Consider the following 82088-nt stretch of genomic DNA (forward strand, 5'->3'; position numbering starts at 1 on the left):
TTATTTATCTTTATTTATAAGTTTACTACCCCCTCTTCTGCGGCCTTCTTATCTACTATTATACATATAATAAAAGCCGTGCATTTCGCACGGCTTTTGTCTATTGTATATTGAGTATCAATTTAGCCTTTGATGCGTTTCACTTTAGAGACTTTGCAGCCTTTATAAGCTGTATTGGCTGATAGGTCTTGAATCACTACATCAGACTTATGATAATTACCCAACGTTCGTGCATCTGAACTGATCTACTAGCTTTCTTCATCTTCAAAGGACATACCTGCGACATCAGATCGGTCTATGTTGATCGGCAGGAAGCAAGTCTTACCCTAGGTTAGCCTCGGCATATGTTGAAGTTTTTGCGTATTAAAGCCATAAGTCAACTTGGTTGTTCCGCCTGTGGTGCATTTAGAAGTTACTTGACTAACTTTAACTGCGGTTTTGTCGGCGGTGGTAGCCTGTATATGCGCAGCGACAGACAGTCCGATGCCTAGAGCGAATAGTGGTGCTATTAATTTTAATGTTTTCATTATTATTCTCTTATTGCTTGGTTAATGAAATATGAATCACATTAATCCATGAGTAAATTATAGCCAAGCATCAAAATGATCATATGTTGCTATTTTTGAGAATAAGTTGTGTTTATCAAATTATCGACATATTTTATTGCATTTAGTTTAAGTCGTTACAAATTTCTCAAACTCTGCTATTCTATATTGTATTTTTTGACTAAGAACATTATGAATTTTGATGATTTTGAATTGCAAAATGAAGAAGCGCCGTATTTTATTGGCATGATGAGCGGCACAAGTCTCGATGCGCTTGATGCTGTATTATGCCGATTTGACGATGAAAAGCCTGTTGTTATTGCCAGCCACGGCGTTGATTTTCCCCATGATCTAAAAGCTGCGCTACTTGCCTTAACTGCGCCGAATGGCACGGATGACTATATTAAGGATAATGAGCTAAGCTTTGAAAGTGAGCTTGATGTCTTTGGCTGGGCGAGTGTGTTTTATGGTGAGTTATGCGCTCAAGCTGTGTTAGAGCTGCTGGATAAATCAGGCATTAGTAGCGAAGAAGTATGCGCCATCGGCTGTCATGGGCAAACTGTGCGCCATCGCCCACATTGGCGATTTAGCTTACAGCTGCTCGACCCCAATGTACTGACTGAGCGTACTGGCATCACGGTTGTTAGTGATTTTCGCCGCCGCGACATGGCTGTGGGCGGACAGGGCGCCCCGCTTGCGCCAGCATTTCACGAAGCCATCTTTAATGATTTTGATGACAAACGCACCAAAGCCGTTCTGAATCTGGGTGGTATCGCCAACATCACATTGCTATCTGATGGTCAACGCGAGGTCATTGGCTTTGACACAGGCTGTGCCAATCTTCTGCTAGATGGCTGGACTAAACGCCATACCGGTGCTGATTTTGACAAAGATGGTGCGTGGGCTAAGTCTGGGAAAATCATCACATCTTTATTAGAGCAGCTATTAAGCCACCCTTTCTTCAAAAAACCTTACCCAAAAAGCACGGGCCGTGAAGAGTTTAACTTAGAATGGCTGGATACAGAATTAACCAAGTTCAGTACGCAGCATAACAGTGAGTACACACCACAAGATGTACAAGCGACTCTCATCGATCTGACTGCTGTAAGCGTCGCTGATGCATTAACTCAAGTCTCAGCCGATGACGGTGAATTATTCGTCTGCGGTGGCGGCGCGTTAAATGACTACCTCATGACGCGTCTATCACATCATCTGCCTGCTTGGCAAGTTCAATCAACTGACACACTTGGTGTTCCGCCGACATTAGTAGAGAGCTTGGCTTTTGCTTGGCTTGCTCGTCAGACCATGCTATCACAAGTAGGTAACTTACCAAGCGTTACAGGGGCGGATAGATCGGTCGTACTAGGGCAAGTGTGCTTTCCTTAAATAAATCCGCCCACAAAAACCGCAAATCAATGCGGTTTTGTTATTGAAATAAATTATTCAGCTTCAAAAGATACTTCGGCAGGAACACCGTGAATATTCTTATAAGCGAATGTCGCTACATCGCCTTTTTGATGCCATTCACCGCCATGGCCTAAGATGCCATTTTGTGAAACATGGCGCTCGCCTGATCCAGCAGTATCTAGCATCAGCGTCGTGGTTGTGCCTCTAACATCAACTGGGCTTGGTTTTCATTAATATAAGTCAGCTTTGGCGTCATGCCATTTGCACAGATGAAGTTCGAAGAATGTACTTGATAAGTGCTTGAAGTTGGTACTTTAACATCGCTGACATTATTAGTGGCACAACCTGCCAATGCCAAGGCAACAACTAAAATTACTGGCATCATGATTTTGATGGGAAATCCCCAAAAATAAAACAAAGTTAAAATTTATGGTATGTTATGAATTAATCATAAGCAAAAATCATAATAAGCACACGTGGTAAATTATATATTTTGTGTTTATAAGATATACATAATCGCCATAGCTTGCAGGCAAAGCAACACAAATCAAGAAAAATACAGTTGTAAACTTTTCATCCTGAAAAAATCATGTTAAGATAGCTTAATTTGTAACAAAAAATAAATGTGCGCTCGCACGAATTGACGGATGATACCATGACTCAAAAACCCATTCACCATCAAAGACCAGACCATGAACGCGTTGTCATTACAGGCATGGGCGCAATTACACCTGTAGGTAACGACCTTGCAACCATTTGGGAGAATTTAACCAATGGCAAAAGCGGCATTACCAAGATTGAGAGTTTTGGTAATGACATTGATGTAGCTGAATTTCGCTCACAAATCGCAGGTCTTGTTAAAGATTTCGATGCCAAAAACTACCTAAACCCAAAAGAAGTTCGTCGCTATGATGAATTCGTGCATTATGCGCAAGTGGCAGCCGCACAAGCTCTACATCACGCAGGTCTGATTGATGACATCAAAGGCGACAGTTTGCCGATTAATGTCGATGGTGAACGATTTGGCGTGGTGATGGGTTCAGGCATTGGCGGCATCGGAACCATTGAGAGCAGTCGAGACACCTTAAAGGCCCATGGCGCAAAGAAAGTCTCGCCGTTCATCATCCCAGGCGCCATCGTGAACATGCCTGCAGGTCTAATCGCCATCCGTCATGGTTTAAAAGGCGCAAACCTATCCACAGCCACAGCCTGCACCACATCGACTCACGCCATCGGACTTGGTGCTCGACTCATCGCTTATGGCGACCTGGATGCGGTACTAGTCGGAGGTAGCGAGAAAGCGTCTACACCGCTGGGCATGTCAGGCTTTGGCGCGATGCATGCCCTATCGACACGCAATGATGAACCCACACGTGCAAGCCGCCCCTTCGATACAGATCGTGACGGCTTCGTTCTGGGTGATGGTGCTGGCGCTCTGGTGCTTGAAAGCTTAGCTCACGCCAAAGCTCGTGGCGCAACCATCTTGGCTGAATTGGTAGGATTTGGCATGAGTGATGACGCAAGTCACATCACTGCCCCGCCAGAAGATGGTGAAGGTGCGCGCCGCGCGATACAAAATGCGCTACGTGATGCAGGTCTAGATGCCGACCAAGTCGGCTACGTCAACGCACATGGCACAAGCACACCAGCAGGCGATGTCGCTGAGAGCTGTGCGATTCAGAGTTTATTCGGTGATGACATTCTGGTGAGCTCAACCAAGTCAATGACAGGCCACCTACTGGGCGCAGCGGGAGCGATCGAAGCGATCTTCACTGTGCTCGCTCTACAGAACCAAACGCTACCCCCAACCATCAACCTAGACAACCCTGATGAGCGTTGCACGCTAGACTACATCGCTCATACCGCCCGTAAGGTGGATAATGTTAATTATGCCATCTCGAACAGCTTTGGTTTTGGTGGTACGAATGGCAGCTTGGTATTTGGTCGTTGGCAAGACTAAACTAATCCCATTAAAAAGTACGCTTTGATAAGCGTGCTTTTTTGTTTCACGTGGAACATAATACATCAAAGATGGATTAGATTTGCCAATTGATAAAATTAGATAGCAATTGTAATCCTGCTTCATGGCTTTTTTCAGGATGGAACTGAGTGATGAACAGATTATCCTTAATGACGCTCGCACAGAACTCCACACCATAATCACACGTCGCCACGATGATGCCGTCATTGCGCGCATCTGTCATGTCGGGCTTACAGTAATAGCTGTGGGTAAAATAAAAATGCTTATTCGCGCAGCCCAGCCATAGCATATGATCGGTGTCAGTCTTCACCACGTTCCAACCAACATGCGGGATCTTGATGGGCTGATTATTATCTACCCAAGATTCATCGAAACGCTCTACAACACCTGCAATCTCGCTCAGACATTCTACTCGACCACCTTCGGTAGAATAGTCGAACATCGCCTGCATGCCAACACAGATTGCCATCACAGGCTTGTCCTTTAAGGCTTGCTTGACAGCGACATCCACGCCTGCCGCTCTCATGTGGTGCATCGCATCACCGATCGCGCCAACACCTGGCAGCAGCACCTTGTCAGCAGCAGCGACTTTATCAGGCTCATTGGTGATGATGACGTCAGCACCGACGGTTTTTAGGGCATTGGCGACAGAATATAAATTGCCGACGCCATAATCCAATAATGCAATTTTCATAATACAATCAAAACCTTATAGTACATTCTTCGTCGATGGTAGCACACCGCCTGCGCGCTCATCGATCTCACACGCCATACGCAGTGCTCGCGCCAACGCCTTAAATACACTCTCAATCTGATGGTGGCTGTTTTTGCCTTTTAGGTTGTCGATGTGCAGCGTGATGGCAGCATTATTCACCAGTCCATAAAAGAATTCGCTGAACAAATCCACATCAAGCTTACCCACATATGCGCGCGTAAATGGCACGTCCATGTGAAGGCTTGGGCGACCTGAGATGTCCACCACCACACGGCTTAGGCTCTCATCAAGCGGCGCATAAAAATGCCCATAACGGCGGATGCCTTTTTTGTCGCCAAGTGCAATCTTTAGCGCCTGACCAAGCGCAATACCAACATCTTCAACACTGTGATGATCATCAATGTGCGTATCGCCCGTACATTTGATCTCAAGGTCGAACAGTCCATGACGTGTAATCTGCTCAAGCATATGATCCAAAAATGGCACACCTGTGTCAAGCTTGCTGATGCCAGTGCCATCAATATTAATAGAAACAAAAATCTGTGTCTCGGCAGTATTTCGGCTAATCTGTGCGATACGTGGGGCGGTCATGGCTTCTCCTTGGGTTTAGCGCAGCGATTCAAAGACAAAAACACCATTTTACACAAAATTTGGTTGCTTTTGGGGAAATTTTGGCAAAAAAGCCGCCCTATTTTGCATAAATTTTGCCATTAAAAGGGCTTTGAATTATAATGGTGATAAATTTAACAAAAGTATGAGAAATTTATGGCAATTTTACCAATTTTGCATTATCCAGATCCACGCCTGCGCACCGTCGCCAAAGAAGTGGAAGTGATTGACAACACCATCAAAACGCTCATCGAAGACATGTTCGAGACCATGTACGACGCTCGTGGCATCGGGCTGGCTGCCACCCAGGTGGACAGACATGTTCAGGTGGTGGTCATGGATCTAGCCAAAGAAGGTGAGGAGCCACAGCCTAAAGTATATATCAATCCTAAGGTAACACCACTAACCGAAGAGCTGGCACCTTACCAAGAAGGCTGTCTGTCCATTCCTGAGGTCTATGACACCGTGGAGCGTCCTGCTCGCGTGCGCATCGAGGCTAAAGATGAGAATGGGGAAGATTTTAGTGTGGAGGCGGATGGTCTTTTGGCGGTGTGCATTCAGCACGAATTAGACCACCTAAAAGGCATCGTATTCGTTGATTATCTATCACGTCTCAAACAAGACCGCGCCCGCGATAAAGTGCGCAAAGTCATCGCCAAAAAAGGCTAAAACACGCCAAATAAAAACCCCCAAGCTCATCACTTGGGGTTTTTGTTACTCGTCCATCTCACCTAAGAAGCCGCCAGACTGTCTCGCCCACAGGTGCGCGTACACACCACCTTTGATGATGAGCTCATCATGGCTGCCGATCTCACTGATCTGACCTTTGTCCATGACCACAAGCTTGTCAAGACTTGCGATGGTAGATAGACGGTGTGCGATGGCGATGACCGTCTTACCAGACATCATGTCATCTAGGCTTTGGGTGATGGCGAATTCCACTTCACTGTCTAGTGCAGAAGTTGCCTCATCAAGCAGTAGAATTGGCGCATTTTTTAGCATGACGCGCGCGATGGCGATACGCTGACGCTGACCACCTGAGAGCTTCACACCACGTTCACCCACCTGCGTATCAAGTCCCACATTACCATACTTATCCTGCAATGTCTGAATAAAATCCCACGCATGTGCGGCTTTGGCAGCGGCGATGATCTCTTCATCTGTGGCGTTCGGCTTGCCATAAGCGATGTTCTCACGCACGGTACGATGTAGCAGCGCAGTATCTTGAGTGACCATGCCGATGTTTTGGCGAAGAGAGTTCTGAGTTACGCGCTTAATGTCCTGACCATCGATACAGATTTTACCGCCATCAACATCATAAAACCTAAGCAGTAGATTCACAAGCGTAGATTTACCCGCACCACTTCGACCAACCAGACCAACTTTCTCGCCTGCTTTGATGGATAAATTAAACTGCTCTAACAGCTTGATTGGCGAATCTGATTTACCATAATTAAAAGACACATCATCAAAGACAATACTGCCTTCGGTCACGACAAGCTCAGTTGCATCCGCATCATCAACGATGGCGTGCTGTGTGGTCAGCGTGCTCATGCCATCTTGGACTGTGCCGATGTGCTCAAATAAACTTGCCATCTCCCACATGATCCATTGAATCATGCCTTTTAATCTAAGCGCGATGCCCGAGGCAATGGCGATCGCACCCACAGTAACCTCGCCTGCCATCCACAGATACACGCCAATCGCGGTACTACCAACGATCATGATGAGCGAGATGGTCTCGGTCGTCGTGCCCAACAGCGACACCCAGCGCATCTGTGCATGCACGGTCGTCATGAATTCACTCATGGCAGATTTGGCATAGCCAAGTTCACGGTTTGAGTGACTAAACAGCTTCACCGCACTGATGTTAGCATAAGCATCTGTCACACGACCTGTCATCAGTGCACGAGCATCGGCTTGATCACTGGCGGTTTTTCTAAGTCTTGGTAAGAAAAATTTCATCACCACCACAACCGTAATCAGCCACAGCCCAAACGGCACAAATAACCAAAAATCAAGCCCAAGCAAAATCACGCCACTGGTAATAAGATATGCCGACACAAAAGACACCATCTCCGCCATCGTCATGATCGTATCACGCACACCCAGCGCCGTTTGCATGACCTTAGCAGAGACACGTCCAGAAAACTCATCATGATAAAACTGCATCGACTGTCCCAGCATGTGCTTATGGAACCACCAACGAAGTCGCATTGGCAGAACGCCTTGAAGCACTTGAAAGCGAATCAAATTACCAAAAAATTCTGCAAAAATCGACAAGACACACAGACCCAAAATCATCATGATGGTCTGTCCTTTTTCTTGCCAAAGCGTGCTTGGTGTGTAGATGGTTAGCCAATCAACCACATCCCCCGCCCAAGCAAAGAGCAACGAACCAAACACCCCAAGCAGTACTGACAGCACAATACGAACAAAAATCCAACCACGCGCACCCTTGGTACATGCCCACAGGAACGACAACAATTTACCACGAGTCATCACAGGCATGGTACTGCTTGGATAAGGGTCAATCTTGCGTTCAAAATAAGAAAATAAAGACATGCTACTCACAATTATTATAAAAATTTGCTTATTATAGCAGATTTTGAGGGTGCTTTTTGATGGGTAAGGTTTTTGATACAGAATAAAAAACCACACCATGGGTGCGGTTTTTGATTGAATTTACAATGGATGATAGAGCTTGGCGCCTGTCTCGTGGTATTTTTGGCGCATCTCATCAAAGCCCGCCTGCTGTTCATATTCCAGACCTTTGGCGTACTCCCTAACGTTTTGCGTGATTTTCATGGAACAAAACTTCGGGCCACACATAGAACAAAAATGAGCCGATTTATGGGCTTTTTTTGGCATGGTCTCATCGTGCATTGCCCTTGCCGTGTCAGGGTCTAGGGCAAGGTTAAATTGGTCTTCCCAACGAAACTCAAACCGTGCCTTAGACAAGGCGTTATCACGCACTTGGGCGAGTGGGTGTCCTTTGGCAAGGTCGGCGGCGTGAGCGGCGATTTTGTAAGTGATGATACCGTCCTTTACGTCCTTTTTGTTGGGCAAACCCAAATGCTCCTTTGGCGTAACATAGCACAGCATTGCCGTACCATACCACCCAATCATCGCTGCCCCTATTGCACTTGTGATATGGTCATAGCCAGGGGCAATGTCAGTCGTCAAAGGCCCTAGCGTATAAAACGGAGCTTCGTGGCAATGCGTGAGTTGCATATCCATATTTTCTTTAATCATGTGCATCGGAACGTGCCCGGGTCCTTCTATCATCACTTGCACGTCATGCTCCCACGCACGTTTGGTCAGCTCGCCAAGCGTTTTTAATTCGCTAAATTGAGCTTCATCATTGGCATCTTGGATACAGCCCGGTCTTAGTCCATCGCCCAAACTAAACGCCACATCATAGGCTTTGGCAATTTCACAAATCTCATCAAAATGCTCATAAATAAAATTCTCCTTGTGATGAGTCAAGCACCACTGTGCCATGATTGACCCACCCCGAGAGACAATGCCCGTCAAGCGATTGGCGGTGAGTGGCACATAACGAAGTAGCACCCCTGCATGAATGGTAAAATAATCCACGCCCTGCTCTGCCTGCTCAATGAGCGTATCCTTAAAAATCTCCCACGTCAAATCCTCCGCCACACCATTTACCTTTTCCAAAGCCTGATAAATCGGCACCGTCCCAATCGGCACAGGGCTGTTGCGGATAATCCATTCTCGTGTTTCGTGGATATTTTTGCCTGTGGACAAATCCATAATCGTATCCGCCCCCCAACGTGTCGCCCACGTCATCTTCGCCACTTCTTCATCAATGGACGAGCCTAGGGCGGAGTTGCCGATATTGGCGTTAATTTTCACCAAAAAATTTCGCCCAATAATCATCGGCTCGCTCTCTGGGTGATTGATATTGCAAGGAATAATCGCTCGCCCTTCTGCCACTTCCTTACGCACAAATTCAGGGGTAATCTTACGCACTGTTTTCCCAAAATTTTGCCCCTGATGTTGGCGTAAATCCACGCCATCACGCTGCTTGCCATTTTCACGAATGGCGATGTACTCCATCTCAGGCGTGATAATGCCTTGTCTGGCGTAGTGCATTTGGGTAACGTTTTTGCCACGCTTGGCTCGTCTAGGTCTGGCAATGTGAGCAAAACGAATGTCCGCCGTGCGAATGTCGTTAAGCCGTGCCTTACCAAAATCCGATGTCAAACCGTCCAAAACATCCGTGTCATCACGCTCGGCAATCCACGCCTCACGCAGTTTAGGCAAGCCTTGATTTAGGTCAATGTGAACGCTCGGGTCGGTATAAACGCCTGATGTGTCATACACCAAAATCGGCTCGTTCTTCTCAAAACCATCCTGTTTGCCATGGCTAAGACCTATGGGCGTGTCGGTGAGCGTAATCTCACGAAACGGCACACGAATGTTGGCTTGTGAGCCTTGCACATAGACCTTTTTGGACGCAGGTAGAATGCGAGTTAAATCTTTGGCGTCTTGTTCACAACCTGCGAACTTGGCTTGCTCTACTTCGTCAAACTCACTCGTAGTACTATTTGTACAACTTGGCTCGTTTTTATCGTATATCCAGCCAACTTCTGTGGTTGTGGCATCTTGTGGGGAATGGGTGTGGGGTTGATTTGCGATTTGGCTCATCATAATATCCTTTTTAAATGGCTAATAAACAAATCAAGCCATCAAAAATCTTATGATGAAAAAGAATTATTGATATAAATCAATAATATACAGAATTCTTAAGATTTTGAAAACTTGATTTCCTACGGCGGTACGAACCGCATCAGGTTCAACGGATTTTGTGGCATAACCACAATCTCGGCAACTTTGGGTTGCACTCCGTCAAGTTGGTAACATTATAACACAGCTTTTATCCAAACAAAGCAAAACATTTTTTGGGCATTATCATAAAATATTTTCATACCTCATGAATGTCGCTTGTTATTCATTCAAGCGATTGTTATCATAAGCGATTGTTTATATCATTACTTTCAAGGACAGTCAGTTATGAAAGCAATCGTACTTGGCGGCGGCGTCATTGGTGTAACGTCAGCGTATTATCTTGCTAAATTGGGCGTAGATGTCACCGTCATCGAACGCCAAAACGATGTCGCCGAAGAGACCAGCTTTGGCAACGCGGGTCAAATCTCCCCTGGTTATTCAACCCCTTGGGCAGCCCCAGGCATCCCACTAAAAGCCGCCAAATGGCTACTTCAAAAACACGCACCCTTTGCCATCAGTCCCGATGGATCCCTTTGGCAGGCGCAGTGGGCAGCCAAGATGTTCGCCAACTGTAATGCCGATCGCTACGCCCTTAACAAAGAACGCATGATGCGAGTCGCGGAATATAGCCGTGATTGCCTACAAAATCTGCGCCAAGAGACGGGCATTCAATACGAACACCGCACCAAAGGCACATTACAATTATTCAGAAAACAAGCTCAGCTGGATGTGGTGGGTCGTGACATCGAAGTTCTAAAAGAATGCGGCGTGGCTTACGAGCTGCTTGGCCGAGATGAGCTAGCCCGAGTCGAACCTGCCCTAGCTCACGCCAAGGACAAACTTGTAGGCGGACTTCGACTGCCCAATGACGAAACGGGCGATTGTAATTTATTCACCAAAAGACTCGCCGCGCTCGCCAAAGATCTGGGCGTGAAGTTCTTATTTAATAAAACCGTGCAAAAAATTCAGCATGATGGTAATGCCATCACAGGCGTTCTGGCTGATGGCGAGCTACTTACCGCTGATCATTATGTGCTGGCCTTTAGCAGCTACTCGCGTGACATTGCTAAGCCTTTGGGGCTTAATTTACCTGTTTATCCCGTCAAAGGCTATTCTCTGACTGTGCCCGTTATCGATCCTGATAATGCGCCCGTCTCGACCGTGTTAGATGAGACCTTCAAGATTGCCATCACACGCTTTGATGATCGTATTCGTGTGGGCGGCATGGCAGAATTAAGCGGTTTTAATCTAAAGTTAAATCCCGCTCGCCGAGCCACGCTTGAGATGGTTACACGTGATTTATTCACAGGTGGCGACTTACCGAATGCGACTTTCTGGACGGGTCTTCGCCCCATGACACCAGACGGCACACCAATCATCGGAGAGACCAAATTCAATAACCTATTCATCAATACAGGGCATGGCACACTCGGCTGGACCATGGCGTGCGGTTCTGGGAAATTAATTGCGGACATCATCACCAAGCGCGCGCCAGACATCAGCCTTGACGGGTTGTCGTTGGCACGGTATCATTAATCATCCAATCACCACTAAGGAATCATCATGGCTAACATCATCAAACTAGACAGTAACGACACCTTGAGCGAAATCGCCATCCATAATGGCGTGGTATATTTGGCAGGTCAAGTTCCAGACAATGATGACTTGGATATTATTGGACAAACACGCGAAGTATTGAACAATATTGATAAGGCACTCGCCAAAGCTGGCACAGACAAGTCAAAACTACTCACCGCCCAAGTATTCATTAAAGACTTGAAAGATTTTGAGCAATTCAACAGTGAATATACGGCATGGATGGCAGGGATCACACCGCCAACTCGTGCAACAGTACAAGCAAACTTAGTCAATCCAAACTGGCTTGTGGAAATTGTTGTTACTGCCGCCATTTGATAAATAATGAAATTCTGATTGTTTCCGTGGGGGGTGTAGTGAATAACATCATAACCCCCTTCTTATTTACCATGTGTGGTCTAGCAATTTCTTTTTCACCCCAATCATCAATCATAACATAATCTGAATTTATCACATAGCCAAAACTCATTAGTAAATTCATGACATGCAATTTAAATGACAGTGTGTTTTATATGAAATACCGATTAACACATCATCTCGCCTGCTTTCTTAAAGCAACTTGACAGTCAAAATCCTTAATGATAACATATAATAATTATCATTCAAATTAGGGATAACTCATGAAAATCAAAAAAAGCATTCTGACTGGCTGCTTGACTACTGCTCTTTTATTTGGATCAAATATCTCACTAGCAAAAGTTCCAAATGATGCCTCTTTACTCAAGTTAGTAAAAATAGTTAATGCAGAACAAAATATTCAAGAAGGAATGAAATTTGGTTTTATCAATTCATTTACGCAGAACAATCTAAACAACCCCATGTTTCGAAGCTTGTCAGAAGACAAGCAGGCACAGCTTGAAGCCCTGACACAAGAATTTGCCGAAAAAGTTTGGGCGGAAGTTGATACCAGTGCTCTACCACAACAAGTGGTAGACAATTATTTACTGATTGCCAAGAAGTATTACAATCAAGAAGAAGTGGATGCCTTAATCAAATTTTATGACACGCCACTTGGCCAAAGCATCATTGCGAAAGAGGTTCACATTGCATCACAATTACTTAATAATGTGATGGCAGATTTTTTGAATGATAAAGAATTGATTCAACTGATAGAGCAAGGGGTGATAAAAAATTCAGCCGAATTTGAAAGTCGTTTACAAGAAATTTTGCAGCAATAACACCCCAAACAATAAATCCCCTAGATGTCTTGATAGGGGATTTATTTTAGCCGTTTATCACTCCCACTCAATGGTCGCAGGTGGCTTACTCGATACGTCGTAGACCACACGAGATACGTCACGAATCTCATTCATTATACGAGTTGAGATTTTGTCCACCAGATCATATGGTAGATGAGCAAAGCGAGCAGTCATAAAGTCCACTGTCTCAACCGCACGCAAGGCAATCACCCACGCATAACGGCGACCATCGCCCACCACACCAACTGATTTTACAGGTTGGAACACTGCAAAGGCTTGGGCGGTCTTATCATACCAACCAGATGCGCGCAGCTCCTGCATGAAGATATCATCTGCCACACGCAAGATATCGGCATATTCTTTCTTGACTTCGCCCAAGATACGCACGCCTAGACCTGGACCTGGGAATGGATGACGATAGATCATGTGATACGGGATACCAAGCGCGACGCCAAGTTTGCGCACCTCATCCTTAAACAAATCACGCAGCGGCTCAACCAATTCAAATGCCAAATCTTCAGGCAAGCCACCCACATTGTGGTGTGACTTAATGACGTGCGCTTTGCCTTGCTTGCTTGCTGCTGACTCAATCACGTCAGGATAGATGGTGCCTTGGGCTAAGAATTTTACACCGTCTAATTTACGAGCTTCTTCAGAGAACACTTCGATGAATTCGCGTCCAATGATCTTGCGCTTAGCCTCTGGATCGGTAACACCTGCTAGTGCGCCCAAAAAACGATCCTCGCTGTCGGCGCGAATCACACGAATGCCCATATTCTCAACGAACATTTGCATGACTTGATCGCCTTCGTTCAGACGAAGCAGACCATTGTCCACGAATACACAGGTCAGCTGATCGCCAATCGCCTTGTGCAGTAGTGCTGCCACCACTGAGCTGTCAACACCGCCAGACAGACCTAGTAGTACTTTTTCATCGCCGATCTGCTCTTTTAGTTGGGCGATACGCATCTCAATGATATTCTCAGAGTTCCATGCGTTGCCACAGCCACAGATGTTATGTACGAAGTTAGAAATAAACTCAACGCCTTTTTCTGTATGGGTGACCTCTGGGTGGAATTGCACACCATAAAAACCACGCGCTTCATCACTGGCAGAGGCATATGGACAGCTTGGCGTGCTCGATGTGGTCACAAAGCCCTCAGGCAGACGTGATACTTTGTCGCCATGGCTCATCCATACTTGTGATTGGTTATTGGCATCTGAGATGTCATTTAGCAGTTTGTCATTCTGAACGATGTCAATTTTGGCATAACCAAACTCATGCACATCACCAGCTTCGACCTTACCGCCCAGCTGTTCTGCCATCGTCTGAAAACCATAACACACACCAAGCACAGGTACACCCAATTCAAATACCGCTTTTGGTGCGCGTGGACTGCCTTCTTGATGAACGCTCTCAGGGCCGCCAGATAGGATGATACCTTTAGGGTTAAAGGCGCGAATGTCTTCATCAGACATATCAAAAGCATACATCTCAGAATATACGCCTGCTTCACGTACACGGCGCGCGATAAGCTGACTGTACTGCGAACCAAAATCAAGGATTAAAATACGGTCTTGGGTAATGTTGGTCATGGCTATTCCAGTTAAAAAACCAATAAAATAAACGCAATTAAGCGCAAAAACAAAAAGAGTTAAAGCAGGGCTGAGCCTGCTTTTATTTAAGTATCGATGTCTGCGTTGAGCGCATTTTCTTCAATAAAGATACGACGCGGCTCAACTTCATCACCCATCAGACAGTTGAACAGGTGGTCGGCAGCGATGGCATCCTCGATAGTAATTTTAAGCATGCGACGATTCTCTGGATCCATTGTCGTCTCCCACAGCTGATCAGCGTTCATCTCGCCTAATCCCTTATAGCGCTGAACCGTCATGCCACGGCGTGCATCATTCATCATATAAGTCCACAGATGATGAAAATCCTTAATCGCCATGTCTTTGTCGCCACGGCGCAAGAATGCATCCGCGCCTAAGATAGTATTCCACTCGCCAGAGAGTTTAAGCAGACGAGCGTATTCTGATGATCTTAGGAACATGGCATCTAATGTATAATACTGAGGCAAGCGATGCACAAAAATCGTCACGCGTGGTAACCATTGCTGCTTACCCGCTTCATCGCCGCCAGTTATTTCAACAAGCTCAACCTTGGGCGATAGATGCTCTGCCAGCTCGTTCAGCTTAGCTTGCAATGAATCTGCCCAAGCCTGCAAAGCCGCCTTATCATGAAATTCTGCATCAAACTTTGGAATGAAAGTCAGCGCATCCAACAGCTCAGAAGGGTATTTATTCTGAAGGCGAGACTTGATGACCTGTGATTGGTTGTAATCATTAAGTAGTTTTTCAAGCGCAACCCCAGTTACTGCGGGTGCATCTTTGTGTAAGAACAGCTGATTTTCATCAATGGTCGATGACAGCAGATAGGATTTGAGCGCTTCATCGTCTTTTAGGTATAGTTCGTGCTTGCCTTTTTTGACTTTATAAAGCGGTGGCTGTGCGATATAGATGTGACCACGCTCGATAAGTTCTGGCATTTGACGGAAAAAGAAAGTCAAAAGCAGTGTACGAATGTGAGAGCCATCAACATCGGCATCAGTCATGATGATGATCTTGTGGTAACGAAGTTTATCCGCATTGTATTCATCTGCGCCAATGCCCGTGCCAAGCGCTGTGATCAGTGTGCCGACCTCAGCGCTCGATAACATCTTATCAAAGCGAGCACGCTCAACATTTAGAATTTTACCTTTTAGCGGCAAGATTGCTTGCATCTTACGATTACGTCCCTGCTTAGCAGAACCGCCCGCAGAGTCACCCTCGACAATATAAAGTTCTGACAGAGCAGGGTCTTTTTCCTGGCAGTCTGCCAATTTACCCGGTAGACCTGCGATGTCTAGTGAAGTCTTGCGGCGTGTCATTTCACGTGCTTTACGAGCAGCTTCACGAGCACGCGCAGCATCGATGATCTTGCCTGCGATCGACTTGGCAGCACCTGGATTCTCTAGCAAATATTCGTTCAGACGCTCATGCATGGTGGTCTCTACCGCACTTTTTACTTCGCTAGATACCAGCTTATCCTTAGTCTGTGAGCTAAATTTCGGATCAGGAACTTTCACTGAGACAATGGCAACCAAGCCCTCGCGAGCATCATCACCCGTGACTTGTACTTTTTCTTTTTTGCCAATATTTTCAGATTCCATGTAGTGGTTTAAGCAGCGAGTCAAGGCTGAACGGAATCCTGATAAATGCGTACCGCCGTCTTTTTGGGGGATGTTATTGGTGAAACACAGCACTTTTTCGTTATAGCTGTCTGACCACTGTAGGGCAACTTCCACACCGATACCATCTGAACCTTGGGCGGTAAAATGAAAAATGTCGTTTAAGGTTTGCTTACCTTCATTGATGAAAGTAACGAACTCGGACAGACCGCCTTTGTGCTCAAAGACTTGTACGCGATCATCACGCTCGTCGGTTAGGACGATGCGCACACCAGAGTTTAGGAAAGATAATTCACGCAAACGCTTGGCAAGGATGTCATAATCAAAAATCGTCCCGCTAAAAATCTCAGAACTTGGATAGAATCTGACCTGCGTTCCTGTCTTGTCAGTCTCGCCCAAGCGTTTTAGTTCAAAGTCAGGCACGCCATCGGTATAATCTTGGGTGTGTTCATAGCCATCACGCCAGATGTTCAAGGTTAGTTTCTCAGACAGCGCATTAACGACCGACACACCCACGCCATGCAGTCCGCCCGATACTTTATAAGAATTGTCGTCGAATTTACCGCCAGCATGCAGCACCGTCATGATGACCTGCGCGGCTGATACGCCTTCTTCTGGGTGGATATCTACAGGGATGCCACGTCCGTTATCCATGACCGAGACCGATTCGTCTTCGTGGATGATGATGTTAATCTCATCACAATGACCTGCCAGCGCTTCGTCAATGGCATTATCCACGACCTCAAACACCATGTGGTGCAAGCCCGTGCCATCATCGGTATCACCGATATACATACCAGGACGTACGCGAACCGCTTCAAGTCCACGCAAAACTCGGATATTTTTTGAGCTGTATTCGCTATTTTGGTTATCAACGGATTCGTCGTGTTGCGCCTGCTCAGTCATGAAACTTCCTTAGAACTTGCGCACAACTATGAATTTAATGCGCAATTAATTGATAAAATTACACATTATTATAGCATTTTTTTTATAAAAAGTCATAAATTTAAACATGAAAACGCCCATCAAATCAATATTTTAGTGAGCTGATGACAGCGGTTCAGCAACTTTTCCTTGTTCCACGTGAAACACTTTTAAGGCATCATCATTATTATTCAAAACAGTCATTTTTTGTTGTATTTTGCCAATGGTATCTGTCTGCAAACTTGAGATGAATAATTGGCATGGCAACACCAAAAGTGCATCAAGCAAAATATCAATCGCTCTATCATCAAGCTCAGCGTCCAAGTCATCAATCAACACCACAGGTTCGATGTCAGGCAGCCTAGCGCACATCATCTGTAACTGCGAGAGTCTAAGTGCGGTAATCAGTAGTTTTTTCTCACCGCGTGATAGAACGTTCACCGCCTGTTCTCTTAACTTATCGCCGTTTTCATTGATATTCTTCAAGGATACCACAACATCCGCACGATGCGCGCCAACACGGGTATAGCCCAGCTCTTTGTCCTGCGATAAGCGATTTTGTAGTACTTCAAATAAGCCTGTTTGGGTATCAAAGCCAGCACTATAGCTCAAAGTTATCTGACTTTCATAAGCAGGTAATAGACGCCCAAGCATCTCATCAAACAACACCTGCCACTCATTAAACACCACCAGGCGATAATGATGCAACGCCTTTGCATGAATGGCCAGCTGATGATCCCATGCGCTGACTTCATGTAGGGTAAGAGATGATGATTTTAAAAGCGCATTACGTTGTTTTAGCAGCCTTTGATAAGCCAACCACTGCGGATAAAAATCAGGTTCCACGTGAAACGATAGCCAATCCAACAGCTGACGGCGCACTCCGCTGCCTTCTTCTAGCAGTGCCATACTGGTCGGATCTATCAATAAAGTAGGTAATGCAAAAGACAGAGCGCTTTGGCTAGGGACAGTGCTGTTATTGAGCTTTAAAGTTGTGGTGGCAAGATTTGCTGCATCGAGCTGTTTTTGAATAGCCAGCGTCTGATTGTGAGTCCTTGCCCAGACAGTACAGGTCTTGGCGTAATGTGTGATATAACGCTTAGGTTCATGATGGCGAAAGCTTTTACCCCGAGAAAGCAAAAACACCGCCTCAAGAAGCGATGTTTTGCCACTGCCGTTTTTACCAATAAACAGATTGCACTGCTGCAATTCTAACGATGCTTGCTGTATATTGCGTAGGGCGTGAATGCGTAATTCTTGAATCATTTACACACGCATCGGCATCACGACGTATTGATGATTCATCTCATCGCCCACTTGGTAGATGAGTGCAGGTTTCACCGCCTCAGTCATCTCGATACGCACATCACCATTTAGTACCCGCAATACCGCACGCAGATAGGCTTCATTGAACGATACTTCAAGCGGCTCACCTTCATAACTTACCGCCAAGTTCTCTTCTGCCTCATCTTGTTCACGCTGATTGCGAACATTGACCTGAACCCTGTCCGATTCTTTAAAATCAAACAACACACCAGGCGCTTCTTTGCTGTTTAACACAGACAGGCGGCGCAGCACTTCTACCGCTTCATCTTTATTAAAGATTGCAGCTTTATCGTAGCTTGGTGGCAGTACACGGCGATAATCAGGGAACTTACCTTCAATTAGGCGCGCGACCATACTAACTTGCATGCCTTTATAGTCACTCTCGTCGCCAAAGCCTAATGACAACTGTAAAAATTCATCATCAAAACCAAGCGCGACCACATCATCTTCTGAAGATCTAACAAGCTCGCCTAACAGACGCTCAAGCTCGGCCACGGCCTTACCTGGGATAATCACACGACGATCATCATAACTGGCGTCTAGAGCACGATGAGCCACTGCCAAGCGATGCCCATCGGTCGCCACGGCGGTAAGCTTGTCACCATTGATCTCAAGCAACATGCCTGTTAGATAATGACGAACGTCTTGGGTTGCCATAGCAAAGCGCGTATGATTGATCAAATCATACAAAGTGCCACGATTGATGTTCAATGCTGCAGCAACACTTGGCGCACCGATACTTGGAAAATCCTTAGCAGGTAGGGTCTTTAGAGTATAACGCCCTTTGCCGCTCACAATAAAACAGCGCGTCTCATCAGCATCCAAAGACACCATCTCATCTGAGAGCGCTTTACAAATAACGAATAATTTCTCAGCTGGCAGGGTTGTCTCGCCGGTCTGTTGGCATGCGCCTGCTGGCAGTGCAATCGTCGCAGTCAGCTCCACCTCTAAGTCAGATGCCACCAAGGTTAGCACATCTTGATCCAATACAAACTTAATATTAGCTAAGATAGGTCCAATGCGGTGATGTTTATCAGCAGCTTTGGCAACCAGGCTGATGGCGTTTATTAATACATCGCGTTTTATGGTTAATTTCATTGTTATAGTCCTGTCATTTCATGTGCTTATGGTACTTGCTTTTTTTGGCAAACACAAGTTATTCAATCAAAAATTATCACTCGAATTCCAATGTTGCTTTTAAGGCTTGATAAGCCTTATCCACCTTAACATCTGTCGCTCTTAGCTCTTCAATTGCCTTACATGCGTGCATGACTGTGGTGTGGTCACGACCCCCGAAAAACTGCCCGATCTCAGGGAAGCTGTCTTGAGTTAATTCGCGAATCAACGCCATGGCCATCTGGCGCGGTCTTGCGATGTTACGCGCGCGTTTTTTACTCATCAAATCTTTGGCAGAGATACCATAATACTGAGCCACCAAGTCACGAATGTTATCAGCGTTGACCGCACGGGCGCGAGCTTCAATGTGGTCTTTGATGGCATGGCGAACAAGTGACAGAGTCACAGGCTCTCCAGACATGACAAAATTAGCATGCACCTGATTGAGCGCGCCTTCTAGACGGCGTACATCTGGCGCAACGTTCTGCGCGATGAACAGCGCACATTCTTTTGGCAAATCCATGCCAAGAACGCTCGCCTTTTTCTCCAAAATCTGTACGCGCATGTCAATGTCAGGCGGCTCAATCAATACATTCAGACCGCTTGAAAAACGCGATTTAAATCGCTCATCAAAATTATTAAGCTGGGCCGGCTGTCTGTCAGAAGCCAAGATGATGCGATTTTTTTTGTTTTTGCTAAAATCACTAAAAATCGTTAAGAGTAAATCGGAGATGTGCGGCGCACTTTTACCGTTAATCAAATGAATATCGTCAATAATTAACAGATCCGCTTTGCAGATTTTTTTAACCAACTGATCAACTTTTCTGTCGCGAAACGCGTCTTTGGTGATGCGAAAGAAATGATCTTTGGTCATATAGCAGAACCTTGATCCTGCTTTTTGATAGCGATGCGCCACGGCATGCATAAGGTGCGTTTTACCCAAGCCTGATGACCCATACAAAAACACCAAAGGATAAGCGCTGTCACCGCCTTTTTTACCCAGATCGTAACAAGCATTATAAGCAAAGGCATTGGATTTACCCTTCACAAAGGCATCAAAAGTGTAGTTATCTTCAAGTTGCTCGCTTTCTTCAATTTGAGTATTGGTTTTGGCTTTTTTCGTGACTGTTTTTTCACTTTTTGGCTTAACATCGATCACCTTGGGCGTCTCAAGACGCACGCCTTCAATCCCTGCTGGTGCATGTTTTTTTACCAACAGCTCAATCTTATCGATGTAGTTGTCCTTAATGTGCGTGATAAAGTATTGGTTAATCGCAGAGAGCACCAGCACATCGCCATCAACACTCGCTTGTATAGGTGACAACCAACGCAAAAAGTCTGCCTCTGAAACTTCAAAAGACAGCTCTTTTAAACATTCTTGCCAAAAATCAGCAGAAGGGCTTGGCGCGCTCATGGGCACCAACTCATCTTCATCAAACAGTGACATGCTGGGTCAACCTCTAATGGCTTACTTAAATAATATTAAACTATCATTTAAGTAAAATTTTATGTAGTTAAATTAATTATTTTTTTAATTTTAATTGAACAAATGGAAAATCCTTCCATCTTTTCAAATGTGTGGGAATATTAGCACAAAAATTTAAAATTTCAAAGCAAATTTTTCTGTGGATAACTTTATGGAAAATCCTGTGGATAACTTAAAAATTAAACTTATTCACAGGCTTTAAACATTTAATTAACATATTTTTCCACAATTTAATTTTATGATTTTTATATTTTTTTATGAGTTTTCCACATAAATTTTATCGCATTATATCTACTATTTTTATATTTATAATATAATAATTGACTCCGATTAAATCTGTGGATAACTTTTAAAGCCCTACTAAAATCAAGCCTTTTACGGTTAACTATTCTATCAAAAGATTAGATTCAAATAAACTTCTATTATCTGCTATAAAACAAGTCTTTATGAAAATCATGGCAAATATCTTGACAATGAGTTTTGCTTTTGCTAGAATTGGTTCGTTTTTTCACCTCATATTAGTGAATTTTCATTTATTAAACCCACCACAGCAGTCAGCTGCGGTACAAAAGTCGTCACTGTCAGGCTTCTGCAGAGCTTAGTGATGCCAACCAACCTTAAGGTATATTATGAAACGTACTTTTCAACCTAGCGTTCTAAAACGCAAGCGTACTCACGGTTTCCGTGCTCGTATGGCTACCAAAAAAGGCCGTCAAGTTTTGGCGCGCCGTCGTGCTAAAGGTCGTCATCGTTTGACCGTATAAACGACACATATCAAAAAGCACCACATTGTTGGTGCTTTTTTATTTGCCCTTTTTGATATATACTGCTTATTTTAAGCAATATAATCCTTCATGAACAGCCAAAATTTTCATTTTACTAAAGACCAGCGTTTACTCACCCCTGCTGACTTCAAGCATGTCTTTGATTCCCCAATAAAAAAAATACATGGCGATCACTGTATTATGTTTGTCAAACACAATGACAAGAATATGCCACGATTGGGACTTGCCATTACCAAGAAAAAACTTAAACAGGCAGTCATGCGTAACAAAGTCAAACGAGTCACCAGAGAGGTTTTTCGCCTAAACCAACATGAGATAGCAGATGTGGATTTGGTGTTGATTGTTAAGATTGGCTTTACAAAAGATTTTGACATCATGAGTGATATTGTTAAGATTTTTGAAAAAATAAAATATCACTACCCTAAATCGTCCTAATCTTGGATTTATGATTAAGCATTTGTTGTTATTTTTGATAAAGATTTATCAAAAAGCCATCAGTCCAATGTTGCCAGCGCGTTGCCGGTATTATCCAACCTGTTCACACTATGGGCGACAGGCGTTAATGTGGTATGGTGTTCGCCGAGGATTGCCTTTGGCTGTGCGTCGTGTGTGCAGCTGCCACCCTTGGGGAGGTTCTGGCATAGATTTTGTGCCTGTGCCGATGCATCGATATCGTTATGATTTGGCGGATGATGCTTTGCTGATAGGGCAGACTGTGTTTTTGGATAAATTTAGCTATGCTGCCAGATTGAATCATCTAATGAAAAGTGGCTAAGTTTGCGCTTTTGTGAATATTTTCTATGATTTTATGCAAAAGTTTAGTAAAATAAAGGGTTTATTCACAAATTTATTGATGAATTTTGATTAATGGTGCGTCATTTTGCGCGCCTAAACGCATTGTTAGGATGTTTCCATGCAAAAAATTCTTCGGATTTTAATCATTATTGCCATCTTGATCACGAGTTATTTGCTCGTGCTTGCATGGCGTGATGACACAATGAATGCGCCAAAACCTGCGCCTATAGCGACACAAACCAGCAGCGTTGATGTCCCGAATACGACATCAGGCGGTGGTGATGTCCCTGCAGGCAGCACAGGCGCGTTGACAGCAAATGCAACAGCCACGACTCAAGCCGCTGCGGGCAATCTAATTACGGTATCGACTGATCGCTATGACATTCGTATCAATCCTGTCGGCGGTGATATTGTATATGCGGCGCTAAAACAGTACAATGCGACACTTGATAGTGCTGAGCGCTTTGTGCTACTTGAGAGCGATGCTGGGCGTACATATGTGGCGCAGTCAGGCCTGATCGGTCAAAATGGCATCGATACCGCTGAAGGTCGTGCTACGTATACCAGTCCGCGTAATAGCTATGAGTTAAATGGCGCAGGTACGCTACAAGTGCCTTTGGTACACCAAAAAGATGGTGTAACCATCACCAAGACCTATACCTTCAAGGCAGGCGAATACCCAATTAATCTAAGCTACAACATTAACAACACCTCTACTTCTGCTTGGCAAGGTCAAATGTATGCGCAGTTAAAGCGCGACAACAGTACTGATCCTGGTGTTGAAGATAAGGGAATGATGAGCATGGCAACCTACCTAGGTGGTGCTTGGGGTACGCCTGATGATCCTTATAACAAACTAAAATTTGGCGACTTTAATGACGGCGAGCTTAACGTTACAAGTCGTGATGGTTGGGTGGCGATCATCCAGCATTATTTCGTGTCAGCGTGGACGCCAGGCGAGTTTGATGGTCACTTCTACAGCCGCACCAGTGGCAATGATCATTTCATTGGCTTTAATAGCCCTGTAGTTAATGTGGCTGCCGGTAAACAAATCACGCTAGATGCTACGCTATACGCCGGTCCTAAAGTCCAAAAAGAGCTAGAACCTGTAGCAACCGGACTTGAAAAAACAGTTGATTACGGCGTGTTTTGGCCGATTTCTAAGCCGCTATTTATGGTGCTAGAAGCGCTATATAAGATCCTTGGAAACTGGGGTTGGGCGATTGTTGGCTTGACAATTTTGGTTAAAATTGCACTGTTCTGGTTGTCTAACAAGAGCTACGTGTCTATGGCAAAAATGCGTGCCATTGCGCCAAAGCTACAAGCGCTGAAAGACAAGCACGGCGACGACCGCATGGCAATGAGCCAAGAGATGATGCAGCTTTATCGTGATGAGAAAGTGAACCCGATGGCAGGCTGTCTGCCAATTCTAATTCAGATGCCGATTTTCCTTGGGTTATACTGGTGTTTGGTTGAGAGTGTTGAGCTTCGTCATGCGCCTTGGATTCTATGGATTAAAGACTTGTCTGCGATGGATCCTTGGTTTATTTTGCCAATCATCATGGCGGGCACGATGTTCGTTCAGCAGCTACTAAACCCGCAGCCGACAGATCCGATGCAGGCTAAGATGATGAAGATCATGCCGCTTGTGTTTGCAGTGTTTATGCTGTTCTTCCCAGCAGGCTTGGTGCTTTATTGGACAGTGAATAACTTGTTCAGCATGGCACATCAGCACTGGGTAAATAAGCGTGTTGAAAAACAAATGCAGGCACGTGCATAACCATCCCATTAAACTCAAAAAAATCCCGTCAAATTGGCGGGATTTTTTTGTTGGTTGGAGTTTATGAATGTTTTAAGGTGATTTATTGAGCAACAGATAGTTATATAACTTTTCTGCCAAAAGTGCTACAATAAAAGGTTATCAAAAAATAATTTCAGTAAATTTATGACTATCACCAAAATCATTCAAAGCCCTACGATTGCAGCCATCGCCACGCCCATTGGGCAAGGTGGTGTTGGCGTCATTCGTTTATCAGGTAAAGATGCTTATGAGATCGGCTGTAAGATCAGCAAAACGTCATCTTTGACGCCACGCCATGCGCATTTCACTAAGTTCATGTGCGATGCAGGTGTGATTGATGAAGGGGTGGTGATTTATTTTAAGGCGCCGCATTCTTTTACTGGTGAGGATGTGGTAGAGATTCAGGGGCATGGCGGTGTTGTGCTTCAGAATCTGCTTCTTGCGCGTTGTTTTGAGCTGGGTGCACGTCAAGCAACTGCCGGTGAATTTTCCATGCGTGCCTTTGAAAATGATAAGATTGACCTTGTGCAAGCCGAGGCAATCAGTGATGCCATTAGCGCAACCAGCATCGCCCAAGCCACCAGTGCCATTCGTTCTTTATCAGGTGAATTTTCTAACAAAATCAATGATCTGCTGGATAAATTAACCAACCTGCGATTATACGTCGAGGCGAGCATTGATTTTCCAGACGAAGAAGATGTGGATTTTTTATCAGATGGCGTGATTGAAGCTAAGATCGATGAGATTTTGTCGAAATTAGATGAGATTTTGGCCACAGCTCATCAAGGGCAGCTGCTTCGCGATGGTGTACATGTGGTGCTGGCAGGTAAGCCCAACGCTGGCAAATCAAGCCTTTTGAATCGATTGGCGGGCACTGAGCGTGCAATCGTAACCGATATCGCAGGGACAACTCGTGATACCCTAGAAGAGCAGCTGAATTTAGATGGGCTTAGTGTGCATTTAACGGATACTGCAGGACTTAGACAAACTGATGACAAAGTAGAGCAGATAGGCATCCACCGTGCCAAAGAAGCCATCCATCGCGCTGATATTCTCTTGATGGTGTATGATGTGACTGCTGAGAATGATCCTGTGTCGCTCGCAAAATCACTGTTCGAGACCGAAGATTTTAAGAGATTGAATAAGAAACTTATCATGGTGGCAAATAAATCTGATTTATTGAATAATGTTTCACGTGAAACAGATGATGCTAATGCCTTGTATGAGAACTTAATCAATGTTTCATGTGAAACTGGTGAAGGTATTGATCGTTTGATTGAGTATTTGAAGCAAAAAGTAGGTTTTCATCCGCCAGAGAACAGCTTAATTGCCCGTACGCGCCATATTGATGCATTAAAACGCGCTAAGGCGCATGTTGTCGACGCCAAAGAACAGCTGACAGTATTCCTTGCCGGTGAATTGGTGGCAGAGAGTTTAAAATCATCACAGCAGGCACTGGGCGAGATTACAGGTCAGATGAGTGCCGATGAGCTGCTTGGTAAGATTTTTTCTAGTTTTTGCATTGGTAAGTAATGATTGGATAATAAAGGAGTGACGGATGTATTGCCCTTATTGTAATGCGCTAGACACCAAGGTGATCGATTCTAGGCTGGCAGCTGAAGGCGCTCAAGTGCGCAGACGTCGTCAATGCACAGAATGTGGTGAAAGGTTTACTACATTTGAAGTGGTGGAAGTTGTCATGCCGCGCATCATTAAGACAAATGGGCGCATTGAGCCTTATGATCAGAACAAATTAAGACGTTCTATTTCACTGCCATTGCAAAAACGCCCTGTTACCAGTGATGAAATTGATGCCACCATTGGGCGTGTCGAACATAAGCTACGTAATATGGGTGAGCGTGAGATTTCTAGTAAGATGGTGGGCGAGGTGGTCATGTCTGAATTAAAAGGATTGGATGACGTGGCTTACGTAAGATTTGCCAGTATTTATCGGGATTTTCAAGACATCGCGGCATTCCAAGCTGAGCTTGCCAGCATTCATGCTGATGTAGAAATTGTGGAGAAGTAGCTTCATGACCCAGTTATCTTATGATAAAAATTACACATCAGAGGATGTGTACTATATGAATCTTGCCATTGCGGAGGCAAAAAAAGGTAGTTTTACTACAAAACCAAATCCTGCAGTAGGCTGTGTTATTGTTAAGAATAATTTAATAATTGGAATTGGATTTCACCCTAAGGCTGGCATGCCACATGCTGAAGTTTATGCGCTAAGAGATGCAGAATCTAAAGGTATTGATGTCTCAGGAGCGACAGCCTATGTGACGTTAGAGCCCTGCAGTCATACTGGCAGGACGCCGCCATGTGCCGAGGCGCTAGTAAAAGCCAATCTAGCGCGCGTTGTTGTCGCTACGCTAGACGCTAACCCTCTCGTGTCTGGTAACGGTGTTAAGAGACTCATACAGGCGGGTATCTTAGTCACGGTTGGCGTGTGTGAAGATGAAGCTAAAGCATTAAATAAAGGCTTCTTAACCGCCATGGCAACCAAAAAGCCCTATGTACGCTTAAAAATGGCAATGAGCTTAGATGGTAAAATTGCCATGAGTAACGGCGAATCTAAATGGATAACTGGTGTAGAAGCGCGAGAAGACGTCCAAAAACTTCGTGCAAAAAGTGGTGCTATCATCACTGGTTCTGGTACTGTTATCGCAGATGATCCGGCCTTAAATGTACGCTCCAAGATGTTGGGGGTTGCTGCAGATGAGATTATTCAGCCTAAGATAGTGGTGGTTGATAGAAGCTGTAAGCTTGATTATTGTGATGATTATCAAGTATTTAAAGATAAAAACACCCTGCTATGGCGAGATGATTTAGAGGCGCTACTTGACGTACTGGCGACCCAGTATCAATGTCACGATGTGCTGGTTGAGTCAGGAAGTGTGTTGGCGGGCGCTTTTATTGAAAAGGGGCTGGTAGATGAGCTTATTATATATCAAGCGCCTTGTATTTTGGGCAGCACTGCAAAAACAGCATTTGAATTTACGCTGGAAACACTGGCATCACAAAAAAAATTTAATTTAATAGAGTATAAAAAGATCGGCAACGATCTAAAATTGACATTCCAAAAGATCTGATGAATCAGTAAGAAATAAAGTTATCCACAGATAAAAATAGATGATTTGAATCATTATTCATATTAGTTTTTAGGTTAAGAACCATTGTGGATAAATTTATTGAATTAGTGACGTATTTATCTGATATTTTTCAATAAATACATGATTTTATTAATGTTCCATGTGAAACATTGACCTAATGTTGATTACTATTTATTTATCAGTTGTTTGTGGATAACTTTTATTGTCTTTACAGTATAATTGCCTAAATATCCAAGAGATTTAGAGTTATCCACAGGATTTTTATCATTAGTATATTGCGCTAATCTGATAACTTTATGAGTAAATAATTTGATGAGTTATATCAATTAAATTTTGATTTAAATAATATTAATAATCTAGAAATTAGGATGTTGAGACTAAGTATGTTTACAGGTATCATAGAGACGACAGGCACGCTGACCGCCATTACGCCCACAGGTGGCGATGTGCGATTAACCATTTCTGCCCCCGAGCTTGATTTTGGCGATGTCAAATTGGGCGATTCCATTGCGTCCAACGGTATTTGCTTGACGGTGGTGGCAATAGACGGCAACAGCTATACGGTCGATGTTTCACGTGAAACATTAGCCATTTCCGCCCTAAACGTCTGGAAGGTGGGCGATACGCTGAACCTAGAAAAAGCCATGCTCCCAATCACGCGTTTTGGTGGGCACATCGTGGCAGGTCATGTGGACGGCGTGGGCAAAATCGCCAAAATCGCCAAAGACGCTCGCTCGGTCTATATCGAAGTCGCCCTACCGTCAGAGCTGATGAAATACACTGCCGACAAAGGCTCAATCACGGTGGACGGCATCAGTCTCACGACCAACCGCATAAAGCCGTCTGAACATATCGTCTGCCTGAATATCATTCCGCACACTGCTGAGATGACCAACATCGCACGACATTGGGCGGTGGGGCGAGCGGTGAATATAGAAGTGGATTTGGTGGCACGGTATTTGGAGCGACTTATCGGAGCAAAAACCGACACACCCCAAAGCAACATTACCGAAGAGCTATTAATAAAAAGTGGGTTTTTTAAACAGGCTTAATGAATTCAATATGTGGTATAGGATTTGTGGTGGCGTGCTGTACACGTCTATGAAATGATAATACCAAAGGACGTGTTCAGTACGTCCCCACATTCATATTATTAAATTGGATTGCGGTAATTTAAAAATATATGATAATTACCCAATATTATAAAGGTAAAAAATGAACCATAAATTACGCCTAATTTTCGCAGGCACACCAGAATTTGCCAAAGTCGCCTTACAAGCCCTGATTGACCGCCAAGATGAGCTAAATCTTGATATTGTGGCGGTCTATACTCAGCCCGACCGCAAGGCAGGACGGGGACAAAAATTGACCGCCAGTCCCGTCAAAGAGCTTGCCCTTAGTCATAATATTCCTGTGGAACAGCCGATAAGTTTTAGCTTAAAGCATGAAAACGGACAGGTTTCACGTGAAACGCTTGCCAATTATCGCCCTGATGTGATGATTGTTTGTGCTTATGGCTTGATTTTACCGCTTGGCATCTTAAATACTCCAACCTATGGTTGCCTAAATATTCACGGCTCGCTACTGCCTAGGTGGCGTGGGGCGGCTCCCATTCATCGCTCGATTTTGGCGGGCGATACGACCACAGGCATTACCATCATGCAGATGAATCAAGGACTTGACACGGGCGATATGCTCTACAAGCTCCCTTGCGAAATTATAGATACTGACACAACCCAAACGCTTCATGACAAACTTGCCGAGCTTGGCGGGCAGGCGATGGTAATAGTGTTAAAAGACTTGGCAACTTATCAAGCCAATGCTAAGCCACAAGACGACAGTCTTGCCAATTATGCTGAAAAAGTAAGCACCGATGAAGGGCGAATCAACTGGCAAAATTCTGCTCATCACATTAACCGCCAAATCCGTGCGTTAAATGCGTTTGCTTTTTTAAATGGCGAGCGTATCAAGGTGCTAGAATGCACGCCCATAAAGCCTGACCAAACCACGACCGAGACGGCAGGTAAGATTGTAAGCATTGGGCGAAAGGCGGTGCTGGTGGCGTGTGGTGCTGATGACAATGGCAATAAGCATTTGATAAATATCACAAAAATGCAATGGGCAGGGGGTAAGCCTTTGACTGCCGAACAAATTGCGGTGGGTGATAAATTAAAAGACGGACAGGTTTTTGATAATAATGCTGACAATGGGCAATAATATGCAAATCAATCCACAATTACCCGTCCGAGCCAATATTATTTTAACCCTCGAAAAAATCAATCAAGGGCAATCTTTATCATTATTATTAGACGATTTATTGACCGCCGTCAAAGATAATGAAAAAGGCTTTACTCACGAATTATTATTAGGCACGCTTCGTCATTGGCACGCCATTAGTCGCATTGGCGAGAGTTTGATAAAGCAGCCCCCAACCGATATTGGCATTACTTGTGCGTTAAACATGGGCTTGTATGAACTTTTATATATGAACACGCCTGATTATGCCATTATTAACGAAACATTAAATGCGGTCAAATCTTTAAATAAAAATTATGGCGTAGGGCTAATTAACGCCATATTGAGAAAAGTGGCGGATAAAAAAGAAAAATTCGCCAAAAAGATAAATAAAAATCACAGCCTGCCAAATTGGCTTGCCAAAGAATTAAAACAAGATTGGGGCGATTATTATGAAAATTTGGGGCAAAATCTGCGAAAACCCGCTCCGATATTTTTGCGTGTGAATGGCAAATTTAGCACACTTACATATTATGCTAATCTGTTAAATTCTGCCGATATCGCCCACGAAATTCTACCGCTTGGCGTGGCACACGAGCGTGTGATTAAGCTGACTGCTTCGCAAAAAGTGCAATCTTTACCACATTTTCAAGACGGTTTTGTGAGTGTGCAAGACCGTCATGCACAGCTTTGTGGGCATATTTTAAAGGCGTTAAACCTACCCAAAAACCTAAGACTGTTGGACGCTTGCACCGCCCCAGGGGGTAAGTTGGCTCAAATGTTGGAGTTGTCAAACGATGTGTTTCACGTGGAACATGTTACGGCATTAGACAATGACGAAAAACGTCTAAACCGTGTGCATGACAATTTGGCTCGCTTGCAGTTGGCGGACAAGGCGGACGTGATTTGTGCGGATGGCACGAGTTATCGCACGGACACGCCCTTTGATGTCATCGTGCTTGACGCTCCGTGCAGTGCCACGGGGGTCATCAGGCGACACCCTGACATTGCCCTGCTTCGCACCGAGCAAGATGTCGCCCAAACGGTTGCCTTACAAGCTAAAATTTTACAAAATCTGTGGCAGAATCTGGTGGTGGGCGGACATTTGTTCTATATTACCTGCTCCTTGTTAAAGGCGGAAAACGAACACCAAATCACAAATTTCCTTGCCAAAATATCAAACGCCAAAGCGGTGGATTTTGAATTGACCCTACCCAATCAAATCAAGCAAGCGGTGGGTTATCAATGCTTGCCTTTAAATGACGATGACGGCGACGGGTTTTATTATGCGTTGCTACAAAAAGTGTAACGGCATTTGCCAAACTGTGCTAAAATTTGGCTAATTTGTTTTATTATAAACTTTTTATTTGGAAAATTTATGCAATACATCAGTACTCGTGGTAATACCGCTCCCATGCAGTTTAGTGACGTTCTATTGATGGGTCTTGCTCCTGATGGCGGTTTGATGCTGCCAGAGGTGTATCCGCAAATTGACCGTACTACTTTGGATAAATGGCGTTCGCTGTCTTATACCGAGCTTGCTTTTGAGATTATGTCGCTGTTTGCAACAGACATCCCAAGCGATGATTTAAAAGCTCTAATCGATAAAACCTACACCAAGGCGGTGTTTAACTCAGATGACATCACGCCAGTAACACGCTTGTATGATGATGTGTATTTGCTTGAGCTGTCCAATGGCCCAACGCTTGCCTTTAAAGACATGGCGATGCAATTTTTGGGCAATGCCTTTGAATACGTCTTAAAGCAAAAAGGCGAAAGACTGACCATCATTGGCGCAACCTCTGGCGATACAGGCAGCGCAGCAGAATATGCGCTGCGTGGCAAAGATAATATCCACGTCTTTATGATGTCGCCACATGGCAAGATGAGTGCCTTTCAGCGCGCGCAGATGTATAGTCTAGATGATGACAATATTCATAATATTGCCATCAATGGCATGTTCGACGACTGTCAAGACATCGTAAAGGCTCTGCAAGAAGATGCTGATTTTAAGGCGAAATATAGCCTTGGCACGGTCAATTCAATCAACTGGGGTCGTATTTTAGCTCAGATTGTTTATTACTTTAAGGGTTATTTTGGTGCGACGAATAGTAATGATGAGAAAGTGAGCTTCTGCGTGCCATCGGGCAACTTTGGTAACATCTGCGCAGGTCACATTGCTCGTGAGATGGGCTTGCCGATCGATCGCCTTATTGTCGCGACCAACGAAAATGACGTGCTAAATGAATTTTTTGCCACTGGTAATTATGCGCCAAGAAAGGCAAGCGAGACTTTCGTAACGTCTAGTCCGTCGATGGACATTTCAAAAGCGTCTAATTTTGAGCGTTTTATTTATCTTCTGCTTGATAAAGATACCAGCAAGGTTAACGCCTTATTCAACGATGTGAGAACTGGCAAGGGCTTTGATCTAGAAGATAAATTAAGCGACATCAATGGCAAATTTGGCTTCGTATCTGGTAAATCCACCCATGCTGACCGTCTAGACACCATTAAAAAAGTACACACTGAGACGGGCAGACTTATCGACCCGCACACAGCCGATGGCGTCAAGGTGGCACTAGATGTCAAGCAAGCCAATGAAAAAATCGTCGTGGCTGAGACTGCCTTGCCGATTAAATTTGAAGAAACCATGACAGAAGCCTTAGGTCAAATTGACCTACCAAGACCTGAGCACACTGTGGGACTAGAAGACAAAGAGCAGTTCGTAACCATTCTGGAAAATGATGCTCGTCTGGTAGCAGAACAGATCAAAAATGTAGTTGCTGCCAAATAAATCCATCATAAAAAACAGCCAAAATCATGATGATTTGGCTGTTTTTATCTGCTTATGATAAATATGTCTTATCAAACTTTAAATGCGCATACAGCCACTTTAGCGCTTTGGTACATCGTTAATACATCGCTATCGTCTTATTATAAGCTGATGGGCGCTTTTGATGATCCTAAGTCTGCACTGAGCCAGCCTGTCGATGCGTGGCGTTCATTGTCGATTCATACCGCCCACATCAAAAGGTGGGAAGATGAGGATAATGTGATGGCATTCGTCAATAAAGTTTCGGATGACGTCAATCGTGGTGTGTATGGCGTGTTATTCTGTGGTGATGAGGATTATCCTGTTCAATTAACCAATATTTATGATCCGCCGCCGGTGCTGTTTTATCGGGGTAATGTCGCTCGGTTGATGGATAAACAAATCGCCATCGTTGGTAGCCGTAATCCGACAGAGCATGCACAGAAAATCACCTTTGATATGGCGCAATATTTGGTGCAGTCGGGTTTTAGTATCACCAGCGGTCTGGCGCAAGGTGTAGATCGTGCTGCACACCTTGGTGCCTTGTCTCAAGATGATGTATTGGGGTGCACCATCGGCGTGATGGGTACGGGCATCGATGTCTGTTATCCTAAGAATCATAACGCATTATTCGCACAAATCATCCAAGATGGCGGTGTGCTGATTACTGAGCTTCTGCCAAGCACCCCTGCCAGTAAGCATACTTTTCCACGTCGCAATCGATTGGTGGCAGGGCTGTCATTAGTGACCGTGGTTACAGAAGCCGCACTTCAAAGCGGTTCGCTCATCACGGCTCGTCTGGCCGCTGAGCAAGGCAAACAGGTCTTCGCTGTGCCAAGCTTGATTGATAATAAGAATGCTGAAGGTTGCCATCATCTCATTCGAGAGGGTGCAACGCTCATCTATCATCCAGATCAGATCTTAGAAGATATTCAAGATGAGAGCGCTTATACTGCGCTGCCTAAGACGTTCTCGCGTGGCGTTTCGGCATTTAGTGATGAACAAGTTTCATCAGAAGAAATTAAGCCCGCTGCTAAGGCTGAGCCCTTTGTGCCTGTGGTGCCGAATCATTTGGCGCTTTTGATATCGAGGCTTGGCAGCGAGCCGAAGGATTTGGATGCTTTGGTTGCAAGTACTGGCATGGATACGGGCAGCCTACTGGCTCAGCTGATGGAGCTTGAATTATTGGGGTTAGTGGCTCAAATCGGGGGTCGTTATGTGCGAACCTAAGATTTTTAATATTGATCAAATCCCTGATGTGGTGAATTTCTTACGTTTGGGCGGTGTGCTTGCCTATCCTAGTGAAAGCGTATGGGGGCTGGGCTGCGATGCTTTTAATACATCAGCCATTGAGCGGATTTTTGAGCTAAAATCACGTCCTGAGCACAAGGGATTGATTGTATTGACTGATAGCACTGCCAAAGTTGCGCCGCTATTACAGGATCTACCCCAAGAGCTACAGAGCGATGTTTTACAAAAGCTTCAAAAAGCAAATGACGAATTTGATGTCCATACTGCTGATCAAGCCCAAACTTATCTCATGCCAGTCTCTAAGTTGGTAAAATTACCCAAAATACTTACGGGCGGCTTTGACACATTGGCGGTACGCGTGACGCATCATCCGATATTGGCGCAGATTTGCAATCAATTAACCAACGCCGAAAACCCTTTTGGATTTTTGGTATCTACCAGCTGTAACATCAGCGGTGCACCATCTGCCACCGTAATTAATGAAGCGATGGCGTATTTTGGCAGTCAAGTAGCGTATCTTAACACAGATGGTTTAGGTTTTACCAAGCCGAGTCAAATTATCGATCTGATGACGGGCGATGTGTTAAGATAATTAAATGTTCCACGTGGAACTAATCAAACCATAATTAATGCAACAAGCAAGTAAAAAAGACAGGCATAAAACCTGTTTTTTTATTGTAAATGCCATGAATTAGGTGCGCTTAGCAATAAACTCATAGATGAACAGTACAATGATCGCACCAATCACAGAAAGCACTAAGCCACCAAAGCCACCACCAGCGTGAATGCCTAAGCCGCTAGCGATTAGATCGCCTACGAATGCACCTACAATACCTAGAATGATGGTTAGAATCCATCCCATGCTGTCAGCGCCTGGCTTGATTGCACGTGCTAATAAACCTACGATAAATCCAATAATAATTGTCGAAAGCCATGCCATTTTTAATCTCCTCAAGTTTTGTTAATGATTGGGATCTAGCAATTAACCTTGATTTCATTATACATAACTCAGATGGTTTTGATAGTCAAATCGGCCAGATAATTGTATAAGCTGTGTCGCAAAATTCCGTTATCTGACCAAAAATTAATCAAAATGTTAACTTATGTGACTAGCGTTGGTTTTGGGTGTTAGTTTGGGTTATTTTGGTGCACTAACAGACTCTACGATATTTAGATCAAAGCCCGATACGTTAAATTTGGCAGGGCTAGACAATAGGCGCATGTCGCGAACATCTAGCAGTTTTAGGATCTGTGCGCCCACACCAATGCTGCGGTATGGCTCTTTTGCTTCGTGGATACTGTTATTTGCTTTGCATTTATCCAATGCGTCGCTTAGATCCACAGGTGCGCCATTATCGATCCATACGAATACACCGCGATCGCTTTGACCGATTTCTTTTAGGGCGGCTCGGATGTCCCAGCCTGATTTGCCCGTGGTGCTGTCGCTTGCGCCTAATAAGTCGCGCAGTGGGTTTAGGCTGTGGACACGAACGGTGGCTACGCCTTCGGATGGTTCGCCTTTGGTTAGGGCGATATGAATCTCACTTGCGCCATATTCTTGGAAGCGGTGCAGGGTAAATTGACCAAATTCGCTGTCAAACTCACGGCTATCGATGAGTTCTACGGTTTGTTCGTTGGTCATGCGATAGTGAATTAGGTCGGCGATGGTGCCGATTTTTAGGCCGTGTTCTGCTGCGAACACCTCAAGATCATCACGACGTGCCATCTCACCATCTTCTTTGATGATTTCACAAATCACTGCTGCAGGCTCAAGTCCTGCAAGGCGCGCTAGATCACAACCTGCTTCTGTATGACCAGCGCGATGCAGCACACCGCCTTTTTTTGCCATGATGGGGAAGATATGCCCAGGCTGGACGATGTCTGATGGTTTGGCAAATGGCGCAACCGCAGCTTGAATGGTGCGGGCGCGATCAGCCGCTGAGATGCCTGTGGTAACACCTTCGGCAGCTTCGATTGATAGGGTGAAGTTGGTGCTGAATTTGGCGCCGTTCTTGTCGCTCATGAGCGGCAGCTCAAGCTGTTTGCAACGCTCTTCTGATAAGGTTAGGCACACAAGACCGCGTGCGTATTTAATCATAAAGTTAATGTCTTCGGCGCGCACGTGCGTTGCTGCCATGACAATGTCGCCTTCATTCTCGCGGTCTTCGTCATCCATTAAGATGACCATTTTGCCGGCTTTGATGTCTTCGATGATTTCTTGTGCGGTGTTTAGTGCCATGGGAGGTCTGCCTAAGTTGATAATTTTATAAGAATATGGGGGTGGTTTGGATTTTATAAAGGGCGATGATCAAAATCTTAATCGGTCAATTTGCCGTGACAATGTCGGTATAAATCAGACAGCGTCGCGGTGGTTTGCACTGCCCAACTCACCAATGAATCAGCATCAAAATCATCCAAATCCTCCGCCAAGATATAAGTGCCAACTCGGAACCAATTGGTGTCGGTGTCCAGATGTTGATCATTAAAGTCATGGTAAAATCCGCTCATCGGCATAAAATTACCATATTCATCAGTATCATTCGTCCAATAATAAAACGGCAAATCACCATCCGTGATTTTGGATAAGTCAGCATCTATCCATGTGTTAAAGTTAGCCAACGTAGATGCTGATTGTGCCGCCTTGTAAGCGTGCCAGTCAAGCTGAATCATTAGGCGTTTTTTGTTCAAAATAACACTAATGATCGGTGCGTTGCCAAGATAGGCATCGTATTTAAAATAAGCAAAAAAGTGATTGCGAATCTGCCAGCCGTTGCACCATTTTTTGATGTGTGGCGTGGCGAATTGTGTGGGCAGATTGGCATAGACAGACAGGATGAAAGCCTTAAAATCCTGCCATGCACCTTGATGATTTGCCTTAATGATGGGCAGATTATCTGCATGATCGTGCTTTAGTAGTTTGATTTGCGAGTGTGGTTTGTCCAGAATATGAGCGTGCCTTTGGGTGATCATGATTTGCTTTCAAACATGTAAGGGCGCGTGGCGAACCAAGCAAAGTAGATATTGGCAACCATGAGCGCCAAAAATGTCATAAGTGGCATGTGCCAATCTTGATAAATCTCAAACAGCTTGCCAAGCAGCACAGGCCCAAAAAACGCAATCGTATAACCCACCGCCTGCACCATTCCCGACACATCACGAGCGGTCTCGGCATCATGTGTGCGCAGCGAGAACATCATAAGTGATAGGGTAAAAATAGACGCCGCACCCAGCCCCATTAATAAAGACCACAGATGCAGATACTCTGGCATATAAATCAGACCAGCCACACCAACAGCATCCAAAATGGCAGCGACCACAGCCGTGACACGCACAGGCGCGCCGCGCTTGATGAGATAGGTTAGCGCGATGATGGTGAACGGTGCGGCAATCTGAAAGGTGAGCGCAAGCTCAGTCGCACGATGTAGTGGCAGCCCCTTGGCAGCCCCGATCATCGGCAAGAATGCCGCCATCCCATAGAACAGCAGCGACTGAATGCCCATAAATGCTGCCAGTGCCCACGCATTAATGTCCGCCCATGGATTGAAGTTTGATTTGCCTTGGCTTGTTAAAGTACTGTTAGGCTTGCTGCGCTTGGCGATTATCAGCCAGATGATGAGTGTCATCACACCGACTACCGCCCATGAGCCCATGCCAATTTGCCAACCAAAAGCTTGCGTCATCGGCAGCACCGCCCACGCCACTCCGCCTGCAAAAAGCGACATACATAGACTAAGCAGGCCTGTCATCAGTGCGATGTGGTTGGGCGCGTGTTTTTTGATGAGTGGTGCGCCAAGTGTGTTCATAAAACCAATCGCAAGCGCCATCACGCCCGTGCCGACGAAGAATAGCCCAGCATCACCCAAGACGCGCACACCAAGTGCAAGGCTTAGCAGTCCCACCATCAAGATTAAACTCTGCTCAAGCCCTAGACGCCTTGCAAGATAAGGCGATAACAGTGAGCCTATCGCAAAGGCAGGCATTGGTAGCGCGCCAAGCCAGCCGATCATGCCATCTGTCAGACCCAGTGTGTCTTTTAGAATTGGCGCAAGCGAGCCTAACATGACAATCGGCGCGCGCATGTTAACAGCAAGTAGAATGAGTGCGATGGCAACTAGGGCGAGTGGGACGGCTGTGGCTTTTGATTGTTTCACGTGGAACACCTAAGGCTGATTGGCTGGTTAAGTAATTTATTTTAAATATAAAATCTTCAATTGATTCACTACATCATGGAACACTTGCCTTTAGCCAATTCATAAAATTAAAACTTGCTTGTTCTTTTTGATTGTCGGCAAAATGATAAAAGCGTTTGCCAATCAAATTATCAGGCAAATAGGTTTGGGGATAATAATGATTGGCATAATCGTGCGGATAGACATAATCCACACCATAGCCTGATTGTTTCATGAGTTCGGTTACGCCATTCCTTAGATGCAGCGGTACGGGCGAGTTGTCGTTTTTGACAAAGGCAAGGGCTTCGTTAATGGCGGTGTAGGTGCTGTTGGATTTGGGCGATGTGGTAAGATAGACAGTCGCTTGGGCAAGGATAATGCGGGCTTCGGGCATACCGATAGACTGCACCGAACGCAAGGCGGTGTCGGCAAGTAGTAGGGCGTTGGGGTTGGCAAGTCCGATGTCCTCACTTGCCAAAATCACCAGTCGCCTTGCGATAAAGGTGGGGTCTTCGCCAGCAGTCAACATACGAGCGAGCCAATAAATGCTAGCGTCAGCGTCCGAGCCACGCACTGATTTGATGAATGCCGAGATGACATCATAGTGCATATCGCCTGCCCTGTCGTAGCGTGGGAGTACGGTTTGGGCGATGTTTTGGAGCAGGGTGTCGTCTATGATTAGGGTGTGATTGTCTGAGTTTTGGCAGGCGATTTCTAATAAATTGAGTGCCTTACGAGCATCCCCACTGGCAAGGCGTACGATATTGGCAAGGTCGCCTTGTACCGTGAAATTTTTCAAAAATGTATCAGTCGCCAACGCCCTTTTTAATACTTGTACCAATTCATCAACGGTCAATGGCTCCAAGCGATACACTTGACAGCGAGAGAGCAGGGCGTTGTTTACGCTAAAAGACGGATTTTCGGTGGTCGCCCCAATCAGGGTAATCTTGCCAGACTCAACCGCCCCAAGCAGAGCGTCTTGTTGGGCTTTGTTAAATCGATGAATTTCATCAATAAAAAGCACAGGCGAGCCAAAATCAAAACCGCCTGTCATGCCTTTTCCGCCGTCTATCAGTTCACGCAACTCCTTGACGGTCAAATCAAGGGCGGATAGCAGATGAAATTCACGCCCAACAGCATGGGCAAGTAGACGTGCCAAAGTCGTCTTGCCAATGCCTGCTTCGCCATACAAAATCAGGCTTGGCAAGTGGTTATGAGCAATCATACGGCTAATGGGGGCATTGTCGCCCAATAGGTGCGTCTGTCCGATGATGTCGGATAAGCTCTTTGGGCGGACTCGTTCGGCAAGCGGGGTGTTTAAAGTAGCCATTTTGGAGTTTTGTACCAATGGTATTTTGTCAATAAATCGATTAAAAATAATGCAGGGGTAAATAAAATAAAGAAATAAAAATCAGCCCCCAGATATCTTATCATGAGAAATCCAGTAAGATAATTTAATATAAACTCTACTAGATTGATATTCTTTAATTTTGGATTTAATCGTAATGTTGTATGGCAATTTTGACACACAAAATCATCATCAATCGTTTTATGTAGTCTTTGCGATTGGCAATGTAGGCAATAAGTGGTAAATCTATTAAACGTGGCTTTTAATTCATCATGAGCAAGCGATACATTAAAATCATTTTTGATAGTATCATAAATATCAACGCCCTTTATAATGAGTTTGTTTTTTAATTTATAAGCATGGTAATATTTAAGATTATTTTCAATGGCAAAAATACCCATAACAATTAAAATGCCAATAATAATGGCAAATGTTATCCAAAATTCTGTACCAAGATTTAATTTATCAAAATTATCAACGGTAAATATGATGGCATAAAAAATTGCAAACATAACCGCAACAACAGTATATATTTTATATTGATGTTTGGTAAAATATTTGGTAAATTGCCAAAAGGTCATTTGCTCCAAATCAGGCGTAAAAGGATTAACCAAAATGCTTCTTTGGCAATGCGGACAAAAAATAATGCCATTTTCATAAATCACATTATCAAAGACCTGACCGCAATCGCTGTGCGGACAAGTGCATGGGGCGGGTGGTGAAAAAATGGGTTTCACGGAGTATTATACTATTTTTTAGGCTTGTAGGGGCAAATCACATTTGCCCTTTGAAATATCAAATTTTTGGGCGAATGTCATTCGCCCCTACACGTCCAAATTTTAAAATACATCTTTGTTGAACAATACCGCCAATTTTAACATTTTTAATTGTCGTTTGACGTAAAAAATTACCAAAATAAAAAAGGGCTTTCGCCCCATTATGCCATTATCCACCCCTTTTCACAAGATTGGTAAACAGCTCTCAACCTTCTCTAGGCTTGACTGAATTATGAACCACTCCATGGTCTGTATGCCAAAATAAGGCTCAAACAACGCGCGATACTCCGCCATACTACCCCCAAACGGCGGACTGCTCTGAAACTCACAATCAAACAGTACACCCGCCGGTCGCCCCTTATCACGTAGCAAGCGATGCACTTGGCGAGCATATTCATCACGGCGGCTTGGGTCTATCGCACCCAAAAAGTCTGCTCTATGATGATGTCAAACTGCCCAACCCAAGCATATGCACATCAAAAAAGTCATGACAAATCAAATGCTTGGGGTTAAAGGTAGGATTGGCGTTGGCAAAATTATCCAGTACAGATGGCACGATGTCAAGCACATGGACGTTGGTAAATCCTAGCTCGTGCAAATAACGGGCTTCGTGAGTATTACCTGCTCTGACAATGAGCAGTAGCGCGGATTTATCGGTGAGTGTGTCAAAATACGCCTAGTGGGGGTGATACTTGTCCTAAGTCCCAACCTGTCTGGTTGGCTTTGTACCGATCTTGCCAAAACTGGGCTTGATTAACGTCCATGCCATGCTCCTTTTAGGGTTTGCCAATGTGGCGAACGGTTAGAATCTGTTCGGCACGCCCAAATGAGCCATGTTCGTCATACAGAACACTGCTCGTCAGACCCACACCACTCTCGCCAATCTGCTGCACGGTATCTAACCCCAGCCATCGCCCTCTAGGAATACGATACAGATGAATCTGTAGGTCGATACTTGGGGAAATCCACGCTCTGTCCTTAGTGCGCATGGCGATGCCGTTGGCGGTGTCCACCATGCCGATCAGGTGTACGAAGTCTGATGTTGGTTCGTCTGCTACCATCTCAATGTCAGTGTCGAACCACACTAGGCTTTTTCCGGTACGGTGATGGGCGACCTTCGCCTTTAGTGTATTAATATAGCCGCTGTCCCATACGCTTATGCCATCCCAGTCCGGCAGGTCAATGGGGCTACAAGAAGCGTCCTCAGTCCCTGCAATCGCGCTCGTGTCACTGACAGCAAGTCGCCAAGCACGCATGATGATGCTAACTCGCTCGGTGCCATTCTTATCAAAGGTGGATAGAGTGCTCTCGATCAGCTCGATCGTGCGCCCTGTGCGGATGAAGCGTGTACGAACGACCGTCTCGCCCTGATAAATCACGCCCAGAACGTCTAGACTTAGGCGTGCGATCGCCAAATCATTTCGGGGAAAAAACTGCTCAAGCTCGCGCGCCATTAGCCCTGTGGCAACAGCCATGTGCTGCTCGAATGGATTCCAAACACCTTGGGCGTAATCGGTTGATTGATACTGCGCGGTGGTGGTGTCATCATTGACGCTGCGACTGATTGGCTCATAATAGGCACGCATACAAACTCCTTTTTGTGTGGGTGTGGATCGATGAATAAAAAGTCTCGCTGTGCGGATTAATTTAACTGGCAAAATACTTGTCAAAGATTTGTAAGATTCTGACAGCAAAAGCACTAAAAATTATCGACACATGTTCCTAAAATTTAAAATAATTTCACCAAGAAGTCAATAAACAAAACGCCATGCATAGATGGCGTTTTGTGCTTTTGGAGGGTGTTAGTCTTTTGTTTTGGCGGCTTTTCGCACTTCGGTAATGGAGCGACCGCCCAAGCCATAATTATCCATGTCAATCTCATCAATGACTACCACCGTCGTGGCAGGGTTTTTGTTGAGAACTCGCCCAAGCAGTTCGGTAACGCCTTGGATGAGTTCTGCTTTTTGTCCGGTGGTGGGGGCTTCAGTGCCGCCCGTTACTTTGATATTTACATAAGGCATGACATGCTCCTATTGTGTTGTGGTTAAGGTAAAAAGATAAATTTATTCGTTATTTGGTTACAAGTTTACGCTCGTTGGTGGCAGATGACCGCGCCCAATATTAACGCTAGTGTGGCAAGCCCAAGCGCAGGGGCGAAACTTTGGGTAGCTCCATACAGGCCACCTGCAACCAAAGGCCCGACAATCTGCCCGATGCTGTATGACAGCGTGGCTAGAGCGATGAGATTTTTGCTGGTGGTTTTGGCGATCATCTGCGCCACTGACATGACAATCGTTACCGTCCCCATAAACGCACCGCCTACGAGCAAGGCACTCATCAGATACCCTGCCATGTTTGGCATGATAATGGGGAACATGACCCCGATGATTTGGGCGGTGAAATTGGCAATCAGTGCCACACGAGCTCCCAAGCGAACATGAACCATGTGCCACACAAAACAAGACGGCACCGCCGACAAACCAAACACTGCCCAGATATGTCCCACGTTCACATCGGGCAACATCATGTTCACCAGCAGGGGCAGATACGTGGCGGTGATGATATAACCAAACCCTGCCAGCCCATAGAGTGCGATGAGTGCATTGGCGGTAAGTTTTGGTGTGGTGATGAGTGCATTGCTTGATTGGTGACTGTCGGCTGGCTTTTGTAAAAATAATCCATGTAGCACAAATAAAGACAACACGACCGCAAGCACCCCAAGCCATAGCCACAGCCCAGATGAATCCATGCCCGCACCTACGCCCCACACGACAAGCTCGGATGATAAGGCAATACCAAGCCCCACACCTGCGTACATGAGCGGGGTTGTGCCGGTGTGTTTTTGTTTGGCAAGTAGCCACATTGAGGCCGACACGATGCCTAGGGCACTAAACACCCCTGCCAAAAACCGCACACCACCAAGCCACAAAGCCCCCGAGATCATTGACATCAAGCCAAGGCATACGCTCGTGCCAATCAGAGCAATTAAGGTAAAGACGCTTGATTTGTCCGCCTTGATGCGCACAGCGAAGAGCGCCCCGACTAAGTAGCCGACATAGTTCGCTGAGACGGCAACGCTCCCTTGTGCCACACTTAGCACGTCGTCTGTTACCATATATGGGTACAACGCCGTATAAGCAAAACGACCAAATCCCATGACAAGGGCAAGTATGAGAGCGGCTTCAAGTCCGTTCTTGATGGCGGATGATTTCATAGCATTAAAAAATGGTGGTATAAATGATTGAAATATTCTAGCAACCATTCATAATAAGGTAAATATCACAAATCCGAAAACAGTGCTCGATCTGCCGAACAATTACTCTAAAGTTATCAATATATCTCATGCAGCATCTCAACGACATGGCAATTTTTTTTGTGGAAATTGTACGCAGTAAAAGCTTTTCAAAGGCAGGCGTTCATCTTTCCATGCCAAAATCCACATTCTCCGAGCGTATCAAGCGACTGGAAAAATCGCTTGGCGTGCAACTGCTAAACCGCACCACACGCAAGATTGAGCTGACCGAAGTAGGCGAGCTGTATTTTGACAAAGCCCAAAAAATCATCGATTTTGCATTGGCAACCCATGAGCTGATTAGCGACTTTGGGCAAGGGGTGTATGGCGAAGTTAGGATTTCGTTGCCGGTGGATTTTGCTTATGAACTCACCGCTCCGATTGTACCTAAGTTCTGTGAACGCTATCTTGATATCAGGCTGTCTTTTGACCTAAATTCTTGTAAGGTGGATCTGGTGAGTGAGCCTTATGATGTGGTCATTCGACTGTGGACGGCGGACAGTGATAGCCTGGTGAATCATCTTAGTTTTGATTTGGACGGTGGGCTATATGCTTTGCCAGATTATCTAAATGTACATGGCAATCCGCAAAACCCTGATGAGATGTATCAACACAAGCTCATTCGCATCAAGGCGGGCTATAATCGGCAGTGGCGGCTGTTTGACAAACAAGGGGCAGAGACAATCATTCATGCGGACGGTTAGCTGTTTTCAAACAGTTTGGGGTTTACGCTACGGCTTGGCTTACAAGGGCTTGACGTGGTCGCCTTGCCACGCAGGTTGGCGGACAGTGTCGTCAAGGCAGGTGCTCTGGTCAAGGTGTTGCCTGATTGGGAGCTTATGCCAGTTCGGGTCTATGTCCTAACCACGACCCGACTGCCCCCCCTGCCAAAGTGCAGGCGTGGATTGGGTCTTTGAAAAATGAACTTATCGACGCCAAAAAATAAGCCCACCACAGACATGATCTTGACAGACTTATTTTTATCTAGTGAACGTGATGGGTGACTGGCGATTAGCTACAATTTGCCAGATAAGCCTTGGTCGCCATCGAGCCGTTGTCTCGATTGAGTTTTTGGCAGATGTCGGCGCTCACTTTAACGAGCTTATCAATGTCAATGCCTGTCGATAGACCAAGCCCTGTCATTAGATAATGCACGTCTTCGGTGGCGACATTGCCCGATGCGCCTTTTGCATAAGGACAGCCGCCAAGACCGCCCACGCTGGCATCGAAGATTCGCACGCCCATATTTAAGCTCTCATGGATGTTCGCGATCGCCATGCCGTAGGTGTTGTGATAATGCCCTGCGATGACGCTGACATCCAGCTCATCCATGCAGGCTTGTAGCATGGCTTTGATGCGATTAGGCGTGGCGGTGCCGATCGTCTCGCCCAGCGAAATCTCATAACAGCCCATGTCGTACAGGCGACGTGCGACTTTGGCGACGATTTTTGGGTCTGTTGCGCCTTCATAAGGACAATCGACCACGCACGACACATAGCCGCGGACCTTGATGTCATGCTCTTTGGCAAGCGCTAAGATGTCTGCAAATCTGTCTATGCTTTCATCGATGCTACAGTTGATGTTCTTTTGGGTGAAGGTCTCGCTTGCACCTGTGAACACGGCCACTTCTTTACAGCCAGCCGCCAGGGCATCTTCAAAACCGCGCAGATTCGGCGTCAGTAGAAAAAAGCTCACGTCCGTATCGGTGGGCAACCTTCCAAAAATCTCCGTACTGCCCGCCATCTGCGGCACCCATTTTGGCGAGACGCATGAGCCAGCTTCGATGAATTTTAGATTGGCATCTGCCAGCCCTTGAATGAGAGTAAGCTTATCGCCCATGCTAAGCGGTGTTTTTTCGTTTTGTAGGCCGTCTCTTGCGCCCACTTCTACGATCTTGATGTCAGGTTTCATTTTTTTATCCTTAAAAATAGGGTTAAAGTGCATCCATCAGGGGATGGCAGATGGGCGGTTTGGCTTGTTATCTGCCAAACACCCATGCTGAATTACCATCCTGTCATTATTGGTCATTTAGGGTGAAAGCAACGAGCTCATCACCGGCTTTGACCTGATCGCCTGCTTGATAATACACTTCTGACACCGTGCCGTCTTCTGGGGCTTTGATGGTGTAGACGATTTTCATGGCTTCCATGGTCAGTAGGATCTCGTCTTTTGAGACGCTTTGACCTGATGAGACGCGCACATCCACGATCACGCCTGGCATTGGCGCGGTCAGACCGCCGCTGTCGCCATCATCATCTGTGCCGTAGTCAGCCTTGGGGTGGGTGAATTTGATGGCGTTGGCGCCGAAGCGATCATCAAATACCGTCACTCCGTCCGCACTTTGGCTAAATGCCACGCTTTGGCGTTTACCACCGATCGTCATGTCAGTGGTGTGATCATCGGTTAGGCTGCCTGTCACGGTAAAGCTCTTATCGCCCACATTCGCTGTCCATATATCCTTGTCATGGCTGAATGTCACCACGTGCGTCTCGTCTTGATGGATGATTTTGACGGTTTGGGTGGTTGGGGTGTTTAGTCGCCATAATGAGGACTTTTGCCAAATGCTGCCCTTACCAAGTCCGCTTAGTAGCTTAATGAATGCTGTCTTGGCGATCAGTTCATCATCCACTTGAATGGTCGGACGAAGCAAGAAATCTTCTTCGCGAGCGATTAGGTTGGTGTCTAGTTTGACATGCTTAAAGCTGTCGGTTCTTAAGATACGCTCCAAGAAGGCGATGTTATTGCCTAGCCCATCAATGTGCGTCTGTGATAGTGCGTGGCGAAGTTTGCCGATGGCCTCCTCGCGGTTCTTGCCCCAGACGATGAGTTTGGCGATCATCGGATCATAGAAAGTAGTGATCTCATCACCTGCCACGATGCCGCTGTCGATGCGCACGCTGTCGGTCACGTCAGGATATGACAGATGGGTGATCTTGCCTGTCGCTGGCAGATAGCCTTGTTCTGGAATCTCAGCATAGATACGCGCTTCTAGGGCGTGACCTGTTGAGGTGAGCTCGTCTTGGGATTTTGGTAGTGGTTCGCCATAGGCCACGCGAAGCTGCCACTCCACTAAGTCCACACCTGTGATCATCTCTGTCACAGGATGCTCGACTTGCAGGCGAGTGTTCATCTCCATGAAGTAGGCTGTGCCGTCTTGTTCTACGATGAACTCGACCGTCCCTGCGCCGACATAGCCGACTGCACGACCTGCGTTGATGGCGGCAGTACGCATCTGAGCTAACTTCTCTTCGCTGATGTTCGGCGCTGGTGCTTCTTCGATGACTTTTTGGTGGCGGCGCTGAACTGAGCAGTCGCGCTCAAATAAGTGCACCACATTGCCAAAGCTGTCACCAAAAATCTGCACTTCCACATGGCGAGGATTCACGATGTATCGCTCAATCAAGACATCATCGTTGCCGAAGCTAGACAGTGCTTCACGCTTACAAGACGACAGGCTCTCTAGGAAATCCTCTGCACGCTCAACCAAGCTCATGCCCTTGCCGCCGCCGCCAGCGCTTGCCTTGATCAGCACAGGATAGCCGATGCGATCTGCTTGTTCTTTTAGGAAGGCTGGGTCTTGATTCTCGCCGTGATAGCCAGGGGTTAGCGGTACGTTCGCCTTTTCCATGAGGGCTTTTGAGGTGGCTTTTAAACCCATCGCAAGAATCGCTTCGACAGGCGGGCCGATAAAGACGATGTCGTTGTCAGCGCAAGCTTTGGCAAATTGGTCATTCTCGGACAAGAAGCCATAACCAGGATGAATCGCTTCGGCGCCTGTCGCCTTGGCAACTTCGATGATCTTATCCATGAGCAGATAGCTTTTTGAGACCTGCGATTCACCGATGTGCACCGCTTCATCCGCTTGTTTGACGTGCTGGGCGTTCTTATCGGCATCTGAATATACCGCCACGGTGGCGATGCCAAGATTTTTACAAGTTTTGATCACACGGCAGGCGATCTCGCCGCGGTTAGCAATTAGAATTTTTCTAAACATTTCAATTATCCTTTTAAAATTATTAAATTTATCAGTCAAGTACAGCTACTTAATCCAGTTCGGCGTTTGCTTATTTAAGAATGCATCTAGGCCTGATTTGGCTTCGTCGCCTGTGCGCACGGTGGCGATGTGGTTAGCGGTGCTGTTAAGTAGGCTGTCATCGATGCTGGCGTGATCCACCATGGTGATCAGTTCTTTACTGGCGGTTTGGGCGTTGGGTGCGCCTTTTTTGATTTCGCTGATAATCTGACTGATAATCTCATCAAGTCCGTCATCATCTTCGGCAATTTCATGCACAAGCCCAATCTGCTGAGCTGTATTGGCATTGATACGCTCAGCGGTCAAGAAGTAGCGGCTGGCTTGTCTTGCGCCGATCGCACGCACCACATAAGGGCTGATGGTGCTAGGCGCAAGTCCTAGGCGCACCTCTGATGTGGCGAATTTGGCGTTTTGGCTGGCTACCGTGATGTTGCAGGCGCTGACCAGTCCCATGCCGCCGCCGAGTGCAGCGCCATGCACGCGAGCGATGGTGGGCTGGCGAACGGTTGCGATGCGTTCTAGCATTTTGGCAAGCTTTAGGGCGTCGGCTGAGTTGGTGTCAAAGTCTGCCTGTCCCATCTCTTTCATCCATGACAGATCAGCGCCCGCCGAGAAGCTTTTACCACGACCGCCAAGCACGATGACGCGTACGTCCGCCTTTTTATCCAACGTATCAAAGCAAGCATGAAGTTCGCTGATGACATCGGCGTTAAAGGCGTTGTGTACGTCAGGACGGTTTAGCCAGACATGGGCGATTTGGTTGTCAATGATGCATTCTATCGTGGTATAACTGTTCATCTTATTTCCTTATAAAATTCAAACGGTTGATCTGTCATGCTGAATCCCATTATAGGACTTGCCAATCACATGCGGAACACGCCAAAGCTCATCTCATCAATCGGTGCGTTCATGGCAATGGCAAGGCTAAGCCCCAATACATGACGGCTCTGAGCTGGGTCAATCACGCCATCGTCCCACAGGCGGGCAGAAGCATAATAAGGGTGGCCTTGATGTTCGTACTGTTCGCGGATTGGGTTTTTGAAGGTGTTCTCTTCCTCGGCTGACCATGTGCCGCCAGCACCTTCAATCTGTTCGCGCTTGATGGTGGATAGCACCCTCGCCGCCTGCTCGCCGCCCATGACCGAGATGCGAGAGTTTGGCCATGTCCACATAAAGCGTGGCGAGTAAGCACGACCACACATGCCGTAGTTACCAGCACCGAATGAACCGCCGATGACCAGCGTAATCTTCGGCACGTTGGCGGTGGCGACTGACATGACAAGCTTGGCCCCGTGCTTGGCGATGCCTTCGTTTTCGTATTTTTGACCGACCATAAAGCCTGTGATGTTCTGCAAGAACAGCAGTGGAATCTTGCGCTGACAGCACAGCTCGATAAAGTGCGCGCCTTTTTGGGCGGATTCTGAGAAGAGGATGCCGTTGTTGGCGATGATGCCGACTTTTTGACCGTAGATCTCCGCAAAGCCAGTCACCAATGTCGTGCCAAAGCGTGCCTTAAATTCATCAAATCGTGAACCGTCAGTTAAGCGCATGATGACTTCACGGATGTCAAAAGGCGTCTTGGCATCGGCAGGAACGACGCCGTATAGCTCATCACTGTCAAATAACGGCTCATCGAATTCTTTAGGTAATGACTGCTTAGGATAGTTTAGGTTGGCGACGATGTTACGCGCGATCAGTAGCGCGTGTTCGTCGTTCTCTGCCAGATGGTCGGCCACGCCCGATAGGCGCGTGTGTACATCGCCGCCGCCTAAGTCTTCACTGGACACCACTTCACCCGTGGCAGCCTTCACCAGCGGTGGACCACCCAAGAAAATCGTGCCTTGATTACGAACGATGATCGTCTCATCACTCATTGCAGGCACATATGCACCGCCTGCGGTACAGCTGCCCATGACGACAGCGATCTGAGGGATGCCAAGCTTAGACATCTGGGCTTGGTTGTAGAAGATTCGCCCGAAGTGCTCTTTGTCAGGGAAAACTTGATCCTGTAAAGGCAAGAACGCGCCGCCAGAGTCTACCAGATAGATACAAGGCAGGCGGTTTTCTTTAGCGATTTCTTGAGCTCTTAGGTGTTTTTTTACGGTCAAAGGATAATAGGTGCCGCCTTTAACGGTGGCATCGTTGGCAACAATCATACACATGACGCCATTCACCAGACCAATACCTGCCACCACACCAGCACAAGGCACGTCATCTTCGTAGACGTTAAGCCCTGCAAGCTGTCCAACTTCCAAGAATGCCGATCCAGTATCGACCAAGGCATTGATACGCTCGCGCGCTAATAACTTGCCACGTGCTGTGTGCTTTTCACGGGCTTTTTGGCTACCGCCTAGCGCAAGTCTGGCGGATAGGCTTTGCAAATCCTGCACCAATGGCAGCATGGCGGATTGGTTGGTCTTATAGGTGTCACTGCGGACGTTGATTTTGGAATTTAACACGTTTAGGTTGGCAGTCATGGTGCATCCTTTTTTCTTTATCCTTAAAAAATAATATTAGCTCATCACTTAGCTTAGGTTTTTGGATAAGGGCGTGAGCCTCAGCGCCCTTATCCTTATGGTGGCTACCGATGATGATTATTTGGTCTCGCTAAACAGCTCACGACCGATTAGCATTCGTCGAATTTCTGAGGTGCCTGCGCCGATCTCGTACAGTTTGGCATCACGCCACAGACGTCCTGCTGGAAATTCATTAATGTAGCCGTTACCGCCCAGTGTTTGGATGGTTTCGCCTGCCAGCCAGGTGGCTTTTTCGGCGCTGTATAGGATTGCGCTGGCGCAGTCTTTACGTAGGCTGCGATCGTGGTTTGATTTGTCGCAGGCGGCGCCTACGGCATAGACCAGTGATTTACATGCCAGCATGGTCGAGTACATGTCAGCGATTTTGCCCTGCATGAGCTGGAATTCGCCGATGGCTTGACCAAACTGCGTACGTTCGTGAATATATGGCATCACCAGATCCATACAAGCATCCATGATGCCTAGCGGGCCGCCGCTTAGTACCGCACGCTCATAATCCAGACCGCTCATCAGTACCTTAACGCCATTGCCGACACCGCCTAGCACGTTCTCAGCTGGGATTTCTACATTATCAAAGAACATCGGATAGGTGTTCGAGCCGCGCATGCCTAGCTTGTCCAAGTGCGTGCCGTGGCTAAATCCTTTCATGCCTTTTTCTACCAAGAATGCGGTAATGCCTTTGGCGCCTGCATTTGGGTCGGTTTTGGCATAGACGACCATGACATCAGCGTCGCCACCGTTGGTAATCCACATTTTTGAGCCATTTAAGATGAAGCGGTCGCCTTTTTGTTCAGCTTTTAGCTTCATGCTCACCACGTCCGAGCCTGCGTTTGGCTCACTCATGGCAAGCGCGCCCACATAATCACCGCTGATTAATTTTGGTAAAAAACGCGCCTTTTGTTCTTCGTTGCCGTTTAAGCTGATTTGGTTGACGCACAGGTTAGAGTGCGCGCCATAAGACAGACCGATAGAAGCCGATGCACGTGAAATCTCTTGCATCACTAGGATATGAGCCAGATAGCCCAAGTTCGCACCGCCGTATTCTTCAGAGACGGTCATGCCTAACAGGCCCATGTCGCCAAATTTTTTCCACAACTGGGCAGGGAAGTGGTTTTCTTTATCGGCGGTTTCAGCAAGTGGTGCAACTTCTTTTTGGCAGAACTTACGTACCTCATCTTGAACTGCAAGCAATGTCTCATCGATGCCAAAGGTTAGGTTGGATAGAGTGGTTGGGTTCATGGTTTCGTCCTTGTAGTCCTTGGGAAATGCCAAAACTGGCGGGGGTTTATGTTACAATGTGCCTCACATTATAATCAGCAAATTTCACATTTTTAACGGTCAGGTTATCTTCAATAACACTACCCAGCCTAAAAAATTATCCTAAAAATTTGCCTTTTACATACTGTACCACACTATTTTTTTTAAAAAAAGTGAATTTTATTAAAAAAATGATTTGCAATTCATTTTTAAATGAGAGACAATAAAATCATGAATTACAAAAGATCCGTATTAATGCAAGAGCGCCTACGTCAAAATCGCGAAGCGATCTTACAGGCAGCCAAGCAGCTCATTAGCCAAGGAGGTATTAAGGACGCCCAAATCCAAGCGATGGCGGATTTGGCAGGCGTGTCGAATGGTCTGGTGTATCGTTATTTTGATAATAAAAACCACATCATCATCGAAGTGCTGTCCGAGGCAATCATGCGTGAGATTGATATTCTAAAGCAGATTGCCGGTCAAGAAGGACCAGCGCAAGACAAATTACACAAGGCGGTGAGAGTCTTTGTAAAGCGGGCATTGAACAGCCCGAAACTTGCCTATTCACTCATGCTAGAGCCTGCAGATGCAGCGGTGGAGGAGGCGCGATTTAAAAGCAAACAAATCGTCAAAGAGGCGATCGAGCACATCCTAAAGGAAGGTCAAGCGCAGGCAGTATTTGAATTTGAGGATGTGGGCGTAACTGCGCAGTGTATCGTTGGGGCGATGACGTTTGCTGTCATTGAACCTTTAAGCCTAAATCCGCAAGCGATGAACAAGGAAGTATTTAGCACGCAAGTGGCAGACTTCTGTCTCAAAGCGGTCAATCAAGGAAAGTAGGGCGCTGTGGTAAGGTGGTTTGGCGTATCTTAACTTGAAAAAAAGCGACACGGGTGTTGCTTGTCCTGTTCATCAGGCGGATAAATCATGATCTAAGGAGAGTGTCATGTACCAAAAACTAAGCTACCTATCAGGCACGAGCGATAAGCCGCTCATTGGTCTTACCATCGGTGAGATGTTCGATCGTGCATGCCTACAGTACGCTGATAAGGAAGCCATCGTCAGCGTTCATCAAAACATACGCCTAACCTACAAGGAGCTGGCTGATAAGGTCAATGCCTTTGCAGCGAGCTTGCTTGAGCTTGGGTTCGACACGGGCGACCGCTTTGGGGTTTGGGCGTTAAACAGCATTGAGTGGATTGTTGCTCAGTACGCCTGCTTCAAGATTGGCGTGATTTTGGTCAATCTAAACCCTGCCTATAAAGCCAAAGAGCTAGAATACGTTCTTAATAAAGTTGAGTGTCGTGGCATTCTGATCGCTGATGCCTTCAAGACATCAGACTATCACGCGATGCTGGTCAGTATTGCACCTGAGCTTGAGAGCAATCACAGTAAGCATCTGGTGTCTCATAACCTGCCGCACCTAAAAGTCGTCATCAAGGCAAGCGATGTCGAGCACGATGGTGTGTATCGCTTTAAGGACCTGCTAAACCCACCAACATTGGCGCAGCGACAGCACATAGAGTACGTCGCCAAAAAGCTACAATTCGACGACGTGGCGAACATTCAGTTCACCTCGGGCACGACAGGCAACCCAAAAGGCACGATGCTAACTCACCATAATATCCTTAATAACGGTTATTTTGTTGGTGAAGGCATTAAGCTGACCGAGCATGACCGCATCTGTGTGTCCGTGCCGCTGTTCCACTGCTTTGGTATGGTGATGGGTAATTTGGCGGCGATGACACATGGTGCGACCATAGTGTATCCGTCTTTTGCTTATAATCCGACCGAGACGCTACAAGCGGTTCACGATGAACGCTGTACTGCGCTGTATGGCGTGCCATCGATGTTTATCACCATGCTAGAAGATAAGCGATTTGAAGAATTTGACTTATCAAGTCTGCGCACAGGCATCATGGCAGGCTCGCCATGTCCGCGTGAGATCATGCAGCGTGTTATTGAGCGCATGCACATGAGCGAGATCACCATCTGCTATGGCATGACCGAGACATCACCAGTATCAATGCAAAGCCATGTTGATGACCCAATTGATAAGCGCGTAAGCACGATTGGACAGATCCATCCGCACCTAGAGGTTAAGATCATCGATGAGAATGGCAGCATTACGCCTGTCGGTGTCGCGGGCGAGCTGTGCACGCGAGGTTATTCGGTGATGGCGGGCTACTGGGGCGAGCCAGATAAGACCAAGGAAGTCGTGGACAAGCACGGCTGGATGCACACAGGCGACATCGCTGAGATGGATGAAGATGGCTTCGTGAAAATCAAAGGGCGCATCAAAGACGTCGTGATCCGCGGCGGTGAGAACCTGTTCCCTAAAGAGATTGAAGATCTGCTATTTAAGCATCCTGCCGTCTCTAGCGTACAAGTCATCGGTCTGCCTGACAAGCGCTATGGCGAAGAGCTGTGCGCGTGTATCATCCTAAATGATGGCATGAACGGTAACGAAGACGAGATCAGAGACTTCTGCCGATCGCAGGTATCGCATCACAAGGTACCGCGCTATGTCGCCTTTGTGAAGGAATTCCCGATGACCGCATCGGGTAAGCCGCAGAAGTTTAAGTTACAAGAGCTGATGCGTGTTGAGTTCAACCTAACGGGCAATATTTTTGAATAATCATTAGCCTATGTAAAGTACAAAAAAGCAAGTTTTCGGACTTGCTTTTTTAGTGTCTTTTACACAAGATGTTGGGAATCTTGCCTAGATAGATGTGCTCAGCGATGCGCCCTTGTTGCTCGATGTTATAATCCCAAAAGCTCTTGTATTGATCAAAAGTGTATCTATAAGGGTTGTATTTTTTTAGGCTAAGGTAATGCAGCGTCTGTAGCCATGCACCCTTTAGCAGAACATTGATGCCGTGCTGATACTGCAGAACGTGCGTCATCTCATGAATAAAAATCTGCTGATACAGCCTGCCATGCGCGCTAAAATCATCACGATAATGCCGACCACCCACAAAAATCCAACCATTAGGCGCAATAAACACATCGTCAGACTGCCAAGGAATGTAAGGATAATTCACCACGCGCACCCTATTGTAATCCATGAGCTCGCCAAATACACCGCGCGCCAACGCCACCTCACCATCTGTCAGGTGGCGAACGGGTGGTTTGATTTTTTGGTATTTTTTGATGAACCATGGCAGTTTTAGCCATGGCAATGCCCAGTTGATCATGTTATACCGACATCATGCCCATGCCTGACAGATCTCTGGCCAATGTCGCTGCGCGGTTGTCGGTCATCCCACCCACAAAGTCAAGCACCTTCATGTATGCCTGATAAGGTGTGTCATGAGGATCGATCGGCGTGTCGATGAGCTGTAGGCATAGCGCGTCTTTGTTGGATAATGATTGATGGGTGACTTTGGCGTGCACTGCAGGCACCAACAAATCTAAGATCAACCCAATGCAGCCAAAGCTCGCCACTTCGGTCGCAAGCTTACTATGATGGTTAAAAATTTTACGCCGTGCTAGGTCTTTGGCGTTTTCTAGGGTTTCTTGTAGGTTGTCATCACAGACAGCGAGCAGGTCTTTGGCGGCGAATTCACCTGCCACGAGTGCACTTTGATGGCGGATAAAGGTATCTGCCACCACCTCAATCGCCTGACCGATCGCCATGCCGCGCAAGGCAGCGCAGCGCTCTTTTTGGTTGGTGATGCGCCAAGTTTTCTCGACAGGGATAAGGGTGTGTAGCACGGTCTCAAATTCATTGATATCTAATAAATCCAGCTCAACCGCATCTTCTAAGTCCAGCAGGGCATAACAGATGTCATCCGCCGCCTCCATCAGGTATGACAAGGGATGACGTGCCCAGTGGTTATCGCCGAGCTTGGCAAGCCCCAGATCTTCGGTGACTGTCTGCATGAGTGGCAGTTCGGTCTGATAGATGTTGAATTTACCTCGGGTGCGTGCGGTGGGATGGCTGGACGTCCAAGGGTATTTTAATAGTGTGCCTAGGCTGGCTGAGGTGAGGCGCATGCCGCCGCGTTCAGCATACATCTCAAGCGTGGCAAGCAGCCTTAGGCTGTGAGCATTGCCTTCATAAGTGCAGATGTCATCATGTTCAGGGTTGCTAAGATTCGCCAAAAAATGCGAGTGATTCGGATCGCGAAACCACGCCCGCAGCGCATCTTCGCCCGTATGCCCAAAGGGCGGATTGCCCATGTCGTGCGCCAAACACGCCACTTGAACCACCGTGCCGATGTCGCTTGGGGTGAACGGATCGGGCAGAAGACCGCCTTGTTCGAGCTGTACCCCGACACGATTACCAAGGCTTCGCCCGACACTCGCCACCTCGACGCTGTGAGTTAGGCGGTTGTGGGTGTGGTCGTGCTTGGCAAAGGGGTGCACCTGAGTCTTGCGACCCAATCTGCGAAAGGCGCCCGAGAAGACCACACGGTCATAATCCACATGAAAGGGCGTGCGCATAACATCGATGCCATCTTGACTGGTCATCTTTGGACTGACGACGCCACGTTCAACCTTAAATCGATTGGTGGAGAGTAATTGTGACCAGCTCATGAATTTTCCTTTTGATGGTGGGTGTTTGCTCGAATGGCGCTATTCCTTCACCGCAAGCGTCACTGTATAAGTTTTGCCCTGTTTGATTTTATCGGCATTACCAAATACTTCATTAAATGAGCGTTTCATAAAATCTCTCAGTCCGTTGATGGTAACCACATAAAACCGTCCGCCCACTTCCATGCGTTCATAAGCGTCTAGCAGGTACAGATAGTGCTGTTCCTTGCTTGCCTTGGCGGGTAGGTTACTCATGACAAGGCTGAATTTTTTGTCTTTATCCACGTGATAAAAGCCGTTGGAGAGCATGACTTCGGTATTTTTTAGATTATTTTTTTGGCAATTTAAGCGGGCGTATTCTAGCGCGACGAAGTCCTTGTCAATCAGGATGTGCTGACCATTGGGGCATTCGCGAGCCGCCGTCATGCCCAGCACGCCATAGCCACAGCCTAAGTCAATGGAGTTATCATGAGCCTTAAAATCAATATAATCAAGGAGCATGAGACTGCCGTCATCAAGACGTTCTGGGCTAAAAATCCCCCAGGTGGTACGAAAATCAAAGGGCTTGCCAAGCACGTCTTGGGTAAATGTGATGTCGTCTCGCCATTGTTTGGCTTTTTGTTGTAGGTCGGCTAAGGTGGTGGTCATGATGTTTTTCCAAAAAAGTTTTGATTATTGTAGCACAAAACTTTTTTGTGAACATGACTAACCCCTAGGATGATGCTCGCTGTGCAGTGCTTGTAGGCGTGCGGTCGCCACATGGGTATAAATTTGCGTGGTGGATAGGTCGCTGTGCCCGAGCAAAAGCTGAACGCTACGCAAATCCGCCCCGTGGTTGAGCAGGTGCGTGGCAAAAGCATGGCGAAGCGTGTGGGGTGAGATGTCGGTTTTGATACCCGCCAGTAGAGCGTATTTTTTAATCATGTGCCAAAAATTATGCCGGGTCATGTAGCCACCTTGTTCGGTGAGGAACACCGCTTGACAGTCGCTCTTGCCTAACAGCAGTTCACCGCGTCTGATGAGATAGTCTTGTAGGGCGTTTTGGGCGTATTCACCCAGTGGGATAAGGCGGGTCTTGTTTCCTTTGCCGGTGATCTGTAGCCAGCCGGCGTTGAGATTGACCTGCTCTAGCGATAGATTCACGAGCTCACTCACGCGCAGCCCGCAGGCGTACATGACTTCAAGCATCGCTTTATCGCGTAGTCCGCACACAGTGGCGACGTTTGGCGTGTCTAGCAGGCGTGTGATGTCGGCTTCGGATAAGATCTTGGGTAGGGGCTTGGTGACTTTTGGGTTCTTGATGTCTTGACAGGGGTTATCAAGGCGTACTTCATTGCCAATCTGCCACAAGAAGAACTGGCGCAGGCTGGCGAGCATTCTAGAGATGGTGCGCGGATTTTTGCCTTGGGATTGGGCAGATTCTAGGCAGTGATACACGTCCGCTTTATCCCAAGTGGTCAAAGGCTTGTCGGTGGTCGCCATGCACAATCTTAGGTCTCTGATGTAGGCGTTACGCGTGCGCACCGACAGTCCGCGTGCCAGCATCGCTGTACGAAATTCGGTCAGATAGACGGGATCGCCCATCACATGGATGATGGTGGGCGTGCGTGGCTCTTTGGCGCGGACTTTGCTCATGTTAGGATTTTTTGATGATCAGATAGCGGTATTTGCCGTCCGCTAGGGTTTCTTGATTCTCTAGCGTATGCCCCAGATGCCGACAGAAATTCGGAATGTCGCGCGTCGTCGCAGGATCGGTGGCGATGATTTCGATGCGCTCGCCGCCTGCTGCCTTACGGATGGTCTTATGAAGCAGCATGATGGGCTCTGGGCAGATGAGTCCTGTGGTGTCTAATTGATGATCGCTCATGAGTTGGTTTCGCTTTTTTGTTTGTCTTCTAAAAAGTTTAAAAATTTCTTTAAATTCACCCGAAACACATACGGCATGGTAAACCACGCCACCATCGCCAAAAACATACTCATAAAGAAAGTCGTGGTTGCGCCATGTAGCACATAGACGCCAACAGCAAAAGCAACCAAGATAACGGCAGTTAGTAGAATCGTCGCCAAGATGCCGCCTTGCATGATGCGATAACGCTGCAAGAACATCGCATGAAAAAGACTCAGCGGAATGCCAAGCCCGATCAGCACATAAGGCAGGTAATGAAAGGCGTAATAGATGAGTGCGTTATCCTTAAAGCTTGCCATGCTAGCCAATGTGCCAAACACACCAAAGCAGGTAATGGCTGCCATGCCCAGATAGATGCTAATGTTGGCAAGTCGGATGGCTTCTTTGGTGCGGGTGATGAGTGTGGCGGTATGAGTCATGAGTGTCTTGGGTGAATGTTGTCAAAATAAAGTTAGTCTTTGCCTTTGGTGGGGTTATCATGGTAGCTGCCGACATATTGGGCAAGCTCTGGCGCATAAAAATAACCATCCAGCAGAATGCAAGCCGCGATGTCATCGATCGAGTCACGCTCATTCTGCATCCAGCCGCGCTCCCACGCCAATGAACGTGCTTCAGCAGAGCTTAGGCGTTCATCATAAGTGAAGACCTTGGCAGGGTGTTTGCGTTCGCCAAGGCGATGCGATAGGCGGCGGGCGAATTTATGCGCGCGCTTTGAGAGCATCGAATCCGTGCCATCCATATTCAGCGGTAAGCCCACCAGTATTTCATCGATTTTCCAAGTCTCGATGATGCCAAGCAGGTTATCCCAGTCGGGCTGACCGTTGTTCATCGCTAGGATGTCAAAGGGGCGCGCATCTTTACTTAGGCTATTGCCCAGCGCCATCCCCATTTTTTTGACACCAAAATCCAGTGCAAGGATGAGAGTTGGCTTGTCAGTCATTAGGCGCGTCCTTGGGTGGTGACGAAGGCGGTGGGTTTGACACCGATTTTATCATAAGCTAAGGACAGCCGCTCATCAAACGGTGCGCGGAACAGTATCTGCAAATCAGCAGGGCAAATCAGCCAGTTTCCAGCTTCAAGCTCGTCTTCAAGCTGACCCTTACCCCAAGTACAAAAGCCCATGCACATCAGATAATGCGCCATGCTGTCTTCTGACAGGCGCTCTAGGATGTCTTTGCTGGTCGTCAGACAGACATTCTCTCCGATGGCGAAGCTTGATTTGAAGTCGGGCAATCCTGTATGCAGCACAAAGCCTGCATCAGGGCGCATTGGCCCGCCATTGATGGCAGGCGTGTTCATGGCGATCTGTGAGCTTGGTAGATCCAGCTCGTGCAAGAGTCCACCTACCGAAATGGATAGGGGCTGATTGACAATAAAGCCCCACGCGCCATCGGCATTGTGACGGCAGACATAGATCAATGTATCTTCAAAGCGCTCATCATCCATCTGTGGGCTTGCCAACAAGAAATGATGCGCAAGGTTTTTTGGATTGGTTTTTTTATTCATCGTGTGTGTTATTTTTATTTAATTATTTAAGTTGGCATCGGCATTCGCGCCAATCTGGTCGGCATGGGCAATATCCGCCAGCAGGCTCTTGACGTGGTTGCGCGTGGCTTCAGTGATGTTCACGCCACCTGACATGCGCGCCAGTTCATCGATCTGATGTTCGCCTGCGATGACGCTGATGTCGCTGGTGGTCTGTTCACCATGGTCTTTATAGACCAGAATGTGGCGGTGTGCAGCGGCAGCGACTTGGGCTTGGTGGGTGATGGCAAGTAGCTGCTGATGCTTGCCCAAGCTGCGAAGCAGTTCGCCCACGACCTGCGCTGTGCCGCCACTGATGCCCACATCGACTTCATCGAATACCAGCGTTGGGCGGCTGCCTTTGCCATCACCTGCTGCCATTACCTGCATGACGAGCGCCATACGCGACAGCTCGCCCCCTGAGGCGACCTTGTGTAATGGCTGTAGCGGCATGCCGACGTTGGCACTGAACAAGAGTGTGATGTCGTATTTACCGTGTGTGTTATATTGGCTTTCGTCTTTGGCATTGAAGGCAAATTCGCAGCGTGCATTCGGCAGAGCAAGTGGTAGCAGTCTCGCCTCTAGGCGCTCACAGATGTCAGGCGCGATGGCGATGCGTGCGTTATCAAGCGCTTCTGCCGCTGACAGATATGCTTCATAGGCTTCATTGACCTTGGCATCAAGCGTATCATTATCGGGTAGACCGCCCAGATGATCAAGTTCGGCTTGCCAGTTCGAGGCATCCGCGATCAGTTCATTGACAGGCGTGTGGTATTTATTAGACAGCCGGTGAGCCAGCCCAAGCAGGGTATTCAGCTCATGCAGGCGTTCTTCGTCAGGTAGTGACTGTTCAGCATAGTCGGAGAGCTTGGCGGTGGCGTCCATGATTTGCTCTTGGGCGAGTGCCAGCAGCTGACTGCATTCGCTAAATACCTTGCTCTTATCCACGCTGTGATCGCAGATACGCATCGCACGACCCAGCAGGCTTGCCACGCTAGGCTCGTCACTGTCATTATCCAAGAAATTCACCGCCGTCATCGCCTCGGTCATCAAGGCTTCAAGGTTTGACAGCTCGTCATATTCGCTTTCGATCTCGTCGAAATTCACTGACAACAGCGGTTCAATGTCAGCAAGCTTGGCAGACAGTAATGCCATGCGATCGGCACGTTGTACAGATTGGCTTTTTGCGTCATAGGCTTGTTTTTTGATGGTTTGCCAGTTCTGATAGGCTGTTTTGGTGGCGGTCTTTAAGGTGGTGAGTTCGCCAATTTTATCCAGCCAATCAATGACGAATTGCGGCTTTAATAATTCAAGCCCTGCGTGCTGAGAGTGGATATTGACGAGAATTTGCCCCAGTGATTTTAGCTCGCTGATGCTGGCGGGCACGCCGTTGATCCACGACTTTGAACGCCCTTGGCTACTGATCTTACGGCGGATGAGCAGGGTGTCTTCTTCTAATTTGCGCTCGTGCTCGGCGAACCATGCGGTGACTTCATCGTTATTGGTGATGTCAAATTCGCCAAAAACCGTCGCCTCATCACAGCCATGACGCACGATGCCACTGTCAGCACGTTCCCCAGCGCATAAGGATAATGCATCTAAAATCAATGACTTACCCGCACCTGTCTCACCCGTGATGACGTTAAAACGCTCATCAAAGCTGATTTCTTTTTGCTCGACCAGGGCAAGATTATTTAGGCTTAGAGATACCAACATGGCGACATTTTTCCGTAAAAAGGCGGCGGTTTATGATAATCAATTTATGCCGATTTAGCAATTTATGAAATGTTAATTTTAATGCATGCGTGAGATGATGACGCACACCATCGTGGGCGGCATCGGTTATTTTTGTTTGCTTTGGGATTATAATGGGGATGATGCTTGCCATTCAAAAGTGCTGGATAAAATTATCTACCATTACCAGGCGATGTTTTGACAATTTGGCATAAATTTGCCACAATATCAAAGATTTTACCTTCTTAATAAGCCCATTTTATGTCAAAAGCACCCAAAGCATTCGCCAAATCTACCGATAAATTCAAAAAAGACAAGTCGGGCAAGCCAAATTCACCAAAAGCCAAACCCAATCGCACGCCACATTTCTACGGCATTCATGCGGTGACGGCACTATTAAAGCACCGCCCACAGGACGCGTTGACGTTATTCGTGCAGCTGCGCGAAGATGGTGCGACTAGCCAGACGCATGACGACATCATCAAGCTCGCCAAAGATGTGGGCGTGAGTGTGCAGATGACGCACAAGGACAAGCTTGCTGAGCTGTGCGACAGTCATCAGCATCAGGGTGTGGTTGTGTCTGCGCGAGCGCCGAAGCTGTATGATGAGAGCGATCTGGTGGCATTGTGTGATAGGGCAGATGCGTTATTTTTGGTGTTAGATCAGATTACCGATGCGCATAATCTGGGCGCGTGCCTGCGTTCTGCCAGTGCGATGGGTGTGGATGCGGTCATCATTCCTAAGCATCAAAGTGTCTCCATCACGCCGACGGTCGCCAAGGTGTCGGTCGGGGCAGCAGAAGTTATCCCATTGGTGGCGGTGACGAATTTGGCTCGTAGTCTGTATGCCCTCAAAAAATCAGGCGTATTCGTCTTTGGCACCGCCCTAGATGAGACGGCCAAGCCTTTGTATGATTGTGACTTCTCGGGTAAGGTTGCCATCATCATGGGGTCAGAAGGCGATGGCATGAGACGCCTGACGCGTGAGTATTGCGATACGCTGGTCTATATCCCGATGGCGGATAACCCTGATCGACCTCAGAGCCTTAACGTGAGTGTTGCCACAGGCATGGCGCTGTATGAAGTAACAAGACAGCGCACCAAATAACCTTAGTTAAACCACCATAATAAATCGCCCAAACTCAAGAGATTGGGCGATTATTTTTATTGTGTTTCACGTGAAACATGATTCAGCTTTATGCAGATTTTGCCAAGCTTTTGGCTTTATCGCTGGTCGCCTTGTCCATATTGCTTTCGCATTTATTGGGGTCGTTGCCGCAGAACTGGCAATATTCATCACCCATAAGATTGGCGACACCGCCGCATGAGCCTTTTAGGGGTTGTTTTTTTACCAAATAGCCCACGCCCATGAATAAGAAAAACAGCAAAAAAATACCGAAAGTCACCGCAAATACAGGTAAAAATTGATAAAACATGTCGGTCATGGCTTGCTCCTTTTTGTCAGATGGCAAGATAAATTTATTCTATTATAAGCTTTTTTGCACAAAAAATCAGCCACATTTGTAAACCCGTGGCTGATTTTTGTATGGTTTTGGTGCGTTTATTGGTCTGATAAAGGGTTTGCTTGGCAACAGATTTGTTTATCAAAGCTAAGAATCAGCCCCAATGTTGGCAGATACAGCCAATGTAAAAACTCTACCGCGCCTTCAGAATGCCGCATGATGGCAGATTTGGACAAGCCGATCAGATCATGGGTTTGCATGGTTATCTCCTTCTGGTTGATGGGTTTGGTTTGGCTTCATTGGGTTTAATTCTAGAGCGTACCAATCCACCTTGCGTGTGATGAACATGACCGCCGCTAACAGTAGGAAGCAAAAAACAGCGCCCAACAGTAGATTAAGTTCGTCGATCGATAGGATAAAATAGAATCCTGCATAAAGTGATGATAATAAGAGCGTAAATGCGCCAGAACGCTTGGCGCCATCCAATACGTAGTAGGTATAGAACCCGATGAGCAAGGCGCATGCACCTGCCGCGATGCCATAGGCTGCATAGAAGGCGATGTGTTCAGCAAGCGACAGCAGCAGCACATAAAACATCAATAAGGCGCTCGCCACCAGACCGTACTGTAGTGGGTGAATGCGCAGCTTCTTTATGGTCTCAAATAAAAAGAACGTACCAAATGAAATAACCAAGAACAGCAGTGCGTATTTGATGGTGCGGTCGGTTAGGGTGTAGGTGTCGGTGGTATTGACGAATGCCACCGCCAAATGGTTTAGGTTGTTATGAAGATTGGGGCTGCATTCGCTCTTGCATTCGCTGGCGCTGATGATGGCTTGTGTGTTGGCAGTCGCCAAAAAATCATTCTGCCAGTCCGCGCTAAATCCTGTGGCGTCTATGCGCTTATTATTTGGCAGCGCATCACCCAAAAACTTAGGCTCTGCCCAATTGCCCGCCAATGAGACTTCGGCATTGTCACCTGTCGGTGCGATGTGCAGGCTGTCGATGCCTAAGACGTTCAAGTTGGTGCGGATGTTTAGAGGCTTATCCAAGGTGCGCGCATCGTCGGTGATGATGGCCTCGATGTAGGATAAGTGATATTTACCTTGAGTGTTGAACTTGGTCGGATATTCTTTGCCATTGATGGTGATTTTGGCGTTGCTTGCGCCGCGAAGGTCGGATATGGGGATGATTAGGCTGACGGGGGCTGCGTCGTTATCTTCGGTCTTTGGTGGGGTGATGGGTTGGTATTTTTGGGAGATGTCTAGGCTGCTTTGATGGCTGATGGCGTGATAAATGCCGCGGCGATATTTGTCATCCTGTACGTCGCTTGTGCCCGCGATGTTGCTACTTTGGGCGAAAATGGGCGCATCACCGACCAATAAAAATGGCGCAATCATGAACTGATCGCCTGCGTGCATGGTTTTGATTTCTTCCATCACGCTTTGGTGGTAATTTGAGCGTTCGTAAACCAGTGAGTTTATAAACACCATCCCTAGGCCGAACAAAAAGCATAGCGTGCCGATGATGAATAGTTTAATGGTAAAGGTCTTTTGCATAAATACTCCTGTGGGAAATTTATGCAAATAGTACAAACCCTGTATGCAAAAATGATGGAAAAAGGTGGGACTTTTATGAAAAATGTGTGAAATCAGCGCGGCACACTCATTACCATAATCACGCAATTATCCTTGTCCTGCCTAAAACTCACTGCCCCGCCATGTAGCTCTATCACTTGCTTGACAAGGGTTAGCCCAAGCCCTGTGCTTTTTTGGCGGTGGCTGTTGCCCATGCTAAAATACCGCTCAAAGGCTTGCTTGATGATAAAGTCGTCCAGCGTGTCGCTGTCGTTTTTGATATGGATAAAGGTATCCGTCTCGGTTTGGCTTATATAAATGGCTATCGCACTTTTGCCATAATAAATGGCGTTGTCAATGACGTTTTGCACCGCTTGGGTGAGCCAAAATTCATCGGCACGGATATGAATACTGCTTTTGGTAAATTGCACGGTTTTGCCAAGCTGTTTTAGGGTTGCCGACTGCTGATTTAGGCAGGTTTGAATGAGTGCATCCAAATCAACATCGCTCATGGTAAGTTTAAAGGTGGGCTGTTCAATCTTGGCAAGGGTTAAAAGTTTGTCCACTAAGGCGGTCAATTTGTCCGTTTGCGATAGGATAATGCCAGTAAACTGCTCACGCTCGGCAAGACTCAGCTCGTCCGTCAAAATCTCACTACTGGCACGAATGGCGGTCAGGGGCGATTTTAGCTCATGCGTGAGCGTGTGGACGTACTCGCTGACGTACGCCTTATTTTCTATGGTGTCTTTCATGGCATGAATGCTTGCCATGAGTTCGTTCAGCTCTCGCCCAAGATAAAAATGGGGCGGAGCGGTGCTGGCAAGCCCTTTGGTGTAGCGGTTCACGCTGTCTATGCTGCGTCTTAACCACCATGCCATGAGCGTGGCGGTGGTAAGCGTGATCGCCATAATCGTTAAGATAATCTTAATGATTTCATCGGTGCTTTTGTTGATATAAGGAATGAGCGTTTGAGTGGGCTTGCCAACGGACACCACGCCAATTATCTGCCCGTCTGAGACAATCGGGCTTGCCACATACATGACCGAATGCCCGCCGATGTCAGTGCTTCTTGCCCCGTATTTGCCACGCAAGGTCAGATACACGTCATTCCAACGGCTAAAATCCGCCCCCACGCTTGCCCCACGACTGTCATAGATGACCACTCCTGTGCCGTCTGTGATATAGATGTGGTAAGTGCTTTTGGATTTTTGGTGATACCAAAGTGGTTCATCAGGGTTGGTAAAGGCGTGGGATAATTTGGCGTTAAGGGATTGATTTAACTCATCTTTTGATAAATCTGCCACGTCATCTGCCACGATGTGCGACAGTAGCACTGATGTATCTACAAGACTGTCTTCTACCACACGCTTGGCGGACGGTCGCACGGTTTTTTGGACATAATATAGGGCAAGGGACGATGACAACAGGGTAATCAAGGCAAAGGTGAGCCATATCCGCACAAAAATGCTAAAACTTAGGCGTTTTTTAAAAATGCGGTCAAGTAGGGTGTGAAAAGTTGGCATGATGATAATTATTTTGATTGATTCTTCTTATTTTAGAATTATCTAAAATAGCATTGTAGGGGTGGGTAAATTATGCTATAAATAACTAAACCCACGAATATCAGGGAGCGGACACATGAACGTACATTCTTTTTTAGACCCACAGACCCAGACGTATAGCCACATACTCATCGATGATGATACCAAACTGTGTGCCATCATTGACCCTGTGTTAGATTATGACCCTGTGTCGGGGCGGGTGAGTTATGATAATGCCGATAAACTCATCAATTTTATCACAACGCACGATTTGACGGTCAAATACATCATTGAGACCCACGCCCATGCCGACCATCTTACGTCCGCCCATTATCTAAAAGAGCAACTTGGCGGGCAGACGGTCATCGGCAAACACATTGCCACGGTTCAGCATATTTTTAAGGACATCTATGACCTTGATGATGACTTTATTCCCAATGCGTCTCAATTTGACCATTTGACCGATGACGGCACGACTCTTGCACTTGGCAGTCTTAGCATTACCGCCATGCACGTGGCAGGGCATACCCCTGCGGACATGGCGTATCAGGTAACGGACGGCACACGACTCATCGTCTTTGTGGGTGATACGCTCTTTGCTCCCGATGTTGGTACGGCTCGTTGTGATTTTCCTGCTGGTGATAGCGGTCGGCTTTATGATTCGATACAACGCATTCTGGCACTGCCCGATGAGACGGTATTGTATCTGTGCCATGACTATCCGTCAAAGCACCGCACGTATAGCCCAACCACGACAGTCGGCGAGCAAAGACGGCATAATATCCACGTCAAAGACGGTATCAGCCGAGATGACTTTATTAACATGAGAGACACTCGGGACAAAACCCTATCCGTGCCTAGACTCATGCTTCCGTCCGTGCAGGTCAATATCAACGCAGGCGAATTTTTTACCACCCAAAACGGCAAGCCGTATGTTCGCATTCCTGTTAATCAGTTTTAAGCCTTAAAAGTTTTTAAGCTTGAACTATCAAACCAACTGCAACACTTCATCAAAATAAACCTCATAAGGTGTTTTCCAGTTTAAACACTCTTTGGGTCTATGATTGAGTTCATTTACTTTACTGATAATATCGCTTTCATGCCACTTGCTTAAATCTTGATGCTTAGGGAAATATTCTCTAAGCAGTCCATTGGTATTTTCATTACTGGACGTTCTGATAATTCATGACTGATCTTAATTTTACCACGCTTTTCATCATGAGTCTTAGCATATCTTGTCTTACCTTTATGGCGTAGCTTACGACGTGCCAATCTGCCACCTTCATCAAACCATCCATGATAAATGGCTCGATAAATTGTATTGGCACTTATTTGGTGTTTTGTATTCTCAAGCCTAAGACGTTTGCTGATTTGCTCTGGAGACCACCTGTGACTCATAAACTTATCATGCACCAACTGACATAACTCTTTGTCATCTAATTTAAACTTAGGTTTGCATGCTTGACGGTTTTTATCCGTGGGTGCTCAAATGAACTGCAACAGCTGTCATATCGCAAGCGGTAAAATCCCCTTGGGCGACCCATACATTAACAGCTTTAATACCTACCCAACTTACAAGCCACGAGCAGGCAAGGAGGTGGATTTGGTCATGCGTATCAATGGCTGTTTTAGGCGTTCTATGAATGGCAAACCCTTAAAGCCTGATTCACCTGAGATGACAGCAATGATTGCTTATATGAAATGGCTTTCACAAAATCTGCCCAAACAAAGCATGGTAGATGTAAAAAATGCAGGTAAGGTTGATACCAGTCTTGTCCCAGACCCTATCAGAGGTGAGCAAATTTACCATGCTCAATGTGCCAGTTGCCATGGTGACAACGGTGAGGGCAAAAAAGACCATCTAGGGTTAGTTGCTTTTCCACCTCTTTGGGGTGATGAATCGTTTAATATCGGTGCAGGCATGGCAAGAACCTACAAGGCGGCGGCTTTTATCAAGTATAATATGCCTATGGGTATGCAAACACAAGGGCTCTGGGGGCATGGTGGTGTGCTAAGCGACCAAGATGCTGTTGATGTTGCTGAGTTTTTTACCCATAAGCCAAGACCTGATTTTGAGGGGAAAGTTAAGGACTGGCCAAATGGCGATAAACCTAAAGATGCCAGATACTAATCAAAAACCATAAAAAATAGGCTGTATTGATTGGAATATGCTTTAAAATGGGCTTGGGTTTTGTAGGTTGCTCAAAAAGTGAGCAAATCACCTTGTCAATCCAGGTTTTATGATGATTTTTAATGCGTCGAATGGCAGAAAGTTGTGATTGGGCAATAGTTTCCTGCTTAATCGCAATCTAAAAAGCACAACCTAAATTGTGCTTTTTTTTGAACATTTAACTCACTCTTCTGGGCTTGTATCGTTTAATAAATCATTGTCTTTATTGGTAATCTCATCTTGGACTTTTTGGCGAAGTTTGGGGTCGGGGTCGGTGCTTAGCATATCATCAATGCTGGCGTTGTCTAGGATTTGCTTGGCACGCTGTTTGGCTTTTTGTTTTTCGCTGTCATCAGCGTTTGCGATTGGGCGTACTTGATTTTGACCAAATTTATTGGCAAGATTGACAATCGCATCTTCTAAGGCTTGGTCAAAGTTTAGCTTATAAATCGGTTCAGGCAAGCTAAACCCTGTGTTTTCTAAGGCGTGTTTCGTCTGGCGAATAGCGATACTGCGTGCTTTGGCAAAATCGGTTTGGCTTTGATTGACCCACACTTGAAATTCAAGTACGATGTTTGAGTCGCCAATCTCGTTAATTACCGCCACCGCTTTTGGCTCATCAAGCACAAAATCTAGCGAATTTATCGCATCAAGCCCCACTTTAATCGCCGCCAAGGGGTCGTTGTTGGCGTCCACCCCAAGCTCGAAGCGAAACCGCCTTTCAGGATTTTTGGTGTAATTTAAAATTGTGCCTTTAAACACTTCTGAATTGGGGATTCTTAAATGATTGCCGTCAAGCGTCATCAAAATGGTCGCACGGCTTGTAAGCCTTACCACAATGCCCTCTTTGTCGTTGATAATCACACGGTCGGTCGCCCGAAATGGCTGACGTAGGCTTAGCATAATAGAGGCGATGTAGTTTTCAATAGAATCTTTGACCGCAAAACCCACTGCAATACCCAAAATCCCTGCACCGCCAAGCAAAGTACCAATCACGCCTTGAGCCCCCATTAAAGACAAGCCCAAAATAAGCCCAAGCACGATAAAGACAAATTTGACCGTGCCAGACAACAGCTCTGCCACAAAAGGGTTTGGGGTCACTTTTTGCCAAAACTGTGTGCGGTTTGACAAAAATTTGCCAACGCTTGCCACCACCAAAAACGCCAATAAAGCAGTGAGCAATAAGGGCAGGGCTTTTGTCCAAGATTTAACCTTACTCATTAGCTCATTGACCACAGGCGTGACATTGTCTTCAACGCTTAGCGTGCGACTGATTTCGTCTTCTACTGCCACCACGCCTTGTAGGCGATTTGCCAAATTAAATGCTTGCACGGCTTTTTTGTCGTTGGCGGTTTCGCCTAACAGTTTGACCACGCCTTGATTGACGGTTACGACCACTTTGTCAAGCCCGTCTATTTCTGCAAAAATTGCCTGAATGCGGTTTTGAATGTCGCTGTCGGCAATGGCTTTATTGTCAATGGCGATGTCGTCTAAGTCTGTTGGCTTGTTGTCTGTTGTGGCTTGGTTGTTGTCGCTTAAAATCAGCTCGCTGACCGCTTGTTCGTCAATTAGAGCATGGGTTGGTACAACAAGTGCTTGCACGGTAAATGCTAGGGCGAATAATAACTGTCTCATAGGTATTTGTATAATGATTTGGTATATTATAAACCAATTACCCAAAAACAGTCTAAATTTGTCTTAGGCTTTTGTCAAAAAGTCTTTTATCGCCTTGGTAAATTTATCAGCTTGTTCTATATTGGAAATATGCGAAGCATTGAGTGTAACAAGGCGTGCATTGGGGGCGTTATCTACAATAAATTGTCCGTCTGCCACGGTAGTAACAGGGTCTTTTTCGCCTGTGATGACAATTATCGGCGTTTTGGTGTTTTTTAACTCATCACGCAAATCAGCGATTGCTAGGGCTTGACAGCAGTTAGCATAGCCGTCTTTGTCGCCTTTTGCTAGGCTGTCGCCTAAATTTTTGACAATATTGGGGTGATTTTGAATAAAGCCATTGCTAAACCAACGACTCGGAGCGGTGTCAGCGGTAGGTTGTAAGCCATTGGCTTGTACACTTGTTGCTCTGCCTTGCCAAGCGTGTTGATTACCGATTTTGGCGGCGGTATTGGCAACAATGATTTTATCAAATTTATCAGGAGCGTGAATAGACAGCCAAATACCTGTTAGCCCCCATAGAGATACCACAAAAATGGGCTTTTTTGATGTGCAAATGCTCTAATAAACCCACCACATCACACCCCAATTCTGCTATTGTATAAGACTTATTGGGTGCGGTGCTTTGACCGTGTCCACGAGTGTCATAGCAGATAAGAAAAAAATCTTTTTGCAAAGCGTCAATTTAGGCTTGCCACATTGTGTAGTCTGTTCCCGATGAGTTGGAGAAAACCAAGGCAGGATTTTTTGGGGTTACCAAAGGTTTGGTAGTGTAAACTGACATTGTTTTTTTTGAAAAATAGGCATAATAAGTTATCCTGATAATTTAATGGTGCTAATAATTTAATAAGGTCTATACTCTTTTAATAATTAAGGCAATTCCCTGCCCTACGCCAATACACATACTACACAGGGCGTATTTGCCATTGATATTTTCTAGTTGATTTAAAGCGGTGGTAACCAGTCTTGCCCCAGACGCACCTAAGGGGTGTCCGATGGCAATCGCACTGCCATTGGGATTGATACGGCTGCCATCATCGGCAAGTCCTAGTTCACGAGTGCAAGCAAGTGCTTGGGAAGCAAGGGATTCATTAAGTTCAATGACATCTATATCATCAAGACTAAGATGTGTCATAGCAAGCAATTTTTGAATAGCAGGAGCAGGGGTAAAACCCATAATGCGTGGCTCAATGCCTACGGTGGTACTGGCGATGATTTTGGCACGAGGTTTTAGACCAAATTTTGCTACTGCTTTATCAGAGGCAATCAGTATGGCACTTGCACCATCATTAATGCCTGATGCGTTGCCAGCGGTAATTGTACCGTCTGCTTTGACAATGGGTTTGAGTTTTGCTAGACCTTCAAAGGTCGTATCTGCTCGTGGGTGTTCATCTTTTTTACAATCACAGGCTCTGCCTTGCGTTGGGGTATGCTAACAGGGGTAATTTCTTTGTCAAAAAAAGCCGTTTTCTTAGGCGATTTTGGTTAATTGCTGGCTTCTTAGGGCGAATTTATCTTGGTCTTCACGGCTAATGCCAAACTTTTCTGCCACATTTTCTGCCGTTTGGGGCATAGTGTCCACCCCATATTATTCTTTTAATTGTGGGTTAATAAACCGCCAACCCATCGTGGTGTCTTCTATTTTTTGGGTGCGGTCAAAGGCGTTGTCAGCTTTACCCATAACAAATGGTGCTCGGCTCATACTCTCCACACCGCCTGCGATGATGAGATTGGCTTCGCCTGCTTTAATAGCACGATTGGCAATGGCAATGGCATCTAGCGATGAACCACACAAACGATTAATGGTGGTGGCAGATACTTGTGTAGGCAGACCTGCCAAAAGTGCTGACATTCGTGCCACATTGCGGTTATCTTCGTCTGCTTGATTGGCACAGCCAAAAATCACATCGTCCACTTGACCAAAATCCACTTGTGTGTTGCGATTTATGAGTGCTTCAATGACGACTGCCCCCAAATCATCGGCACGCACACTTGCCAAACTACCGCCATAACGCCCAAAAGGTGTGCGAATGGCATCAATAATATAAGCTGTTTGCATAATTTATCTTTATTAAAAAAATTGATATTCAATCATTGTTCTATCCAATAATTGGCATTAATTTGTACTGTCTATTAAAGTTGCATCTGTTAGGCGTTGTAATTCATCAAATGGCAAACCATCAATTTTTTTTAACACCGATTGCCAAATCCATCGCACCGCCCACCGCAGGAATGGCATCAGGCTCGCCTGTGTGCCAGTTGGCAAGGTCGCCGTCTTCGTCCACTTAAAATGCTCCCAATACGCAAATATCAAGATGTCCACCATGCATCATACTAAATGCACCGCCGTCTAGCATAGTTACAAATTCTTTGCCAGCATTGATAAGTTTTGGGTCTTCTTGTCCTTTTTGGGGTGCTTTGCCAATACCGCTGCCACCAAATAAAACACCCCATCAAATACACCACCGACATAGCGTTTGGCAGGATTGTCGTGGCAGTCTTTGCTCATACATAAAGCGGATGTAACCGCTGCTAGTACGATACTAATACCACCAAAAAATGCTACCAAAACTGATAATATACTGACAGTCGTGATGATAGGACGGCTAGATACGGCGTATTTATGGGTTTTGGCAAGTGCCATACTTGGCAAAAATTGCCCTGTTAAATTTAACAACACCAAAGGGATTGCTAAATTGAGTATTGCTTGTACCGAAAATGCAGGAAAAATAAAAATCGGCTCAGTAATATAGATAGTAAGTACCTGTTTGGTTTGAATAAGCCCCAAATAAAACGCCACCACAAGACCACTAAATAGCACCCAAACAATGGCATAGCGTGGCGTAAAACGCTTGGCAAATAAAAAACTGATAAGCATCGCAAAAGCCAGTAGTGGTGAGTTGGCAGATGCCAAAAACGCCCCACGCCCAAAATCAAACAAAATTCCCGCCATCATACCACTTGCAATGCCTTCTGGAATATGATGTAAAATTTTATCAAGACCGCCACTTATGCCAATCAACAGCGTGATAAACCCTGCAACAATATAAGCACCTACTGCTTCATTTAGGCTTAGGTTTGGAAATAAGCTGACCAAAAGTGCTGTACCTGGGATTGACCAAGCAAGTAAAATCGGTACTTTGTAATACAAAGACAATACAATACTACCAACTGCCAAACCCAATGACACCGCCCAAATCCACGATATTATCATAGGGGTGCTAACGCCTGCACTTTCACCAGCTTGAAAAAAATTACCAAAGGATCTGCATAAGAAATTACGACTGCCAAAAGCCCTGCAATCATCGCCGACAAAGAAAAATCTTGTTTAAACTCTTGAACTATCAAACTAACTGCAACACTTCATCAAAATAAACCTCATAAGGTGTTTTCCAGTTTAAACACTTTTTGGGTCTATGATTGAGTTCATTTACTTTACTGATAATATCGCTTTCATGCCACTTGCTTAAATCTTGATGCTTAGGGAAATATTCTCTAAGCAGTCCATTGGTATTTTCATTACTGGACGTTCTGATAATTCATGACTGATCTTAATTTTACCACGCTTTTCATCATGAGTCTTAGCATATCTTGTCTTACCTTTATGGCGTAGCTTACGACGTGCCAATCTGCCACTTTCATCAAACCATCCATGATAAATGGCTCGATAAATTGTATTGGCACTTATTTGGTGTTTTGTATTCTCAAGCCTAAGACGTTTACTGATTTGCTCTGGAGACCACCTGTGACTCATAAACTTATCATGCACCAATTGACATAACTCTTTGTCATCTAATTTAAACTTAGGTTTGCATGCTTGGTTTAACTTAAATTTTTTGATATTTCTCTTGAAATTGTTAAACGAGAACGTCCTAACATGCTTGCGATTTTACTGGGTTTTATGCCTTGTGCAAGCATTAATATTATCTTTTCTCGTTCATCAGAGCTTGGGCGTGGATTTGTCAAAAGTTAAGCCAATCCATATCCAAGCCCCCGATGAGTGATGATAATCTCATCATCGCACACTTCTGCCAATTTTTGCCGTAAAGTCTTGATATGGCTGTCAATGGTGCGTGATAGGCGGTGTTCGGGGTGGTCGGAAATGCTTGCCAAAATCTGCTCACGGGACAAAATGTGCGTGGGGTTGGCAAGCAAGGTGAGCATGATACCAAGCTCAGTTTTTGATAAGGTCAAGGCATGATTATTTAGAAAAAGTGAATAATCATGGGCTTGATAATGCCAAGTGTGTCTGCCTGTGGTTTTGGTAAAATCGGTGTGGGCGGTGTCTGATTTGCCTGATGTATCAGATTTGTTCGATTTTTGGGTAAAGATATTCTCTCTACGCCATATCGCTTTTAGCCGTGCTATCAGCTCTCGGGGGCTAAATGGCTTGGCGATGTAGTCATCCGCCCCCAGCTCCAAACCCAAAATGCGGTCTATCTCGTCCGTGCGTGCTGTCAAAAACAGTATGGGGGCGTGGGCGTGCTTGTCGCCTTGGCGTATCATTTGGCACACGTCAAAACCGTCTCCGTCAGGCAATCCCACGTCCAGCACGACAGCGTCAAGGCGTGGCGTATCAAGGCATAGGGCGACTTTGGCAATCGTGTCTGCCCATGACACGGTATGGCCTTCACGCTCTAAGGCAAAACGCAAGGTCGTGGCAATGGCAGGGTCGTCTTCGATGATGAGAATGTGCATGGTGTGGCGTATTAGTTGGTATGTCAATATTATACGTCAAAATTAGATACAAATACTGCACAAGAAAATTTTTCACAAATTTTCCATAAAAGAACACCGCCCAATCAAATTGAGCGGTGTTCTTTTGTTTTCCAGTAGTTACCAATCAAAGATTATTTATCATCTTTAACTTCGGTAAACTCAGCATCTACCACGCCGTCATCGGCAGGTTTGGCTTGCTGTGCTTGACCTGCGTCCGCACCTGCACCTTGGTCAGTGCTATAAATCTTCGTACCGATTGGCAAGAATGCGTTGTCAAGGGCTTCTAGCTTGGCTTTGATTGCGTCCACGTCATCTTCTTTGGTCGCAAGTTCTAGCTCGCTGATAGCCGTTTCTACCGCTTGTTTTTCTTCATCGGTCGCTTTATCGCCATTTTCTTTTAGGGCTTTTTGTACCCCTGCGATACGCCCGTCCGCTTCGTTGCGCACGCCCGCAAGCTCGGCAAACTTCTTATCCGCTTCGGCATTGGCTTCGGCATCACGCACCATTTGTTCAATCTCTTCGTCCGTCAAACCGCTGTCGGCTTTGATTTGGATAGATTGTGATTTGCCTGTGCCTTTGTCTTTAGCAGAGATGTTCATGATACCATCAGCGTTGATGTCAAAGGTAACTTCAATCTGTGGCACGCCACGGGGTGCAGGCGGAATGTCAGTCAAATCAAAGTTGCCCAAAAGTTTGTTTTGGCTCGCCACTTTACGCTCGCCTTGATACACCTGAATGCTTACGGCAGGCTGGTTGTCGGCAGCGGTTGAGAACACTTGTGATTTTTTGGTGGGAATCATCGTGTTCTTCTCAATGATTGCCGTCATCACGCCACCCATGGTCTCAATGCCTAGCGTTAGCGGAGTTACATCAAGTAGCAAGACATCTTTTTTGTCGCCAGAGAGTACCGCCCCTTGAATCGCCGCACCGATTGCCACCGCTTCATCAGGGTTCACGTCTTTTCTTGGCTCTTTACCGAAGAACTCTTGTACTTTTTGCTGGACAAGTGGCATACGGCTTTGACCACCCACCAAAATCACGTCATCAATGTCGCTGGCAGATAGACCAGCATCTTCTAGGGCGATTTTACATGGGGCAATCGTGCGAGCCACCAACTCTTCGGTCAAGGCTTCTAGTTTGGCACGGCTGACTGTTACTACCAAGTGCTTAGGACCTGTGGCATCTGCGGTGATGTACGGCAAGTTCACTTCGGTAGACGTTGAGCTTGACAGTTCAATTTTGGCTTTTTCGGCAGCTTCTTTTAGGCGTTGCATGGCTAGCGGGTCGCCTTTTAGGTTGACGTTTTGCTCTTTTTTGAACTCGTCCACAAGGTAGTCAATCAAAGCAATGTCAAAGTCTTCACCACCTAGGAAAGTATCGCCGTTGGTAGACAGCACCTCAAACTGCTGTTCGCCGTCCACGTCCGCAATCTCAATGATAGACACGTCAAAGGTACCACCACCCAAGTCATACACAGCAATGGTGCGGTCGCCTTCTTTTTTGTCAAGACCAAAAGCAAGGGCGGCAGCGGTTGGCTCGTTGATGATGCGCTTAACATCAAGCCCTGCGATACGTCCTGCGTCTTTTGTGGCTTGACGCTGGGCATCGTTAAAATAAGCAGGCACGGTAACAACCGCTTCGGTTACGGTTTCGCCAAGATAATCTTCGGCGGTTTTTTTCATTTTTTTCAAAACTTCGGCAGAGATTTGTGGCGGTGCTTGTTTCTTGCCGTTCACTTCTACCCACGCATCGCCATTGTCGGCTTTGACGATTTTGTAAGGCACAAGACCGATGTCTTTTTGAACCGCTTGTTCGTCATAACGGCGACCGATAAGACGTTTTACGGCAAATAAGGTGTTTTGTGGGTTGGTAACTGCTTGGCGTTTGGCAGATTGACCGACTAGGGTCTCGCCGTCTTTGAATGCCACGATAGAAGGCGTGGTTCTCGCCCCTTCGGCATTTTCAATGACTTTGACGTTGCCATTTTCTAGTACCGCCACACAAGAGTTGGTTGTACCTAAGTCAATACCGATAACTTTACCCATAATTTTTCTCCGATTTGTTCAGTTAATTTTTGACAAATTTGCAAAACAGTTTTGTCAAACTTGGTGTGTTATATTTGTGTCAAATTTGTATTTTCAAGAGAAAATTTGACAAATTTTTAAAAAATTTTTTATAAAAAATTTTGTTTTAAGCCATTGAAATTTAAAACAAAATCCATAAGCTATCATAAAAATTTCGCCCATGTGTTTTTATGCTTATCCAACTTGAGGTAAGTTGTAATCCACCCAAGTTTTAAGCATAAATCAAACTTTCAAGGACGGTATTAAGCTCCCACCAGCACCATTGCAGGACGAATGGAGCGTTCATTTAGCGTGTAGCCTTTTTGCAGTACTTGTCCAATGGTGTCTTTGTCCGCATCAGGGAAAATACCCACCGCTTCGTGCAAATCAGGGTTGAAACTCTCGCCAACTTCTCCGACTGCTATCACGCCATTGCGTTCTAGCACACTAAGCAGAGATTTATGGGTTAGGCGCAAGCCTTCAAGAACGCTCTCATCCGTTCCTGATTTTTCGCTGGCTTCTAGACCGCGCTCTAAGTTATCCACCACGTCCAGTAGCTCTTTGGCGAACTTTTGTAGAGCGAATTTTTTGGCTTTGTCGGTTTCTTGCTCCATACGGCGTTGAGCGTTGTAGGACTCGGCATTGGCACGAGCTGCTGCGTCTTTGGCCTCTTTGACTTGGGCTTCTAATTCGGCAATTTTGGCGGTCAATTCGCAAGTTTCGCCTGCGACCTGCTCGGTGGCTGTGGTCTCTTCGTTGGTGATGTCTTGAGTTTGTTCGGTCATGGTTGTCCTGCCTGTGAAAAGATATAACAATAAAATCCTTATCTTGATAAAGGCTTTTGGGTGTTTTTCAAGGGGCGTGGGAAAAATTTGCCAAAAATTGGTGAATATTTAGCAGTTTAGCAGTCTAGGAGGTCTTGAGATAGGCGTGTGATGATGGCGCTGACGTGGTCGGCGTCGAGATTATCAATCAGATATACCTGTGCGGCGGGGTGCGCGGTCTTGACGATATCAAACAAACGCTCGCCTAGGGTGAGATAGTGCAGCTGTGGGGCGTGTGGGTTGTTGAGGCTTTGCCAATGTTCGAACGCCATCTGACTGGCGATGAGCATAAATACAGGTGTGCGCATTGCCATCGCATCATCGATGAGTGGTGCGATGGCATGATGAATGTTAATCAGGTCATGTGGGACGGTGCGTTCGTACCATTCGATGGCATCTATCTGCACGCCGCGGCCGATTAGGTCATCATGCAGTAGCCTGCGCCCACCTACACCGCGCCAGACCATGACCTGATCGCCTGATGTTAGGCGCTGGATGATATCAAGTGCCAACATGCCTTCGTTATTGGCGGTGGCAGGCAGAACCACCGTAAAGCCAAAATTTATCAAGGCTCTGGCGGTCGCACTTCCCACGGCGACAATAGTGCATTCTGATAGAGCTGTCAGTTCTTGAGCGGTATTATAGCCTTGATTGCTTAGATAACGAATGGCGCGTTTGGCGGACTCTGCACTGGTGACGATCAGGACTTTATACGGGTTGGTGTGACAAAATCTGCCCATCATCGCCTGCTCGCTTGCCGTCAGTGATAAATCATTGATGGCAAGCAAGGGCAGATTTGCCACACGCACGCTCAAGCGATTGAGTGCATCACTTCGGTGCGTGGGGCGGGTATTGATGAACAGAGTGTCAGCCATTGTTTTGATAGACTTCTTTTAGAATCTGATCAGCGCCTTGGGATAGTAGGTCTTGGGCGATTTGTTTACCTAGGTTCTCGGCATTTTGTTCATCATCTGCGGTGTGTGTTAAGGTGATGGTGTTTTGAGATTTTAGTAGTGTCTTGCCATCGATGCTGCCCACTCGGCCGCGAAGGCTGAGCGTGTCGCCATCGATGGTGGCAAAGCCTGCGATCGGCACTTGGCAGCCGCCTTCTAGCGTCTTGTTCATCGCACGTTCTGCGATCACACACAGACGTGTGGCTAGGTGATTTAGCGGTGCTAATAACTGTAAAATCGTCTCGTCATCCGCTCGGCACTCGATCGCCAATGCCCCTTGACCCACCGCAGGCAGACTAAGCTCATCATCGAGCTCATGACGGATACGCTCACCCAAGCCTAGGCGCTCTAGTCCGCTGGTTGCCAGAATGATGGCATCATATTCGCCAGCATCGAGTTTTGATAGGCGGGTGCCGACATTACCGCGCAGGGATTTGATGATCAGGTTTCCCTTGGTGTGAGCGATTTGGCATTCGCGGCGTAGGCTTGATGTGCCTAGGACTGCGCCATCAGGCAGCTCATCTAGGCTGGCATAGCGATTCGATACGAAGGCGTCTGTCGGCGCGTGGCGCTCTAGATAGGCGCCTAGTGTCAGCCCTTCTGGCAGAACCATCGGCACGTCTTTTAGGGAGTGCACAGCAATGTCAGCGCGTTTTTCATATAGGGCGTTTTCGAGTTCTTTGACGAAGAGACCCTTACCGCCGATCTTGGCAAGAGGGGTGTCTAGGATTTTATCGCCTTTGGTAACCATCTCAAGCAGCTCGACTTTCATCGTAGGATACAGCTTCTCAAGCGTATCTTTGACAAAATTCGCCTGCCATAGCGCAAGCGGGCTTTGACGTGTGGCGATGGTTAGGGTGGCAGGGATGTTAAGTGCAGTTGTCATGATTTTTCATTTTTCCGTAGGGTTGTTTGATTGGTTATATTTAATCACATTAATGAGCTTTGGGCAAATGCTGACCTATTTTGGTTATCTTGGCTGCTTTTTAACTTATCACGCAGGGCTGGCAGGCAGCGCCGTGAGATGTCAAGTGATTCGCTGACACCGTATAAATGCAGCTGATGACCGTCATCGCTCGTGATGGCGCGGATGTGCGCCATGCCTACTAAGGTGTGGCGATGGATGCGCACCAGCTTGGCGGGGTGTAGAGACTCTAGGGATTTTAGGGTGTCGTCGGTGAATGTGGTGCCGTGGCGATGGCGAATCTTGGTGTATTTTTGTTCCGCTTGGCAATAAAAAATATCATCAATAAAAATCCGCTCATCGCCGCGATGGCTGCGTATCATGACGTACTCGTGCGACTGGCGCTGCGCTAGGGTTGGCTGGGTGCAGCACTCGATGATGTCTGACATGCAGGGGAATTTGTTATCGCCATACGCGTGAACGCCCTGCACGCCAAGCGATGCGATGTCCATGGGCAGGTTGTCATTTTGGCTAAACAGCACAATGGCAGGGCGCAGCTTTCTATGATAGTGCTCGATGAATCTGTGAACAAAGAACGTGATGGGTGCTGTAGAGACATCAATAATGATGATGGCAGGCTGGTTTAGCTTGCATGATGTGATGGTGTCTGTGAGCGTGCCAGCATGAATCAGCGTGTGTGAGCTATTGTCATCCGATAGGGATCGCCGAACGTGGTCTATCAGCGCGCGATGATTGCTAAATAATAAAATCTGCATGGCCAAACTTGCGAATAATTTACGAGCATCATAGCATTTTTGTGATAATTTTCCCATCTTTGGCGCAGTTTTGGAGGTGGGCTGTGTTATAATTCATGAGATTTTAGACTGAATATAGGTGTTATGATGACCAATAATACACACAATGATCAAGCCACCGCCCAAATGTGGGGCGGACGTTTTAGCGAAGCCACCGACCGTTTTGTTGCCGAATTTACCGCCTCTGTCAATTTTGACAAACGCATGGCAAATCAAGACATACAAGGCTCTATCGCCCACGCCACCATGCTTGGGCAGTGCGGTATCATCACCGCCGATGAAAGCCGTCAAATCGTGGACGGACTGACCCAAATCAAAGGCGAGATTGAGCGTGGCGAATTTGAATGGCGTGTGGAGCTAGAAGACGTTCATATGAACATTGAGAGTCGCTTGACCGCCTTGATTGGCGATGTCGGCAAAAAACTGCACACAGGGCGTAGCCGTAACGACCAAGTGGCAACCGACATTCGCCTGTACCTAAGAGATGAGACCGACAAAATCATCGCCTTAATTGGCAAATTACAAAACGGTCTACTTGATTTGGCAAGCAAACACACCACGACCATCATGCCCGGCTTTACGCATTTGCAGACCGCCCAGCCTGTGAGTTTTTCTCATCATGTTATGGCGTGGTTTGAGATGCTTTGCCGTGATAGCGAGCGTTTTGCCCAGACTCACACTCGCATTAATCAAATGCCACTAGGCTCGGCAGCCTTGGCAGGGACGACTTACCCTATTGACCGCACAATCACCGCTCGCCTGCTTGGTTTTGACGGCATTTGTGAGAACTCGCTCGATGCGGTGTCTGACCGTGATTTTGCCATTGAATTTACCGCCAACGCCAGCATTTTGATGATGCACCTATCTCGCATGAGTGAAGAGCTGATTTTGTGGATGTCGGCACAGTTTGGTTTTATCCATATCCCTGACCGCTTTTGTACAGGGTCGTCCATCATGCCCCAAAAGAAAAATCCTGACGTGCCAGAGCTTGTGCGTGGTAAGACCGCTCGTGTGTTCGGACAGCTCACAACCCTGCTCACACTTATGAAAAATCAGCCCTTAGCGTACAATAAGGACAACCAAGAAGACAAAGAGCCCTTGTTTGACTGCGTGGATACGCTGACAGGCTCGCTCATCGCCTTTGCTGATATGCTCCCAAACATCACGCCAAATGCCCAAAATATGCGTACCGCCACAATGAAAGGTTATGCCACAGCGACTGATTTGGCGGATTATCTCGTCAAAAAGGGCTTGCCGTTTCGTGATGCTCATGAAGTGGTTGGGAGTGCGGTGGCACTTGGTGTATCAAAAGGCGTGGATTTGAGTGAGCTTAGCCTTGATGAGTTAAAGGCGTTTAGTCCGCTCATCGGCGATGATGTCTTTGACTGCCTAACCCTAGAAGGCTCGCTAAATGCTCGTAATCATATCGGGGGTACTGCCCCAGAGCAGGTGGTAAAAGCGATTGAGCGCGGGCGTGGTCGGGTTAAAGGCTGATTAAAAAGTGATTGATAAAACCCAATGTGTTAAGCGTTGGGTTTTTGTTTGGGCGAAATGTCTGATAGATTATTGGTGGTAGATGTGCAGGATGGCTAGATTTTGACACTAAGTTTTTACCGTGTTAATTACGGTAGCTCTTGCCATCGCATCTAAATCTTTATAAACTAAAAAACTCATCATTGATAACACCAAATCCATCCCCACATTTGTTATAATACCTTTTTATCATTTGGAAGCACCATGGAAATCTTTAACCCTAAAGCCAATCTTGTGATGTGCCGTAAATACAAACAAGAATTACCCAAACTACCCAATCCACCTTTTCCTAATGCCAAAGGGCAGGAGATTCAAGACACCGTCTCTGCTAAGGCATGGGGCGAGTGGCTAGAACTACAAACCATGCTCATCAACGAAAAGCACCTGAGTATGGTGGATAAAGAAGCCAAAAAATTCATCGCTGAACAGCGTGAGTTATTTCTAGATAATGGCGATTACGAACGCCCCGCAGGCTATAAACCAAAGGCGGATGCCTAATGCTTAGTGTGACTGGCGTGTATGAGCCGATATTGGTGGGCAACGATCGCCCTGATGTGTTGGCGGAGTATCCTAGCGTCCATGTTCAGCCTGTGGCGTGGGGCGAGATGGATGGCTTTCATCACCTAAATAACGTGGTATTCTACCGTTATACTGAGTCAGCGCGCATCAGCTATTTGCGTGCGTCCGGGCTGGTAAAGACGCGTACTGATATCTCGACCATCTTGGCGGCGAGCAGCTGTCAGTACAAATGCCCCGTCACTTATCCAGACACATTGCTGGTCGGTGTGCGCATTAAGAACTTGGGCACGACAAGCGTGGTGTTCGAACATGCTTATTATAGCACCGCCCAAGACACCATCGTAGCGACAGCCGAGGCGGTGATGGTGCGCGCTGATGAACATGGCGCAAAGCAAGCGTGGACGGACAGTGAGCGAGCAGCCTTTGCTAAGTTTGAAGGTCGCGAGCTTTAAGCTTAAATAATGCAATCAATAAAAAAACCTCGAAATTACTATCGTAGGTTTTTTAGTTGTTCCTAGACATCACTTAGACAAT

At 46.4% G+C, this 82088-nt stretch carries 80 protein-coding genes, 5 pseudogenes and 1 riboswitch; of the genes and pseudogenes, 29 read left to right on the top strand and 56 right to left on the bottom strand.

Annotated features, from left to right (window positions below; all coding sequences use genetic code 11):
- Positions 1-326: 326 nt before the first annotated feature.
- Positions 327-527, bottom strand: coding sequence for a hypothetical protein (locus MBO_RS03425; protein WP_036363739.1), 201 nt, complete (start codon positions 525-527; stop codon positions 327-329).
- Between the two features lie 210 nt (positions 528-737).
- On the opposite strand from MBO_RS03425, the gene MBO_RS03430 reads away from it, so the two are divergent.
- Positions 738-1931 carry an anhydro-N-acetylmuramic acid kinase gene (locus MBO_RS03430; RefSeq protein WP_046699508.1) on the top strand — a complete coding sequence of 398 codons (1194 nt, stop codon included), beginning with the start codon at positions 738-740 and terminating at the stop codon, positions 1929-1931.
- Positions 1932-1984: 53 nt separating this feature from the next.
- Here the strand turns inward: MBO_RS03430 and MBO_RS03435 are convergent, their stop codons facing one another.
- Positions 1985-2137 carry a hypothetical protein gene (locus MBO_RS03435; protein WP_155399837.1) on the bottom strand — a complete coding sequence of 51 codons (153 nt, stop codon included), beginning with the start codon at positions 2135-2137 and terminating at the stop codon, positions 1985-1987.
- Complete coding sequence (locus MBO_RS03440) at positions 2137-2337, bottom strand: hypothetical protein (RefSeq protein ID WP_036363742.1); 201 nt, start codon at positions 2335-2337, stop codon at positions 2137-2139. Before MBO_RS03440 ends, MBO_RS03435 begins: the two co-directional genes overlap by 1 nt.
- 270 nt (positions 2338-2607) lie before the next feature.
- Here MBO_RS03440 and fabF point away from each other — a divergent pair, with 270 nt between their 5' ends.
- Positions 2608-3912 carry a beta-ketoacyl-ACP synthase II gene (gene fabF / locus MBO_RS03445; protein WP_036363743.1) on the top strand — a complete coding sequence of 435 codons (1305 nt, stop codon included), beginning with the start codon at positions 2608-2610 and terminating at the stop codon, positions 3910-3912.
- 76 nt (positions 3913-3988) lie between these two features.
- Here the strand turns inward: fabF and hisH are convergent, their stop codons facing one another.
- Both hisH and hisB read right to left on the bottom strand, forming a co-directional pair.
- Positions 3989-4627: an imidazole glycerol phosphate synthase subunit HisH gene (gene hisH / locus MBO_RS03450; protein WP_187648936.1), complete on the bottom strand. Its 639-nt coding sequence runs from the start codon at positions 4625-4627 to the stop codon at positions 3989-3991.
- A 15-nt stretch (positions 4628-4642) separates the two neighbouring features.
- A complete protein-coding gene (gene hisB, locus MBO_RS03455; RefSeq protein WP_036363747.1) occupies positions 4643-5239 on the bottom strand; it encodes an imidazoleglycerol-phosphate dehydratase HisB in 597 nt (198 codons plus the stop codon).
- Between the two features lie 174 nt (positions 5240-5413).
- Between hisB and def the strand changes: the two genes are divergently transcribed.
- Positions 5414-5926 (top strand): peptide deformylase, encoded by a 513-nt coding sequence (def, locus tag MBO_RS03460; protein WP_036363750.1) that lies wholly within the window; start codon positions 5414-5416, stop codon positions 5924-5926.
- Between the two features lie 45 nt (positions 5927-5971).
- Here the strand turns inward: def and MBO_RS03465 are convergent, their stop codons facing one another.
- Both MBO_RS03465 and thiC read right to left on the bottom strand, forming a co-directional pair.
- Positions 5972-7822, bottom strand: a complete 1851-nt coding sequence (locus tag MBO_RS03465) for an ABC transporter ATP-binding protein (RefSeq protein ID WP_036363908.1) — start codon at positions 7820-7822, stop codon at positions 5972-5974.
- Between the two features lie 120 nt (positions 7823-7942).
- Complete coding sequence (gene thiC, locus MBO_RS03470; protein WP_226997825.1) at positions 7943-9937, bottom strand: phosphomethylpyrimidine synthase ThiC; 1995 nt, start codon at positions 9935-9937, stop codon at positions 7943-7945.
- Positions 9938-10032: 95 nt separating this feature from the next.
- Positions 10033-10142: riboswitch (TPP riboswitch) on the bottom strand.
- A 155-nt stretch (positions 10143-10297) separates the two neighbouring features.
- Between thiC and MBO_RS03475 the strand changes: the two genes are divergently transcribed.
- From MBO_RS03475 to MBO_RS03485, 3 genes are all read left to right on the top strand, one after another.
- A complete protein-coding gene (locus tag MBO_RS03475; protein ID WP_036363753.1) occupies positions 10298-11548 on the top strand; it encodes a D-amino acid dehydrogenase in 1251 nt (416 codons plus the stop codon).
- Between the two features lie 27 nt (positions 11549-11575).
- Positions 11576-11926, top strand: coding sequence for a RidA family protein (locus MBO_RS03480; RefSeq protein WP_036363756.1), 351 nt, complete (start codon positions 11576-11578; stop codon positions 11924-11926).
- Positions 11927-12228: 302 nt separating this feature from the next.
- Positions 12229-12786 carry a DUF2059 domain-containing protein gene (locus MBO_RS03485; RefSeq protein ID WP_036363759.1) on the top strand — a complete coding sequence of 186 codons (558 nt, stop codon included), beginning with the start codon at positions 12229-12231 and terminating at the stop codon, positions 12784-12786.
- A 57-nt stretch (positions 12787-12843) separates the two neighbouring features.
- Here MBO_RS03485 and guaA read toward each other — a convergent pair whose 3' ends face one another.
- The 5 genes from guaA to dnaA all read right to left on the bottom strand — a co-directional run bounded on the left by guaA (position 12844) and on the right by dnaA (position 20853).
- On the bottom strand, positions 12844-14403 hold the full coding sequence (guaA, locus tag MBO_RS03490; protein WP_036363763.1) for a glutamine-hydrolyzing GMP synthase: 1560 nt from the start codon (positions 14401-14403) through the stop codon (positions 12844-12846).
- An 86-nt stretch (positions 14404-14489) separates the two neighbouring features.
- Positions 14490-16946: a DNA topoisomerase (ATP-hydrolyzing) subunit B gene (gene gyrB / locus MBO_RS03495; RefSeq protein ID WP_036363766.1), complete on the bottom strand. Its 2457-nt coding sequence runs from the start codon at positions 16944-16946 to the stop codon at positions 14490-14492.
- Between the two features lie 132 nt (positions 16947-17078).
- Positions 17079-18230, bottom strand: coding sequence for a DNA replication/repair protein RecF (gene recF, locus MBO_RS03500; protein ID WP_036363769.1), 1152 nt, complete (start codon positions 18228-18230; stop codon positions 17079-17081).
- Positions 18231-19388: a DNA polymerase III subunit beta gene (gene dnaN, locus MBO_RS03505; protein WP_036363771.1), complete on the bottom strand. Its 1158-nt coding sequence runs from the start codon at positions 19386-19388 to the stop codon at positions 18231-18233.
- 76 nt (positions 19389-19464) lie between these two features.
- On the bottom strand, positions 19465-20853 hold the full coding sequence (gene dnaA, locus MBO_RS03510; RefSeq protein ID WP_036363774.1) for a chromosomal replication initiator protein DnaA: 1389 nt from the start codon (positions 20851-20853) through the stop codon (positions 19465-19467).
- 668 nt (positions 20854-21521) lie between these two features.
- On the opposite strand from dnaA, the gene rpmH reads away from it, so the two are divergent.
- From rpmH to MBO_RS03575, 13 genes are all read left to right on the top strand, one after another.
- Positions 21522-21656, top strand: a complete 135-nt coding sequence (rpmH, locus tag MBO_RS03515) for a 50S ribosomal protein L34 (protein ID WP_003662232.1) — start codon at positions 21522-21524, stop codon at positions 21654-21656.
- Positions 21657-21746: 90 nt separating this feature from the next.
- Positions 21747-22112 carry a ribonuclease P protein component gene (gene rnpA, locus MBO_RS03520; RefSeq protein WP_036363777.1) on the top strand — a complete coding sequence of 122 codons (366 nt, stop codon included), beginning with the start codon at positions 21747-21749 and terminating at the stop codon, positions 22110-22112.
- Positions 22113-22122: 10 nt separating this feature from the next.
- Positions 22123-22452, top strand: coding sequence for a membrane protein insertion efficiency factor YidD (gene yidD / locus MBO_RS03525; RefSeq protein ID WP_036363780.1), 330 nt, complete (start codon positions 22123-22125; stop codon positions 22450-22452).
- Positions 22453-22590: 138 nt separating this feature from the next.
- A complete protein-coding gene (yidC, locus tag MBO_RS03530; RefSeq protein ID WP_036363782.1) occupies positions 22591-24252 on the top strand; it encodes a membrane protein insertase YidC in 1662 nt (553 codons plus the stop codon).
- A 165-nt stretch (positions 24253-24417) separates the two neighbouring features.
- Positions 24418-25806, top strand: a complete 1389-nt coding sequence (gene mnmE / locus MBO_RS03535; RefSeq protein WP_036363786.1) for a tRNA uridine-5-carboxymethylaminomethyl(34) synthesis GTPase MnmE — start codon at positions 24418-24420, stop codon at positions 25804-25806.
- 25 nt (positions 25807-25831) lie between these two features.
- Positions 25832-26302 (top strand): transcriptional regulator NrdR, encoded by a 471-nt coding sequence (gene nrdR, locus MBO_RS03540; RefSeq protein WP_036363789.1) that lies wholly within the window; start codon positions 25832-25834, stop codon positions 26300-26302.
- A gap of 4 nt (positions 26303-26306) precedes the next feature.
- Positions 26307-27368, top strand: coding sequence for a bifunctional diaminohydroxyphosphoribosylaminopyrimidine deaminase/5-amino-6-(5-phosphoribosylamino)uracil reductase RibD (gene ribD, locus MBO_RS03545; protein ID WP_046701577.1), 1062 nt, complete (start codon positions 26307-26309; stop codon positions 27366-27368).
- 404 nt (positions 27369-27772) lie between these two features.
- Positions 27773-28441, top strand: coding sequence for a riboflavin synthase (locus MBO_RS03550; RefSeq protein ID WP_036363792.1), 669 nt, complete (start codon positions 27773-27775; stop codon positions 28439-28441).
- Positions 28442-28604: 163 nt separating this feature from the next.
- A complete protein-coding gene (fmt, locus tag MBO_RS03555) occupies positions 28605-29606 on the top strand; it encodes a methionyl-tRNA formyltransferase (protein ID WP_036363794.1) in 1002 nt (333 codons plus the stop codon).
- 1 nt (position 29607) lies between these two features.
- The gene (rsmB, locus tag MBO_RS03560) at positions 29608-30933 is read left to right on the top strand and encodes a 16S rRNA (cytosine(967)-C(5))-methyltransferase RsmB (protein WP_226997779.1); all 1326 of its coding nucleotides are present in this window, start codon (positions 29608-29610) and stop codon (positions 30931-30933) included.
- A 69-nt stretch (positions 30934-31002) separates the two neighbouring features.
- Positions 31003-32418 carry a threonine synthase gene (thrC, locus tag MBO_RS03565; RefSeq protein WP_036363797.1) on the top strand — a complete coding sequence of 472 codons (1416 nt, stop codon included), beginning with the start codon at positions 31003-31005 and terminating at the stop codon, positions 32416-32418.
- Positions 32419-32481: 63 nt separating this feature from the next.
- Positions 32482-33666 carry a DNA-processing protein DprA gene (gene dprA, locus MBO_RS03570; RefSeq protein WP_036363800.1) on the top strand — a complete coding sequence of 395 codons (1185 nt, stop codon included), beginning with the start codon at positions 32482-32484 and terminating at the stop codon, positions 33664-33666.
- Positions 33653-34279: an L-threonylcarbamoyladenylate synthase gene (locus tag MBO_RS03575; RefSeq protein WP_052585282.1), complete on the top strand. Its 627-nt coding sequence runs from the start codon at positions 33653-33655 to the stop codon at positions 34277-34279. The genes dprA and MBO_RS03575 overlap by 14 nt, the downstream gene beginning before the upstream one ends.
- A 99-nt stretch (positions 34280-34378) precedes the next feature.
- On the opposite strand, the gene MBO_RS03580 is transcribed toward MBO_RS03575, so the two are convergent.
- The 12 genes from MBO_RS03580 to MBO_RS03625 form a co-directional block, all read right to left on the bottom strand.
- Positions 34379-34627 (bottom strand): GlsB/YeaQ/YmgE family stress response membrane protein, encoded by a 249-nt coding sequence (locus MBO_RS03580; RefSeq protein ID WP_036363803.1) that lies wholly within the window; start codon positions 34625-34627, stop codon positions 34379-34381.
- Positions 34628-34825: 198 nt separating this feature from the next.
- Positions 34826-35926: a bifunctional 3,4-dihydroxy-2-butanone-4-phosphate synthase/GTP cyclohydrolase II gene (ribBA, locus tag MBO_RS03585; RefSeq protein WP_036363806.1), complete on the bottom strand. Its 1101-nt coding sequence runs from the start codon at positions 35924-35926 to the stop codon at positions 34826-34828.
- A gap of 77 nt (positions 35927-36003) precedes the next feature.
- Positions 36004-36657, bottom strand: a complete 654-nt coding sequence (locus tag MBO_RS03590) for an HI_0552 family protein (protein WP_052585283.1) — start codon at positions 36655-36657, stop codon at positions 36004-36006.
- The gene (locus MBO_RS03595) at positions 36654-37838 is read right to left on the bottom strand and encodes an MFS transporter (RefSeq protein ID WP_036363809.1); all 1185 of its coding nucleotides are present in this window, start codon (positions 37836-37838) and stop codon (positions 36654-36656) included. Before MBO_RS03595 ends, MBO_RS03590 begins: the two co-directional genes overlap by 4 nt.
- Positions 37839-37911: 73 nt before the next feature.
- On the bottom strand, positions 37912-39186 hold the full coding sequence (locus MBO_RS03600; protein WP_036363812.1) for a replication-associated recombination protein A: 1275 nt from the start codon (positions 39184-39186) through the stop codon (positions 37912-37914).
- On the bottom strand, positions 39174-39941 hold the full coding sequence (locus tag MBO_RS03605) for a hypothetical protein (RefSeq protein ID WP_036363815.1): 768 nt from the start codon (positions 39939-39941) through the stop codon (positions 39174-39176). The genes MBO_RS03600 and MBO_RS03605 overlap by 13 nt, the downstream gene beginning before the upstream one ends.
- Positions 39942-40163: 222 nt before the next feature.
- Complete coding sequence (locus MBO_RS10025) at positions 40164-40406, bottom strand: class I SAM-dependent methyltransferase (protein WP_227712661.1); 243 nt, start codon at positions 40404-40406, stop codon at positions 40164-40166.
- Between the two features lie 10 nt (positions 40407-40416).
- On the bottom strand, positions 40417-40578 hold the full coding sequence (locus tag MBO_RS10030; protein ID WP_226997777.1) for a hypothetical protein: 162 nt from the start codon (positions 40576-40578) through the stop codon (positions 40417-40419).
- Positions 40579-40645: 67 nt separating this feature from the next.
- Positions 40646-40744, bottom strand: coding sequence for a TPMT family class I SAM-dependent methyltransferase (locus MBO_RS10035; RefSeq protein WP_226997776.1), 99 nt, complete (start codon positions 40742-40744; stop codon positions 40646-40648).
- A gap of 12 nt (positions 40745-40756) precedes the next feature.
- Positions 40757-41566 (bottom strand): thioesterase family protein, encoded by an 810-nt coding sequence (locus MBO_RS03615; protein ID WP_036363818.1) that lies wholly within the window; start codon positions 41564-41566, stop codon positions 40757-40759.
- A 216-nt stretch (positions 41567-41782) separates the two neighbouring features.
- Positions 41783-42001, bottom strand: a complete 219-nt coding sequence (locus MBO_RS03620; protein WP_036363821.1) for a tautomerase family protein — start codon at positions 41999-42001, stop codon at positions 41783-41785.
- A 65-nt stretch (positions 42002-42066) separates the two neighbouring features.
- Positions 42067-43194, bottom strand: a complete 1128-nt coding sequence (locus tag MBO_RS03625; protein ID WP_036363824.1) for a YbfB/YjiJ family MFS transporter — start codon at positions 43192-43194, stop codon at positions 42067-42069.
- 146 nt (positions 43195-43340) lie between these two features.
- Here MBO_RS03625 and MBO_RS03630 point away from each other — a divergent pair, with 146 nt between their 5' ends.
- Both MBO_RS03630 and MBO_RS03635 read left to right on the top strand, forming a co-directional pair.
- Positions 43341-43976 (top strand): LysR family transcriptional regulator, encoded by a 636-nt coding sequence (locus MBO_RS03630; protein ID WP_160169660.1) that lies wholly within the window; start codon positions 43341-43343, stop codon positions 43974-43976.
- A gap of 15 nt (positions 43977-43991) precedes the next feature.
- The gene (locus tag MBO_RS03635; RefSeq protein WP_152545096.1) at positions 43992-44189 is read left to right on the top strand and encodes a type 2 periplasmic-binding domain-containing protein; all 198 of its coding nucleotides are present in this window, start codon (positions 43992-43994) and stop codon (positions 44187-44189) included.
- A 94-nt stretch (positions 44190-44283) separates the two neighbouring features.
- Here the strand turns inward: MBO_RS03635 and MBO_RS03640 are convergent, their stop codons facing one another.
- The 5 genes from MBO_RS03640 to MBO_RS03660 all read right to left on the bottom strand — a co-directional run bounded on the left by MBO_RS03640 (position 44284) and on the right by MBO_RS03660 (position 51081).
- A complete protein-coding gene (locus tag MBO_RS03640) occupies positions 44284-45183 on the bottom strand; it encodes a hydroxymethylglutaryl-CoA lyase (RefSeq protein ID WP_036363827.1) in 900 nt (299 codons plus the stop codon).
- A 106-nt stretch (positions 45184-45289) separates the two neighbouring features.
- Positions 45290-47266, bottom strand: coding sequence for an acetyl/propionyl/methylcrotonyl-CoA carboxylase subunit alpha (locus MBO_RS03645; protein ID WP_036363830.1), 1977 nt, complete (start codon positions 47264-47266; stop codon positions 45290-45292).
- A gap of 45 nt (positions 47267-47311) precedes the next feature.
- Positions 47312-48103: an enoyl-CoA hydratase-related protein gene (locus MBO_RS03650; protein ID WP_036363834.1), complete on the bottom strand. Its 792-nt coding sequence runs from the start codon at positions 48101-48103 to the stop codon at positions 47312-47314.
- Positions 48104-48168: 65 nt separating this feature from the next.
- Positions 48169-49782: a carboxyl transferase domain-containing protein gene (locus MBO_RS03655; RefSeq protein WP_036363837.1), complete on the bottom strand. Its 1614-nt coding sequence runs from the start codon at positions 49780-49782 to the stop codon at positions 48169-48171.
- A 117-nt stretch (positions 49783-49899) separates the two neighbouring features.
- Positions 49900-51081, bottom strand: a complete 1182-nt coding sequence (locus MBO_RS03660; RefSeq protein ID WP_036363841.1) for an isovaleryl-CoA dehydrogenase — start codon at positions 51079-51081, stop codon at positions 49900-49902.
- Positions 51082-51330: 249 nt separating this feature from the next.
- On the opposite strand from MBO_RS03660, the gene MBO_RS03665 reads away from it, so the two are divergent.
- Together MBO_RS03665 and MBO_RS03670 are read left to right on the top strand one after the other, a co-directional pair.
- Entirely contained in the window at positions 51331-51939 is a 609-nt protein-coding gene (locus MBO_RS03665; protein WP_036363843.1) for a TetR/AcrR family transcriptional regulator, read from the top strand.
- A gap of 106 nt (positions 51940-52045) precedes the next feature.
- Entirely contained in the window at positions 52046-53737 is a 1692-nt protein-coding gene (locus MBO_RS03670) for an AMP-binding protein (RefSeq protein ID WP_036363846.1), read from the top strand.
- A 49-nt stretch (positions 53738-53786) separates the two neighbouring features.
- On the opposite strand, the gene MBO_RS03675 is transcribed toward MBO_RS03670, so the two are convergent.
- The 9 genes from MBO_RS03675 to recN are packed head-to-tail and all read right to left on the bottom strand — an operon-like array spanning position 53787 to position 60784.
- Complete coding sequence (locus MBO_RS03675; protein ID WP_036363849.1) at positions 53787-54296, bottom strand: hypothetical protein; 510 nt, start codon at positions 54294-54296, stop codon at positions 53787-53789.
- Between the two features lies 1 nt (position 54297).
- The gene (locus MBO_RS03680; protein WP_036363852.1) at positions 54298-55641 is read right to left on the bottom strand and encodes a deoxyguanosinetriphosphate triphosphohydrolase; all 1344 of its coding nucleotides are present in this window, start codon (positions 55639-55641) and stop codon (positions 54298-54300) included.
- Between the two features lie 39 nt (positions 55642-55680).
- Positions 55681-56286: a class I SAM-dependent methyltransferase gene (locus tag MBO_RS03685; RefSeq protein WP_036363856.1), complete on the bottom strand. Its 606-nt coding sequence runs from the start codon at positions 56284-56286 to the stop codon at positions 55681-55683.
- A 57-nt stretch (positions 56287-56343) separates the two neighbouring features.
- Positions 56344-57273, bottom strand: coding sequence for a site-specific tyrosine recombinase XerD (xerD, locus tag MBO_RS03690; protein ID WP_036363859.1), 930 nt, complete (start codon positions 57271-57273; stop codon positions 56344-56346).
- 1 nt (position 57274) lies between these two features.
- Entirely contained in the window at positions 57275-57505 is a 231-nt protein-coding gene (gene tusA / locus MBO_RS03695) for a sulfurtransferase TusA (protein WP_036363862.1), read from the bottom strand.
- Positions 57502-57963, bottom strand: a complete 462-nt coding sequence (locus MBO_RS03700) for a hypothetical protein (protein WP_036363865.1) — start codon at positions 57961-57963, stop codon at positions 57502-57504. Before MBO_RS03700 ends, tusA begins: the two co-directional genes overlap by 4 nt.
- A gap of 32 nt (positions 57964-57995) precedes the next feature.
- Positions 57996-58484: a Holliday junction resolvase RuvX gene (ruvX, locus tag MBO_RS03705; RefSeq protein ID WP_052585285.1), complete on the bottom strand. Its 489-nt coding sequence runs from the start codon at positions 58482-58484 to the stop codon at positions 57996-57998.
- On the bottom strand, positions 58484-59050 hold the full coding sequence (locus MBO_RS03710; protein WP_036363868.1) for a YqgE/AlgH family protein: 567 nt from the start codon (positions 59048-59050) through the stop codon (positions 58484-58486). Before MBO_RS03710 ends, ruvX begins: the two co-directional genes overlap by 1 nt.
- A gap of 18 nt (positions 59051-59068) precedes the next feature.
- Positions 59069-60784, bottom strand: coding sequence for a DNA repair protein RecN (recN, locus tag MBO_RS03715; RefSeq protein ID WP_036363871.1), 1716 nt, complete (start codon positions 60782-60784; stop codon positions 59069-59071).
- 279 nt (positions 60785-61063) lie between these two features.
- Between recN and rlmB the strand changes: the two genes are divergently transcribed.
- Positions 61064-61909, top strand: a complete 846-nt coding sequence (gene rlmB / locus MBO_RS03720) for a 23S rRNA (guanosine(2251)-2'-O)-methyltransferase RlmB (RefSeq protein WP_080702179.1) — start codon at positions 61064-61066, stop codon at positions 61907-61909.
- Positions 61910-61997: 88 nt separating this feature from the next.
- On the opposite strand, the gene nqrM is transcribed toward rlmB, so the two are convergent.
- The 4 genes from nqrM to creC form a co-directional block, all read right to left on the bottom strand.
- Positions 61998-62246, bottom strand: coding sequence for a (Na+)-NQR maturation NqrM (gene nqrM / locus MBO_RS03725; protein ID WP_080702180.1), 249 nt, complete (start codon positions 62244-62246; stop codon positions 61998-62000).
- A gap of 116 nt (positions 62247-62362) precedes the next feature.
- Positions 62363-62524: a hypothetical protein gene (locus MBO_RS03730; protein ID WP_160169661.1), complete on the bottom strand. Its 162-nt coding sequence runs from the start codon at positions 62522-62524 to the stop codon at positions 62363-62365.
- Entirely contained in the window at positions 62511-63821 is a 1311-nt protein-coding gene (creD, locus tag MBO_RS03735) for a cell envelope integrity protein CreD (protein ID WP_052585286.1), read from the bottom strand. The genes MBO_RS03730 and creD overlap by 14 nt, the downstream gene beginning before the upstream one ends.
- A gap of 92 nt (positions 63822-63913) precedes the next feature.
- Positions 63914-65362 (bottom strand): two-component system sensor histidine kinase CreC, encoded by a 1449-nt coding sequence (creC, locus tag MBO_RS03740; protein WP_046700493.1) that lies wholly within the window; start codon positions 65360-65362, stop codon positions 63914-63916.
- Positions 65363-65477: 115 nt separating this feature from the next.
- Between creC and MBO_RS03745 the strand changes: the two genes are divergently transcribed.
- Positions 65478-66341, top strand: coding sequence for an MBL fold metallo-hydrolase (locus tag MBO_RS03745; protein ID WP_036363874.1), 864 nt, complete (start codon positions 65478-65480; stop codon positions 66339-66341).
- A 27-nt stretch (positions 66342-66368) separates the two neighbouring features.
- Here the strand turns inward: MBO_RS03745 and MBO_RS10040 are convergent.
- Positions 66369-66853, bottom strand: a pseudogene (locus MBO_RS10040) (transposase); the annotation flags it as partial.
- Between the two features lie 16 nt (positions 66854-66869).
- Between MBO_RS10040 and MBO_RS03755 the strand changes: the two are divergent.
- Positions 66870-67511: a c-type cytochrome gene (locus MBO_RS03755; RefSeq protein ID WP_080702181.1), complete on the top strand. Its 642-nt coding sequence runs from the start codon at positions 66870-66872 to the stop codon at positions 67509-67511.
- A 222-nt stretch (positions 67512-67733) separates the two neighbouring features.
- On the opposite strand, the gene MBO_RS03760 is transcribed toward MBO_RS03755, so the two are convergent.
- From MBO_RS03760 to MBO_RS03815, 13 genes and pseudogenes are all read right to left on the bottom strand, one after another.
- On the bottom strand, positions 67734-69185 hold the full coding sequence (locus tag MBO_RS03760) for a mechanosensitive ion channel family protein (RefSeq protein WP_036363879.1): 1452 nt from the start codon (positions 69183-69185) through the stop codon (positions 67734-67736).
- A gap of 63 nt (positions 69186-69248) precedes the next feature.
- Positions 69249-70031: pseudogene (pcaD, locus tag MBO_RS03765) on the bottom strand (3-oxoadipate enol-lactonase).
- A gap of 46 nt (positions 70032-70077) precedes the next feature.
- Positions 70078-70518: a thiolase family protein gene (locus MBO_RS10285; RefSeq protein ID WP_320108857.1), complete on the bottom strand. Its 441-nt coding sequence runs from the start codon at positions 70516-70518 to the stop codon at positions 70078-70080.
- Positions 70492-71283 (bottom strand): annotated as a pseudogene (locus tag MBO_RS03770) (acetyl-CoA C-acyltransferase); the annotation flags it as partial. The gene MBO_RS10285 and the pseudogene MBO_RS03770, both read right to left, overlap by 27 nt.
- A gap of 127 nt (positions 71284-71410) precedes the next feature.
- Positions 71411-71647: pseudogene (locus MBO_RS03775) on the bottom strand (CoA-transferase); the annotation flags it as partial.
- Positions 71584-72438: a benzoate/H(+) symporter BenE family transporter gene (locus tag MBO_RS03780; RefSeq protein ID WP_052585288.1), complete on the bottom strand. Its 855-nt coding sequence runs from the start codon at positions 72436-72438 to the stop codon at positions 71584-71586. The gene MBO_RS03780 and the pseudogene MBO_RS03775, both read right to left, overlap by 64 nt.
- A 130-nt stretch (positions 72439-72568) precedes the next feature.
- A pseudogene (locus MBO_RS10310) lies at positions 72569-73142 on the bottom strand (transposase).
- A 51-nt stretch (positions 73143-73193) separates the two neighbouring features.
- Entirely contained in the window at positions 73194-73922 is a 729-nt protein-coding gene (locus MBO_RS03790; RefSeq protein WP_036363882.1) for a response regulator, read from the bottom strand.
- A gap of 152 nt (positions 73923-74074) precedes the next feature.
- Positions 74075-75988, bottom strand: coding sequence for a molecular chaperone DnaK (gene dnaK / locus MBO_RS03795; protein ID WP_036363885.1), 1914 nt, complete (start codon positions 75986-75988; stop codon positions 74075-74077).
- A gap of 281 nt (positions 75989-76269) precedes the next feature.
- Positions 76270-76791 carry a nucleotide exchange factor GrpE gene (gene grpE / locus MBO_RS03800; protein ID WP_036363889.1) on the bottom strand — a complete coding sequence of 174 codons (522 nt, stop codon included), beginning with the start codon at positions 76789-76791 and terminating at the stop codon, positions 76270-76272.
- Between the two features lie 116 nt (positions 76792-76907).
- The gene (locus tag MBO_RS03805) at positions 76908-77705 is read right to left on the bottom strand and encodes a uroporphyrinogen-III synthase (protein WP_052585289.1); all 798 of its coding nucleotides are present in this window, start codon (positions 77703-77705) and stop codon (positions 76908-76910) included.
- Complete coding sequence (hemC, locus tag MBO_RS03810; RefSeq protein ID WP_036363893.1) at positions 77698-78669, bottom strand: hydroxymethylbilane synthase; 972 nt, start codon at positions 78667-78669, stop codon at positions 77698-77700. The genes MBO_RS03805 and hemC overlap by 8 nt, the downstream gene beginning before the upstream one ends.
- 44 nt (positions 78670-78713) lie before the next feature.
- A complete protein-coding gene (locus tag MBO_RS03815; protein WP_052585290.1) occupies positions 78714-79520 on the bottom strand; it encodes a LytR/AlgR family response regulator transcription factor in 807 nt (268 codons plus the stop codon).
- A gap of 108 nt (positions 79521-79628) precedes the next feature.
- Here MBO_RS03815 and argH point away from each other — a divergent pair, with 108 nt between their 5' ends.
- The 3 genes from argH to MBO_RS03830 all read left to right on the top strand — a co-directional run bounded on the left by argH (position 79629) and on the right by MBO_RS03830 (position 82006).
- The gene (argH, locus tag MBO_RS03820) at positions 79629-80996 is read left to right on the top strand and encodes an argininosuccinate lyase (RefSeq protein ID WP_173944416.1); all 1368 of its coding nucleotides are present in this window, start codon (positions 79629-79631) and stop codon (positions 80994-80996) included.
- A gap of 243 nt (positions 80997-81239) precedes the next feature.
- Positions 81240-81533, top strand: coding sequence for an oxidative damage protection protein (locus tag MBO_RS03825; protein WP_036363899.1), 294 nt, complete (start codon positions 81240-81242; stop codon positions 81531-81533).
- Positions 81533-82006, top strand: coding sequence for an acyl-CoA thioesterase (locus tag MBO_RS03830; RefSeq protein WP_036363902.1), 474 nt, complete (start codon positions 81533-81535; stop codon positions 82004-82006). The genes MBO_RS03825 and MBO_RS03830 overlap by 1 nt, the downstream gene beginning before the upstream one ends.
- Positions 82007-82088: the final 82 nt, after the last annotated feature.

The sequence above is a fragment of the Moraxella bovoculi 237 genome (genome assembly GCF_000696305.2).
Lineage (GTDB): Bacteria > Pseudomonadota > Gammaproteobacteria > Pseudomonadales > Moraxellaceae > Moraxella > Moraxella bovoculi.

Bases quoted from the DNA above. Each gene is read 5' to 3' on its own strand.
- MBO_RS03660 (WP_036363841.1), bottom strand. From the start codon at position 51,081: ATGAACCCAACCACTCTATCCAACCTAACCTTTGGCATCGATGAGACA.
- rsmB (WP_226997779.1), top strand. From the start codon at position 29,608: ATGCAAATCAATCCACAATTACCCGTCCGAGCCAATATTATTTTAACC.
- MBO_RS03475 (WP_036363753.1), top strand. From the start codon at position 10,298: ATGAAAGCAATCGTACTTGGCGGCGGCGTCATTGGTGTAACGTCAGCG.
- MBO_RS03780 (WP_052585288.1), bottom strand. From the start codon at position 72,438: ATGATAATATCGTGGATTTGGGCGGTGTCATTGGGTTTGGCAGTTGGT.
- MBO_RS03600 (WP_036363812.1), bottom strand. From the start codon at position 39,186: ATGGCTACTTTAAACACCCCGCTTGCCGAACGAGTCCGCCCAAAGAGC.
- ruvX (WP_052585285.1), bottom strand. From the start codon at position 58,484: ATGACTGACAAGCCAACTCTCATCCTTGCACTGGATTTTGGTGTCAAA.
- hisH (WP_187648936.1), bottom strand. From the start codon at position 4,627: ATGAAAATTGCATTATTGGATTATGGCGTCGGCAATTTATATTCTGTC.
- yidC (WP_036363782.1), top strand. From the start codon at position 22,591: ATGCAAAAAATTCTTCGGATTTTAATCATTATTGCCATCTTGATCACG.
- MBO_RS03625 (WP_036363824.1), bottom strand. From the start codon at position 43,194: ATGAAATCATCCGCCATCAAGAACGGACTTGAAGCCGCTCTCATACTT.
- tusA (WP_036363862.1), bottom strand. From the start codon at position 57,505: ATGAGCGATCATCAATTAGACACCACAGGACTCATCTGCCCAGAGCCC.
- MBO_RS03675 (WP_036363849.1), bottom strand. From the start codon at position 54,296: ATGATCAACTGGGCATTGCCATGGCTAAAACTGCCATGGTTCATCAAA.
- def (WP_036363750.1), top strand. From the start codon at position 5,414: ATGGCAATTTTACCAATTTTGCATTATCCAGATCCACGCCTGCGCACC.
- yidD (WP_036363780.1), top strand. From the start codon at position 22,123: ATGATTAAGCATTTGTTGTTATTTTTGATAAAGATTTATCAAAAAGCC.
- argH (WP_173944416.1), top strand. From the start codon at position 79,629: ATGTGGGGCGGACGTTTTAGCGAAGCCACCGACCGTTTTGTTGCCGAA.
- MBO_RS03680 (WP_036363852.1), bottom strand. From the start codon at position 55,641: ATGAGCTGGTCACAATTACTCTCCACCAATCGATTTAAGGTTGAACGT.
- MBO_RS03430 (WP_046699508.1), top strand. From the start codon at position 738: ATGAATTTTGATGATTTTGAATTGCAAAATGAAGAAGCGCCGTATTTT.
- MBO_RS03590 (WP_052585283.1), bottom strand. From the start codon at position 36,657: ATGATCACCCAAAGGCACGCTCATATTCTGGACAAACCACACTCGCAA.
- MBO_RS03655 (WP_036363837.1), bottom strand. From the start codon at position 49,782: ATGACTGCCAACCTAAACGTGTTAAATTCCAAAATCAACGTCCGCAGT.
- xerD (WP_036363859.1), bottom strand. From the start codon at position 57,273: ATGAGCAAAGTCCGCGCCAAAGAGCCACGCACGCCCACCATCATCCAT.
- nqrM (WP_080702180.1), bottom strand. From the start codon at position 62,246: ATGACCGACATGTTTTATCAATTTTTACCTGTATTTGCGGTGACTTTC.
- recN (WP_036363871.1), bottom strand. From the start codon at position 60,784: ATGTTGGTATCTCTAAGCCTAAATAATCTTGCCCTGGTCGAGCAAAAA.
- hemC (WP_036363893.1), bottom strand. From the start codon at position 78,669: ATGACAACTGCACTTAACATCCCTGCCACCCTAACCATCGCCACACGT.
- MBO_RS03550 (WP_036363792.1), top strand. From the start codon at position 27,773: ATGTTTACAGGTATCATAGAGACGACAGGCACGCTGACCGCCATTACG.
- MBO_RS03620 (WP_036363821.1), bottom strand. From the start codon at position 42,001: ATGCCTTATGTAAATATCAAAGTAACGGGCGGCACTGAAGCCCCCACC.
- rpmH (WP_003662232.1), top strand. From the start codon at position 21,522: ATGAAACGTACTTTTCAACCTAGCGTTCTAAAACGCAAGCGTACTCAC.
- MBO_RS03805 (WP_052585289.1), bottom strand. From the start codon at position 77,705: ATGGCTGACACTCTGTTCATCAATACCCGCCCCACGCACCGAAGTGAT.
- MBO_RS03665 (WP_036363843.1), top strand. From the start codon at position 51,331: ATGAATTACAAAAGATCCGTATTAATGCAAGAGCGCCTACGTCAAAAT.
- MBO_RS03650 (WP_036363834.1), bottom strand. From the start codon at position 48,103: ATGAACAGTTATACCACGATAGAATGCATCATTGACAACCAAATCGCC.
- MBO_RS03480 (WP_036363756.1), top strand. From the start codon at position 11,576: ATGGCTAACATCATCAAACTAGACAGTAACGACACCTTGAGCGAAATC.
- fmt (WP_036363794.1), top strand. From the start codon at position 28,605: ATGAACCATAAATTACGCCTAATTTTCGCAGGCACACCAGAATTTGCC.
- dnaK (WP_036363885.1), bottom strand. From the start codon at position 75,988: ATGGGTAAAGTTATCGGTATTGACTTAGGTACAACCAACTCTTGTGTG.
- rlmB (WP_080702179.1), top strand. From the start codon at position 61,064: ATGTCAAAAGCACCCAAAGCATTCGCCAAATCTACCGATAAATTCAAA.
- creD (WP_052585286.1), bottom strand. From the start codon at position 63,821: ATGCAAAAGACCTTTACCATTAAACTATTCATCATCGGCACGCTATGC.
- MBO_RS03630 (WP_160169660.1), top strand. From the start codon at position 43,341: ATGGCAATTTTTTTTGTGGAAATTGTACGCAGTAAAAGCTTTTCAAAG.
- MBO_RS03465 (WP_036363908.1), bottom strand. From the start codon at position 7,822: ATGTCTTTATTTTCTTATTTTGAACGCAAGATTGACCCTTATCCAAGC.
- MBO_RS03755 (WP_080702181.1), top strand. From the start codon at position 66,870: ATGAACTGCAACAGCTGTCATATCGCAAGCGGTAAAATCCCCTTGGGC.
- MBO_RS03440 (WP_036363742.1), bottom strand. From the start codon at position 2,337: ATGATGCCAGTAATTTTAGTTGTTGCCTTGGCATTGGCAGGTTGTGCC.
- grpE (WP_036363889.1), bottom strand. From the start codon at position 76,791: ATGACCGAACAAACTCAAGACATCACCAACGAAGAGACCACAGCCACC.
- MBO_RS03730 (WP_160169661.1), bottom strand. From the start codon at position 62,524: ATGCAAACCCATGATCTGATCGGCTTGTCCAAATCTGCCATCATGCGG.
- hisB (WP_036363747.1), bottom strand. From the start codon at position 5,239: ATGACCGCCCCACGTATCGCACAGATTAGCCGAAATACTGCCGAGACA.
- ribBA (WP_036363806.1), bottom strand. From the start codon at position 35,926: ATGGCACTAAACACCGCACAAGAAATCATCGAAGACATCAAAGCCGGC.
- rnpA (WP_036363777.1), top strand. From the start codon at position 21,747: ATGAACAGCCAAAATTTTCATTTTACTAAAGACCAGCGTTTACTCACC.
- MBO_RS03615 (WP_036363818.1), bottom strand. From the start codon at position 41,566: ATGCGTGCCTATTATGAGCCAATCAGTCGCAGCGTCAATGATGACACC.
- fabF (WP_036363743.1), top strand. From the start codon at position 2,608: ATGACTCAAAAACCCATTCACCATCAAAGACCAGACCATGAACGCGTT.
- ribD (WP_046701577.1), top strand. From the start codon at position 26,307: ATGACCCAGTTATCTTATGATAAAAATTACACATCAGAGGATGTGTAC.
- MBO_RS03815 (WP_052585290.1), bottom strand. From the start codon at position 79,520: ATGGGAAAATTATCACAAAAATGCTATGATGCTCGTAAATTATTCGCA.
- creC (WP_046700493.1), bottom strand. From the start codon at position 65,362: ATGCCAACTTTTCACACCCTACTTGACCGCATTTTTAAAAAACGCCTA.
- MBO_RS03575 (WP_052585282.1), top strand. From the start codon at position 33,653: ATGTGCGAACCTAAGATTTTTAATATTGATCAAATCCCTGATGTGGTG.
- dprA (WP_036363800.1), top strand. From the start codon at position 32,482: ATGTCTTATCAAACTTTAAATGCGCATACAGCCACTTTAGCGCTTTGG.
- MBO_RS10035 (WP_226997776.1), bottom strand. From the start codon at position 40,744: ATGGACGTTAATCAAGCCCAGTTTTGGCAAGATCGGTACAAAGCCAAC.
- MBO_RS03670 (WP_036363846.1), top strand. From the start codon at position 52,046: ATGTACCAAAAACTAAGCTACCTATCAGGCACGAGCGATAAGCCGCTC.
- recF (WP_036363769.1), bottom strand. From the start codon at position 18,230: ATGATTCAAGAATTACGCATTCACGCCCTACGCAATATACAGCAAGCA.
- thrC (WP_036363797.1), top strand. From the start codon at position 31,003: ATGCAATACATCAGTACTCGTGGTAATACCGCTCCCATGCAGTTTAGT.
- nrdR (WP_036363789.1), top strand. From the start codon at position 25,832: ATGTATTGCCCTTATTGTAATGCGCTAGACACCAAGGTGATCGATTCT.
- MBO_RS03645 (WP_036363830.1), bottom strand. From the start codon at position 47,266: ATGTTTAGAAAAATTCTAATTGCTAACCGCGGCGAGATCGCCTGCCGT.
- MBO_RS03790 (WP_036363882.1), bottom strand. From the start codon at position 73,922: ATGCACATTCTCATCATCGAAGACGACCCTGCCATTGCCACGACCTTG.
- MBO_RS03825 (WP_036363899.1), top strand. From the start codon at position 81,240: ATGGAAATCTTTAACCCTAAAGCCAATCTTGTGATGTGCCGTAAATAC.
- MBO_RS03435 (WP_155399837.1), bottom strand. From the start codon at position 2,137: ATGCTAGATACTGCTGGATCAGGCGAGCGCCATGTTTCACAAAATGGC.
- MBO_RS03745 (WP_036363874.1), top strand. From the start codon at position 65,478: ATGAACGTACATTCTTTTTTAGACCCACAGACCCAGACGTATAGCCAC.
- MBO_RS03485 (WP_036363759.1), top strand. From the start codon at position 12,229: ATGAAAATCAAAAAAAGCATTCTGACTGGCTGCTTGACTACTGCTCTT.
- MBO_RS03580 (WP_036363803.1), bottom strand. From the start codon at position 34,627: ATGGCATGGCTTTCGACAATTATTATTGGATTTATCGTAGGTTTATTA.
- MBO_RS03760 (WP_036363879.1), bottom strand. From the start codon at position 69,185: ATGAGACAGTTATTATTCGCCCTAGCATTTACCGTGCAAGCACTTGTT.
- dnaN (WP_036363771.1), bottom strand. From the start codon at position 19,388: ATGAAATTAACCATAAAACGCGATGTATTAATAAACGCCATCAGCCTG.
- gyrB (WP_036363766.1), bottom strand. From the start codon at position 16,946: ATGACTGAGCAGGCGCAACACGACGAATCCGTTGATAACCAAAATAGC.
- guaA (WP_036363763.1), bottom strand. From the start codon at position 14,403: ATGACCAACATTACCCAAGACCGTATTTTAATCCTTGATTTTGGTTCG.
- MBO_RS03640 (WP_036363827.1), bottom strand. From the start codon at position 45,183: ATGAAACCTGACATCAAGATCGTAGAAGTGGGCGCAAGAGACGGCCTA.
- MBO_RS03710 (WP_036363868.1), bottom strand. From the start codon at position 59,050: ATGAATAAAAAAACCAATCCAAAAAACCTTGCGCATCATTTCTTGTTG.
- dnaA (WP_036363774.1), bottom strand. From the start codon at position 20,853: ATGTCACTGTTTGATGAAGATGAGTTGGTGCCCATGAGCGCGCCAAGC.
- MBO_RS03425 (WP_036363739.1), bottom strand. From the start codon at position 527: ATGAAAACATTAAAATTAATAGCACCACTATTCGCTCTAGGCATCGGA.
- MBO_RS03700 (WP_036363865.1), bottom strand. From the start codon at position 57,963: ATGACTCATACCGCCACACTCATCACCCGCACCAAAGAAGCCATCCGA.
- MBO_RS03685 (WP_036363856.1), bottom strand. From the start codon at position 56,286: ATGACCACCACCTTAGCCGACCTACAACAAAAAGCCAAACAATGGCGA.
- mnmE (WP_036363786.1), top strand. From the start codon at position 24,418: ATGACTATCACCAAAATCATTCAAAGCCCTACGATTGCAGCCATCGCC.
- MBO_RS03830 (WP_036363902.1), top strand. From the start codon at position 81,533: ATGCTTAGTGTGACTGGCGTGTATGAGCCGATATTGGTGGGCAACGAT.